Raw genomic sequence first — 115,343 nt, 5'->3', positions numbered from 1 at the left:
GGAACGCCGTGAGGCCGCGGAGGCGACGCACGCCGAGGTGGCACGAGCCAGGTCGCTGTTCGACGAGCGCACCCAGATCCTCGACGATCCGATCGAGGACGAAGCCTCGTTCCGGCGTGCGCTCGGCCGCAGCGAGGACTTCCTCGCCGACGACGACGCCGCGCTCGACGCCATCGAGACCGATCGCGCCCAGCTGCATCGCGAAGCGTTCCCCCTCGAGGAGCGCAACACCGAACTCCGCCGTGAGCTGCAATCGCTTCGCGGCCGTGACGGCGCGGTCCCCGATCGACTCCACCGGGCGAGGCTCGCCCTCGCCGAGGCGGCCGGACTCGATCCCGAACAGCTGCCCTTCGTGGCCGAGCTCATCGACGTCGCTCCCGCATATGCCGCTTGGCGTCCCGCGATCGAGGTCACCCTGCACGGTCTCGCGAGGACCGTCCTCGTCGACGAGGAACACCTCGACACGTTCGGCCGCGCGATCGACGCGGTCCGGATCCCGGTCCGCCTGCAGTTCGAGGGTGTCCCGCTGCGCGAGCCGTCCTCTCCCGATGCAGGCGACCCCGCGTTCATCTCCGGCCGTGTCACGTACCGCACCTCGCCGTTCAGCACGTGGATCGAGCAGCGCGTGAGCTCGGACCGGATCGACGCGCGGTGCGTAGAGTCACCGTCGGAACTGTCGGGTGGCGGGCGCCGCGTGACCGTGAACGGCCAGCTGCGTGACGGCCGCCGCGGCTCCCACGGCGACACGGGCGGTGCACCGATCCTCGGCTTCACCAATGAGGCGCGGATCGCCTCGATCGAGGCGGAGACGGCCGAGATCCGTGGGCGCCTCGAAGTCATCGCCGGCCGACAGGCCGGCATCCAGCAGCGGTTGTCGCGTCGTGAGGCCGAGCGGGCCGCCCACCGGTATCGTCTCGACACCGAGTGGGCCAGGATCGACGTCGCCGGTGCTGCTGCGCATCGCGACGCAGCCGCGGCCGAGCTGGAGCGTCTGCTCGACGCCAGTGACGTCCTGCAGGAGCTCCAGGGCTCGGTGGCGGCCGCCCAACGTGAACTCGACGCCGCCAACGCCGAGCGGTTCCCGGCCGAGGACCGTGTCAGACGCCTCGACGAGGAGCACGGGGTCCTCGTCGATCAGCAGGACGCGGCGACGACGGTCATCGACCGTTTCGAGCGCTCCGAGGTCGAGGAGGTCTCCCCCTCCGACATCGATCGGATCGAAGCCGCCCTCGCGGCGGTGGGCGGTGTGCCGTCACTCGGCGGGTTCGGCGATGCGATGAAGCGGCTCCGCGCCCGGCTCGGCGACGAATTGTCCTCGGCCGTCCGCCAGGCGGAGCAGGCCGCGCTCGCACAGGTGCACGTGTTCGAGCAGTACCAGTCGATCTGGCACGACCCCAACCTCGGCACGACGCTCGAGTCCTACGGCGACTACCGGGCGATCCTCGACGGCATCCTCGGCACCGGTCTCCCCGAGCGCCGCCAGGAGTGGCGCCGCCGGCTGTCCCAGTGGAGCGGTGAGGACCTGGTCCCCCTCAGCAGCGCGTTCGACAGCGCCGTCGAGGAGATCGAGGACCGCCTGGTCCCGGTCAACGACATCCTGCGCGACCTGCCGTTCGGACCGGCGCACGATCGTCTGAAGATCGTCCTCCGCCGGGTGCATCGCGAGGAGGCCTCCGCCTTCCGGCGCGAGCTGCGCGCCCTGTCGAGCGAGGTCACCGCGAACCTCGGCGATGACGAGTTGGAGGCCCGGTTCCAGCGGCTCCGCCGGTTCATGGAGTCGATGCGCGACACGGGTGCCGGGTCCCAGTCGACCCGCGACCAGGTGCTCGACGTGCGCCGTCACGTCGAGATCACCGCCGTGCGGTACGACACGTCTGGTCAGGATGTCAGCGTCTACTCCTCGCTCGGCGACAAGAGCGGTGGCGAGACCCAGGAGCTCGTCGCGTTCATCGTCGGCGCTGCCCTGCGCTACCAGCTCGGCGACGAGGACCGCCCGCGTCCGAGGTTCGCGCCTGTGCTGCTCGACGAGGGCTTCATCAAGGCGGACTCGGAGTTCGCCGGCCGTGCGGTGGTCGCCTGGCTGCGGCTCGGCTTCCAGCTCGTGATCGGGGCCCCGCTCGACAAGGTGACGGCACTCGAGCCCTATATGGACCGGCTCCTGTCGATCCGGAAGGATCCGGAGACCCGACACGCCTGGGTCGCCGAGATCGAACGGTCGGCTCCGGTCGAGCCGCTCGAACGCGTCGGATAGCGTCTGATCCGTCGATCACACCCGGCCACGGTGTGACTTGACACAACACTCATTCGAACATATGTTCGAATCATGTCCGATCGGCCCGCTTCCCCGCCGATCCGCATCGGCGAGGCCGAGTGGATCGTGATGCGGGAGGTGCCCGACCGGCCGGCCGGTCTGGTGAAGTACTTCGCGCCGAGCGGCGCACCGGCCTACTTCCGCTGCGTCACCTGGGCACCGCGGTCGGAGGACCGTCGGTTGATCGGTCGGTTCGCGACGCTCGCCGAGGCGGAGCGTGCCGTGCCGGGTGGACGACGGTCCGCCGCACCGGCCACTCCCCGGTCCGCGGACGCCTGGGAGCGCGGGCAGGCGCCGTGGGACGCAGCGCCGCGACGGAGCGACCGGTACGCCTGAGCGACCGGTCGCAGGTCGGTCAGCGCCACCCGTACCGCGAACGGAGCCCGGCGGCGACGCGGTCGAAGCGATCACGCGGGACCTGAGTCGCCTCCCGTCGCATCCCGTCGGGGTGCACGCGGAAGACGCGGTCGAGGTTCGCCCAACTCGGACGGCCGGCACTGTCCCATCCTCCGGTGCCGAGCGGCACGAACTCACCGTCCTGCGAATGATCCTTGCTCGTCAGCTGCACCGCCAGTACCCAGCCTCCGGTCGAGCGCGCCACGATGAGCACCGGACGGTCCTTGCCACGTCCGTCGCGCTCCTCGTACGGCACCCAGGTCCAGACGATCTCGCCGGGATCGGGATCGCCGTCGACGGCGGGGGCGTAGTCGATGGACACGGCGCCGACCGCCCGCGGATCGACCTCGACCGTCGCCGTGCCGCCTGAGCGTCCGGGTGAAGCGGCGGTGGTGGTCGGTGGCGTCGCGAGGCCCGCGGTGCGCACCGCACTGGAGGCGGCGCGGGTGGAGGGGCCCAGGAGTGCGTTCGCGACGCGGCGGATGATCGAGGTGAAGGTTGACACGCCGTCACCCTACCGTCCGCGGCTGCCACCCCAGGAAACGACGGACGGGCGCCGCCCTGGTGGACGACGCCCGTTCGGCGAAGCAGAGGCGGTCGAGGTCAGTCGACGAGGGCGTACCCCTCTTCGCCGTGCACGGAGGTGTCGACGCCGGCGATCTCGTCCTCGTTCTTGACGCGGAAGCCGATCGTCTTCTCGATCGCGAAGCCGATGACGAAGGCCACGATGAAGGAGTAGACGAGGACGGCGAAGGCGGCGATGGCCTGGACCGCAAGCTGCTCGATGCCGCCGCCGACGAAGAGGCCGGTCTCGGTCGCGAAGAAGCCGAGGTACAGGGTGCCGATGAGGCCACCGACGAGGTGGATGCCCACGACGTCGAGGGAGTCGTCGAAGCCGAGCTTGAACTTCAGCTCGACGGCGATGGCGCAGACGGCGCCGGCCACGATGCCGAGGAGCAGCGCCCAACCCGGAGTCAGGTTCGCACACGCCGGGGTGATGGCGACGAGACCAGCGACGGCACCGGAGGCGGCGCCCACCGAGGTCGCCTTGCCGTCCTTGAACTTCTCGACGACGATCCAGCCGATGATGGCGGCAGCGGTGGCCCCGACGGTGTTGACGACGATGAGTCCGACGTTCGCGAGCTCGTTCAGCCACTCGGCGCCGGCGTTGAAGCCGAACCAGCCGAACCACAGGATGGCGGCTCCGAGGAGGGTGAGCGGCACGTTGTGCGGCTTCGTGATGCCCTTCTGGAAGCCGATGCGCTTGCCGAGCACCAGGGCGAGGGCGAGTGCTGCGGCTCCGGCGTTGATGTGCACCGCGGTTCCACCCGCGTAGTCGATGACGCCGATGCCGGCATCCTCACCGAACAGCGTGGTGCCGAGGTTCATGATCCAGCCGCCGCCCCAGACCCACGCGGCGATCGGGAAGTACGCGATGGTCGCGAAGAGGCCGGCGAAGATCATCCAGGAGCCGAACTTCGCGCGGTCGGCGATGGCGCCGGAGATCAGCGCGATCGTGATGATCGCGAAGGTGGCGCCATAGGTCGCCCCCACCAGGTCGGTGTTCGCGGTTTCGCCGCTCGCGAGGGCGGTCATCCCGAAGTCGGAGAACGGGTTGCCTGCGAACTCCAGCGGGCTGCCGACGGCCGACATGTTGAAGCCGTAGAGGATCCACAGCACGCTGATCAGGCCCAGTGCGCCGAAGCTCATCATCATCATGCTGACGACGCTCTTCGCCTTCACGAGGCCGCCGTAGAAGAATGCGACGCCGGGGGTCATGAACAGCACCAGAGCGGTTGCCGTGACTCCCCAAGCGATACTGCCTGTATCCATTGGATCTTCCTCACACATCGTGGTCTTGCAACGGGTGCCCGAGATGGTGAGGACTGGCTGAGCTCGGTCTCGCCGTCCGACTCGGTGCAGCGACCAGTCTGCGGAACGGAGGTTTCCGCACGACTGTCAGCGTGTTTCCGATGTGTTACGCGAGTGCCGCCCAGGTAAACAGCGTGTTTCGTGACCCGGTGCGACGGGTCAGTCCATCGAGGTGAGGGCGATCATGCGCGACATCGCGCGCAGGTACTTCTTGCGGTATCCACCGTTGAGCATGTCTCCGCCGAACACCTCGTCGAGGGCCGTGCCGGTCGTGACCACGGGGATCTGTGCGTCGTACACCCGGTCGATGAACGCGACGAGCCGGAGCGCCTGGCCCTGGTCGGTCAACTCGTGGACATCGCGGAGCGCGATCAGGTCGACGCCGTCGAGGAGTCCGATGAACCGTGAAGGGTGGACGGCGGCGAGGTGGGTGATGAGACCGTCGAAGGTGTCGACCGTGACATCTCGGTCGGCGGCCGCCGCCTCCGCGGTACGGGCGTCGAAACGCTCCTCGGAGCTCACCACGGCGTGTCCCTCGATGCTGCGGCGGCGGTAGTCGGTGCCGTCGATGCGGAGGGTCTCGAAGTTGGCGCTCATCGCCTGGATCTCGCGGAGGAAGTCGGCTGCGGCGAAGCGGCCCTCCCCCAGGGCGTTCGGCGGCGTGTTGGAGGTAGCCGCGATCCTCGTTCCGGTCGCGACGAGTTCACCGAGCAGTCGGGTCATGACCATCGTGTCCCCCGGGTCGTCGAGCTCGAACTCGTCGATGCAGATGAGCGTCGCGCCCGTCAGCTGCGCGACCGCCGCCGCGTAGCCGAGCGCACCGACGAGGGCCGTGTACTCGATGAAGGTGCCGAAGTACTTCTTCCGACCGGGTGCATCGTGCCAGAGCGCCGCGAGGAGGTGCGTCTTGCCGACGCCGAAGCCACCGTCCAGGTAGATGCCCGGCTTGGCCGCCGGTGCCTTGGGCTTCCGCCGTCCGAAGAAGCCGCCACCGCCACCGGCCTGGGGCGCGAAGAAGCCGCGGAGCTTCTCGACCGCGGCCGCCTGGCCCGGGAAGTCGGGATCCGGACGGTACGAGTCGAAGCTCGCCTGTTCGAACTGCCGGGGTGGCGTCAGGCTCGCGACGATCTCGGCACCACTGACCGTGGGGACACGGTCGGTGAGGCTGCGGAATCCGGTCGGGACGGAAGGCGTGGTCACGGCAAACCTCTGGCTCTGCATGGGTGCTGGGGTTACGGCGTCTGACGCATCGGTGCGGTTCGGTGGTGCGGACGGCGTACTGTCGAAGGGACAGGCTTCCAGCCTAGATGCACGACACCCGAGCCCCACCGCAGCCAGCTGCACGACCGGAGGTACCCATGACCGTCGACGCCGATTCGACCTCGACCAAGTTCACCGCCTACGCCCACCCCGAGCGCCTCGTCACGGCGGAGTGGCTCGAAGCACACCTGGGTGAACCCGGTCTCGTCGTCGTCGAGTCCGATGAGGACGTCCTCCTCTACGAGACCGGCCACATCCCCGGCTCGGTGAAAGTCGACTGGCACACCGACCTCAACGACCCGGTCGAGCGCGACTACATCGACGGAGCCGCCTTCGCCGCACTGCTCGGATCCAAGGGGATCTCGCGAGAGGACACCGTCGTCATCTACGGCGACAAGAACAACTGGTGGGCCGCCTACGCCCTGTGGGTCTTCAGCCTCTTCGGACACGAGGACGTCCGGCTGCTCGACGGTGGACGCGACAAGTGGATCGCGGACGGCCGGGCGATCACCCGCGATGCCACGGAGCGCGAAGCCGTCGAGTACCCCGTGGTGGAGCGCGACGACTCGGCCCTCCGCGCCTACAAGGACGACGTGCTCGCCCACCTCGGCAAGCCGCTCATCGACGTCCGCTCCCCCGAGGAGTACAGCGGTGAACGCACCACGGCGCCCGCCTACCCCGAAGAGGGTGCGCTCCGCGCCGGTCACATCCCGAGTGCGCAGAGCGTCCCGTGGGGCAAGGCGGTCGCCGACGACGGCACCTTCCGGCCGGCCGAGGAGCTGGACGCGATCTACCGCGACGGCGCAGGCCTCGCCGAGGGCGACGAGGTGATCGCCTACTGCCGCATCGGCGAGCGGTCGAGCCACACGTGGTTCGTCCTGCAGCACCTGCTCGGGTTCGACAACGTCCGCAACTACGACGGGTCCTGGACGGAATGGGGTAGCGCCGTGCGCGTGCCGATCGTCCAGGGTGCCGAGCCGGGCGACGCACCGACGCGCTGAACTCGTCCACCCACCGCCCTTCCGCACGGCTGCACTGTGCGGGAGGTCGGTCCGCTGTTCCTGGCTGCGATACTGGAGTGACCATGACCGATTCCCTCCTCGCCCCGAACCTCGCCGAGATCCGAGATGAGTTCCTCGCCGTCGAGGAACGCTCACGGCTGCAGCTGCTCCTCGAATTCAGCGACGAGCTGCCGGACCTCCCGGAGCGCTACCGCGACCACCCCGATCTGATGGAGCGGGTGCTCGAGTGCCAGGCGCCCGTGTTCTTCTTCGTCGAGGTCGACGAGGACGGCATCGTGCACCTGTTCGCGACGGCCCCCGAGGAAGCGCCGACCACTCGTGGGTTCGCGAGCATCCTCGTCCAGGGGCTCGCCGGACTCACCGTCGACGAGGTGCTCGCCGTCCCCGACGACTTCCCGCAGATGATCGGACTCTCCCGAGCGGTGTCGCCACTGCGACTGCGTGGGATGTCGGCGCTGCTCGGCCGGACGAAGCGCCGCCTCCGCGAACTCGCCTGAGTCGTCGGCCCGTCGGTCAGTGCCCGGGCGGTAGCGGCACGAGCTCGTCGAGCCAGTCCGAGACCGCGGCGGTCCAACGCTCCGGGTCGTAGTTCCAGAGCTTCGTGTGACGGGCGACGGTGAACGGCACGAACGTCACGATGTCCGGTCGTGCGAGGGCGAGCGCCCGCGACGGCCCTGCCGGGACGTAGCCGTCGTCGTCACTGTGCATCAGCAGGATCGGCAAGGCGAGGTCGGCGGCGTTGGCGACGTAGTCGAGCCGACCGAGGTCGATGCTCGTCGCCTGCCCGGTCAGAAGGCGTCCCCACCGGCGGCTGATGGCGAGCAGGGCGACCCGACCGACCACGCTCGGGATCCGGTTCTCGCGGGCCTGGTGCTGCAGGACGTCCACCCAGTCGATGACCGGCGAATCGAGCGCGACGGCCCGGAGGAGTTCGGGGTGCGTCGTCCGCCGTGAGGCCTGGAGCACGATCGCTCCGCCCATGGACCAGCCCATGAGTACGACGTCGGCGGCGCCCTGTTCACGCACCCAGCCGATCGCGGCGTCCACGTCGCGCCACTCCTCGTCGCCGAGCGCGTAGCGGAAGTCCAGCGCGGGCGGAGCGTCGCCGTCGTTGCGGTAGGAGACGAGCAGGCACGAGTATCCGGCGTTGCGGAAGCTCGGCACCGCTCGGAGCGCCTCGGATCGCGTGGTCCCCCGGCCGTGCACCAGGACGGCCCAGCGGGTGGACGGTCCGCCCTCCGGGTGGATCGCCCACGCCGGCGCCGGCCCGAGTGGGGTCGGTACGAGCACGTCCTCGTGGGCGAGGCCCAGCTCCTCCGGGCGGCGGAAGAACCAGCCGCTGAACTCGGCCTCCTGACCGACGCGGAGTGCGTCGACGTCGCCGCCGAGGAGGGTCCGGACCACGGTGTGCTGCCGTACCTCGAGGATGTCGCCCAGCTGCACGTACGCGGCACGTCTCGTCACCCAGCTGCCGTAGCGGCCGGGGACGATCGTGTCCGGGGACGCGACGAGTTCGACCGTCCCGCCAGCACGGTCCAACCCGACGATGCGAGCCTCACTCGGGCGGTCCCGAGCCGGGACCACCACCTTGCGGGCGATGGTCGCGACGACGGCGAGCCCGAGGGCGCCGACGGCGGCAGCGGCTCCACCGGCGATGACGATCGCATCCGTCGCTGAACCCCGCCGTCGAATGCCGGTGCTCGCCGCTCCTCGACCGCCTGCCTGCGACCCGGGTCCGCGTCTCCGCCCGGCGTGCCTCTGCCCATTCATCGGGATGTAACTCTAGTCTTCACTCGTGGTAGAGAGTCCGACGACGGCAAAGGTTCCCGAAGAGTTCGCCCGAGCGGTGGACGCTGTTCGCGCTGCAGCCGTCCGGCCCGATCTGAGAGTCACGGAGATCCCCGCGCCGAGCAATCTCGCGCCGTTCGCCATCGCCCTCGCGGCCGACGTCTCACCGAGTCGCCACGATGCTGACTCCGACCTCGGTACGGGGCGGTTCGTCCTCCTCTACGACCCGGACGGCTCTGACGCCTGGGGTGGACGCTTCCGCGTCGTCTGCTTCGCCCAGGCCCCCCTGGAGACCGAGATCGGACTCGACCCGTTCCTTGCCGAGGTCGCCTGGTCCTGGCTCGTGGACGCCCTCGACACCCGCGGCGCCTCCTACCAGGCGGCGTCCGGCACCGCGACGAAGATCATCTCGAGTGGTTTCGGGGAGCTCGCCCGGCAGGGCGACGGCGCACAGATCGAGCTTCGAGCGTCGTGGACACCGCTGGAGAGCGACGTCGCGGCGCACGTGGAAGGATGGGGAGAGCTGCTGTGCATGCTCGCCGGCTTGCCTCCGACCACCGAAGGGGTCTCCCTGTTGTCCGTCAAACGAGCTCACCGTGAGTGACGCGGCGCCCGAATCAGCACCGCTCCTCCCCCCGCCCGCGCCCACCGCACCACGGGTCGTCACCGACACCCGCGAGGCCTACCTCGCCTCACTCGAGGTGCTCGCCGCGGGTCACGGACCGTTCGCGCTCGACGCCGAACGCGCGTCGGGTTACCGGTACTCCCAGCGCGCCTACCTCATCCAGGTCTACCGTCGCGGTGCCGGGGTCTTCCTCTACGACCCGCCCGCCATCGGCTCCATGGCCGAACTCGGCGCCCTGATCCAGGGTGAACGCTCGATCCTGCACGCGGCCAGCCAGGACCTCGCCTGTCTGCGCGAAGTGGGCATCGACCCGAGCGAGCTCTTCGACACCGAGCTGGGGGCCCGTCTGCTCGGGCTGCCGCGTGTCGGGCTCGGCGCAGTGGTCGAGGAACTGTTGGGCATCCATCTGGCGAAAGAGCACTCCGCCGCCGACTGGTCGACCCGCCCGCTCCCCGCCTCCTGGCTCGAATACGCGGCGCTCGACGTCGAGTTGCTCGTCGACGCCGCGGAGGAACTGGCCGCCCGCATCGAGGACGCCGGGAAGAGCGACATCGCGCGCCAGGAGTTCCAGGCGACGCTCGCCCGAGAGGCGAAGGCACCCCGCGCCGAGCCCTGGCGCCGCCTCTCCGGACTCCACGCCGTGCGCGGACAACGCAACCTCGCCGTCGCTCGCGAGCTCTGGGTCGCGCGTGACGAACTCGCGCAGCGCCGCGACACCGCCCCCGGGCGGCTCATCCCCGACGCCTCGATCACCGCGGCCGCGAAGGCCAACCCCGGCTCGAAGCGCGACCTCGCAGCGCTCTCGGACTTCCGTGGGCGCGCGAGCCGCACCGAACTCGACCTCTGGTGGAACGCGATCCACACCGGCCAGACCACCGAGGACCTCCCCGGTGCCCGACCGGCGAGCGACACGCTGCCACCCCCGCGCAGCTGGTCCGACAAGAACCCGGACGCGCACGCCAGGTACACCGCGGCACGGACGAAGATCCTCGCGACGGCGGAGTTCCTGACGATGCCGGTCGAGAACCTGCTCACGCCGGAGACGCTGCGCCGACTGGCCTGGACGCCGCCCGAACCGCTCACCGTCGAGACGGTCGCCGCGGCACTCGCCGAGCACGAGGCACGCCCCTGGCAGATCGACGCGACCGCCCGGGCGATCACCGACGCCTTTGTCGAGTCGGCCCAATCCCCGGCGGAGCCTGACCCGGACGCTTCGTAGGAAGCGCTGCACCCGGGTGTCCACCCGTGTCTGCCGCCTAGGATCGGGGCGTACCCCGAGAATGAGGAGGCAACGTGGCCGAACAAGCCGACGTCGTATTCGTTGATGGAGTCCGGACACCGTTCGGACGAGCCGGCGAAAAGGGCATGTATTGGAACACCCGGGCTGACGACCTGATCGTCAAGGCGATCATCGGACTGCTCGAACGTCATCCTGGTCTGCCGCTCGACCGCATCGACGAGGTCGCCATCGCGGCGACGACCCAGCAGGGCGACCAGGGGCTCACGCTCGGCCGCACCGCCGCGCTGCTCGCCGGCCTCCCGAAGTCCGTCCCCGGATTCGCGATCGACCGCATGTGCGCCGGAGCGATGACCTCGGTCACGACGCTTGGCAGCGGCATCGCATTCGGTGCCTACGACCTCGTCCTCGCCGGTGGCGTCGAGCACATGGGACGTCACCCCATGGGGCTGGACGCCGACCCGAACCCGCGGTTCCTCGCCGAGCGCCTCGTCAGTGAGGACGCGCTGAACATGGGCAAGACGGCCGAGCGCATCCACGACCGGTTCCCGCAGCTCACGAAGGAACGCTCCGACCGCTTCGGCATGCGCAGCCAGCAGAAGGTCGCGGCCGCCTACGAGGCCGGACGGATCCAGCCCGACCTCGTCCCGGTCGCGCTCCGGAGCGACAGCGGATGGGGACTCGCCACCGGCGACGAAGGGCTCCGGCCCGAGACCACGATGGAGGGGCTCGCCGGACTGAAGACGCCGTTCCGGCCCCACGGCCGTGTCACCGCAGGCAATGCCTCGCCGCTGACCGACGGCGCCACGGTGAGTCTGCTCGCCAGTGCCTCGACGGCGAAGGAGCTCGGTCTCACGCCGAAGATGCGCCTCGTCAGCTTCGCGTTCGCGGGCGTCGAGCCCGAGATCATGGGCATCGGTCCCGTCCCCTCCACGGAGAAGGCTCTGCGGAAGGCCGGTCTGTCGATCGAGGACATCGGTCTGTTCGAACTGAACGAGGCCTTCGCCATCCAGGTGCTCTCCTTCCTCGACCACTTCGGCATCGACGACGAGGACCCGCGGGTGAACCCGTGGGGTGGCGCGATCGCCGTCGGGCACCCGCTCGCAGCCTCCGGCGTCCGACTCATGATCCAGCTCGCGGCGCAGTTCGCCGAGCACCCCGAGGTGCGCTACGGCCTCACGGCGATGTGCGTCGGCCTCGGCCAGGGCGGCACCGTGATCTGGGAGAACCCGTACTTCACCGGCAAGAAGGGACGCAAGTAGATGACCGACTACACGACCATCGACTTCTCGGAACTCGTCACGATCAGCGGCGACGACGAGGTCGTGACGCGCTCCTTCGTCAAGGACGTCACCACGGCGAGCGGGCGCACGATCGCGCTCATCACCCTCGACAACGGACGCGACCACACGAGGCCGAACACGCTCGGCCCGGTCACGCTGCTCGAGCTCGACGGCGTCCTCGAGGCGCAACGGACCCGTGCCGCATCCGGCGAGATCGACGGCGTCGCCATCACGGGCAAGCCGTTCATCCTGGCGGCCGGCGCCGATCTGAGCAAGGTCGGCGACATCCCGTCCCGTGAGGTCGCGACCAAGCTCGCGCAGCTCGGCCACCATGTCTTCGGCAAGCTCGAGGACCTCGGCGTACCGACCTTCGTCTTCATCAACGGACTCGCGCTCGGTGGCGGACTCGAAATCGGCCTCAACGCGAACTACCGGACCGTCGACGCCTCGGCGCCAGCGATCGCGCTCCCCGAGGTGTTCCTCGGACTCATCCCGGGCTGGGGCGGCGCCTACCTGCTCCCGAACCTGATCGGCATCGAGAACGCACTCAACGTCGTCATCTCCAACCCGCTCAAGAACAACCGGATGCTCAAGGCGCAGGACGCGCTCGCCTACGGAATCGCCGACGTCATGTTCCCCGCCGCCAACTTCCTCGAGGACTCGTTGCGCTGGGCCGACGGGGTGCTCGGTGGCACCGTGACCGTGCAGCGCAAGAACGTGCCGGGCAAGGTGGAGCGGACGATCAAGTGGCCGCTCGCGATCAGCACCGCCCGCAAGATGCTCGAGAGCAAGATCGGCACGGTCGCGAAGTCGCCCTACGCAGCCCTCGACCTGCTCGAGGCCGCCCGCAGCGGCACGAAGGCACAGGGGTTCGAGCGGGAGGACCGGGCGCTGTCCGAGCTCATCGTCGGCGACCAGTTCCAGGCGAGCATGTACGCGTTCGATCTCGTGCAGAAGCGCGCCAAGCGCCCTGCAGGAGCGCCCGACAAGCAGCTCGCCCGTCGGGTCACCAAGGTCGGCATCATCGGGGCCGGGCTCATGGCGAGCCAGTTCGCGCTGCTCTTCCTCCGGCGACTCCAGGTGCCGGTGGTCATCACCGACCTCGACCAGGGCCACGTCGACGCCGGCGTCGCCCGGATCCACGGCGAGATCGACACGCTCCGCGGGAAGGGCCGCATCTCCCCCGACGAGTCGAACCGCCTGAAGGCGCTCCTGTCCGGCACCACGGACAAGGCCGACTTCGCGGACTGCGACTGGGTCATCGAGGCCGTCTTCGAAGAGGTCGGCGTCAAGCAGAGCGTGTTCGCCGAGGTGGAGCAGTACGTCTCGGAGCAGACGGTCCTCGCGACGAACACCTCCTCGCTCTCCGTCGAGGAGATCGGGGCGAAGCTCGCGCACCCCGAGCGGCTCGTCGGCTTCCACTTCTTCAACCCGGTCGCCGTCATGCCGTTGCTCGAGGTCGTCCGTACACCCCAGACGGACGACGAGACGCTCGCGACAGCCTTCGCCACCGCGGCGAAGCTGAAGAAGAGCGCCATCCTCACCGCAGACGCTCCCGGCTTCATCGTCAACCGGCTCCTGGCGAAGGTCATGGGTGAGGCGGCGCACGCCCTGGACGCCGGCACCCCGCTGCTGACGGTCGAACGTGCCTTCGCGCCCATCGGCCTGCCGATGACGCCCTTCCAGCTCATCGACCTCGTCGGTTGGAAGGTCGCCGCGCACGTGCAGGACACGATGGTCGGGAAGTTCCCCGACCGGTTCTTCGCGTCGGAGAACCTCCACCGGCTCGCCGGCCTGGACTCGGTGGTCGAGAAGGACAAGGGCGGCAAGGTGACCGGCTTCACGAAGCAGGCCCAGAAGGTGCTCGTCACCGGCGACAGCCCGCTCAGCGAGGACGAGATCCTGCGACGGGTCGAGGACGGCCTCGCCTCGGAGATCAAGCTCATGTTGGACGAGGGCGTCGTCTCAGCCGCCCAGGACATCGACCTCGGCCTCATCCTCGGTGCGGGTTGGCCGTTCCAGGACGGCGGAGCGACGCCGTACCTGGACCGCGTCGGTGCGAGCGAGCGTGCCTTCGGCGACACCTTCCACCACCCGCCCATCCAGGGCGTCCAGGCGTAGTCCGCGCGGTGTCGCGAGAGCGGGGTGTCCTCCACCATTGGTGGACGGCACCCCGCTCTCGTCGTTGGACCTCGAGCGACGCCGGCCCTCAGCGCATGCCGGAGCTCAGCGGTTGACGGTGCTCATGTCCGGATACCGGTCGCCGGCCGGGAGACGGAGTGCGTCGAGTCGAGCGAGCGCGTCGGCCGACAGGGAGAGCTCGTCGGCGCCGAGGTTCTCCTCGAGGTACGGGATCCGCTTCGTGCCGGGGATCGGCGCGATGTCGTCACCCTGGGCCAGCAACCAGGCGAGCGCCACCTGGGCCGGTGTCGCATCGAGCGACGCGGCGATCCGGTCGACCTCTTCGACGATCGCGATGTTCGCAGCGAGGTTGTCCCCCGTGAAGCGCGGGTTGGCGCGACGGAAGTCGGTTTCGTCGAGCACGTCGAGCGATCGGATCGTGCCGGTGAGGAACCCACGACCGAGCGGCGAGTACGGGACGAAGCCGATGCCCAACTCACGGACGGTCGGCAGGATCTCCGCCTCGGGGTCGCGGCTCCAGAGCGAGTACTCCGTCTGCAGAGCCGTGATCGGGTGCACGGCGTGTGCACGCCGGATCGTGTCCGGAGCCGCCTCCGACAGACCGATGTACCGGATCTTGCCCTCGGTGACGAGCTCCGAGAGTGCACCCACCGTCTCCTCGATGGGCACGCCCGGATCCACGCGGTGGAGGTAGTAGAGGTCCACGACGTCGGTCCCGAGCCGGCGCAGCGATCCCTCGATCGACAGGCGCACGTTCGCGGCGCTGCCATCGGCGCCGAACTGTCCGTCACTGGAATTGCGGATCGTCCCGAACTTGGTCGCGAGGGTCACCTCGTCCCGGCGTGACCCGAGTGCAGCTCCGAGCAGTTCCTCGTTGAGGTAGGGACCGTACATCTCAGCGGTGTCGAAGAAGGTGACGCCGAGGTCCAGGGCACGGTGGATCGTCGCGGTCGACGCCGCATCGTCGAGGGCGGCACCGGTGTAGAACGCCGACATCCCCATGCAGCCGAGGCCGATCCGGGCGATGTCTGGTCCCGCTGTGCCGAGTGTGATGTGCTTCATCGTGTTGCCACCTGTTCTGTGTAGAGTTCGATCTTGCGATCGATGACCTTCAGCGACTGCTGCATCTCCTCGAGGCGGGCCAGGAACGAGATCCGATGCCGCAGCAGCAGCTCGAGCCTCGCCTCGGCGGTGTCGTCACCGCGCTGAGCCAACTCCGTGTACTCGCGGAGCGTCGCGATCGGCATGCCCGTCGATCGAAGCCTCGTCAGGAACACGACCCAGGACACGTCGCCCTCGCTGTAGCGGCGGTGCGTCGATGAGCTGCGGCCGATCGGACGTGGCATGAGCCCTGCGCGCTCGTAGTAGCGGAGCGTATGGACGCTCAGTCCGGTTTGTTCGGCGACGTCGGAGATGGCGTAGCCCTCGTGGAGAGTGGTCATGTCCACACGATACGACTTCGAGTGCACTCGAAGTCAAGCGCGTCACAGCCCGCGGTCAGGCGCCGTGCGGCCTCGTCGTGCTCCGCTCCGAAGACGTGTCCTGCTCGACGCGGTCGTCAGGCAGTGGGCGGGCGACGGGGATCCGGCTGCCGAGGACCTGTGCCACGACGTCACGGGCGATCTGCTGCGCTGTGAGGCCCGCATCCTCGAGGATCTGCTCGCGGGACGCGTGGTCGATGAACTCGTCCGGCACGCCGAGCTCGTCGACGGCCGTGTCGACGCCGGCCTCGCGGAGGGTCTGCCTGATGCGGGTGCCGATACCTCCGACGCGGATGCCGTCCTCGATGGTGATCACGAGCCGATGCGCCGCGGCGAGCTCGACGAGCGATCCGGCGACGGGGACCACCCAGCGGGGGTCGACGACGGTCGCGCCGATGCCCTGCTGGGCGAGCCGGTCCGCCACGTCGATCGCGATGGGCGCCATCGGGCCGACGGCGACGATGAGGACGTCCGGCTGTTCGGTCGTCCGGAGGACGTCGACACCGTCGTGGAGACGTTCGACGGCCGGGAGCTCGGCGGGGGCGCTGCCCTTCGGGAACCGGATGACGGTCGGGGCGTCGTCGATCGACACGGCCTCGCGCAGTTCCTCGCGCAGCCGCTCACCATCGCGCGGCGCCGCGATCCGGATACCCGGGACGACCTGGAGGATCGCGAGGTCCCATATGCCGTGGTGGCTCGGTCCGTCGGGGCCGGTCACGCCGGCGCGGTCGAGGACGACCGTCACTCCCGCACGGTGCAGCGCGACGTCCATGAGCAGTTGGTCGAAGGCGCGGTTCACGAACGTCGCGTACACGGCCACCACCGGGTGCAGCCCACCGAACGCGAGCCCGGCCGCCGAGGTGAAGGCGTGCTGCTCGGCGATGCCGACGTCGTGCACGCGCTCGGGGAAGCGTTCGGCGAAGGCGTGGAGCCCGACCGGTCGCAGCATGGCGGCGGTGATGGCCACGACGCGGTCGTCGGCCTCGGCCACCGCGAGCATCTCCTCGCTGAACACGGCCGTCCAGGACGGGCGGGCGGCCGCCCCGACGGGCTCCCCGGTCTCGGGATCGATCACGCCGACGGCATGGAACTGATCGGCGTCGTCGTCCCGTGCCGGCTGGAACCCACGACCCTTCTCGGTGATCGCGTGGACGATCACCGGCGCACCGTAGTGCTTCGCCTGGGTCAGGGCCTCCTCCATCGCGTGGATGTCGTGTCCGTCGACCGGCCCGATGTACTTGATGTCGAGGTTGGAGTAGAGCGCCTCGTTGTTCGTGAGGCGGGACAGGAACCCGTGGGCACCTCCGCGGACGCCCCGATAGAGCGCGCGTCCCGGACCGCCGAGGAGGTTGAAGGCCCGCTGGCTGCGCTCGCGCAGGTCGCGATAGCTCCGGCGGGTCCGCACACCGCTCAGGAACCGTGCCATACCGCCGATGGTCGGCGCGTACGATCGACCGTTGTCGTTGACGATGATGACGAGCCGGCGGGTGTTGTCGTCGCTGATGTTGTTGAGCGCCTCCCACGTCATGCCGCCCGTCAGCGCACCGTCGCCGACGACCGCGACCACATGGCGCTCGTCCTGCCCGGTCATCTGGAAGGCGCGGGAGATGCCGTCCGCCCAGCTGAGCGAGCTCGAGGCGTGCGAACTCTCGACGATGTCGTGCTCGGATTCGGAACGCTGCGGGTAGCCGGCGAGGCCGCCCCGGGTCCGGAGCCCACTGAACTCCTGGCGGCCGGTCAGGAGCTTGTGCACGTAGGACTGGTGACCGGTGTCGAACACCATCGGGTCCGTCGGGGAGTCGAACACCCGGTGCATCGCGATGGTGAGTTCGACGACGCCGAGGTTCGGACCGAGGTGTCCGCCGGTCTTGGAGACGTTGGCGATGAGGAAGGCGCGGATGTCGCCGGCGAGTTCGACGAGTTCCGCTTCGGAGAGACCGTCGAGGTCCCGGGGTCCGTTCACCTGATCGAGCACTGTCATGCTGTCGTCCCTCCACCGTGGGCCGACCGATCGCTCGGAGCCCGTCTTTCGAGTGTACGCGTCGTGGGCGGGGTGGGCGGCGAACGCCGCAGGCCGGCCCCGACGGTTGCTGTCGGGACCGGCCTGGTGGTAGAGCCTCGTCGTCAGACGAGGCTGCGAAGCACGTACTGCAGGATGCCGCCGTTGCGGTAGTAGTCGGCTTCACCGGGCGTGTCGATGCGGACGACCGCGTCGAACTCGACCGGCTCCTTGCCGGGAGCCGAGTGCTCGCTCGGGACGGCGCTCACGCGGACCGTCTTCGGCGTGGTGCCGTTGTTGAGCTCCTCGAGACCGGCGATCGACACGATCTCCGTGCCGTCGAGTCCGAGCGAGGCCCAGCTCTCGCCTTCCGGGAACTGCAGCGGGACGACGCCCATACCGATGAGGTTCGAGCGGTGGATGCGCTCGAAGCTCTCGGTGATGACCGCCTTGACGCCGAGGAGGCTCGTGCCCTTGGCCGCCCAGTCGCGGGAGGAACCGGAGCCGTACTCCTTGCCACCGAAGATGACGAGGGGCGTGCCCTCGGCCTGGTAGTTCTGCGACGCGTCGTAGATGAACGACTGCGGTGCGTCGGCCTGCGTGAAGTCGCGGGTGTAGCCGCCCTCCACGCCGTCGAGCAGCTGGTTCTTCAGGCGGATGTTCGCGAACGTGCCGCGGATCATGACCTCGTGGTTGCCGCGGCGCGAGCCGTAGGAGTTGTAGTCCTTACGACCGACGCCGTGCTCGTCGAGGTACCGGCCTGCGGGCGAGTCGGCCTTGATGTTGCCGGCCGGGCTGATGTGGTCGGTCGTGACCGAGTCGCCGAGCTTCGCGAGGACGCGGGCACCGACGATGTCGGAGACGGGGGTCGTCTCCATGGTCATCCCGTCGAAGTACGGGGGCTTCCGCACGTACGTCGACTCCTCGTCCCACTCGAAGGTCGAGCCCTCGGGGGTCTGGAGCGAACGCCAGCGCTCGTCGCCGTCGAAGACGCCGCTGTACTCGTGGTCGAACATCTCCTTGTTGATGGAGGTGTCGATCGTGTCCTGGACCTCTGCCGCGTCGGGCCAGATGTCCTTCAGGAAGATGTCGTTGCCGTCGGCGTCGACACCCAGGGCGTCGACCTCGAAGTCGAAGTTCATCGACCCCGCGAGGGCGTAGGCGATGACGAGCGGCGGGCTCGCCAGGTAGTTCATCTTGACGTCCGGGTTGATCCGGCCCTCGAAGTTGCGGTTGCCCGAGAGGACGGCGGTGACGGCGAGGTCGTTGTCCTGGACGGCGGTCGAGATCTCGTCGAGCAGCGGACCGGAGTTGCCGATGCAGGTCGTGCAGCCGTAGCCGACCGTGTAGAAGCCGAGGTCTTCGAGGTACTCGGTGAGACCGGCCTTCGCGTAGTAGTCGGTGACGACCTTGGAACCCGGAGCGAGCGTGGTCTTGACCCACGGCTTCGCCTTCAGGCCCTTCTTGCTGGCGTTCCGGGCCAGGAGGCCTGCGGCCAGCATGACCGACGGGTTCGAGGTGTTGGTGCACGAGGTGATCGCGGCGATCGCGACGGCGCCGTGGTCGAGGGTGAAGTCGACCCCGTTCTCCTCGAGGGTGACCTGGGTCGGCTTCGAGAGGGATGCCGGAGCGTGGCTGCGGTGCGTGTGGTGGTGGTGGTTGTTCTCGTCCTCGTCCTGCGGCGTGGTGCCGGCCGGGTCGGAGGCGGGGAAGGAACCGGCGCCGACGAGGTCGACGATGTCGTGCTCGACCGTGGCGTAGTCGACGAGGTCGCGCTCGAACTGGGCCTTCGCGTCCGTCAGTTCGATGCGGTCCTGTGGGCGCTTCGGGCCGGCGATCGACGGGACGACGGTGGCGAGGTCGAGCTCGAGGTACTCGCTGAAGACCGGCTCCTGGTCGGCGTCGTGCCACAGCTTCTGGGTCTTGGCGTAGGCCTCGACCAGTGCGATCTGCTCGTCGCTGCGACCAGTGAGGCGCAGGTAGTCGAGCGTGACGTCGTCGATCGGGAACATGGCGGCCGTCGAGCCGAACTCGGGGCTCATGTTGCCGATGGTGGCACGGTTCGCGAGCGGCACCTCGGCGACGCCTGCTCCGTAGAACTCGACGAACTTGCCGACGACCCCGTGCTTGCGGAGCATCTGGGTGATGGTGAGGACGACGTCCGTCGCCGTGACACCCGTCGGGATGGAGCCGTTCAGCTTGAAGCCGACGACCTTCGGGATGAGCATCGAGACGGGCTGGCCGAGCATGGCGGCCTCCGCCTCGATACCGCCGACGCCCCAGCCGAGCACGCCCAGGCCGTTGACCATGGTCGTGTGCGAGTCGGTGCCGACACAGGTGTCGGGGTAGGCGCGCAGGACGCCGCCGACCTCGCGCGTCATGGTGACGCGGGCGAGGTACTCGATGTTGACCTGGTGCACGATGCCGGTTCCCGGCGGGACGACCTTGAAGTCGTCGAACGCCGTCTGGCCCCAGCGGAGGAACTGGTACCGCTCGCCGTTGCGCTCGTACTCGAGCTCGACGTTGCGCTCGAGCGCGTTCTCGCTGCCGAAGAGATCGGCGATGACCGAGTGGTCGATGACCATCTCGGCCGGGGCGAGCGGGTTGATCTTGTCGGCGGAGCCGCCGAGTGCCTCGACCGCTTCGCGCATGGTGGCGAGGTCGACGATGCACGGCACGCCGGTGAAGTCCTGCATGACGACGCGAGCCGGGGTGAACTGGATCTCGGTGTCGGGGTCCGCGGTCGGAACCCAGTCGCCGATCGCGCGGATGTGTGCCTCGGTGATGTTGGCACCGTCCTCGGTGCGCAGCAGGTTCTCGAGGAGCACCTTGAGGCTGAACGGCAGCTTCTCGTGACCCTCCACCGTGTCGATGCGATAGATCTCGTAGTCGGTCGTCCCGACAGTCAGGGTGTCTTTCGCCCCGAAGCTGTTCACGGTGGACATATCGTCTTCTCCTTCGTTGGCGGCGGCGAGTGCTCACTCACGTGCGTTCCGACCAATCTTGCTGCTGGCGGGTGCTCCGCGGCTAGCAAGGCTTGCCTAACTACAGGCTGGGGCGCGTCGTGTCATCTCGGCATCGCTCATCTATCTTGATGTCGAGACAATTCTAGCATCGAGGATCGGGTCCTCTGGACATGACGAGAGCCCGGTCCGACACGCTGACGCGTCGGGCCGGGCTCTCGGCGGATCACTCGGTGGATGCCTGCGGCGCCTTCGGGAACACGGCGCGGACGACGAGCCAGCTGAGGACGAGCAGTGGTGCGTAGAGCGGGATGCCCATGAGGAGCCGGAGCGTCCCGAGGAGTTCGACGTTCCCACTGAAGTAGAGGGGCAGCTGCACGAGGAGCCGTGCGGCGAACATGGCCACCCACACCAGCGTGAGCCACCGCATGGCGCGTCGTTGTCCGGGGTGGGAGCGCCAGCTCGTGCCGCTGCCCATGAGGTAGCCGGCCACGAGTCCGACGACGGGCCACCCGGCGAGCACCGAGACGAGGAGGGCCACGGCGTAGGCGCCGTTGGTCCAGAACCCGACGACGTAGAAGTCCTCAGCGCGCCCGGACAGCAGGGCCAGGGCTGCTGAGAGTGCGATGCCGAGGAGGCCGCCGACGGCCTGTGTCACCGGCTGCCGCTGCACGAGGCGTGCAATGGAGAAGAGGACCCCGAGTGCGACCGGAGCGATGATCGACGGGAGCAGGTCGAGGGTCAGCGTGTAGACGACGAGGAACAGGAGTCCTGGCAGGATCGCCTCGACGATGCCGCGCACGCCGCCCATGGCGAGCAGCAACGCCTTGCCGGTGGGGGCGTCGCCCTCGGCCATCGCGCCCAGACCGGACTTGCGTGCGGCGGCACCGAACGCAGCGGACATCGATTCACCGAGCCGCTGCCGATCCGCATCTCCCGTGGCATCAGGGGAACCCGACGCGTCACGGCGATCGACCGGGTCGACTCCGCGGGGCTCCGGTTCTCGTGCGTCCGTCATCGACTACGCGCTCGTGGCGGTCGGCATACGCAGCGGGATGAGGTCGCGCGGCGGCATGGGCGAGTTGCCCCGGACGACGACGAGGCTGCGGAAGAGGTCGTCCACGAGCGCTGCGGCGTCCGGCTTCGACGCGCCCTCCCCCGCGACGACGCCGCGGAGGAACCAGCGCGGACCGTCGACGCCGATGAAGCGTGCCAGGTGGGTCGCGTCGGTGCCTGCGGCACCACCGGTCGGCACCTCGGCGACGAGCTCCGGGCCGAACTCGCCCTCGCGCTCGGTCACGGTGCCGCCCTGCTGGGCGATCTGCTCGGCGATCTGCGACCGGGTCTCGTTCCACAGGCCGGTCGACCGCGGCGCGGCGAACGGCTGGACCTGCAGGGTGGAACCGGCGTAGTCGAGACCGACCGCGACGACCCGCTTCGTCGCCTCCTCCACCTCGAGGCGGAGGTTCAGTCCTTCGCGAGGCAGCACCTTGACGCCACCGAGGTCGATGTAGGGGCGGACGGGGTTCGCCTCGCTCTCGTCGAACGGGCCGGCGGTCTCGCGGTCCTCGGGTGCGGACTTCGCGTCGTCGGGCAGCTCCGCGTCGAGGTCGAGGTCTGGGAGGTCTTCGAGTTCGCTCATGCGAGGGTTCCTGTCTGCGCGGCACCGTCGGTGCTGATGGTTGGGTCGGTGGCGGCCGGTGTCGTGGCGAGCGAGCCGACGCCGGTCGAACCGAAGCCTCCGGCTCCTCGTGCACTGCCTGGCAATCGCTCCACCGGGATGAAGTTGGCGCGGGACACCGGCATCACGATGAGCTGGGCGATGCGGTCGCCCGGTTCGACGGTGAAAGAGGTGTGACGGTCGGTGTTGAGGAGCGTGACCTTGATCTCGCCGCGATACCCGGCGTCGACCGTGCCCGGCGAGTTGACGACGGTGATGCCGTGTTTCGCCGCGAGGCCGCTTCGTGGGACGACGAACGCGGCATGGCCGTCGGGCAGTGCGATCGAGACGCCGGTGCCGACGAGGGCGCGCTCACCCGGCTCGAGCACGACGTGCTCGGCGGACACGAGATCCGCACCCGCATCGCCGGGGTGTGCATAGCCGGGCAGATCCGGCGCGATAATGAGTACGTCAACGCTTTCGGTCACGAATCGAGGGTAGTGCAGTTCTCTGAGACAAGGCAGACATGCAGCCGTACCGTGAAACCCTCTGGCCCAGCCCCTGGGTCATCATCGCCCTCGCCCTCGTGGTGCCGGCGACCATGCTCGTCCTCGCGCCCGTTTCGCTCGCGGCGGGGATCGTCGGGGCGGTGGTGCTGTACGGCGGGTGCCTTGCGCTGGCGTTCGGGACGGCGCCGAGGATCCAGGTCTCCGAGTCGAGCCTGTCGGTCGGAAAGGCGTCGATCCCGCTCGGGTTCATCGGTGAGGTCGTGGTGTACACCGGGACGGACGCGACCGCGCAGCTCCGCACCAAGCTCGATGCACGCGCCTGGCTGATGATCCGCGGGTGGGTGCACAGCCTCGTGAAGGTGGAGATCGTCGATCCCGCCGACCCGACGCCGTACTGGCTGCTGTCGTCCCGTCGGCCGCAGGCCCTGGCGGATGCGATCGCCGCCGCGCGCACGCACGCCTGAGGCGGCCACCGCTCGAACCGGTCACTGCTCGAAGCCGAAACGACAGAACCCCTCCGGATCGTGATCCGGAGGGGTTCTGTGTGCCGCTTGTGCGGCGGTGCTGTCAGGCTGCGCACTCCGCGCAGATCGGGCCGAACTTGCCCTCGTGGTCGAGCTGCGAGCGGTGCTTCACGAGGAAGCACTCCATGCAGGTGAACTCGTCCGCCTGGGGCGGGAGCACGACGACGTCGAGGTCGAGGTCGGAGAGGTCGGATCCACCCAGGTTGTAGTCACCCGGGTTGTCAGCGTCTTCGGAGTCGACGACTCCGGACAGCTTGTCTGGAACGCGCTCCTTCAGGGCCTCGATCGACTCGGAATCGTCGTCGGTCTTGCGGGGAGCGTCGTAATCAGTTGCCATGCCTATCCACTTCTCGATGCCGTCGGAACAAAATCGGCGGGCACAGTTTGCATCAGTTCCGCATGAATTGCAAACCGTGTTCGGGAGGGTGTGCGGAACCTTCCCGTGCAACTGACGGCACGCCCGGCGTATTCCCCGAATACGCCCGTGATCCGTGAGAACGTGGGTCAATCACGTGGCACGCTGAGAGGCATTCATCATGCAGGAATTGAAGGTAGTCGGAGCGGAGCTCGGCGCTCTGATCGTTGCAGATCGGAACGAGGAGGAATACCGCCTCATCGTCGACGATTCTTTCCACGTCCACCTGCGGCGGGCGAAGCCGGCCGGTGCGCCGATCGGTGGGAACACCAAGATCTCCCCGAGGGAAGTGCAGGCGCACATCCGCAGCGGGCTCTCCGCCGAGGACGTCGCAGCGGTCACCGGTGCGTCACTGGAGTACGTGCAGCGGTTCGAGGGTCCGGTGATGGCGGAGCGCGAGCACATCGTCGGCACCGCCCTGGGTGTCGCCGTCCTGCCGACGACGGACACGTCGGCCGACGACATCGAAGCCACCTTCGGGAACGTCATCCGGGCTCGACTCGAGAAGCTCGGCGCGACCGACGAACGGTGGACGAGCTGGAAGGAGCCTGAGGGTGGCTGGATCGTCAAGCTGTCCTTCACGGCCGACCAGGTCGACCACGACGCCCGCTGGGCGTTCGAGCCGAAGAAGCTCGCCCTCACGCCAATCGGGAGTGAAGCCACGACCCTCTCGCGTCAGGGCGACCTGCCGGCCGCGCTGATCCCCCGCTTGCGTGCGGTCGACACCGACGACTCCCCCGACACCTCACGCTTCGACAGCGGCGCGTTCTCCCTGGACCGCGTGTCGACGCCGCAGCAGAGCGAGACCGACCGTCCCGCCGAGACGCGTCCGATCGAGCCGTTGCCGTTCGCGGCCGACACGGGCTTCGGCCGTGCACCGTCCTCGAAGGCTGCGACGCAGGCCGCGATCAACCGTGAGGCCTCGAGCCCCGAGCAGCACAACCAGACCGCCGACCTGTTGGAGGCGCTCCGCAAGCGCCGTGGAGAGCGGGAGGCCGCCCCCAGCGACCCCGAACCTGCCGAGCGCCCCAGTGCGCCGCACGCCGTCCCGGACCAGCAGACCCCGCTGGCGGTGTTCGACACCGGTGAGTTCGAGGCCGCCCAGCAGCGGCGCGCGGGCGATGCCGAGTCCTCCGATGGCGGCACGCCGTCCGGAGCCAAGGCGCGCCGCGGCCGGGCGTCGATGCCGTCCTGGGACGAGATCGTGTTCGGTGCGAAGTCCGACGACGACCCGGTCTGATCGGTCAGGACCTCAGGGCTCGTAACGACCGAGGCCGAGGAGCGGTATCCGGCGTTCCTCGTCGGTGAGTGATCCGTGCTGTCCGATCATGCCCCTCGCGCTCTGATCGGCAGGACGTGAGTCGTAGTAGGCGATGCGCTTCCGGGCTGCGACGATGACGTCGCCGATCCGTGGCAGCACCTCAGGGTCGACCTCGCCGTACCAGCCGTGGTCGATCGCCTGCTCGCGTGTCGCGATCCAGGCACGGCTGCCCTCCTCGGCTCGCCAGGCCTCAGCCAGGCGCTCCCGATCCGCTGGACCCGCGTCGGCGTCGAGATAGAGGTGAAGGCATCGCGGCTCGCCGCCGATGTGGCGGACACCGGCGACCAGCTCGGGGACCTGGTCGAAGAGCACCTGCTGGTGCTGTGCGACGTCGATCACCCCGTGGTCGGCGGTGATGAGCGCGCCGGTCGACGCGGGCAAACGTGACGACCACCGCTTGAGATCGCCGTCGAGCTCCTCGAGGAGCGCCGTCCAGCGGCCCGACTCCCACCCGTACTCGTGCGCCGCCTGATCGAGCTCGGGGACGTACACGTAGCTGAGTGTGGGTCCGGCGGTCGTGGACACGATCTCTCGGGCCGCGTCGAGGCGGTCCGCCATCGAGCGTCCGGCCCGGTAGTCCGCCCCTCGGAGCACGGCTCGGGTGAAGCCCGAATTGCGGTACCGTTCCTGACCGATCACCGTCGTGGTGACGCCTTCGCCTCTCGCTCGCTCGAACACGGTCGGGAGGCGCTGCCAGGTCTCGGGCACCATGCCGGCGTCCCAGCCGCTGAGTTGGTTCACGACCCGGTCCCCCGCCACGTCCCGTGCTCGGTAGCTGACGAGGCCGTGCCGACCCGGCAAGGCCCCGGTGGTCAGCGTCGCGATGCCGGCCGCGGTCGTCGACGGGAACGCCGACGTCGTCGTGGAGCGCGGGCCGAGGCGCGGCGCGAGGAACCGAGCGTGGGCGGCGGCTCCGCGGAGGTTCGCGGCGCCGAGGCCGTCGACGAGGACGACGACGGCATGGTCGGCCCGGGGCAGCGATCCACCGCCCACCGTCAGGGATGCGAGGCAATCCGGGAGGACACCGGCAAGGCTGCGTGACTCCGGATCGACCGTCGGTAGCATGGTGGTCATCGGGCTCAGTCTCGCACACCGCGCTGACGACCACGCCCCGCCATCCTCGCCGAGCACCGGCTCGACTCCCCTCAGCAGAGACACGGAATGACCCGCCAACCACAGACCCCGCCGACGGAGACCAGTGGCGAGCGCATCGAGGACATCGATGTCTCGTCGGAGATGCAGACCTCCTTCCTGGAGTACGCCTATTCGGTCATCTACGCCCGCGCCCTCCCCGACGCGCGCGACGGCCTGAAGCCGGTGCAGCGCCGCATCCTCTACCAGATGACCGAGATGGGCCTGCGACCCGATCGTGGCCACGTGAAGTCGGCCCGCGTCGTCGGCGAAGTGATGGGGAAGCTGCACCCGCACGGCGACACGGCGATCTACGACGCACTCGTCCGCCTCGCACAGCCCTTCACGCTCCGCGTCCCGCTCATCGACGGGCACGGGAACTTCGGCTCGCTCGACGACGGACCTGCCGCGCCGCGGTACACGGAGGCCCGGCTCGACGCCGCTGCACTCGCCCTGACGGCCGACCTCGACGAGGACGTCGTCGACTTCGTCCCGAACTACGACAACCAGTTCATGCAGCCCGAGGTCCTTCCGGCCGCGTTCCCGAACCTCCTCGTGAACGGCGCCAGTGGCATCGCGGTCGGTATGGCGACCAACATGGCGCCGCACAACCTCGTCGAGGTGATCGGTGCCGCTCGGCACCTCATCGCGCATCCTCAGGCCACCCTCGAAGACCTGATGGAGTTCGTCCCGGGTCCCGACCTCCCCTCGGGCGGCACGATCGTCGGTCTGGACGGCATCAAGGACGCCTACGCCACCGGGCGCGGCTCATTCAAGACCCGCGCGAAGGTCTCCGTCGAGCCGGTCACCGCGCGCAAGACCGGCCTGGTCATCACCGAACTGCCCTACCTGGTGGGTCCGGAGAAGATCATCGAGAAGATCAAGGACGGTGTCAGCTCCAAGAAGCTCAACGGCATCTCCGACGTCACCGACCTGACGGACCGCATCCACGGGCTCCGCCTCGTGATCGGGATCAAGACCGGCTTCTCCCCCGAGGCCGTCCTGGAGCAGCTCTACCGCTACACGCCCCTCGAGGACTCCTTCAGCATCAACAACGTCGCGCTCGTCGACGGCGGCCCGCAGACGCTCGGCCTCCGGGAACTGCTGCAGGTGTACGTCGACCACCGCATCAGCGTGGTCACCCGCCGGAGCAGGTTCCGGTTGGCGAGACGGAAGGAACGCCTCCACCTCGTGGAGGGGCTCCTCATCGCCATCCTCGACATCGACGAGGTCATCCAGGTCATCCGCGCGAGCGACGACTCCGAACAGGCCCGCGCGAGGCTCATCGAGGTCTTCGACCTCTCGCAGCTGCAGGCCGAGTACATCCTCGAACTCCGTCTCCGACGACTCACCAAGTTCTCGCGGATCGAACTCGAGTCCGAGCGCGACAAGCTGCTGGCGGAGATCGCCGAACTCGAGCGGTTGCTCGGGAGCCAGCGACTCATCCGCGCCGCGGTCTCCGCAGAGCTCGCCGCTGCGGCCGAGCAGTTCGGCACACCGCGCCGGACCATGCTGACGAATGCCAAGCCGAGCGTCGCGACGACCGGCCGAGGGAAGAGCGCACCGGTGCTCGAGCTCGCCGACACCCCGTGCCGCGTCTACCTCAGCGCGACCGGACGGGCGCTCCGCGTCGACCTCGAGCAGGACGCACCCGCACCACGACCCGGTCGGCGGAGCAAGCACGATGCGATCCTGAGTGTCGTCGAGACCACGAGCCGCACCGAACTCGGTGCGGTCACGAGCCTCGGTCGCGTCATCCGGTTCACCCCGCTCGACCTCCCCGCGGTGCCGGCGGCCTCCATCCAGCTCGCGGCCGGCGTCCGGATGGGCGAGTACCTGTCGCTCCCGAACCGTGACGAGCGCGTGCTGGCGATCGTCTCGCTGACCTCGGAGCAGCCGATCGTGCTGGGATCCGAGACCGGCGTCGTCAAGCGGGTCATCCCCGGCGACCTGCCGAACAAGCCGGACTTCGAGGTCATCACGCTCAAGCCGCGCGACCACGTCGTCGGGGCCACCCAGGTCGGCGACGACGCGGAACTCGTCTTCGTCGCCTCCGATGCACAACTGCTCCGTTTCGCCGCGACGTCCGTCCGTCCGCAGGGGCGGGCCGCGGGTGGCATGGCCGGCATCAACCTGGCGGCCGGTGCGAAGGTCATCTCGTTCACGGCGGTCCTGCCCACCGACGACGTCGTCGTCGTGACCGTCGCGACCAATTCGCTGACGCTCGCCGGAACGGACACCGGGAGCGCGAAGGTGTCGGAGTTCTCCGAGTTCCCCGCCAAGGGTCGTGCGACCGGCGGTGTCCGGTCGCAGCGCTTCCTGAAGGGCGAGGACCAGCTGGCCGTCGCGTGGGTCGGCGCCGCTCCGGCGCACGCCGTCGGGACGGACGGGACACCGCGGACGCTCCCGGAGGTCGGTGCGAAGCGCGATGCCTCAGGGGTGCCGCTCGACGCCCCCGTCGGGTTCATCGGTGGCGCGATCACCGCACCGGCTGCACCGGCGACGGACGACGCAGTAGCGAACGACGAATCGTCCTGATCGGAGCTGCACACTGACGAAGGCCCGGACTGAGCGCACTGCTCGATCCGGGCCTTCGTCGTCGGTCCTGCTTCTCGGTGGACGACCGACGATCAGACGTCGATGCTCTCCCGCGACAGCCGGTCGGAGCTGTCGACGATGAACTCCTTGCGCGGGGCGACGTCGTTGCCCATGAGGAGTTCGAAGATCCGTCCGGCCGATTCCGCATCCTCGACCCGGACACGGCGCAGCGTCCGGTGACGGCGGTCCATGGTGGTCGTGGCCAGCTGGTCGGCGTCCATCTCGCCCAGGCCCTTGTAGCGCTGGATCGGTTCCTGGTGCTTCTTGCCGGTGCGCTTGAGGTCGCTCAGCACCGCATGCAGTTCGGCTTCGGAGTAGGTGTAGATCGTCTCGTTCGGCTTGGAGCCGGGGTTGATGACGATGACGCGGTGGAGCGGCGGTACTGCGGCGAACACGCGACCCGCTTCGATCAGCGGCCGCATGTACCGGAAGAAGAGGGTGAGCAGGAGCGTCCGGATGTGGGCGCCGTCGACGTCGGCGTCGCTCATGAGGATGATCTTGCCGTAGCGGGCGGCGTCGAGATCGAACGATCGTCCGGAGCCCGCGCCGATGACCTGGATGATGGACGCGCACTCGGTGTTCGACAGCATGTCGGAGACGGAGGCCTTCTGCACGTTGAGGATCTTGCCTCGGATCGGGAGCAGCGCCTGGTAGGAGCTGTCTCGAGCGAGCTTCGCCGTGCCCAGTGCCGAGTCGCCCTCGACGATGAAGAGTTCGCTGGACTCGAGGTTGCCCGAGCGGCAGTCGACCAGCTTGGCCGGGAGCGACGAGTTCTCGAGCGCGTTCTTGCGGCGTTGTGTCTCCTTGTGGGTCCGCGCGGAGATCCGGGACTTCATCTCGGACACGATCTTCTCGAGCACGAGCGCGGTCTGCGCCTTGTCGTCGCGCTTGGTCGAGGCGAACCGCTCCTTGAGCTCCTTCGTGACGACGTTGGCGACGATGGCGCGGACGGCCGGCGTGCCGAGGATCTCCTTCGTCTGGCCCTCGAACTGCGGCTCGGCGAGGCGCACCGTCAGCACGGCCGTGAGGCCGGCGAGGACGTCGTCCTTCTCGAGCTTGTCCGTGCCGACCTTGAGTCGACGGGCGTTCTGCTCGACCTGGGCGCGGAGGAACTTCAGGAGGCCCTGATCGAATCCGAGTTGGTGCGTGCCGCCCTTCGGCGTGGCGATGATGTTGACGAAGCTGCGCATGACCGTCTCGTACCCGGTACCCCACCGCAGCGCGATGTCGACCTCCGCCTCGCGCTCCACCTCGGTGGCGACCATGGTGCCCGACGGCGACAGCACCGGGACGGTCTCGGTGAACGTGCCACTGCCGGTGAGGCGCCAGGTGTCGGTGAGTGCGGTGTCGCCCGCGAGGTAGTCGACGAACTCGGAGATGCCGCCCTCGTAGCGGAACATCGCCTCCGTCGGCTCCTCGACGGTCTCGTCGCGGATGTGGATCCCGAGACCCTTGATGAGGAAGGCGGTCTGGCGCGCGCGGCCGAGGAGCTCCTCGGCCTGGAACTGGGCGCCCTTCGTGAAGATCTGGCGGTCGGCCCAGTAGCGGATCCGGGTGCCGGTCACGCCGCGCTTCGTCTTGCCGATGACGCGGAGCTCGCTCTGCTTCTCGAACGGCGTGAACGGTGCGTCCGGGGTCGGCTCCCCCGTGTCGGCGAAGATCCCCGGCTCACCGCGGTGGAACGACATGGCGTAGGTCTTGCCGCCGCGATCCACCTCGACGTCGAGTCGCTCGGACAGGGCGTTGACGACGGATGCGCCGACGCCGTGCAGGCCGCCGGACGCGGCGTACGAACCGCCGCCGAACTTCCCGCCGGCGTGGAGCTTGGTGAAGACGACCTCGACACCGGAGAGGCCGGTCTTCGGCTCGATGTCCACCGGGATGCCACGCGCGTGGTCGCGCACCTCGACGCTCTGATCGGCGTGGAGGACGATCTCGATCTGATCGCCGTACCCGCCGAGGGCCTCGTCGACGGAGTTGTCGATGATCTCCCAGAGGCAGTGCATGAGGCCGCGCGAGTCGGTCGAACCGATGTACATGCCCGGTCGCTTGCGCACCGCCTCGAGGCCTTCGAGGACGGAGAGATGCCTGGCGGAGTAGTCGCTGCTCACGCTTCCCAGCGTAGTCGTCGGCACCGACACGCCGACGGAGACACTCGGCGCGTGATCGCCCGGACCCGCTCGACGGCGCGTTGTCGCGGGCCGTCGACCCATCCGGCTGCACGGTTGATCCGAATCATCTACGCGCACAGCGAAAAGAACACGGAATGGGACCCCGTTGTGACAATCGCGTGCTTTCATGAGTACTACGAGTTTCGTAGCCGCCCGAGTCAGGAGGAGCACATGTCACAGACTGCTACCGAGAGCACGCCGAGTGACCTCGACGCCCAGCAACTGACTGCCGCCGATCGTTGCGATCTGTGCGGAGCACAGGCCTACATCCGCGTGCAGATGAACAGCGGTGAGCTGCTGTTCTGCGCGCACCACGGCAAGAAGTACCAGGAGAAGCTGACGCAGGTCGCGACCGACTGGCACGACGAGTCCGCGCGACTCTTCAACGAGCAGCGCGCCTAGTCCACCGGCATCACGATGAAGGGCCCCGGATCCGAGATCCGGGGCCCTTCGTCATGTCATCGAGGAAGCGCGGTCTCAGACCAGCGCGGGCTCGATCGCGCGCGGACTCAGGCGAGCGCCGAGACGATCTGCGCTCTGGCGTTGGCGGCGATCTCGTCGAGGGCGTGGAGTTCCGGTGATTCGTCGAGCATCGACGTGCCCCCGGCGACCGTGATCGCCAGACGGAGCAGCCGATCGGCCAGTTCCGGGTTCTTGGCGAGGACGGGACCGTGCAGGTGGGTTCCGACGAAGGGTCCGACCAGCGCACCCTCCGTGCCGTCGCCGTTGCCTCGTCCGTGCTGCACGGTGCCGATCGACTCGACGCCCGTCCCGGCTCGGAAGTCCCGCCCGTGGTTCTCGTACCCGACGAGTACCGGGGCGTCGAGCTCGAGGCGGCCGCTCGGCACGACGGCGAGGTCGTCGCTCGCCCGCGTACGCCGCAACGGGGCGTCGCCCTCGATGATGGCGAGGCCCTCGACCCAGCTCCCCGGTACCAGCTCGAGCCGGCGAGTGAGGAGCTTCCATCCGTTGGCGACCGCGAGGACGGGCACGCCGGCCTCCACCCAGGCGATGAACGCGTCGCGGAACGGCCGGAGCGCCTCGAGCACCTGTGGCGCCGACGGGTCGTCGCACGACCCGAGGACGACCGCGTGGACCGTGCTCGGGAGCTCGGCGACCGACTCGACCGGGACGAGCTCGACGGCGAGGCCACGCGCGCGGGCCCGGCGAGCGAGGACCGCGCCGTTCTCGGCATCGCCGTTCACATTGCAGCTCGAGGGCAGGAGGACGGCGATGGTGGTCGTCGGCTCGGTCGTCATGCGTCGTCCTGATCGTTCGAAGCGAGGCCGAGGTGCGCGCGGGTACGGCGCATCGAGTCGGCGGTGAAGATCACGGTCTTCCGACCGTGTGCTGGCGCAGGGAGGGCGAGGAACGCGTCCAACGCCGTGCCGAGGTCCGGTTCGATCCGGTCGATCTCGACGCCGTCGTAGCCCAGCTGCAGCGCGGCCTCCCAGGCCTTGGACCCCGACACGAGCGCCACACGACCGAGCCTGGACGTGTCGACCGGCCAGAGGTACGAGGGATCGCGGACGTCGCTCCCGACGGCCACCAGGATCTGCTCGGTGTCGGCCGCCAGGCTGTCGACGTTGAGCTGATAGCTCGCGGGGTTCTGGACGAGGACGAACTCGACCTCGACACCGCGGACGGTCGTCACCTCACCGCGGCCGAACACCGGCGTGAGCGCGCGGAACGACTCCGCCGCGGTGGTGAGCTGGAACTCGGGACCGAGGATCGCGGCGGCGCCGGAGAGGGCTGCGGCCGCATCCACGGCGTAGTGCACGCCACGAGCCGGCAGACGGAACCGGACGGTCTCGCCGCGGTGGGCGATGGACACCAGGTCGCCGTCGAGGGCTTCGACGACGGTTCCGGAACCGGGGTCGACCCGATCGGACGAGGTCGTGCTGTACCCGAGGCCGCGTGCGCTGGCGCCGAGCACGGCCGTCGAGACGCCGTACCGCCATCGCGTCGCGTCGCTGCCTGGCGCGACGGCGTCGACGAGCGCGTCATCGCCGTTCAGGACGAGCGACGTGCTCGATCGGGCAGCGATCGCGTCGAGCATGCGCGCCACCATGGCAGCGTCGTGGAAGCGGTCGATCTGGTCGACGGACACGTTGGTCAGGATGACGTGGGCGGGCGCGAGCCGCGGCGCGATGAGCGCGCCGTGTCCTTCGTCCATCTCGAGCACCCCGAGCTCGGCGTCGATCCGGCCGCGGAGGTCGGCTCGTTCGAGGAGAGCCGAAGTGAGGCCCTGGGAGATGTTCGCCGTGGACGGGTTCGTGAAGACCGACACGCCGTGGGCACGCAGGATGCCGACGAGCATCTTGGTCGTCGTGGACTTCCCGCTCGAGCCGCTCACGATCACGAGACCACGCGGGAAGGCGTTCAACGTGTCGGGGAGGAACCCGGGCGCGATGCGGTTGACCACGAGGCCGGGAACAGCCGATCCCCCGCCCGGCTTGCGCAGCCTGGCGAGGAATCGGACGGCACGACCGGCGAGGATGGCCGGGGCGTAGCGCATGCTCCTACTCGAGGTAGTCGCGGAGCGACTGGGATCGGCTCGGGTGACGCAGTTTCGCCATGGTCTTCGACTCGATCTGCCGGATCCGCTCACGGGTGACCCCGAAGGTGTCGCCGATCTGGTCGAGCGTCTTGGGCATGCCGTCGCCGAGGCCGAAGCGCATCCGGATGACGCCCGCTTCCCGCTCGGAGAGCGAGTCGAGGAGCGACTCCAGCTGCTTCTGCAGCATGGTGAAGCTGACGGCGTCGGCCGGCACTACCGCCTCGGTGTCCTCGATGAGGTCGCCGAACTCGCTGTCGCCGTCCTCGCCGAGGGGCGTGTGCAGCGAGATGGGCTCGCGGCCGTACTTCTGGACCTCGATGACCTTCTCAGGCGTCATGTCGAGTTCGCGGCTGAGCTCCTCGGGCGTGGGCTCGCGGCCCAGGTCCTGCAGCATCTGCCGCTGGACGCGGGCGAGCTTGTTGATGACCTCGACCATGTGCACCGGGATGCGGATGGTGCGTGCCTGGTCGGCCATGGCGCGCGTGATGGCCTGACGGATCCACCAGGTCGCGTAGGTGGAGAACTTGAAGCCCTTGGTGTAGTCGAACTTCTCGACCGCACGGATGAGGCCGAGGTTGCCCTCCTGGATGAGGTCGAGGAACTGCATGCCGCGGCCCGTGTACCGCTTGGCGAGGCTCACGACGAGTCGGAGGTTCGCCCCGAGGAGGTGGCTCTTGGCGCGGGCACCGTCCTTCGCGACCCACTGGAGCTCACGGCCGACTCGCGAGCGCTTCTCGAGGTCGGAGAGCTGGGCGAGTTTGTCCTCGGCGAAGAGGCCCGCCTCGATGCGCATCGCGAGTTCGACCTCTTCGGCCGCGTTGAGGAGCGCGACCTTACCGATCTGCTTCAGGTAGTCCTTGACGGGGTCGGCGGTGGCGCCGGTGATCGCGGCCGAGTACACCGGGATCTCGTCGTCGTCGCTGTTGGAGAGCACGAGTGCGTCGGTGGGGAGGGTGATCTCCGGCACGGACTTGTCGTCCTCCTCCTCGACCGCCTCGGTGGCGTCGCCTGCGGGCGCGTCGACCACGGCGTCGTCGGCGACGACCTCGACGACGACGTCCTCGTCGTCCGTGCCCTCATCGGGCTCCGTGCTCGACTTCGTGCCCGCCTTGGCGCGGGTGGCCTTCTTGGGAGCAGCCTTCGCTCGGGTCGTGGTGGCCTTGGTGGTCCGAGCCTTCGCTGCGGGAGCCTCCGTGGCCTCGTCTGCTGGCGCTGCTTCGTCTGCGCGAGCCGTCTTGGTGGCCATAGCTGCACCTTCCTGTTCGGACCCGGCATGGACAGTCATCGCCGGATCGTCCGTGATTTCGGACATTACGAGGACCCATGTCAAGTCTTGGTGCAGTGCAACCCGAAAAGGGCCGCCGACATTCCGAGAGGTGAACGGGTCCGTGTTCCATTATAGCGCGCGCCGGAAGACCTCAGAGCCACAGGCCGTTTGTCAAGGGTGGGATCAGGGGACGAAGCGAACGCTCAGCGACGGCGCCCGAGCCTCGCTCGGACCGCGATCCACAGCGGACCGACGGCGATGCCCTCGTCCTCGGCGAAGCGTCGCCGCGTGCGGGACCGTGCGACGAGCAGCATCGCGACCCCGAACCCGACCACCAAGTACTGGACGGAGAAGGCGATCCGGAAGCTGTCCATGGAATAGTCGGCACGGGATCCCCCGCTGACCGCGTCGATGATGAGACCGATGAGGAACATCATGACGAAGCTGGCGAGGAACCCACCGACGTTCACGATGCCGTTCGCCCCGCCGAGCGCGCGGATGGGGTTGAAGGTGCGGGCGAAGTCGAACCCGATGAGTGAACCGGGGCCACCGACCCCGACCACGACGAACAGGACGATCACGAGCCACATCGGTGGGACGCCCGGCCAGAGGAGGAGTGCGGCCCAGGCGACGCCCATGACCGTCACGATCCCGAGCACGAGGTTGCTCCGCCGGTAGGGGAACCGGGCGGTGAGCACCCCGAGGATGGGTCCGGCGATCATGCCGGAGACCACGATCACGATGAGCAACGATGCGGCGAGGGGCTGCGGGTAGCCGAGGGCGTAGACCATGAACGGGAAGCCCCAGAGGAGCGTGAGGACGGTACCGGAGGACTGGGTGACGAAGTGCGACCAGAACCCGAGACGCGTCCCTGGCCGACGCAGACTGATGACGACCTCGCGGACGACGTGGCCCCAGGTCTCGGGGCGCGGCGCCTCGTCGGAACCGGACGGCCGGTCGCGGACGACGATCAACACCCCGACGAGCGCCAGGAGGACGAGTCCGGCCGCACTGAGGAACGCCGGCGACCAGCCGAAGGCGTGCAGGACGAAGGAGAACGGCACCGCCGAGAGGATCTGTCCGATCTGCCCGATGTTGCCGACCCACTGCGAGACGATCGGCACCCGACGGGTGGGGAACCAGGAGTTCACGAGCCGCAACACGGAGGTGAACACCGCGGCGTCGCCGAGGCCGACCAGCATCCGGCCCACGATCGCGCCGCCGAGTTCGGTCGTGAGCCCCAGCCAGACCTGGCCCGCCATGACGACCGTCAGCCCCGCGATGATCAGGACGCGAGGTCCGAGGCGGTCGATGAGTACCCCGACCGGGACCTGCATCGCGGCGTACACGATGAGCTGCGCGACGGCGAGGGTCGACAGCGCGGCGGCGTCGATCTGGAACCGCTCAGTGGCGTCCACCGCTGCCACGCCGAGCGTCGACCGCTGCATGACGGTGATGAGGTAGGCGAACACGCCGACGCCGAACACCCACCAGACGCGTCGAGATCCCACCGATCCAGCTTAGGTGGTCGAGCGGTCCTCGTCGCCGTGGCGCCGGCTCGCGAGGAACTTCTCGAGCTCCGCGGCGATCTCGTCGGCCGTCGGAAGCGCCCCGTCGATGTCGGTGAGCGGCGACTTCGGCGAGTTGTCGGCCATGTAGGCGTCGTACCGCTCCTCGAGCGTCGTGACCAGCTGGCCGAGCTCGTGGTTGGTCCCGACCTGCTCGTCGATCTTGACGAGGAAGTCGCGGCTGTCCTCGCGGAGGCGGTCCGTGGGGAAGATGAGGCCGGTCGCCGCGCTGAGGCTCTCGATCGCCGTGATCGCCGCGGCCGGGAACTCCGTGTCGGCGAGGTAGTGCGGAACGAGGAGCACGAAGGCCGCGATGCTGTCGCCGCGCTCGTAGAGGCGGTACTCGAGGAGGTGGAGCACGTTGGACGGTACCTGGGTGCGGGGGCGCCAGACCGAGAGCGACTCGATGAGGTCGAACCGGTTGCCGCTGACGGTGACGCCGATCGGCCTGGTGTGCGGGACCGGCATCGGGATGGCGTGCACCCACGTGGTGTCGCTGACCCGGAAGCGGTCGACGAGCTCGAGCACGGCTGCGACGAAGCGGTCCCAGAGGAAGTCGGGCTCGAAACCGGTGAGCAGGAGGAACGGCGACCCGAGCTCGTCGTGGGCGAGCGACAGGGTCAGCCGAGGTGGCCGGTACTCCGTCAAGTGGTCCTGGTCGAACGAGATGATCGGCCGGCGGGCCCGGTAGTCGAGCAGGACGTCGGCGTCGAACTCGGCGATGACCGTCGTGTCGAGGACGTCGTCGAGGTAGGCGTTCAGCTGCCCGACCGCGCCGCCGGCGTCGGAGAACCCGGTGAGGCCCGCGACGAGGTGGAGGCCGGCGGGGATGTCGATCTCCGGGTGCACCTCGTAGAGGTCGTCAGGCGTAGGCATGGTTCAACTCTAAACGGGGGTGTCGCAGCGCCCTTCCTCTCCGAGCGTCGGTGGTACCGCCGAGAGCGAACACCGCCGGCCCCGCCTCGGACCGGAACGGCACGTGCCTACGATGGAGGCATGACGATCCCTGTGCTCTCCGTGTTGTCCGCCGCCGTCGAGGGAGTCGAGGCCGAGCTGCTCGTCCTCGCGGTGAGGAAGGGCGACGACGGACCGGAGCTCCTGGCGCCCGATGTCTACGCGCCGCTTGCGGACGAGCTGCGCGCCTCCGGGGTCACGGGGTCCGAAGACCAGGTGCGACGCCTCCCGGACCGGTTCGGCGCGGCCTCCGGTCTCGTGCTGGTCGGCCTCGGTCCGGATGCGGACGATGCGGCCTTCCGACGAGCCGCGGGTGCAGTGACCCGGACGATCGACGGCCAGGCCTCGATCGCGTTCGCGTTGACGGAGGAGATGGCCGCCGCCGCCGAAGCCGTCCTCGAGGGGGCGGCCATCGGCGCCTACCGCTACACCGCGTCGCGCGGTGTCGGATCCGCGCAGCCACCGACACCGCTCGAGCAGATCACCGTCGTCGTCCCGTCGACCGTGGACGCACCGGATGCCGGGCTCGCGCAGCACGCCACCGCGGTCGCCGAGGCCATCGAGCTCGTGAAGGACCTGGTCAACACGCCCCCGAACGAGCTCTACCCGGCGACCTTCGCCGACGCGGCCCGAGCAGCGGTCGACGGCCTCGACGTCGAGGTCGAGGAATGGGACGAGACCCGCTTGGCCGAGGACGGCTTCGGCGGCATCCTCGGCGTCGGGCAGGGTTCCTCGCGGCCTCCGCGACTCGTCAAGCTGAGCTACCACCCGGATGCCGCCAGGAGCCACCTGGCCCTCGTCGGGAAGGGCATCACCTTCGACAGCGGCGGCCTCTCCCTGAAGCCGCCGGTCTCGATGGTCGGCATGAAGTACGACATGACCGGCGCGGCGACCGTGCTCGCCGTCCTGGCCGCGGCCGCGCGTCTCGGGGTGCCCACCAGGCTGACCGCATGGCTCTGCCTCGCCGAGAACCTCCCGTCGGGCACGGCGATCCGGCCGAACGACGTCCTCACCATCCGGGGCGGACGCACGGTCGAGGTCACCAACACCGACGCCGAGGGCCGGCTGGTCCTCGCCGACGGACTCGTCGCCGCAGGCGAGGAGGGCCCGGACGCCATCATCGACGTGGCGACCCTCACGGGAGCGGCCGTGGTCGCGCTCGGCAACCGCTACACGGGCGTCATGGGCGACGCGTCGTTCGTCACCGACCTCATCGCGACCGGTTCCGGTGCGGACGAACTGTTCTGGCCGATGCCGTTCCCCGCGGAGCTGCGCAAGGTCCTCGACTCCGACGTCGCCGACCTCGCCAACGCGAAGCCCGGGACCACCGCGGGCGGCATGCTCGTCGCAGGCACGTTCCTGCAGGAGTTCATCGCCGACCGCACCGACGAGGAGGGCGTTACCACCCGCATCCCGTGGGCCCACCTGGACATCGCCGGGAGCGCGATGAACGGCGACGCCCCCTATGGCTTCACCGCCAAGGGCCCGACCGGCGTCGCGGTCCGCACCCTCCTCGCAATGGCCGAGGAGATTAGCCACCCGTAGTAAGGTCGGTGGGGGCGGTTCGACCCGCCTCGACGCCGCCGAACACACCACGACGGTTTCCGATCGACCACGAAGCACACACAAGGAGCAACGGAGTGTCCGAGCAGAATTTTGACCTGGTAGTCCTGGGAGGCGGAAGCGGCGGATACGCTGCGGCGTTGCGCGCTTCGCAGCTCGGCCTCACCGTCGGCATGATCGAGAAGGACAAGGTCGGCGGCACCTGCCTCCACCGCGGTTGCATCCCGACGAAGGCGCTGCTGCACTCCGCCGAGGTCGCGGACGCATCGCGCGAGTCGGAGAAGTACGGCGTCAAGTCCACCTTCGAAGGCATCGACATCGAGGGCGTCACGAAGTACCGCGAGGGCATCGTCGCGAAGAAGTACAAGGGACTCCAGGGCCTCGTGAAGGCCCGCGGCATCACCACCATCGAGGGTGAGGGCCGTCTGGTCTCCCCGACGAGCGTGCAGGTCGGCGACGACCTCATCACCGGCAAGAACGTGATCCTCGCGACGGGCTCGTACAGCCGCTCGCTCCCCGGTCTCGAGATCGGTGGCCGCGTCATCACGAGCGAGCAGGCGCTGCAGCTCGACTTCGTGCCGAAGAAGGTCGCCGTCCTCGGCGGCGGCGTGATCGGCGTCGAGTTCGCGAGCGTCTGGAAATCGTTCGGGACCGAGGTCACGATCATCGAGGCACTCCCCCACCTCGTCCCCAACGAGGACGAGTCGATCAGCAAGGCGCTCGAGCGCGCGTTCCGCAAGCGCGGCATCGAGTACTCGCTCGGCGTGCGGTTCCAGGGCGTCACCCAGGACGACTCGGGCGTGCACATCACGCTCGAGGACGGCAAGACGATCGACGCCGAGCTGCTGCTCGTCGCCGTCGGCCGTGGCCCGTCGACCGCCGGACTCGGCTTCGAGGAGGTCGGTGTCACCATCGACCGCGGCTTCGTCATCACCAACGACCGTCTCGAGACGAACATCCCCGGCCTCTACGCCGTCGGCGACATCGTCCCCGGCCTGCAGCTCGCGCACCGCGGCTTCCAGCAGGGCATCTTCGTGGCCGAGGAGATCGCCGGTCTCAAGCCGGTCATCATCGAGGACGTCAACATCCCGAAGGTCACCTACAGCGACCCCGAGATCGCGTCCGTCGGTCTCAGCGAGGCCAAGGCGGCCGAGCAGTACGGTGCCGACAACATCACGAGCTACGACTTCAACCTGGCCGGCAACGGCAAGAGCGAGATCATCGGCACGAGCGGCAACGTCAAGGTCATCCGCGTCAACGACGGCCCCGTCATCGGTGTGCACATGATCGGCGCCCGCGTCGGTGAGCTCATCGCCGAAGGTCAGCTCGCCGTCAACTGGGAGGCCTACCCCGAGGACATCGCGCCGCTGATCCACGCGCACCCCACGCAGAACGAGGCGCTCGGCGAAGCATTCCTCGCGCTCGCAGGCAAGCCCCTGCACGCGCTGTGACGCATTCCGAACACCCCAATAAGCTAGTGAACACACAACAGGTTTCAAAGGAGACAAGGTCATGAGCGAATCCGTCAGCCTCCCGGCACTCGGCGAGAGTGTCACCGAGGGTACGGTCACCCGCTGGCTGAAGAATGTCGGCGACACCGTGGAGGTCGACGAGCCGCTGCTCGAAGTGTCGACCGACAAGGTCGACACCGAGATCCCTTCGCCCGTCGCGGGTGTCATCGAAGCGATCCTCGTCCAGGAGGACGAGACCGTCGAGGTCGGCACCGCTCTCGTGACCATCGGTGATGGTTCGGGTGCGGCTGCTGCCGAGGAGCCCGCGCCCGCCGCGGAACCGGCTGCTGCCGAGCCCGCTCCGGCTGAGCCCGCTCCCGCGGCCGAGCCCGAGCCGGCACCTGCTGCCGCGCCGGCTCCCGCTGCTGCTCCGGCACCTGCTGCTGCTCCGGCGCCAGCTGCTGCTCCGGCACCTGCTGCTGCTCCGGCACCTGCTGCTGCTCCGGCACCTGCTGCTGCTCCGGCACCCGCTGCTGCGCCTGCTGCTCCGGCTCCCGCTGCTGCGCCTGCTGCTCCGGCTCCCGCTGCTGCGGCTCCGGCCGCCGCTTCGACGCCTGCCGCCGGCGGGGTCGTCAACTCCGGTTACGTCACCCCGCTGGTGCGTCGTCTCGCCAACCAGCACGGCGTCGACCTCAGCACGGTCACCGGCACCGGTGTCGGCGGACGTATCCGCAAGGAAGACGTCCTGCAGGCTCAGAGCGCCGGTGGCGCCACGGAGTCGCCCACTGCTCCGACGGTCCAGGTCTCCGAGCTGCGTGGCACGAGCAAGGCCATGTCGCGTCTGCGCAAGGTCGTCGCCGAGCGCGCCGTCGCTTCGATGCAGGGCACCGCCCAGCTGACGAGCGTCGTCGAGGTCGATGTCACGAAGGTCGCGGCACTCCGCACGGCCGTCAAGGACGAGTTCCTCGCCAAGACCGGCAACAAGCTGTCGTTCCTGCCGTTCTTCGCCCTTGCTGCCAGCGAGGCGCTCCAGACCTACCCGATCATCAACGCCACCGTCGACGGCGACCAGATCGTGTACCCGGAGACGGAGAACCTCGCGATCGCCGTGGACACCGAGCGTGGCCTGCTGACGCCGGTCATCCGCAACTCGGGCTCCAAGTCGATCGCCGAGCTCGGCGCCGAGATCGCCGATCTCGCGCAGCGGACTCGCGACAACAAGCTGCAGCCGGACGAGCTGTCGGGCGGCACGTTCACGCTGACCAACACCGGTTCGCGCGGCGCCCTGTTCGACACCCCGATCGTGTTCCTGCCGCAGTCGGCGATCCTCGGTACGGGTATCGTCACGAAGAAGCCGGTCGTCGTCACGGTCGACGGTGCAGACGCCATCGCGATCCGTTCGACGGTCTACCTCGCGCTCAGCTACGACCACCGCATCATCGACGGCGCGGACGCTGCACGCTTCCTCGTGCAGGTGAAGAACCGCCTCGAAGCAGGCGACTTCCGCGGCTCGCTCGGGATCTGATCCCGAACCGACCGCGCTGTGTCCTCCGCCTCATCCGGCGGTGAACACCTCCCGCAGACGCCAGCCCGTCTCGCCCCTCACCACGAGGAGCGTGACGGGCTGGCGTCGTCCTGCGGCGGCCTCGTCCGTCTCGGACGGCTCGGCCGTGCCGCGGAGGACCGCCGCGTCGCCCTGACGGTCGACGAGGTCCAGACTCGCCGCATCGATCGATCCGATCCCGACACCGAGGTGCTCGTCGTCGTCGAACGGGGACCCGCGTTCGACGGAGTCCCACACGCACCCCTCCTCCCCCGTCGTGCGGCACTGATCCCGTCGGCGGACGAGCTCGCGGGCCGCGGCCGCCGGATCGTCGCCGGTGACCACGTCGACGGCGTCGGCTTCGTCCGCCGGTGACGTCGGCGTCTCCACCGGCGGCGCAGTACCCGTGACCGGTTCGGGCGCCGGGCCGACCGAACCGGCCGGCGTCGGCGCGATCGCGGTGCTCGGGTCTTCGGACGGCAGGAACACCATCGCAGCCGACACCAGTGCCGCGGCCGCGCCCGCCGCTCCGATCACGAGTCGACGACGTCTCGGGCTGGATTCGACGGACGGCGTCGAGCGGGCCGCGGCCGTGACCCGTGTGCCTCGACCGGGTCGCCAGGCCAGACGATGACGCAGCGACGACGCGGGATGTCGTGACCGACGCCTCGATTCGACTGCGGCTCGTCGGGTCGGCGGGAGCGGAGCGGTCCGCTGCGCGCGATCGGCGGAAGCACGGATGGCATCGGCAGGTGATGCGGACGGCGGGTCGACGCGGTCGAGCAGGACCGGGAGCGGTCGTGCCAGGGCGTGGATCCGCTGTTGCAGTCGGTTGGCGATCTCGTGGTCGGCGAGTTCAGGCACGACGTCGGCCCAGGCCACGGTCGAGGGGGCCTCGTCGGGGTCGGCCGCCTGCAGGACACCGTCCATGAGCCCCGCGAACGCCGTCCAATCGGCAGCGAACGCCGGAGCGGTGCGGCCGAGCCCACCATCGATCGTCTGGTGGTCGACGGGAGCTGCGCCTGACCAGCCGGAGAGGATCGGTCGGCCGTCGTCGGCGAAGCGCACGGCCGAAGCGCTGATCGACCCGTGGCTGATCCCGGAGAGGTGCGCCGCGCGGATGGCGTCGACCAGTGGTGCCAGGATCGTGACGGCCTCACCGGGAGCGATCGACTCCCGGCGGCGCAGCAGTTCTCCCAACGTGCCGCCGGCGAGCCGCTCGACCAGTAGACACGGGAGCCCGGTGGCATCCTCGGCGATGTCGACGAGTCTCACGATGTGCGGGTGGTCGAGTCGGGACAGGATGGCCGCGCGACGCCAGAGGTTGCGTTCGGCGGCGTCCGCCCTCCCTCGGAGCAGCACGGCGTCGCCCGCCGGGGCGGCCTGGTCGGTACGTCCTCCACGCGCGGATCCGGCGTGGGCGAGCACCGTCGAGTAGGCCGTCCACTCCCGACCCTCACCCAAGCGCCGGACGAGACGACGGCCGGCAACCCGGGTTGTGGTGGCGGAGGGGTCTGGCAGTGTTTCCATAGCTCGATCCTCCGACACGGAACCCCATCCGGCGGCGTCGGCGCACGCGGCTGTGGACAAGGTCCCCGCGGCGGCGGCCTGTGGAGCAGAACGCAGCATCAGGAGCCTCCGTCACCGGCTATCCTGGGAGCATGGCTCAGAAGGACGCGCCCCCGGCGGCGCAGAAGGAACCAGGGCGGATCAAGCAGCTCTGGCAGGTGTTCCAGCTCACCCGTCGCCACGACAAGGCGGCGCAGTGGTTGATGCTCGGCGGCTTCATCCTGCCGGTGCTCATCGGTGTCGCGGTCGCGCTGCTGTTCTCGGCGGGCAACATCTTCGCGCTCGTCATGTGGATCATCGCGGGTGTGCTCGCCGGTATCCTCGCGGCCCTGTTCATCCTCACCCGGCGCGCGGACAAGGTCGTCTACACGCAGATCGAGGGTCGGCCGGGCGCGGTGGGCCAGGTGCTCCGTGCTGCTCCGCGCTCGTGGCAGACCAGTGAGATGCCCGTCGCCGTGAACCCGAAGACCCAGGACGCGATCTACCGGGCCGTGGGCCGTGGTGGCGTCGCACTGATCGCCGAAGGACCCCGATCGCGGACCTCGCGTCTGCTCGAGGACGAGAAGCGCAAGGTCACCCGCATCCTCCCGAACGTGCCGATCACGGTCTTCCACGTCGGCCCCGACGCCGACTCGGTGCAGCTCCGTCAGCTCTCCGGCGCCCTCCGGAAGGTCAAGAAGTCCTTGACCAACCCCGAGGTGCTCGCTGTCAGCAACCGTCTGTCCTCGTTCGGTACGCAGCTCCCCATCCCGAAGGGCGTCGACCCGATGCGGGTCCGCCCGCAGCGCGCGCGCTGACCCACCCACACCGCTCGGAACACCTCGCGGTACGGAAAGAACGGCCGCCCTCCTGATGGAGGGCGGCCGTTCGCGTTTCCGGCTGCGTTCAGCGCACCCGCAGGAGCACCGTGCCGGCGACCTTGTCGTGGAAGCCGCGCTGGTCCGAATCCCAGACGAGCGCCGGGACGAGCACGCAGAGGAGCACGGTACGCACGGCCGGCCGCCAGAGTCCGACCCAACCGCCGGTCAGCGGCATGAGGCGCATGCCGCACAGGCGATGACCGAGACTGCCGCCGATGGTCGGGATGAACACGAACTGCATGATGGCGAAGATCACGAGCGTCGCGGTTGCGTCGTAGGCGAAGAACGCGACGGAGAGGACGACGGCCAGGGCCCAGTCGATGACGAGCGCGGTGATCCGCCGACCGACCCGCGCGACCGATCGGACGCCGCTCTCCGGGAGTCCGAGGCGTTCACCGGGGAAGGCGCTGGGAGGAAGCTCTCCGAAGGTCCGTGGATTCTGCGGGGTGTGGGGCACTGTGCCATTCTATTCGGGCGGGGATTCTCGTAACATCCACGAAACATGGGTGTCATGGCGGGGTAACCCCCTCCCCGTAGTCTCACAGATGGCTGCGCTGTGCAGCCTCCCTGTACCAACCCCATTTGGAGCCATTCACATGTTCAGTGATTCTTCCGAAGTGCTCAAGTTCATCAAGGACACCGATGTCAAGTTCCTCGACATCCGCTTCACGGACCTTCCCGGCGTGCAGCAGCACTTCAACATCCCGGCCAGCACCGTCGACGAGGAGTTCTTCACCGTCGGCCAGCTCTTCGATGGTTCGTCCATCCGTGGCTTCGCCAACATCCACGAGTCGGACATGCAGCTCATCCCGGATGTCTCCACCGCTTACATCGACGCCTTCCGTGCCGAGCGCACGCTCATCATGGTGTTCGACATCTACAACCCCCGCAACGGCGAGATCTACTCCAAGGACCCGCGTCAGGTCGCCAAGAAGGCTGAGAAGTACCTCGCCTCCACCGGCATCGCCGACACCGCGTTCTTCGCCCCCGAGGCAGAGTTCTACATCTTCGACGACGTCCGGTACGAGGTGAACCAGCACTCGAGCTTCTACTCGGTGGACTCCGAAGAGGGAGCCTGGAACACCGGCCGCGCCGAAGAGGGCGGCAACCTCGGCAACAAGACGCCGTACAAGGGTGGCTACTTCCCCGTCAGCCCCGTCGACAAGCAGGCCGACCTCCGCGACGACATCAGCCTCAAGCTGATCGACGCCGGCCTCATCCTGGAGCGCGCGCACCACGAGGTGGGCACCGGCGGCCAGGCCGAGATCAACTACCGCTTCGACACCATGGTCGCCGCGGCGGACGACATCCTCAAGTTCAAGTACATCGTGAAGAACACGGCCGAGCTGTGGGGCAAGACCGCGACCTTCATGCCGAAGCCGCTCTTCGGCGACAACGGCTCGGGCATGCACACGCACCAGTCGCTGTGGAGCGACGGCAAGCCGCTCTTCTACGACGAGAACGGCTACGGAGGTCTCTCCGACCTCGCCCGCTGGTACATCGGTGGCCTGCTGAAGCACGCCCCGGCCGTCCTGGCGTTCACGAACCCGACGGTGAACTCGTACCACCGCCTGGTCCCCGGCTTCGAGGCCCCCGTCAACCTGGTCTACTCGGCCGGTAACCGCTCGGCGTCGATCCGTATCCCGATCACGGGCACGAACCCGAAGGCCAAGCGCATCGAGTTCCGCGCGCCCGACGCCTCCGGCAACCCGTACCTCGCGTTCGCCGCTCAGCTGATGGCCGGCCTCGACGGCATCAAGAACCGCATCGAGCCGCACGAGCCCGTCGACAAGGACCTCTACGAGCTTCCCCCCGAGGAGGCCAAGAACATCCCGCAGGTGCCCGCATCGCTCGGCGCTGCGCTCGAGGCGCTCGAGGCGGACCACGAGTTCCTCCTCGCCGGCAACGTCTTCACGCCGGAGCTCATCGAGACCTGGATCCAGTACAAGCGCGAGAACGAGATCAAGCCGCTGGCTCAGCGCCCGCACCCGTTCGAGTTCGAGCTGTACTACGGCGTCTGACGACACCTGCTGCACCGCGAACCGCCCGTCATCCGCTCGGATGGCGGGCGGTTCCGTGCGGTCGAGGCGATCGGCTCAGATGCCGTAGAAGCCGTGCTCGAAGACCGTCCGGGCGCGCCGGGTGGCCGCGAGGTAGTCCTGTTCCAGGAGACTCGCCGACCCGGTCGGGTACTCCAGGAGCCGCGCCACACCTTCGAGCTGTTGTCGGTCGCTCGGCAGCACGTCCTGCGTCTTGTTCAACCACAGCGTCATGGCCGAGCGGATCCGCGACGCCAGGATCCAGGCCTCACGGAGTCGTTCGGCGGACTCCCGGTCGACGAGATCCGCCTCCACCGCCGCGTCGAGCGCTCGGAGCGTCGAGGTGGTTCGCAACGACGGCACCGCCGCCCCGTGCTCGAGCTGGAGGAGCTGCACGAACCACTCGACGTCGCTGAGCGAGCCGCGCCCGAGCTTCAGGTGTCTCGTCGGGTCGGCGCCCTGCGGCAGCCGCTCGTTCTCGACACGTGCCTTGATCCGCTTGACCTCGCGGACCGACTGCTCGCTGATCGCCGCTGGGTAGCGGACCGTGTCCGCCACCTCGGTGAACGCCTCGACGAGCTCGGTGTCGCCCACGACTCCGGCGGCGCGGAGCAGCGCCTGCGCCTCCCAGGTGAGGGACCAGCGCGCGTAGTAGTTCCGGTAGGAGTCGAGGGAGCGCACGAGCGGACCGTTCTTCCCCTCGGGACGGAGGTCGAGGTCGAGGTCGAGCGGGAGCCGGGCGTCCTCGCTCAGACGCTTGAGTTCTGCGGCGATCGCTCCGGCCTGCCGCTGTGCGTCCTGGGTGTCGACCCCGTCCTTCGGCCGGAACACGTAGAGGACGTCGAGGTCCGAACCGAGTCCGAGCTCTGCGCCGCCGTAGCGGCCCATGGCGATGATGGCGAACTCGATGTCCGCGCCGAGGCCGCCGATGCGTCTGACGGCGCCGAGGAGCCCTGCGAGCGTGGCCGTCGACACGTCCGTCAGCCCCGCGGCGAGGCCCTGCACGTCCAGCATCCCGACGGTCGACGACATCGCCAGCCGGAGGACTTCGCGTCGCCGCACCGCGCGGATGGCGGCGGCTGCGGTGTCCGGTGAGTCGTGTCGTCTGAGGATGGCGGCGATCTCCTCGCCGAGCGCGGACGACGATCGTGGGAGGAGGTCCTCGTCCCCCGCGAGCCAAGCGGCCGACTCGGGGATGCGGTCCATGAGCTCGCCGATGAACCGGGACCCCGAGAGGACCCGCGTGAGCCGCTCGGCCGCGCCTGAGGAGTCGCGGAGCATCCGCAGGAACCAGTGCGACTCGCCGAGGGACTCGCTGAGCCGTCGGAACGCGAGCAATCCGTAGTCGGGGTCGGCGCCGTCCGCGAACCAGCCGAGCATCACGGGGAGCAGATGCCGCTGGATGTTGGCGCGTCGAGACACACCGGCGGTGAGCGCCCCGATGTGGGCGAGCGCGCCGCGGGGGTCGACGAAGCCGATCGCCGCGAGTCGCGCCTCCGCCTGACCGCTCGTCAGACTCAGACCGCTCTCGGGCAGGGCCGCGACCGCCGAGAGTAGCGGACGGTAGAACAACCGCTCGTGCAGCTGCCGGACACCGTGCTTCGTGGCCTCCCAGCGCGTGACGAGGGCCTGTGCGGTCGTCGCGAGCGTGCTCGACCGGGCCAGGGAGCGGAGCGACGGCTCGTCGCGCGGCATCATGTGCGTGCGCTGCAGGCGCGTCAGCTGCAGGCGGTGTTCGAGCACACGGAGCAGGCGGTAGTCGTGCGCGAACTCCTGCGCCTCGGCTCGACCGATGTACCCGGCGGTCGCGAGGCCGTCGAGGGCGGCGAGGGTGCCGCGTTGATGCACGGAGTCGTCGAGCTGTCCGTGGACGAGCTGCAGCAGTTGGACCGTGAACTCGATGTCGCGGAGCCCGCCCGGGCCGAGCTTCAGTTGGTAGTGGACGTCCTCCGCGGGGATGTGTTCGGTGACCCGTTCGCGCATGCGCTGCACGGATTCGACGAAGCCCTCGCGGGACGCACTCCCCCACACCTTCGGCTGCACCGCCTCGATGTAGCGGGCACCGAGCTCGGGATCGCCGGCGAGGGCCCGTGCCTTGAGGAGGGCCTGGAACTCCCAGCTCTTCGCCCAGCGGTCGTAGTAGACGAGATGCGACTCGAGCGTGCGGACGAGGGCGCCGGCCTTCCCCTCCGGACGGAGGTTCGGATCGACCTCCCACAGGCTCGGCTCGAGACCAGCCTGTCCGAGACCGCGCATGGTGAGGACCGCGAGCCGGGTGGCGATCTCGACGGCACGCCCGTTGTCGAGCCCGTCCTCGTCGTCGCCCGAACCCTCACCGACGAAGATGACGTCGACGTCGGAGACGTAGTTCAGTTCTCGTGCGCCCGCCTTGCCCATGCCGATGATGGCGAAGCGGGTGGCCGCGACCTCCTCGCGCGGGTACACGCCGGGCCCCCTCGGGCCGCTCGTCTGCGTGCGTGCGACGGCGATGGAGGCCTCCAACGCACCCGCCGCGAGGTCGGAGAGGGCACTGGCGACCCGGTCGAGCACGACGATCGGGTCCGGGGCGCAGAGGTCGAAGAGGGCGACCTCGGCGAGCAGTCGGCGGTAGACCACGCGGATCGCGTCCCAGGCCGGCTCCTCGACGATCGCGGCGAAGCCGTCCTCGGCACCGACGCTCGCGAGCAGTTCGTCGCGCGCCTCCTGCAGCGTCGGGACGCGGGTGACCGGCAACTCGAACACCGACAGCTGGTCGGGGTGGCGGAGGAAGAAGTCGATGAACCCCTGCGAGGCGCCGAACAGTCGGAACAGTCGCTCGGCCGAGGCCTGGTCCGCCAGGAGCGCCGACAGCTCGTCGGGTGACTTCCGACCGACCATCAGCACACCGACCAGCGCGGCGTCGGGGTCGGCCGCGACGGCGAAGGAGGGCGACAGCGACGCCGGGTCGAGCTGGACGAGCTCGGCGAGCTCGTCCAGCCGGTCCCGGGCCTCACCCAGACCGGTGAACCCGAGTCGGGCGAGCGTGCTCAGAGAGATGTTCTCGCGGACCATGCGACCGACCGGTCCCCTCGTCTAGAGCATCTCCAGGTTGCTGGCCAACTCGAAGGGGGTCACCTGGGCCCGGTACTCGTGCCATTCCTGTCGCTTGTTCAGCAGGACGTAGTTGAACACCTGCTCGCCGAGCGTCTCCGCCACGAGTTCGGAACCCTCCATCAGGCTGACCGCGCGATCGAGGCTGGCGGGCAGGGCGTTGTATCCCAGTGCCCGACGCTCGGTGTCGGAGAGGGTCCAGACGTTGTCCTCAGCCTCCGGCGGGAGCTCGTAGCCCTCCTCGATGCCCTTCAGCCCAGCGGCGAGCATGAGCGAGAAGGCGAGGTACGGGTTGGCGGCGGAGTCGATGGCGCGGTACTCGACCCGAGCGCTCTGGCCCTTGTTGGGCTTGTACAGCGGCACGCGCACGAGTGCGGAGCGGTTGTTGTGGCCCCAGCAGACGAAGCTCGGGGCCTCGGACAGCTTGTTCGGACCGACGCCACCCCAGAGTCGCTTGTAGGAGTTCACGAACTGGTTCGTCACCGCGGTGATCTCCGGAGCGTGCGTCAGGAGTCCGGCGATGAACTGCCGGCCCGTCTTCGAGAGCTGGTACTGCGCACCCGCCTCGTAGAAGGCGTTCGAGTCGCCCTCGAACAACGACATGTGCGTGTGCATGCCGCTGCCGGGCTGGTGGACGAGCGGCTTCGGCATGAACGTTGCGTAGACGCCCTGCTCGATCGCCACCTCCTTCACGACGGTGCGGAAGGTCATGATGTTGTCGGCCGTCGTCAGGGCGTCGGCGTACCGCAGGTCGATCTCGTTCTGGCCGGGGCCCGCTTCGTGGTGGCTGAACTCGACGGAGATCCCGAGGTCTTCGAGCATCCGGACGGAACGTCGACGGAAGTCGTGCGCGGTGCCACCGGGGACGTTGTCGAAGTAGCCCGCGGAGTCGACCGGCTCCGGTCCGTCGACGCCGTACTGCGAGGACTTCAGCAGGTAGAACTCGATCTCGGGGTGCGTGTAGAACGTGAACCCCATGTCGGCGGCCTTCGCCAGGGTGCGCTTCAAGACGTTCCGCGGGTCGGCGACGGCGGGCTGGCCGTCAGGCGTCGTGATGTCGCAGAACATGCGCGCCGTCGGGTCGATCTCGCCGCGCCACGGCAGGATCTGGAAGGTCGTCGGATCGGGGTGGGCCAGGAGGTCCGACTCGTAGGAGCGGCTGAGCCCCTCGATCGCCGATCCGTCGAAGCCGAGGCCCTCGGAGAACGCGCCTTCCACTTCGGCCGGGGCGATCGCGACGGACTTGAGCGTCCCGACGACATCGGTGAACCACAGCCGGACGAACTTGACGCCCCGCTCCTCGATCGTGCGGAGAACGAAGTCGCGCTGCTTATCCATCTGCCCCTCTTCCTTCGGCCGGCGGCCCGTGTCTAGGCTACTGGCTCCGTCCCGGTTCCCGCTCATCAGCGCGCGCCGGGCGTGGGCGATCCACGGCTCACCACCAGGCGAGGACGAAGAGTGCGGTCCAGCCGGTCGTCGCCGCCCACAGCAGTGAGAGGGCGGCGATCCGCAGCCGCGATCCACGGTGGGCCCCTTGCCAGACGGGCACCAGCCCGAGGCAACTCACGAGGAGGGCGATGGAGAGCCACGGCAAGGCGGCGGGCACCCCGACGAGAGCGATCGCCGGACTCGAGGCAGCCGCACGGACGAGCACGACGGCTCCGCCGATCGCCCACGTCGCTCCGAACACCGGAGCGATCCCCAGCAGGAGACCGTCCTGGACCGGCTGGCGCCGAAGCGCCTGGGTGATCAACCGGTAGCCCCACGCCACGGACCATCCGATGGCCACGAGCCCGAACAGGATGGGCAGCACCAGTAGCAGCCACCCGCCACCGGTGTCCGACGAGGTCTGCTCGGCCCATCGCGGGCTCGCCGCGACATCGGCTCGATCGACGACGGCGACGGCCGCGTCGTCGGCGTCGCAGAGCGCCGCCCGATAGCTCGCCGGCTCGCTGAGCCACGCACGCATCGCGACCCGTGCGCACGCACTGCTGACCGATGGGACGGCTCCCGACCCGGGGAAGACCGCCACGAGGGCGTCCGCCGTGCCGTCGGCGACGGGGACGGCGAGGGCGGCTGCCTGTTCCGGGGCGCCGAGCACGAAGACCGACGTCCCGATCGCTCCCGGCGGCGGCGTCGCACCCACGGCGAACGAGGAGCAGGCGGCGGCCGCGACGTCCTCCAGCAACGTCGGCGTGGTGACCTCCGCGTCCGAGCGTTCGATCGCCCCAGGCCAGCCGGTCGTCGAACACCCGAGCACACGGTCGAGGATGCCACCGGAGTCGGCCAGCTGGGCGATCGCATCGTTCGCCACGGGATCCAGCACCGTGCTGTCGCCGTCCGCGACGGAGCTCAGGAGCACCGGGAGTGCCGCCTGGGCGGTGGGTTCGGACAACGCGTGTGAAGCGATCGCCAGGAGCGCGTCGCCACCGAGGGTGATCGGCCGCGGTCCGGAGGTGCGGTGCGGTGCGGCGACGAGCGCATCGGTGGCGGCGGTGAGGATCCCGGCCGAACGTGAGACCTCGGTCGGCGCGGTGTCCGGGGTCGCGGACTCCGGCTTCTCGGCGGCGGCGGCTTGTGGTGCCGCCGGCGGGGACGGAACGGGACCCTGCGGCTCGACGCCGCGCGCACGGACGACGGCCAGGGAGGCCGCCACACCGCCAGCGGAGACGATCCCGGGTGCACCCAGGTCGGGGCCGTCGAGGACGACGCCGTCGACGCCACCCGGATCGGCGTCGGACGCCGCGAGGGCCACGCCGGCCGACGAGCCCACGGCCAGGATGGTCCATCGCGCGTAGCCCAGCTGCTGACGGAGGTCGCGGAGGTCCGCCGCCGCAGGCGCGACGCCGAAGTCGCTCGGCACGATGCCGTCCTCCTGCCAGGCCGCGGCGCAGGAGGCGAAGGCCGTGCCGATCGCGGCGACGCGCGCTGCGCGGTCCCCGTCAGCGCCGAGCGACGCGCGGATGGCGGCGGTCGCCGACGCACAGTCGAGCGACGGCGTGGCGTCGCGACCGCCCCGGCGTTCGACGAACACCACGTCGCGGTCGGCGGCAAGCCCGCCCTCGACCGCGAGCTGCTGGATGTCGAGCGTCGAGAGCGCCGATCCGCCGGCGAGGTAGACGAGCGGCGATCGCCCGGTCTCGAGGGCGGCCGGTACGAGCACGTACGGCAGGGTCGCCTCCGCCGAGTCCGGCACCGCGCGCGACAGGGGCACCGTCAACACGCCGCAGCGGGAACCACCGGGCACCGCGGTGACGCACTCGGCGGTAGTGACCTCGGCGGCGACCGTCGGCGCTGCACCGGCTGGCGACGTCGGCATGAGGAGGAGTCCGAGGGTGAGGGCCGCGACGGCACCTCGTCCGACGGCGATCGGTCGCCTCCGCGGACGGTCGATCCTGTGCATGTTCCCCCCGCTCGAGCTTCATCGCTCGGCCCATCCTGGCGGATCACACCACGCCTGCGGAAGAGGGCTTACCCGCAATCCGCTCGCGTTGCGACCCGGGTGGCTCAGTCCTCGGCAGCCTCGTCGGCGTCCCACTTCGCGCTGTTGGCACGCAGTCGCTCGAGTGCGTGCGAGGCCTCCGCAGCCGTCTCGAAGGGACCGACGCGGTCGACGACACTCGACTCGAAGCCGAACTCGACCTGACCGGTCTTCGTGTTGTACCAGTACTGCTCGGATGGTTCCTTCGCCACGGCGCGTCTCCCCTGCTCGGTTAGGCTTGATCCTATGCCTTTCGACACCGCAGGTCACCTGATCCCCGGTCGCGTCGGCCGCCCCCGATCGGTGCCGGAGACGATCGTCCGCCCCGAGTACGTCGGCCGCGCCGCACCGGCCACCGACACCCGGGGCGACCTGTATTCGGCTGAGGAGATCGAACGCATCCGGATCGCCGGGACCATCGCCGCCGATGCGATCCAGGCCGTCGGCGCGGCGGTCCGCCCCGGGGTGACCACCGATGAACTGGACGCCATCGGACACGCGTTCGTCATCGGTGAGGGCGCCTATCCGTCGACGCTCGGGTACCGCGGCTACCCCAAGTCGATCTGCAGTTCGGTCAACGAGGTCGTCTGCCACGGCATCCCCGACGACACCGCTTTGCGCGAGGGCGACCTCGTGAACATCGACATCACCGCCTACCTCGACGGCGTGCACGGCGACAGCAACGTGACCTTCCTCGTCGGCGACGTCGCCGACGACACCCGTCTCCTCGTCGAGCGCACCCGGGAAGCCCTCAACCGCGGTATCAAGGCCGTCGCCCCCGGCCGGCAGATCAACGTCATCGGTCGTGCGATCGAGTCCTACGCGAAGCGGTTCGGGTACGGCGTCGTCCGCGACTTCACGGGCCACGGCGTCGGCCGGTCCTTCCACTCGGGGCTGATCGTCCCCCACTACGACGCCGCGCCGCTGTACGACACGGTGATGGAGCCGGGCATGGTGTTCACGATCGAGCCGATGCTCACGATCGGCTCCCAGGACTGGGAGCAGTGGGACGACGACTGGACGGTCACGACCCGCGACCGGTCGTTGACAGCGCAGTTCGAGCACACGCTCGTCGTCACCGAACGCGGGGCGGAGGTCTTGACCCTTCCGAGCACGATCGACGCCGCCGCAGCGCCCGCGGCGCTCTAGGCTGGACGCATGACGAACGCAGCTCCCCGGTCCGCCGTCGGCATCGATATCGGAGGGACCGGCATCAAGGGTGCGGTCGTCGATCTCACGACGGGTGCCCTCCTCACCGATCGGGTGAAGATCCCCACGCCGAAGGGTGGCGAGCCGAAGGACATCGTCGTGACGGTGCGGGAGGTGCTCGAGCAGCTGGCCCCGGCCTCGGACGGACTCCCGCTCGGCGTCTGCTTCCCCGCGATCGTCCGCAACGGCCGGACGATGTCCGCGGCGAACGTCTCCGACGCCTGGATCGGCCTCGAAGCCGAGCAGCTGTTCGAGCAGGGCCTCGGGCGTGAGATCACCTTCGTGAACGACGCCGACGCGGCCGGATACGCCGAGACGGAGTTCGGCGCGGCCAAGGGCGCCAGCGGCCTCACGATCCTGACGACGCTCGGCACCGGTATCGGCACGGCGCTCATCTACAACCGCACGTTGATCCCGAACGCGGAACTCGGGCACCTGGAGATCGACGGCAAGGACGCCGAGACGCGTGCGTCCTACGCGGTCAAGGAGCGCGAGGACCTGAGCTGGGAGAAGTGGGCCAAGCGCCTCCAGAAGTACTACGAGCGCCTCGAGTTCCTCTTCTCGCCCGATCAGTTCGTGGTGGGCGGCGGCGTGTCCAAGCACGCGGACCACTTCCTGCCACTCCTGAAGCTCGACACCCCGATCATCCCCGCCGTGCACCGGAACAACGCGGGCATCCTCGGCGCAGCCGCGCTCGCCGCCGGCCCCGCCGAACGCATCGCCTGAGTGCTGCGGGGCGCTGCGGCGGTGTCGTCGTCGCGGCCCGCAGCGACGCGTTGGGTGTGAACGGGTCGACCGGTACGCCGGGTTCTGTCCCACGCTTGCGCGGGTGTCGCAGTACGGCTCGACGCAGTCGCGGCCGTGCTGAGGTGTGAACGGGTCGACCGGTACGCCGGGTTCTGTCCCACGCTCTCGCGGATGTCGCAGTACGGCTCGACGCAGTCGCGGCCGTGCTGAGGTGTGAACGGGTCGACCGGTACGCCGGGTTCTGTCCCACGCTCTCGCGTTTGGACGGCCATCTCTCTCGGGACGACGTTGCCGCCGCCCTCTAGCGGTCTACCCGGGAACTTGGCGAGCAGCCTCAGCGTTCCCTGTTGACCTTGCTCCGGACGAGGTTTACCGAGCCGACCGGGTCACCCCGGTCGCTGGTGGGCTCTTACCCCACCGTTTCACCCTGACCGTGGTCGCCCACGGCGGTCTGTTCTCTGTGGCACTGTCTCGCGGGTCACCCCGGGTGGGTGTTACCCACCGCCCTGCTCTGTGGAGCCCGGACGTTCCTCGGCACCGACACCCGGAGGTCTCGGCGACGCGACCGTCTAGCCGGCCCGTTCACGGAGACGAGTCTACCGGCCCGTGACATCGGCCGCGGACCGCCGGTGTCGTAGATCCAGCGTCCGGCTCAGAGGAGGCCGGACTCGTCCGTCCGGACGACGATCGCGGCGCACTCCGGGCACTGCACGACCTCTTCGGACGGTGCGGCGCGGACGGCCTGGAGGTCGTTGCCGGTGAGCGACATCTTGCATGCTCCGCAGGTGCCGGCGCGGAACAGTGCTGCACCGATACCGCCGCGGGCGCGGCGCTGGTCGTAGAGGGCCAGGAGGTCGGCGGGGATGCCGGGTGCGAGTGACTCGCGGTCGGCGGTGAGTCGTGCCCGTTCGGCCTCGAGTTCGACGAGTGCGGCGTCGCGCTTGGCGACGACCTCGTCGAGGAGTTCCTGGAGTCCGGCGCGCTCGGCGTCGACCTGGGCGACGGCGTCCTCCGCGGCCTCCACCCGCTCCATGACGTTCAGCTGGATCTCCTCGAGGTTGTTCTGCCGGTTCTGCAACGAGGCGATCTCGCTCTGCAGCGCTTCGACGTCCTTGACGGAGGTCGACGACTGGAGGCGGTCGGCGTCGCGCTTCATGCGGGCCGCGACGACGGCGACGTCGGACTCGATGCGCCCGAGCTCGGTCTGTGCGTCGTCGCGGACGCCGACCCGCTCCAGGCGACGGAGGCGGACGGTCTCGATCTCGGCCTGGAGCTGCGCGATGCGCGCGGCCTCGGGGAGGTTCGCCGCGCGGTGGGCGGTGCGCTGCACGCCGGTGTCGATGCTCTGCAGGGTGAGCAACGTCTTCTGGTCTGCTGGGCTGGCTTTCACGTCTGTTCCAAACTCTCGACTCATCACCCTACCGGCCGCGCCGACTACTGGGTGACGACGAAGTCCCACGGGTCGGTACGCAGCTCGCTGACCCGGACGTCGAGTCCCGGGAGCTCTCGTCGGAGCGCGTCAGCGGCCCCCTCCAGCCACAGCCACTCGCTCGCCCAGTGGGAGACGTCGACGAGCGCCGGCCCGCCGCCGAGGAGCGCCTGTTCCCGGGCCTCGGATGCCGGGTGATGGCGGAGGTCGGCTGTGATGTACACGTCGGCCGCGCGGACCGCGGGGTGGGACAGGAGCGAGTCCCCCGCTCCCCCGCAGAGCGCGATCCTCCGGACGGCCTGGTCGTAGTCGCCGGAGGCACGGACCCCGGTGGCGGTCGCCGGCAGGATCTCGGCGAGGGCACGTGCGATCGCGCCGAGCGTCGTCTCCTCCGGGAGGTCGCCGACCCGACCCAGCCCGGTCAGGCCGTCGGCGGCAGGGACGATCGGAGCCGGGTCGTGCAGGCCGAGCCGCTGCGCGAGGACGTCCGAGGTCCCGTCGACGACGACGTCGGCGTTGGTGTGTGCGGCGATGAGTCCGGCGCCGCCACGGATCAGGCGCGTGATGAGCGACCCCTTGTACCGGTCACCCGCCACGGTCGTGACACCACGCATCAGCAGCGGGTGGTGGACCAGCAGCAGACCGTCGGGGCGCTCGAGCACCTCGTCGACGGTCACGCCGACCGCGTCGACCGCCAGGAGCACATGCCCGACCGGCTGGTCCGGGTCGCCGACGAGGAGCCCCGGGGCGTCCCAGTCCTCGGCTCCGGACAGTGGCCAGAGGCGCTCGACGACCGTGTTGACCTCACGCAGGGTTCTCATCACCCGGCAATCCTAACCAGGCACCCTCCAGCACGCTCAGGGGCGCAGGACGAGCATGATCGCGAGGGCGATCATGACGAGCGCGATCGCGACGTCGAGGATGCGCCAGGCCACGGGCTTCGCGAAGACCCCGCGGAGCAACCGAGCGCCGTACCCCAGAGCGGTGAACCACAGGATGCTCCCGAGGACCGCGCCGGCGGCGAACCACCACCGCCCCACCTCCCCGTGCGTGTTCGCGATCGAGCCGAGGAGGAGGACGGTGTCGAGGTACACGTGGGGGTTCAGCCAGGTGAGGCCGACCACGGTGAGCACCGCCGCCCTGAGTGAGAGGCCGTTGCCACCGCGGTCGGCGGCGAGACCGGACGGGGCGAGCGCACGGCGTGCGGCCAGCAGTCCGTAGCCGAGTAGGAAGGCCGCGCCGGCCCAACGGAGGACCACGAGGACCACGGGGAACCGCTCCACGACAAAGCCGATGCCGCTGACACCGGCGATGATGAGCACCGCGTCGGAGAGTGCGCACACGAGGACGACCGGCAGGACGTGCTCGCGCCGGATGCCCTGCCGGAGGACGAAGGCGTTCTGGGCGCCGATGGCCACGATGAGTGAGAGGCCGAGGCCGAGGCCCGCGATCGCGGCCTGCAGTGCAGAGGTCATGCTCCGACCGTAAGAGGCGCAGCATGATGAATCCAGTTCAATATTCTGATGAATCGTAAGATCCTCTTATGATGGATTTCCACTTCGATCAACTGCGGGCCTTCGTCGCCGCCGTCGATCACGGCACCTTCGAGTCGGCCGCCCGAGAACTGATGGTCACGCCGTCGGCGATCAGTCAACGCATCAAGGCCCTCGAGCAGAGCGTCGGACGGGTCCTCCTGCTCCGGACCAAACCGATCACCATCACGGCGTCAGGTGAGATCGTGCTTCGCCTCGGCCGCGCGGTGCACCTGCTCGGTCACGACGCGGCGCTCGAGTTGCACGCCGACGACCCGCTCACGCCGGCCACCCCGGCGGTGATCCCGATCGTCGTGAACGCCGACTCCCTCGCCACCTGGCTGCTGCCCGTGCTGGCGGACGTCGCAGCACGGGAGTCGATCGTCTTCGACCTCGCTCGCGAGGACCAGGACCATTCGACCGACCTCCTCCGTGCGGGCAGCGTCATGGCCGCGGTCACGTCGAACGCCGAGCCGGTCCAGGGCTGTACGGTGCGGCCTCTCGGCCGGATGCGTTACCGACCGATGGCGGCACCCGCGTTCGCGACACGCTGGTTCGAGGACGGGGCGACCGCTCAGGCGCTCACCGCAGCGCCCGTCGTCGTGTTCGACCGGAAGGACGATCTCCAGGACGCCTACCTCCGACGACGTGGTGTCGACCCCGCCGACCCGCCGCGACACCATGTTCCGGCCTCGGCGGACTTCGCGACCGCCGTCGGCCTCGGTCTCGGCTGGGGCATGCTCCCGGACGCGCAGTCCGACGCGCCGCTGCGCCGGGGCGAGCTCGTCGTGCTCGACGACACGGGCGGCGTCGACGTCCCGCTGTTCTGGCAGCAGTGGCGACTCCACTCCCGGCTGCTCGAGCTCGTCACGACGGCGGTGGTCGACGCGGCCCGATCCACGCTGCACTGAACGACTGCCGAGAGGTCCCGGAGAAGGTGCACCGGGCACGCACGACGGTGCAAGGATGGAGCAATGGATATCGCGTACACAGCAGTTGCCCATGCCACCGGAGGCGGACGAGACGGACACGTCCGCAGTGAGGACGACCTCCTCGACTTCGACACCCGTCCCCCGAAGGAACTCGGCGGCAGCGGCGAGGGCACCAACCCCGAGCAGTTGTTCGCCGCCGGCTTCGCCGCGTGCTTCCTCAGCGCCCTCCACGCCGTCGGGCGCACCGCGAAGCTCGACACGAAGGACGCCGAGGTGTCGGCGAGCGTCGGCATCGGATCGAACGGTGAGGGCGGTTTCGGCCTGGCCGTCGAGCTCGACGTCTACGTGCCGAACGTGACGCACGTTGAAGCCCAGCAGCTGGCCGACCAGGCGCACCAGGTGTGCCCCTACTCGAACGCCACACGCGGCAACATCGACGTGACGGTGTCGATCGTCGACTGACGAAGCTCCCGCCCGCAAGGGCTGTCGATCGTCGTGTCCGCCGGTTGCGCTGGCGGGCACGACGATCGAGAGGAAGCATCATGTCTGACTTCGGGGCGGTCGAAGGCATCCGTGACGAGGGCGCGGCAGCCATGCTGCCGGGGCTCCCGGATGCCGTGGTCGAGGACGAGGAGCTGGATGACGACGCGCCCGCCGAGGACGCAGCAGACGAATCCGGTACGGGTCTCGCCGGCTCAGGGACCTGACGCGGAGATCGCGCTCAGCGCAACATCGACGCGGCGATGACGCCGACGATGCCGAGTTGCAGCGCGAGCACGATGCCGATCGTGATGAAGAGCGTGCTCCAGAGGACGATGTTCCCCAGGAGGACGCCCACGAAGGCCCCGAACCGTCCGCGGGGTCGAGCCGTCGACCGCGCCACCTGAAGCCGCTCGGTCTGCGCGACTCGGGGCGTGGACAGGGTGAAGAGATTCGGGCTGGTGTCCAGGTGCGTGGTCATGCCACCAGTGTCCGTCGACACCCGGGGGCGGCACATCGGACGCCGGGGCGATCATCGCCCCCGTGGCGTCATCCTCTGAGCTGATCCTCCTCCGCCCGTGGAACCGTCGACCGTCCGCCGATCGGCGTGCCGGTCACACCTGCGTGAGTCGGATCCCCCAGGACAGCGACCACCGCTCGTCGGGCTCCAACCACCGGAGTCCGGTCCCGCTGTTCAGTGCATCGGCGGGGGCCGTCATGGGCTCGATGGCGATGGCCTGCGTCGGTCCGTCTGCCGCTGGGAAGTTCTTCGGCGTGTAGACCTGGACGAATCGGAAGTCGTCGTCCGCCCAGAGCTCGACGGTGTCGCCGTCCGGTGCGGTGATTCGGTGTCGGACGGCACCGTCGACCTGCTGGACCGAACCCAGGCCGACGTCGATCGAGAGGTCGCCCACGCGAGCACCCGAGCGCAGGTCGTACGGGGTCCCGTCGACGGGACGGGAGACGACCGGGATGCGCTGCTCGTCCGTCTCGAACCAGGTGTCGGCGGCCACCGTCACGGTGAGGTCGGCGGTCGGCACGTCGCCGAGCGCCAGGTAGGGGTGAGCGCCGACGGCGACCGGCGCGGGGCGACTCGACCGGTTCACGATGGTGTGGGTCACCCGCAGGCCGTCATCGTCCACCGTGTAGGCGACCGAGGTGTCCAGGCGGAACGGGTAGCCGTGCTGCGGGAACACCGAGGCGAGCAGGGTCACCGCGTGATCGGTGTGATCCCCCGCCCGGTATCCCGTGTTGCGCAGGAGACCATGGGAGGCGTTCCCGGTCGCTGCCTCGGTGACGTCGAGCTGCTGCGGTTCACCGTCGAGCGTCCACCGGGCATCTCGGACGCGGTTGGGCCACGGCACGAGCACCATCCCGCACCCCATCGGGGCGACGACGTCCTCACCGAAGGACTGCACGAGGGTGCGTCCGCCGACCGTCAGTTCGCGCAGTCCGGCGGCGAGTTCGGTGACCGTCGCTCGGACCTCGCCCTGCGGACCGGTGCGGTGAAGACGGTACTGGGTTCCAGAGGCAGCGGGCATGCCGCCAAGCCTACGACGGACGTCCGCCAGGCGGGGTGGAGCCGCGTGAGGCCGTCCACCGGTGGACGGCGTCGGCGATCCGGATCAGCCCGAGTTCGAGCTCGGCGAAGCCGGAGCTCAAGGGTGCGACCCCGATGCGGAGACCGTCCGGGTGCCGGAAGTCGGGGATCACGCCCGCATTCCAGAGCAGCGGGGTGATCTCGCGGAACGACGGGTGACCGAGCGTCACATGGCCACCGCGACGCGCCGCGTCACGAGGGGTCATCACCCTGACACCGGAGCCCGCGAGGTGCTCATCGGCCCAAGAGATCGCGAACGCGGTGAGCGCCACGGACTTCGCCCGGATGGCGGCGACACCGGCGGACTCGATGAGCGTCAGCGAGTCCTCGAGCGGCAGCATGCCGACGATCGGTGGTGTCCCGCTGAGGAACCGGCGCATCCCGACGGCCGGCTGATAGGCGTCGGCCATGGCGAAGACGTCGGCGGCGCCCATCCACCCCTGGATGGGCTGGAGGAGCCGGTCCTGATGGCGCGCCGCGACGTAGGCGAACGCAGGGGCACCGGGCCCGCCGCCGAGGTACTTGTAGGAGCAGCCCACCGCGAGGTCCACGCCCCACTCGTCGAGCTCGATCGGGACCGCACCGGCGGAGTGGCACAGGTCCCAGAGGACGAGTGCTCCCGCCTGATGGGCGATCGCGGTCAGCTCCTCGACGTCGAGCAGGGCTCCGGACCGGTAGTCGACCTGGCTGAGCACGACGAGTGCGGTCTGCTCGTGGACCACCTCGCGCAGCTGGTGCGCGGCGACACCGTGGACCGGGTCGGCGTCGATCCAACGGACGCGCAGACCGCGTTCAGCGGCGATCCCCTCGATCACGAAGCGGTCGGTCGGGAAGTTCCCCGCATCGATCACGAGCTCGTCGCGCCCAGCGGCCCCTCCGGCGGAGGACATCGCGTCGACCGCCGCGCGGATCAGCTTGTACAGCAGCACGGTCGTCGAATCGGCGACGACCGTCTGGCCGGGTGCGGCACCGAGCACGACCGATCCCAGGCGGTCGCCGAGCGTCAGCGGCAGCTCGAACCAGCGGTCGTCCCACGACCGGATGAGCCTCGTCCCCCATTCCTCCGCGATGAACGACTGCAGCCGCTCCGCCGTGGCCCGCAACGGCCGCCCCAGTGAGTTCCCGTCGAGGTAGGCGATGACGCCCTCGGCCGGGACGAACGCCGCGCGGTGTTCCGCGAGCGGGTCGGCCACGTCGAGGACGCGTGCGTCCTGGCGGGCGGACGTGGTGGGGGCTGGGGCGTCGACCATCCTGCGACGGTAACCGCCACCGGTGCGCGCCGCAAGGAAGCGGACGGGACCCGGCTTGCTAGCGTTGCCGCATGCCAACCCTCCTGCACCTCGACTCCTCCGCCGATCTCGACACCTCCCGGTCCCGCCGGCTCTCGCAGGCCGTCGTGGACGCCTGGTCGACCTCCGACCCCACCGGCGTCGTCGTCCGTCGCGACCTGCACCTGGATCCGCTCCCCCACCTCGCCGACGCGAGTCTCCACTGGGCGCCGGCCGACCGCCGCCCCGGTACGAACCCGCCCGCCGAGGCCGAGACGCTCCAGCGCGTCCTGCTCGACGAGCTGCTCGGCGCCGACATCGTCGTGATCGGCGCGCCGCTCTACAACTTCTCGATCCCATCGTCGCTCAAGGCGTGGATCGACCACATCCACGTGCCTGGTGTCACCTCCGCGGACACGGGAGCGCTCACCGGCCGGCCGGTCGTCATCGCCACCAGCCGTGGGATCGCCTACGACGCGGGCAGCCCGACCGAGGGTTGGGATCACGAGGTGCCGGCGCTGCGGACGTTGTTCGGCGGAGCGCTCGGCATGGACGTCCACGTCATCACGACGAGTCTGACCCTCGCCGACCGTGATCCGGCGCTCGCAGCGCAGCTCGAACGGAGCGAGCAGGAGTTCGCCGAGGCCCTCCGGCTGGCGTCCGAGACGGGACTGCGGCTGGCCGTCTCGACGGCCTGAACGCCGAGACGACGGGCGGACGACGGATCCGACCCGTCTGATCCGGGCAGTGCTCCGAACTCCTGTCGAGCCACGATCAGGGAGAAGCACATGCCATCGAAGCATCAGACCGGCACCACGCGGAGCGGACGACGTCTCGTCTGGTTCGCGGCAGCACTGTCCGGAATCGTCGCAGCAGCGGTGTTCCTCGCGATCGCCGAGCTGGCGGCGCTGTTGTTCGCCCGAGGCAGCAGTCCTCTCCTCACCGTCGGATCGTTCGTCATCGACATCGTCCCGCGGTGGGCGAAGGAGTTCGCGATCGAGACCTTCGGTGGCAACGACAAGATCTTCCTCCTCGTGAGCCTCGGGGTCGCCGTCGTGATCGCCGCGGCGATCGCCGGGGTCCTGCAGCAGATCCGTCCACCGCTCGGTGTCGTGGTCCTCATCGCGGCCGGCGTCTTCGCCGGTGCGACGACCGTCACCCGTGCCGGTGCCACCCCGCTCGCCGTCGTCCCCGTGATCCTCGGTCTGGCGGCCGGTGTCGTGATCCTCGTCCTCCTGAGTCGTCGCCTGCCGAAGCGGGCCACGAACGGCTCGGACGACGAGCGCGCGGCGTTCGACCGCCGAGGCTTCTTCCGCGTGGCCGGCATCGCGGCGGCCGGTGCCGTCGTCGTCGGCGTGGGCGCACGCCTCGTGAACGTCACCACCTCGTCGATCACAGCCGTCCGCGACGCCCTCAAGCTCCCGGCGCCGAAGTCGACCGTCACGATCCCCGACGGAGCCGAGGCGGACGTCGACGGCCTCAGCCCGCTCTTCACGCCGAACGACAAGTTCTACCGCGTCGACACCGCGCTGACCGTGCCGACGGTCGACCCGGCCACCTGGACGCTCACGATCGACGGCATGGTCGGCGAGCAGGTGCAGATCACCTTCGAGGAGCTCCTCGCCATGGGTCTCGACGAATACGTCATCACCATGACCTGCGTCTCGAACGAGGTGGGCGGCAACCTCCTGGGCAACGCGAAATGGCTCGGTATCCCGGTGCGTGACGTCCTCAAGCGGGCGATGCCCGACTCGAAGGCCGACATGGTCCTGTCCACGAGCGTCGACGGCTTCACGGCGAGCACGCCGATCGAGTCGCTCACCGACCCGAACCTCGACGCGATCCTCGCCGTGGCGATGAACGGCGAGCCCCTGCCGCTCGAGCACGGCTTCCCCGTTCGCATGGTCGTCCCGGGCCTCTACGGCTACGTGTCGGCGACCAAGTGGTTGACGAAGCTGACGGTCACGACCTTCGACAAGGACGAGGCCTACTGGACCCCGCGCGGCTACGACGCGAAGGCGCCGATCAAACTCTCCTCGCGGATCGACACGCCCCGGATCGACAAGCAGCTGCCGGCCGGACCGGCGAAGATCGCGGGTGTCGCCTGGGCGCAGACGGTCGGGATCGCCAAGGTCGAGGTCAGCATCGACAACGGCGACTGGCAGAGCGTCAACCTCACGACCGCCATCAACGACGACACCTGGGTGCAGTGGTGGATGGACTGGGAGGCGACCGCCGGTACGCACTACGTCGCCGTCCGTGCGACCGACAAGGCCGGGAACCTCCAGATCGAGGAGCAGGCGCCGATCGCTCCCAACGGATCCTCCGGTTGGCAGCGCACGCTCGTCCGCGTCGGCTGACGATCCGCGGCTGACCGGTGCCGGTCAGCCGCGGGTGTCGACCGGCTGCAGCTGGGCGATCTTCGGTTCGCGGCCGTCACCGGAGGAACGTCCGGTCAGGCGGCGCCCGATCCAGGGCAGCACGTGCTCGCGGTAGTAGGCCGCGGTGCGACGTTGACGCGGACCGGGCGGCGCAGCAGCGACGTCGTCGATACCCCACTCCTCCGGGACCGGCACGTCGAGCGCCGTCAGCACGTTGCTCGCCACCCGGGCGTGGCCGAGGGCGTTGAGGTGCAGGCGGTCCACCGACCAGTATCGGAGGTCGGCGAGCGTCCGATCGGCCCAGTTGTCGACGAAGGTGACCCCCTCGCGCGGGTACCGCACCCTGACGGCCTGGGCCAGCTGCTCGCCGCGGCGGGCGAGGAGCGAACCCATCGGGATGTGGGCCGAGGGGTTCGCCCCGCTCAGCAGCAGCACGTGGGCACCTCCGGCACGCAGTCGCTCGACCGCACCGTCCAAGCGGTCGGCGACACCGTCGATCGACACCCGCGGGCGCATGATGTCGTTGCCGCCGCCGTTGAAGCTGACGAGGTCCGGACCCATCGCGATCGCTCGGTCGAGTTGTTCGTCGAGGATCGGCAAGAGTTTCCGCCCGCGGATGGCGAGGTTCGCGTAGCTGACGGTCTCCGTGGACGCCCGAGCGAGGCCGAGGGCAACGAAGTCGGCCCACCCGCGAAGGGTGCCGTCCTCTCGAAGATCCCCGTAGCCCTCACTGAAGCTGTCGCCGATGGCCACGTACCGTCTGAACCCGTGCTGCGTCATACCTGCACTGTACGCGCGACCGGAAGCCGTCTCCGACCGGTCCGCTCAGGCCGGACGGGACTCCCCGTCCGCGGCCGGTCGCCAGCCGAGGGCGGGGCCGAGTGCGCCGGCGATGTCGGTGAGCAGCTGCGTGTAGTCGTCCGGTTCGAGCGTGAACGGGAGCGCGAAGGCGACCTCGTCGACCTCCTGGAATCCGGCGTGCTCGTACAGCCGCTCAGCGATCTCCGCGCTGCTGCCGACGAGGTCCTCCGCGAAGAGCATCCGCCGCGGCCCATGGGCGACGCCGACGCGGTGCCGTCTCGAGTCGACGTACTCGTGGTAGCGGGCGCGTTGGGACGCGGTCGCGGAGTCCGTCGGGATGACCACGAGCCCCTGTGACACGCGGGCCCGCTCACCCGCCGGGTGGAGTTCTCGGAACCGACGCACCTGGGCGGCCTGGTTCGCGGCGAAGTCCGTCGTGCCGTCCTCGGCGGCGATGACGCTGCTCGTGAGCAGGTTGAAGGACTGCTCGCCGGCCCAACCGGCCGACCGCAGGCTGCCGGCTCCGTACCAGAGCCGCTCCGCCAGACCGTCGGCATGCGGCTCGACCCGTGAGGAGTAGTCCTCCTGGCCCTCACGACCGGCGCTGTCACTGACGACGTCACCGCGGATGAAGGAGCGGAGGCGCAGGACGCGGTCGTAGCCGAGGTCCTCCTGGTCGAGCGTCGACGGATAGATCGCGTGCTTGAACGCGTCGAACCGCATCGGCTCCCCGGTGCTGAAGCCGGGAAGCAGTCTGCCTCCCGAGAGGACGTCGACCGTGCCCAGGTCCTCCGCGAGCCGGAAGGGGTTCTCCGCGCCGAGCGGTGTGACCGCGGTGCCGAGCGCGATGCGCCTCGTGCGCTGCGTCGCGGCGGCGAGGACGGCGACCGGTGAGGAGATGCCGAACTGCAGGTGCCGGTGCCGCAGCCAGGCACTGTCGAACCCCAGGCGTTCACCGAGCTCGATGAGCTGCAGGGTCGCCTCGTGCCCCGCCGCCGGCTCCTCGGGGTCGAACAGGCCCATCGTGAGGAAGCCGAGTCTGCGGAGCGGTGCTGAGGATCGGGCCATGCATCGACTCTACGACTCCGCCGGAGCCGGACGTACCCGCGCCGCGGGTGTCAGCTCGGCGACCCGGCCAGCACGGTGAACATGGCGCCGAGGCTTCCGAGGATGAACAGCATCGTTCCGAGCTGCATGGTCAGCGACTTGTTCCGTGACGCGGTCGGGACGTCCACCTCGAGGATCGGACAGCCGGACCAGCCCAGCAGGCCGATGCTCAGACCCACGATGACCGAGCAGCACCACCACACCACGCGGAGTCCCTCGGCGAGGACGGCCGGCCGCCAGCCAGAGCTGAGGAGGAGTCCGAGGACGATCGCGGTGCTCCCGACCGCGACGCCGAACCAGACGGTTCCGGTGCGCATGATGCGCTGGACGTTGTTCTCAGGTGACATGAGGTCCTGTGACACGTGGTGCGGCTTTCTCGAGGTTCCGATTCCTGATGCGGGCCGCGGCCGGCGATCATGGTCGCTCGCAGCCCCGAACAGGAGCATAGACCCGCTCAGGACGCCCGACTCCCGTTCGACGGGGGCTTGCGCCGACGGGGGTCGCGACACAGACGAGGCCGGTCGAGGATCCGTGACGGATCACGCAGACGGTGCCCGGGCCGTCCACCGTGCCAGCGTCGCGAGCAGGGCACGGTGCTCCGCCGAGGCGTAGGAACGCTCATCGTGTCCGAGGGCGTCGACGGCGACGCGGGAGGGCCCCACCTCGCGCACCCACACCGCGGGGAACCGCTCGCCGTCGACGTCGTGCTCGGCGACGGTGGTGCTCCGACCGACCGGTTGCAGCCGTAGGTACTGTTCGTCGTCCACCGGGATGTCGCCGAGCGGTCCGCCTGCTGGGGACGCCAGGCCGCGGACGACGGTCGGGCCCATCGGCGGATGCCAGGACACACCGGGCAGCCAGAGCGCCCCGATCGTCGGCGCCCAGTCCGGGTAGTCGCGGAGCGAGGCGAGCGCGGCGTGCATCGCGAGCACACCGACACCTCGACCGAGCGCCTCCGCGAAGCCGTCGATCGCGGCGGCAGGCGTTCGGCCCTGGTCCTCGGACCGCCACGGGTCGCCGGCGTTGACCACGAGGAGCTCCACGCCGTCGAGTCTCGTCATCGCACGATCGACGTCCTCGTCGATCTCGACCGCGAAGCCGGCCGTCTCCAGGACCTCGGCGATGAGCGGGCTCGTGCGCGCGTAGGGGTGCCACGGATCCGCATACCGACCGCTCCCCGATGCGATGAGTGCTTTCACGGTTCCCCCTCGTCCGATCCGTCGGCGCCGGTCACCGTCTCCACGGCCGACGCCTCTCCAGGGTACGGGGCCTCCCCGACGGCTGCGTCGCCCGCCGATTGTGTCCGCGCATGTCGTCGTCACCTGCGCCCGCCCCGGTGCCGACCGTAGAGTGCCTGTCACCGACGCCGGGGCGTCGACGACGGCCGAGCTGACGGAGAGGACGAGGCGATGCACGAGCGGGACCGAGGGGGCTTCAGCACCCGACAGCTGCACGCCGGTGGTACACCCGATGCGCCGCTCCAGCCGCGGGCTCTGCCGATCTACGCGAGTGCCGGGTTCGTGTTCACCGACTTCGACGAGGCGGAGCGGCGGTTCGGACCGGACCCCGGTGGATACAGCTACAGCCGGGTCGGCAATCCGACGATCGACGCCGTCGAGCGCCGTCTCGCCGCGTTGGAGGGTGGTGTGGACGCGCTGCTCCTCGGCTCCGGACAGGCGGCCGTCGGCGTCGCCCTGCTCTCCCTGCTCGAGGCCGGCGACCACCTGCTCACCGCGCCGAGCCTGTACGAGGGCTCGCGCAGCCTCTTCACGGAGAACTTCGGCCGGCTGGGGATCACCACGAGCGAGGTCGCCGATCCGCTCGACGCCGACGCCTGGGCGCGTGCCATCCGACCCGAGACGCGCGCGATCTTCGTCGAGTCCATCCCGAACCCCCGCAACGACCTCACGGATCTCCGTCTCGTCGCCGACGTGGCCCATGCGCACGGGGTCCCGCTCGTCGTCGACAACACCTTCGCCACGCCCTACCTCCTGCGTCCCATCGAGCACGGCGCCGACATCGTCGTCCATTCGGCCAGCAAGTTCCTGGCGGGCCACGGCACCGTGCTGGGCGGGGTCGTCGTCGACGGCGGCACGTTCGACTGGGCCGCTCGCGCAGACCGCTACCGACACCTCACCTCGCCGCTCGCCGCGCTCGGCGGGCTCAGCCACGTCGAGGCGGACGGGCGTGCCGCGCTGGCCGCCTACGCACGGGCATCGGTCGCACTGCGTCTCGGCCCGACGCCCTCGCCGTTCAACGCGTTCCTCATCGCACAGGGCATCGAGACGCTGTCACTCCGCGTCCAACGGCAGAGCGAGAACGCCCTCGCCCTCGCGACGTGGCTGGCTGGACGGACGGAAGTGGCCTCGGTCGACTACTCGGGACTCAGTGACAGTCCGTTCCGAGGCCTGGCGGACCGGTACCTGCCGGATGGACAGGGATCGGTGTTCTCGTTCACCCTGCACGGCGGACGGGACGCAGCGCGGACGGTCATCGACCACGTCGGCCTGTTCACGCGGATGACGAACCTCGGCGACGTCCGGTCACTGATCCTCCACCCGGCCTCGACCACGCACGCCCAGCGTTCGGCCGAGCAGCTCGCGGCGAGCGGCATCGGCCAAGGACTCGTGCGGATCTCCGTCGGCATCGAAGACGTCGCCGACCTCATCGCTGACCTCGCCTCGGCGTTCGACGCGCTCCCCGTCCGGGAACCGTCGACGGGCACCGGCGCGAGCGTCACGGCGGATGTGGCGGTCGCCGCATGAGCGCCCGGCAACGCTTCGGCTGGTTCCTGTCACGTGGGTTCGGTCCGCATGGTTGGGGGCATCCGTACCTCGACTGGGACTACCGCTGGCAGGAACCCGCCCTCTACCAGCAGGCCGCGCGCGAGCTCGAGCAGGCGGGCCTGGACCTCCTGATCATCGAGGACGCCCTCTCGCTGGGGAACCCTGAGACGCTCGACCTCCGCATCCGCGGCGCCTACGGCGGGCCGAAGCACGACCCGCTGAGCCTCGCCCCGTTCCTCTTCGCGGTGACGGAGCGCATCGGCATCATCCCGACCGTGAACCCGTTGCAGCTGCCGCCGTACCAGGCGGCACGGCAGTTCGCGACCCTGCAGCACCTCAGTCGCGGACGGTTCGGGGTGAACGTGGTCACCGACGTCGGCAGCAGCCGTCACTTCGGTGAGCCGGTCGTGCCGCACGACGTCGCCTACGAGCGGGCGGAGGAGTGGCTCGACGGCGTGCGCGCGCTCTGGCGGAGCTGGCGACCCGGCGCGTACGTGGGCGACACCGCCTCCGGACGCTTCGCCGACGGCCGCCACCTCGACCGCGTCGAGCACCGCGGCGCACACTACGACTTCGACGGGCCGCTCAACGCCCTCCCCTTCGACGATGACTCCGGTGGCGAGCCCGTCATCGTGTCGCCGGGCTCCTCGCCGCGAGGGCTCGCCTTCACCGGGCGACAGTCGGACGTCCAGCTCGCCCTCGCACCGCTCGACATCGCGAGCCTCCGTGCGTACCGGAGACGGGTCCTCGATGCGTCGGCTGCCGTCGGTCGGGACACCCCTCCCGCGATCCTGTTCGTGTTCAAGCCCGTCATCGTGTCGAGCAGTGCCGAGGCCGACCGTCTCGTCGCCGCCTCGGAACAGCCGGACGATGAGACGCTGCGCTCCGTCGCACTCGCGTGGTCGAGCGACCTCGAGACGGACCTCACGGCGCTCGACCTCGACCGACCGGTGGACCCGGCCGTCTTCGGCGACCACGTGTCGCGCGGCAGTCTCGACGCGTTGCGCGGACCGTACGAGTCCTTCGCAGCGGCGACGCTCCGGGAGCTGCTCGTGCCCAAGGCACGCCTCGGGCGGATCACCGACGGCAGTGGTGTCGTCGGCACGGCGGCTGAGGTGGCCGACCACATCGAACGCGCCGGCAGTGAGGCGGACAACGACGGGTTCATCTTCTCGGGCGACCTCCATCCGGTGACGGTGCACCGCATGCTCGACGAACTCGTGCCGATCCTCCGACGCCGCGGGATCCTTCAGCGTCCGAAGGTCGACGCACCGCACGGACTCCGGAGCTCGTTGCAGGCCCCCTGAAGGATCGCGTCGTCAGCGGCTCGTGTTCAGGGCTGCTCGTGGTTCTGGCAGGTCCAACTCCCCGCGGGCGACGAGCGAACGGACGGACTCGAGGACCGCCTCCGTCGAGGTGTAGGCGGGCTCGTATCCGAGCAGCGACCGTGCCTTGTCGATCGACGCGCAGTGGCTCCGTACCAGGTGCTCCCAGGTGGTGTCGGCGTGCTCCGTCGGTGTCTCTGCTCGGAAACGCTCCCAGGTCACCGACTCGAGCTCGGCCGAGCGTCCGAACCAGCCGGCGACGACGTCGGCGTAGCCGCGGACGGTCACCGCGGCGGCCGAGGTCACGTTGAGGTCCTCGCCGGCGACACGGTCCCGGTTCGCGACGGCGAGCTCGAAGGCCTGCGCGACGTCGTCCGCGTGCACGTGGTGCAGCAGCTCGGCACCGAGTCCGGGGATGCGCAGCGGTGAACCGAGTGCGAGGGCCCGCCAGACCCCGGGGTCGAGGTTGCCCAACGGGTTGATGGGCGCCCACCCGGGTCCGACGATGTGCCCGGGATGCAGGGAGGTCGTCACCAGTCCTCCGTCGGCGGTCTCCTGCTGCAGCAGCCGGGCGATCTGGTCCTTCTGGACGCCGTAGTCGCCGAACGGCGCCGTCCCGGAGCCCTCGACGATGGGGACGGACGCGCTGGGACCGTAGCGCCAGATCGATCCGCAGTGGAGCAGCTGACCCGTGTTGCCGCGCAGTCCCTCGACGAGCGCCGTCGCCGAGGCGACCGTGAAGCAGACCAGATCGATGACGACGTCCGGGCCGAGGTCCGCGATGCGTCGCGCGAAGACACCGTCCCGGTCCTCGGCCTCCCGATCGGCCCGGATCCGCTCGACCTGGTCCCACTCGGGCGCGTCCGTGTACGGCGAACGATCGCCGCGGCTCACGCTCACGACCTCGTGGCCGGCCCGGACGAGTCGCGGGACGAGGAAGGTGCCGATGTGGCCGGTCCCGCCGATGACGACGATGCGCATGGTGTTCCTCCGTTCGCGCACGACGACGGCGTCGACGGGTGCGCTCTCCGGGAACGCTAATGGACCGGACCGTCCGACGCACGCCCTTGCGGGAGGCGACGGTGTGACCCGCTAGTCGTCGGAGGGACGTCGCCGTTGCTGCTTGGTGGCGCTCCGCTGCTGTTTCGCGGCGAGGTGGCGTCGCGCCGATCCGCGGGTCGGACGCGTGGGCCGGCGCGTCGGCGCCGGCGGCGCGAGAGCCGACCTGATGCGTGTCGCCAGCGCTTCGAGTGCGAGTTCGCGGTTCCGGAGCTGCGATCGCTCGCGGGAGACGGTCACGGTGATGGCTCCGCCGACCAGCCGGGCGCCGAGCCGCTCGAGCAGTCGGTCGCGCTGCTCATCGGTGAGGACGGCCGACTCGCCCACACTCCACGTCAATTGGACACGGCTGTCGGAGGTGTTGACGTGCTGTCCGCCCGGGCCGGACGACCGGGAGAAACGCCACTGCAGTTCGGCTGCCGGGATCATCAGTCCGGGCGACACCTCGAGGTCCATGGGGCAAGCGTCTCACGAACCCGCGGCACAGCTCGCGTCCACCGCTGGTTCCGAGCCGGTGCCTCCTATCCTTGACGCTGTGAACGATGCACCAGCCGAACGCTCACGTCGACGCGCAGCCGTCGTCGTCAATCCCTCCAAGGTCGACATCAAGGTCCTCCGCTCGGCCGTCGCAGCCGCTGAATCGACGCACGGACTGGCACCCTCCACCTGGCACGAGACGAGCGCCGACGACGACGGCCGGGGTGCATCCGCGGCCGCGATCGCCTCGGCGCCCTCGGTCATCCTGGTCGCGGGAGGCGATGGGACACTGCGGGTCGCCGCCGAGGCCATCGCATCCACCGGCATCCCCCTCGGGCTGGTCCCGGCCGGAACGGGGAACCTCTTCGCCCGAGCGCTCGGCCTGCCGTTGGGCGACCTCAAGCGGTCGGTCGACATCGCCTGCTCAGGGCGTGACCAGGTGGTCGACGTCGGTCAGGTCAGTCTCGGGCGCAGCGACGGCACGAACCGGGACGAGGTCTTCCTCGTCATGGCCGGCATCGGCCTCGACGCGCACATGGCCGGCCACACCAATGAGCGGCTGAAGCGACGGATCGGCTGGCTCGCCTACTCCGACCCGATCGCGCGGAGCATCATCGGCAACCGGCAGTTCGACCTGCACTATCGACTCGACGACCGTCCGGAGGCGGCTGCCCGAGCGCACACGATCATCGTCGGGAACTCCGGCACGCTCACCGGTGGGGTCCTGCTGCTCCCCGAGGCCGTCGTGGACGACGGCCTGCTCGATGCCGTCATGCTGCGCCCTGGCAAGGGTCCGGGTTGGGGGAACATCGGCTACCGCCTGACGTTCAATCGGATGCTGCACCGCACGCGGTTCGGCCGGCTGGTCGGACGATTCTCGCCCAAGGCACGCGCGATCAGCTACGCACAGGCGCGGACGATGCACCTCAGACTCGAGGAGCCGCAGGAGATCCAACTGGACGGCGACTCGCACGGTTCGGTGATCTCGGTCTCGCTGACGAACCTGCACCACGCCCTGATCGTCCGGGTTCCGAGCGGCCCGGCTGCGCGCCCCGGCGTGCGCTGACCACCGGCTACGACGCCGCGTCGGTGGGAGCGGCCTCGGGGTCGATCGACGCCGCGAGCCGGTCGATCCGCTCGAGGGCACGGTCGAACACGGCGACGAGTTCCCACAGGCGCGGCTCGTCGGCGCGGACCTCCTCGAGGGAGCCGTGTGCGCTGCGGACCGAACCGAGATCGAAGCTGACGTTGGTCCGCGCTCCGGTGATCGCGGCGCGGAGTGCGCCGATCGCCACCGCCACGTCGGCGATCAGCGTCGGGTTGCCGTGCTCGGTCAGCCACGCGAGATCGTCGATCGCGTCGACGGCATGCTCGCCCAGGCGTGCCGAGGCCGCGGCCGCCTCGATGGACGCAGCACGGATCGCCTCGTCGCGTTCGACGCCGGCCGGGAGACGGAAGGCACTGCCGAACGCTCGCGAGGCATGGGCGTCCTCGTCGGCCAGACGCAACGCCAGCTCGGAGCGTGCCTCAGCGCGAGCGCGGAGTGCGGCGATCGTCGCCTCGGCCTTGGATCCGTTCTCGTCCTGCCCGCTCGCGTCCTCGGCGGCATGCGTGGCCCGGGTGTAGCCGGCGACCATCGCGGTGAGACCGGCGGCGATCGCCAGCATGAGTCCGGATGCGGCCCCGCCGCCGGGGTTCCCGGTCGCCGTGCCGAGCGCCTGCATCCAGGTCGACACGCTCGAATGCTCCGTCGACACCTCGTCGGTGTCCGATGATCCCGTCATGGCGACCATTCTCCCGCGCGTCAGCGTCAGCTCGAGGCGCGGACGATGAGTTCGGTCGGGAACTCCGCCCGGTCCCCCGGATCCGTCCCGGGCTCCGCCTCGAGGACGAGCTGGACCGCACGCGCGGCCATCGCACGCATCGGCTGTCGCACCGTCGTCATCGGCGGCGGCATCAACCTGGACTGCGGGAGGTCGTCGAAGCCGACGACCCGGATGTCGTCGGGGATGCGGAGCTGCAGTTCTTCAGCGGCCCGGTAGACGCCGTAGGCCATCTCGTCGTTGCAGCTGAACACCCCGATCGGGAGGCCCCCCTGCCTGAGCAGCTTGCGCACGGAGACGAACGCACTCTCCGAGGACCAGGGAGACGAGATCTCCTCGACCGTCGCCCCGTCGGCGTGCCGTTCGACCGCCGCTCGGAAACCGGCCTCCCTCGCGCGACCGAACCGGTACTTCGGCCGACCGGTGATGATGAGGAACCGACGTGTCCCCCGCCGGGCGAGGTGCCGACCCGCGTCGAAGCCGCCCTGCCAGTCGGTGGACCCGACGCTCGGCAGACTCCGCGCCGGCTCCGCACGCGGATCGAGGAGCGCGACGGGGATGTTGGCCGAGGCGAGGATGTCGAGCTGGGAGACGTTGGGACGGATGAGGCACACGACGACACCGGCCGATCCCCGCGCACGTGCCCGACTGGGCCAGTCGTCGACCATCGACTCGCTCTCCGGCGTGAGCACCAGGTCGTAGTTCGCCGCAGCGGCAGCCCGCCGCACGCTCGTCACGACCGTGTTCGCCCAGGGGTCGTCCCACTGACTCATCGCCAGGTCGAGCAGGCGCGGGACCGAGCGAGGTCGGCCGCGACGCTGTGCTGCGCGGTCGTAGCCGAGGTCGTGCGCTGCAGCGAGGATGCGGTCCCGGGTGTCCGGGGACGCATGGCGCTTCCCGGCGAGCACCCGGGAGACGAGCGACACGGAGCATCCCGACTTCGCGGCGACGTCGGCGAGCGTCACGCTGAGGTCGTCCCGCTCCGGCGTCGTCGTCATGGCTCCATGGTCTCGCATACCGGGGTGCTGTGCGCGCCGGTCTCGGTGGTCAGGCGCCTTCGGCGGTCAGCACTCGGAGTTCGGTGCACCGCGGGGTCTCGCGATCCGGCTGCGCGACGAGCGCGAACCGCCGGACACCCCACCCGGCGCTGGTCGGCGTCAGCGGGTACTCCGCCCACTCCAGGTCGTCGTCTCGCCCGCCCTCCTGCGGAGCGACCGGCGAGCCGTCGATCTCCAGGGTGAAACCGTGGCCCGCCGGGTCGTGCAGCCAGGTCACTCTGACGACCCGGCCGAGGAGATGCGGGTCGACGAGCGTCACGGACAGACGCTCGGCCGTGCTCCGCCAGCGGACACCACCCACCGCGCCGCTGGCGCTGGCCACTCCCTCGAATCCGTGATCCGCCTCCGGCTGCTGCTCGCCCAGAGCGACCCGGTCGACCGTCCGTCCGTCGATGCTCGCGGCGCGTCGGTCCCGCTCGACCAAGGCGGTGCGGCGCCGAGCGACGGCATCCTCGTCCGCCGTGGACGCCACGGGGAACGTGACGGTGTACCGCGCGTCGTGCAGCCCGGCGAAGGGTTCCAACGGGATCGGTCCTCGGTCGGAGTCGATCCGGAGTCGCCCGTCGGCGTCCCGGTAGGGCACAGCCGACCGCGGGACGATCGGTGCCGAGGCGAGCGGGGTGAGCGGGCCGACGGCGGTATGCGGGGCGTGGGCGCGTCCGGCCAGCACCACCACGGTCGGCAACGACTCGCCACGGGCGGCCAGGACGGACGGACCCCAGAGGAGCGAGGTCCAGTCCGAGCCGTCCGGGTACGGTTCCGCACGACCGCCCATGGTGAGCTCGAACGACACCGTGTCGCCGTCGCTCCACTCACGATCCAGGACGAGATGGCCGCGTTCGAGTTCGGCGGTGACCGGAGCGCCGTTGAGGAACACCTCGGGTGTCGGATCACTCCACCCGGGGACTCGGACGCGGAGACGGAACCGCCGCGAGCCGGTGAGCCCGAGGGTGAGTCCGACGACGCCGTCCGACGGGAAGGCCGTCCGTTGCTCCAGCTCGAGACCGAGTTCCGGGAGCCGCATGACGGAGGGCGCGAAGAGCTCGACCGACACCGCGTCGTCGTCGAACCGGTACAGCGACTCACCGTGTTTCGCGTGGCTCTCCAAGCCGGTCCCGACGCAGCACCAGAAGCTGTGCTCCGGCGAGGAGTAGACGCGGTAGTGGTCGGGTCGCATCGAGGTGAAGTAGACGAGCCCTCCGTGCTCGGGGTGCTGCGATGACAGGAGGTGGTTGAAGAGGATCCGTTCGAGCGCGTCGGCGATCGCCGGGTCGGACTCGTCGGCACTGAGCCGTCGGCCCAGCTTGATGAGGTTGTAGCTGTTGCAGGTCTCCGGCCCCTCCCGATCCTCGGTCATCGGGGTGAAGTCGTCGATGGCGTGGAAGTGCTCGCGGACACTGTTGCCGCCGATCGAGACCGTGCGCCGGGTCAGGATCGTCTCCCACGCGAACCGAGCCGCGCGGGCGAGGGCCGGATCACCGCTTCGTGTGGCGAGCGCGGCGAACCCGACGAACTGCGGGATGCGGGTGTTGGCGTGCAGGCCGGTCAGTTCGTCGGACCGGCGCGACAGCGGTTCGCTGAGGGCGGTCGACGTGAAGCGGGCCGCCATCGCGAGATGGCGGGGATCGCCCGTGAGGTCGAAGAGGTCGACGTACGCCTCGTTCATCCCGCCGATCTCCGTCTCGAGCATGAGCTGGAAGTGCTCGTCGTCGATCCCGGCGGCGAGTTCCTCCCACCAGGTGGCGAGGCGCAGGACGACGTCCCGTGCCACATGATTCCCGGTCAATCGGGCCGCGTCGATGAGACCGGCGTACAGCTTGTGCAGGTTGTACCAGGGCACCCAACGGCCGGCGCGGAAGGTCGACTCGGTGATCCCCGCTGCGACCTCGGACCAGAGTTCGGTACTTCGAGGGACGCCACCGACGTACCCGGACCCCAGGTGGTCCTGTGCGCGGGCCAGTTCGGCGACCGTGTACGCGAGCCGGGAGCGCAGGACGTCGTCCCCGGTGGAGGCGACCATCAGGGAGCAGGCCGAGAGGTAGTGCCCGGCGGTGTGGCCGTCGAGTCCGCGCACCTCCCAGTCGTCGTACGATGCCGCCCGAGGCTCCAGGCCCGCCTCACGGAGGAACGGGGCGAGCAGGCGATCGGGCTCGAGGGCTCGCAGGTACGCGCGGTCGGCCTCCTGCGCCTGGAACAGGGGCCCACCCGTGAGGGTGACCTGGGAGATCGGGACGAACGGCATGGTCAGGCCTTCCTCGCGTCGACGCGCCGCCAGTCCACGCGGAGCTCGCGCGGCCCGACCAGCTCCCGCCGGCTGCCGGTCACCTCGATCGTGTGGGTGAGCGGACGCTCGAGTGCCGACGGCCCGGCGGACAGGACGTAGGTCCCCGGTTCGACCACCCGGCGGCCGTCGACGCCGGTGAAGGACACGCGGTCGGCCGACACCGAGAACCGCACCGTGGCCGACGTCCCGGCAGTGACCGTGAGACGTGCGAAGGCGAGCAGCTCGACCGAGGGACGCACGACGGAGGCCACCGGATCCGTGCCGTAGAGCTGGATCACCTCGACGGCGTCGTCGACACCCACGTTCTCGACCGTGACGTCGACGAGGACCTCACCGTCGACGGCGAGTTCCGCCGCGCTCATGAGCGAGCGGTAACGGACGTCCCCGGCGGTGAGGCCGTGACCGAACGGGAAGAGCGGTGTGGGGTCGAGCACGCTGATCCCGCGGGACGCCAGACCGAGTGGTGGCTGCAGGTAGGTGCCCGGCATGGCCGGTGAGCGAGGAATCTGCGCCGGGAGCCGTCCGCTCGGCTGCACCCGGCCGGACAGCAGCCCCGCGACGGCCGCCGCGCCCTCCTGACCGGGGAAGAACGCCTGGACCAGTGCATCGGCCCGGTCGTAGTCCCCCAGTGCGTAGGGTCGCCCGGACAGCACGGTCAGGACGACGGGCGTCCCGGTCGCGAGGACGGCGAGCACGAGGTCGTGCTGGCCCCCGGGGAGGCGCAGGTCCTCGGCGTCACAGCCTTCTCCCGAAGTACCATCGCCGAACAGGCCCGCGATGTCGCCCACGGCCAGCACGACGACGTCGGCTGAACGGGCGGCCTCGACGGCGGCCGGAACGTCCTCCTGACCGGTCCCGGTGATGCTGCATCCCGGTTCGACGACGATGTCAGCCGCGGGGAACTCGGTACGCACCGCGTCCAGGATCGTCGGGATGGTGATGCCGAGATCGTGCCCGGGGTGCTTCGACAGCACGTGGTTGGGGAACGCGTAGCAGCCCACGAGACTGCGGAACTGGTCGGCCGCCGGCCCGATCACGGCGATGCGCGCGGCGGTCTGGAGTGGGAGGACGGCGCGGTTCCGGAGGAGGACGACCGACTCCTCGGCCAGACGCGTCGCGATGGCGCGGTTGCGGGGGCCGTCGAGATCGGTCGATGCGGCGTGCTCCGGCACGAGCGGACCCCCGTCGAGCAGGCCGAGCTCGATCTTCTGCCGCAGGTGCCGGAGCACGGCCCGGTCGACCAGCCGCTCGTCGAGCGCCCCGTCCTGGACGAGCCCGACGAGGACGGCGCCGTAGCCGGCGGTCTCCGGGAGCTCGACGTCGATCCCGGCGGTGAGGGCGAGCGCGCCGGCTTCCGCCGCGTCGCTCGCGACATGGTGCATGGTCGCCAGGAACGGGATCGCCCAGTAGTCGGCGACGACGGTGCCGTCGAAACCCCAGTCGTCGCGCAGGATGCCGGTGAGCAATTCGACACTGGCACCGGCGGGGACGCCGTCGAGATCGGTGTAGGCGTTCATCACGCTTCGCGCTCCCCCGAGCCGGATCGCCGTCTCGAACGGCGGAAGCACGACGTCGGCGAGCTCGCGGCGCCCCATGCTCACCGGGGCGTGGTTCTTCGCGCCTCGGGACGCGGCGTAGCCGGCGAAGTGCTTGAGCGTCGCCACGACCCCGGACCGCTCGAGACCACGCACGTACGCGGCGCCGAGCTGGCCGACGAGGTAGGGGTCCTCTCCCAGCGTCTCCTCGACCCGGCCCCAGCGGTAGTCCCGGACGACGTCGAGGACCGGCGCGAGTCCCTGATGGACACCGACCGAACGGAGGTCGTCTCCGATCGCCTCAGCCATCCGCTCAACGAGCTCCTCGTCGAACGAGGCGGCCCAGGCGAGCGGCGTCGGGAAGGCGGTCGCACCGTACGCGGCGAACCCTGTCAGACACTCCTCGTGTGCGATCGCGGGGATGCCGAACCGGTTGCCGGCCACGACCTGCCGTTGCCGTTCCCGCAGGCGATCGACACCCTCGGCCACCGTCACCGGTTCGGTCCCGAAGATGCGCGTCAACTGCCCGAGGCCACCCGTGAAGTCGCCGGTGGGCGCCGATGTCGGCGCAGCCGGGTCGTCGGAGCCACCCACGCTCGGCGCGAAGTCGCCCGCCGTGTCGGTGAACCAGACCGAACCGAGCTGACCGACCTTCTCCTCGAGGGTCATCTCATCGAGGAGTGCTCGCGCCCGCTCGTCGGGTGACGCCCGTCGGTCGTTCCAGACGCCGCGGACGATGCCCGACGTGGTCGGCGTGACGCCGTCGTGTTGCAGGGTCATCCCTTGAACGCTCCGTCCATGATCCCCGTCACCATGCGCTTGCCGACGAAGATGAACGCGATGAGCAGCGGGATGGTGGCCAGGAACGACCCGGCCATCGCCAGGCCGAGGTCGATCGACCGCTGCGACTGCAGGGCCTTGATCGCGATCTGGACCGTGTACATCTCGGGCGACTTCAGGACGATGAACGGCCAGAGGAAGTCGTTCCACGATCCGACGAAGCCGAGCAGTCCCAGGACGAACGCCGCCGGTCGGATGACCGGGAAGACGATCCGCCAGAAGATCTGCCAGGTGTTGGCACCATCGAGTCTCGCCGCCTGGAGCAGCTCGTCGCTCACGGAACTCGAGATGTGCTGACGCATCCAGAAGATGCCGAACGCGCTCGCGAGGCCGGGGACGATGAGTGCCTGCAGGGTGTCCACCCAGTCGAGCGCGGAGATGATCAGGTACTGCGGGATCACGCTGAGCTGCGTCGGCACGGTCATGGTGAGGACCACGAGGATGAACAGCGCGTTGCGGCCGCGGAACTCCAGTTTCGCGAAGGCGAACCCGGCCAGGGCGCAGAGCAGGGCCGATCCGACGCCGATCGACAGCGCGACGATGAGACTGTTGATCATCGATTGGATGAACGGCACGGTCTCGAGCACGAGCCCCACGAGGTGGAACAGGTTGTCGCCCGGGTACAGCCGCGGTGGCAGGGTGGTCGCCGTCGCCGAGTCCGTGGTCGCGACGACGAACATGAAGTACAGCGGGAACATGCTCACGACGACGGCGCACACGAGGAGGACGTAGGTGTACCAGGGGATGCGACCGATCCGGCCGCCGTTCCGTTTCCGGCCGGCGGAGGTCGCGCTCGCCATCAGCTGGGTGGAGTTGAGCGTCTCGGACATCAGCGTCCTCCTCGGGTGCGGGTGGACAGGAAGAAGTTCAGCAGGGCGACGAGGACGACGATCACGAACAGCGCGACGCCGATCGCCGAGCCGTATCCGAACTCGAACTGACCGAAGCCCTGCTCGTAGAGGAACAGCGTGAGCGTCTGACACTGTCGTGCCGCACCGCAGGTGAGGCCGGTGGCCGGGTTCACCAGCAGTGGTTCGGTGAACACCTGGAGCCCGCCGATCGTCGAGGTGACGATCGTGAACACGATGATGGGACGCAACGACGGGATGGTGATGTAGACGAATTGCTTCCATCCACCGGCACCGTCGACGGCGGCCGCCTCGTACACGTCGCGAGGGATCGCCTGCAGTGCCGCCAGGTACAGCAGCGTCGTGTAGCCCGTCCACCGCCAGACGACCATGAGCGCGACGAGGAACCACGAGCCGACCTTGTCGTTGAGGAAGTCGACGTGGTCACCGCCGAAGAAGCTGATGAGGTAGTTGAAGAGCCCGTAGTCACGGTCGAACAGCTGGGCGAACACGATCGTGGTCGCGGCGACCGAGGTGATGTACGGCACGAGCATCGCCATCCGGAACCCGGTGGCGAAGCGCAGGCGGACGTGGTTCAGCAGATGGGCGAGGCCCAGGGCGATGACCAGCTGCGGCACCGTGGAGATGATGAAGATCGCGAAGGTGTTGAGCATCGCGTTCCAGAACCGTGGGTCGGCCGCGAGCCTGGTGAAGTTGTCGAAGCCGATGAAGGTCTGCTGACCGATCGGGTTCCAGTCGAAGAGGGACACCACGAAGGTGAACAGGAGCGGGATCAGGCCGAAGACGGCGAAGATCAGGAAGAACGGGGCGATGTAGACGTAGGGGGCGAAGCGTTCCGGCAGGGTGTTGCGGATCCGCGTCCCGATACCGGGTGGCGACTGCTTCGGCAGCAGCCGAGGTGGGGCGATGTGTGTGGTCACGATGATCCTTCAGGGGCGTTCCGGCGTGTTGCTCGGCCGGAACGCCCCGGGTCGGAGCGGACGGGTGGACGGGGCCGTCGGGTCAGCCGCCGAGGGCGTCCTTCACGGCCTTCATCGCGACGTCCCAGGCCTTGTCCGGTGGGGTGTTGCCGGCTTCGACGTCCGTCACGGTGTTGATCATCGCGGAACCGATCGTCGCCGTCTCCGGACCGTTGAAGAACGGCTTGAACTCCTGCAAGGACTTGCCGAGCACGGCACCGATCTTCGAGTCGCCGAAGAACGGGTCGGTGTAGTCGGCGATCGCGGTGGACTCGTACGCGGAGACCGTGCTGGGCAGGGCGCCGGTGTCGGTGAAGTTCTTCAGCTGCGACTCGGGTGACTGCATCTCCTTGATGTAGGCCCAGGCCGCCTCCGGGTTCGCCGCGCGCTTCGGGATGGCGAGGTAGCTGCCGCCCCAGTTGCCGGCGACCTTGGGCACCGTCGTCACGCGCCACTGGCCGGAGGTGTCGGGCGCGTCCGTCTTGATGCTCTTCAGCATCCAGGACGGAGCTGCCATCGCGGCGAAGGCGCCGTTGGTCTTGCCCGTGCTCCAGCCGGTGGAGAATGCGGGGACGTTCGCGGTGATGCCGGCCTCGATCGCCTTGATCGAGATGTCGAACGCCTCCTTCACCTGCGGATTCGTGTCGTACACGAGCTCGCCCTCGGGCGTGTAGTACTTCTCGTCGACCTGGTTCACAGTCTGGAAGAAGACCGAGGTGCCGGCGTTGTCGAGGAACGGCTTCCCCGTGGCGGCGACGTACTGCTGGCCGACGGAGATGAAGTCGTCCCAGGTGGGCCAGAGCGCCGCGACCTCGTCCGGGTCGGACGGCAGGCCGGCGGCCTCGAAGAGGTCGGCGCGGTACGCCATCGACATCCCGCCCACGTCGGTCGGTACCCCGATGACGGCGTCGTTCTGGGCCACCGCCTGGTCCCAGACCCACGGCAGGTAGTCCCCGGAGATGTCGTCGGCGCCCATCGTGCTCAGGTCGACGAAGTTGTCGGGGTTCGCGACGAAGTTGGGCATGTCGTCCCCCTGGATGAGCACCAGGTCGGGGACCTTACCGCCGGCCAGCGCTGCGGTGAGCGCCTGGGCGGTCTCCTGCGTGCTGCCGACCTCGGTGAGTTTGACGGTGATGTCGGGGTGCGCTTCCTTGTACTTCTCGACATCGGCCTTCTGGTTGATGCCCGTGAAGGACCAGAACTGGAAGGTCTTGTCATCGCCGCCGCCGGACCCGGAACAACCGGTGACCAGGGCGCCGACCATGACGGCGACGGTTGCTGCTGCTGCAAGACGGAATTTCACTGGAAATCCCCCTCCTATGCGGGATCGTGTTCCGCGGTGTCGCGCTACGTTGCGGTCACCGGCCGGAGATCGCTCTCCGGCTCGCGCCGATGTCGACTGGATCGGGGAGCATCCGGACCGTTCGGGCGTGGTGATCACCATAGGCAGCGGGGTTCCAGGGCACCAGGGCAATATTGCGCAACTCGGAGACCGCTCTCTCGGATTCTGCGATGCTCGTTGCCAGACCACCGGCAGGTGGACGATCGCAAAGGAGCGAGGATGCGCAAACCGACCCTGGTCGACGTCGCCCGAGAGGCCGGCGTCTCCCGAGCGACCGCGTCGCGGGTCCTCGCCGGCGCCTCGACGGTCGACGCCTCGATGGTCGTCGCGGTGCGCGAAGCGGCCGCGAGACTGGCCTACCGCACGAACGTCGCAGCCCGGTCGCTCGCCGGAGGCAGGACGGGCGCGGTCGCGATCGTCCTCGCGGCGGGCGAGCTCGAACCGTTCTCCGGATCGTTCGTCGCGGCACCGCTCAAGGGCGCCACCGCCGCGCTCCTGTCGGCAGCCCAGCAGCCCGCGCTCTTCCTCGCCGACCCGCGCCAACTCGACGCGCTCGTCGCCTACCTGGCGGCGCACTACGTGGACGGGGCGGTGGTGATCCTGCAGCACGAGATCAGCACCATCACCCAGGCGCTCGCCTCGGTGGACCTCCCGATCGTCTTCGTCGGCCGCCCGATGGGTGAGCACACGGAGGACGTCACCTTCGTCGACTCCGACAACTACGCCGGCGGTCGGCTCGCGGCCGAACACCTGATCGCACTCGGCCGCACGCGGATCGGCGTCATCTCGGGCCCCGCCGACATGGCCGCGTCCAGCGACCGCGTCCGAGGCTGGCGGGACGTCCTCACCGAACGCGGCCTCGACACCCGTGCGGTCGCCCGAGGCGACTTCACCATGCCGAGCGGGTCGTCGGCCATGGCACGGTTGCTCTCCCGGTACCCGGACCTCGACGCCGTCTTCGCGGGCTCCGACCTCATGGCGGTCGGCGCGATGCGCGTCCTCGAGGCCAGTGGCCGCACGGTCCCGGACGACATCGCGCTCGTCGGATTCGACGACACGGTCGTCGCGGCAACCGCGGAGCCACCGCTGACCTCGGTCCGTCAGCCGTTGGAGCAGATGGGCAGGGTCGCCGCGGAACTCGTCATGGAGCTCATCGCCGGCCGGACGACCGCACCGCGTTGGCTCGACACGACGCTCGTCGTCCGGGACTCCGCCTGACCTTCGGCCCACCGGCCGTCACACCCGCCTCACCGACCGCTTCGGAGGAACCATGTCCGACCTCTCAGCGACGCCCGAACACCGCGTCGTCCATCTGCAGTGCGACGGCGTCTCCGTCGTCCTCGTCCAGCACGGGACCCGCCTCCCGACGATCGCGCACTGGGGAGCCGCCGTCGATGCCGACGACCTCGAGTGGCTGGCCGCGTCCACAGCCACCGTGCGCGGCGACCTCGTCGACGGATCTGACGCGCCGTACGAGCCGAGCCTGTTGCCCGAGCACGCGTCGGGCTGGTCGGGTCTGCCCGGCCTCCGGGCGCATCGCGCCGGGACGGCCTGGTCGTCGCGCTTCGAGGTGGCCTCGGTCGAGGTCGACGGGGCGGCCCTCCCGGCCGGCGAGGTGCGGCAGTGCGGCGCCGCGCTGGTCGAGGTGACCGCGGTCGACGACCAGACCCGCATCGCTCTCCTCGTGGCGATCGAACTGACACCGACCGGCCTGCTGCGCACGCGCGTGACAGTCACGAACCGGGGCGACGACCTCCTGGAGATCGAGGGTGTCGTGCCGGCCCTCCCGGTCCCGACGTCGGCTCGGGAGATCCTCGACTTCGCCGGTCGGTGGGGCAACGAGAAGCTGCCGCAGCGGCTTCCGGTCACGACCGGGACGCACCTCCGCGAGTCGCGGCACGGTCGCCCCGGTCTCGACGCCACCGGGGTCACCGCGATCGGAACACCGGGGTTCGACAGCCGGACCGGTGACGTCTGGCTGTGCCACGTCGGTTGGAGCGGCAACCACACGATCGGCGTCGAACGCACCGACGGACACCTCGCGTTCCGTGGCGGCGAACTGCTCCTGCCCGGCGAGGTCCGACTCGGCCCCGGCGAGGACCACCGGACCCCATGGGTGTACGGGGCCCACGGCGTCGGCCTCGATGCCGCCTCGTCGCGGTACCACCGTTGGCTGCGCTCGACCTCGCGGGCGGCTCGGCGTCCGCGCCCCGTCACCATGAACGTCTGGGAGGCGGTCCTGTTCGATCACGACCTCGACGTCCTCTCCGAGTTGGCGACCCGGGCCGCGGCCATCGGCGTCGAGCGCTACGTGCTCGACGACGGATGGTTCCGCGGACGTCACGACGACACCCGCGGCCTCGGCGACTGGACACCGGACCCCGAGCGTTGGCCGGACGGTCTCGCGCCACTCGCCGACCGGGTGCGATCGCTCGGCATGGAGTTCGGGCTGTGGTTCGAACCCGAGATGATCAACGAGGACTCCGACCTCGCACGCGAGCACCCGGACTGGATCCTGCGGGCGAGGGACGAGCTCCCGTCGCCCGTCCGGCACCAGCAGGTGCTCGATCTCGGCAATCCGGCGGCCTTCGACCACATCCTGCAGGCCATCGACACAGTGGTCGGCGAGCTCGGGATCGCGTACCTGAAATGGGACCACAACCGCGACCTCGTCGATGCCGGGCATCCGTCGACCGGGCGGGCGGCCGTGCACGACCAGACCGAAGCCCTCTACCGGCTGCTCGACGAGCTGCGATCGCGGCACCCGCACCTCGAGATCGAGAGCTGCGCGTCGGGCGGAGGCCGCGTCGACCTCGGCATCCTCGAGCGGTCCGATCGCGTCCACACCTCCGACAACCACGACCCGATCGAGCGGGCCCGGATGCTCCGGTGGACGGGGCTCCTCGTCCCGCCCGAGATGCTCGGGTCGCACGTGGCCTCGGCCAGATCGGCCACGACCGGACGCACGCACACGCTCCACACCCGGTGCGCGGTCGCCCTCCTCGGGCATTTCGGCGTGGAGTGGGATCTGCGCGAGCTCGACGATGCGGATCGGACGACCCTCGCCAGGTGGATCACCGTGTTCACGCGTCATCGCGGACTCATCGCCACCGGCCGCGTCGTCGGCGACGGCGAGTGGGACGACGACGCTCCGACCCTGCGCGGGGTCGTCGCGGAGGACGGCACCACCGCGCTGTACACCCTCGTGACTCCCCCGCGGTCGGCCGACTCCCGTCGTCGGGTCCGCCTCCCCGGACTCCGCCCGGACGGTCACTACCGCCTCGCCGTCGCGCAGGACGACTCCCTCGGCCCGCGCTGGGTGATCCCCCAGTGGCTCCGGGATGCGCCGCCACTCGACGCCGACCCAGCCACGCTCGCGGCGGCGCCCGTGCTGAGCGGTGGCCAGCTCGCCGTGATCGGCCTCGACCTCCCCACCTTCCAGCCCGACCGCGCGATCACGATCCTCGTGACCGCCGTCTGACCCACGACCCGCTGCACAGAACAGGACCACATCACCCATGGACTCCACTGCGACCGTCACCGTCGACCTCGACCGGCCAGGACCCACGATCAGCCGACACGTCTACGGCCACTTCGCGGAACACCTCGGGCGCGGCATCTACGACGGTTTCTGGGTGGGCGAGGACTCGCCCGTCCCGAACGTCGGCGGCATCCGGCTCGACGTCGTGGAGGCGCTCCGCGAACTGCGCATCCCGAACCTCCGCTGGCCGGGCGGCTGCTTCGCGGACCGCTATCACTGGACGAGCGGCATCGGACCTCGTGAGGACCGCCCGAAGCTCGTCAACACGCAATGGGGCGGGACGAGCGAGACCAACGCGTTCGGCACCCACGAGTTCATGGAGCTGTGCGAGCTCCTCGGTGCCGACGCCTACGTCTCGGGCAACCTCGGCTCGGGCACCGTGCAGGAGATGGCCGACTGGATCGAGTACCTGACCGGTGCCGGGGAGACCCCGATGGCCGAGTTGCGTCGGGCGAACGGCAGGGAGGAGCCCTGGGACGTCCCGTTCTGGGGCTTGGGAAACGAGCCCTGGGGGTGCGGTGGCAACCTGCGCGCGGGCGCGTACGCGGACCTGGCACGCCAGTTCGGTACCTTCTGCGAGAGCGGCGGGAAGGTCCCGCTCTACCGGGTCGCCGCCGGCGCCGACGGGTTCGACGTGGCCTGGACCAAGACGCTGATGGAGGTCGTCGCCGACGTGGCCACCCACCCGTTCTCGGCGACCCCCTGGGAAGCCGTCTCGGTGCACTACTACACGATCGGCGGCAGCTGGAAGGCGAAGGGCAGCGCGACCGGGTTCGACGCCGCGGAGTACTGGAGCACGATCACCGCAGCACAGGGCGTCGAGCAGCTGCTGTCGTCGCACGCCGCCGTCATGGACGTGTACGACCCGGAGGAACGGTTCGGCATGGTGCTCGACGAGTGGGGCACCTGGTGGGACGTCGAGCCGGGCACGCACCCCGGGCATCTGTTCCAGCAGAACACCATCCGCGACGCCATGGTCGCGGCCTGGCACTTCGACGTGTTCCACCGCTTCGCGGGCCGGCTGCGCATGGCCAACATCGCGCAGACGGTCAACGTCCTGCAGGCGATGCTCCTGACCGATCCCGACGGCGGCGAGATGGTCCGGACGCCCACCTTTCACGTCTTCGAGATGAACAGCCCGCACCAGGACGCCACGTCCCTCCCGACGCACGTGGTCGGGCCGGTCCGCGACGCCGACGCCGCACACGCGGGTGGCATCCCGACCGTCTCCGCCTCGGCGAGCGTCAAGGACGGCGTCCTCCATTGCTCGCTGACGAACGTCGACCTCGACGCGCCACTCGTCATCGAGGTCGACGTCCGTGGCGGGTCCGTGGTCGAGCCGCACGGCCGGCTGCTCACCGCTGCGCGGCCCGACGCCCACAACCGTCCCGGTGAGACCGACGCCGTGTCACCGCGACCGCTCACGGGTCTCGACGTCACACCGACGGGTCTTCGCGTCACGCTCCCACCGCACTCGTTCGCCACGATCACGGCTCAGGTCGTCGCTCCATGAGCGAGGTGGAGATCGCGGTCACCGAGGTGCGTGCAGCACGTCGGGCGCGGGCGGACCGCCCGCCGATGGGCTGGAACAGCTGGGACTGCTTCGGAGGGTCCGTCACGGAGGCCGAGGTACTTGCCAACGCCGCGTTCCTGGCCGAGCACCTGCTGCCCGTCGGGTGGGACACGGTGGTCGTCGACATCCAGTGGTACGAACCGGCGCCCGGCGTCGGCGACTACGAGCGCATCTCCCAGCCGACGCTCGACGCCTGGGGCCGACCGCAACCCGCGCCGAACCGGTTCCCGTCTGCGGCGTCGGGCGGCTTCCGCGCGCTCGCCGACCGTCTGCACGCGCTCGGGCTCCGTTTCGGGGTGCACCTCATGCGAGGCGTGCCGCGGCGGGCCGTCGACCTCGAGCTGCCGATCCTCGGCTCGACCGCCCATTGCGGGGAGATCGCGGATCCGACGAACGTCTGCCCGTGGAATCCCGACAACGTCGGCGTCGACCTGACCGCCCCCGGCGCCCAGGCCTACTACGACTCGGTCATGGCGCAGCTCGCCGAGTGGGGTGTCGACCTCGTCAAGCTCGACGACGTGCTCTACCCACCGATCCAGACCGCCGAGATCGAGGCCATCTCGCGCGCGATCGACGCGACCGGTCGACCGATGGTGCTCAGCCTGTCCCCGGGGAAGCGACTTTCGACCGAGCACCTCGACACCCTTCGATCGACGGCGCAGCTGTGGCGGATCTCGGACGACCTCTGGGACGACTGGTCGGCGGTACGCGAACAGTTCCAGCGCCTGGCCCGCTGGGCGCCCCTCCAGCGTCCGGGGGCGTGGGCCGATGCGGACATGCTCCCGCTCGGGCGGATCGGCATCCGAGCCCACGTCGGTTCGGACCGGCTGAGCCGCCTCACCCTGGCCGAACAACGGACGCTCATGACCCTCTGGTGCATCGGCCGGTCGCCGCTCTTCTTCGGCGGCCACCTCCCGGACACCTCGGCGCACACGCTCGCGCTCCTGACGAACCCGGACGTGCTCGCACTGCTCGGCAGCGACGGGAGCCGGGAGATCATCCGCGACGGCGACCTCGTCGTCTGGGCGGCTGAGCTCGGCGAGACCCGGTGGCGCGCGGTGTTCTGGCTCGGCGATGCGGACACCGAGCTGCGGGTCCACCTGGCCGATCTCGGTTGCGCCGATCGATCGTCCGTCACGGAGCTGTGGAGTGGTCGGCCGTTGCCGGTCGTCGACGGTGCCGTCGACACGGCCCTGCCCGCGCATGGTGCCGTACTGCTCCGACTCGACCACTGATGGATCACCGACAGCAGCGCGTCGAGCGTCATCGAATCGAACTCGACGGACCGGCCACCCGGTTCGTCGATCGGTTCCTCATCGGGAACGGGACGTTGGGCGCGGCGCTCGACGGCGTGCCCGGACGGGAGGGCATGGACCTGTCCCTGGACACGTTGTGGTCGGGAGGTCCGCGACGTCCTGGCGACGGGCCGGCGGGCCGCTCGCTTCCCAGTCCTCTGGAGTCCGTGCGCCGGGCGATCGCCGACGGCGATCCCGTGGCGGCCGATGCCCGCTCGGCTGCACTGCGCGGAACCACGTTCACCGAGTCCTTCCAGCCGCTCGGCCGCCTCACGATCGACTACGCGTCGCCCGACGGCGGTTCGCGCTCGACTCGGACCTCCGATCTCGCGCGCGGCGTCGTCGAGACGACGTCCGCGAGCGGTGGCGAGGCGGTCGCACTCCACGCGTTCGTGTCGGCGGTGGACGATGTGCTGGTCGTCGAGCTGCTGGGTGACGGTGTCCGTGAACCGAGGGTCGGGTTCGCGACGCCGCACCCGTCGACGACGGAGGAGCACACGGTCGGCGACACCCGGTGGTGGTCGGCGACCGGCCGTGCGCCGACGAGCGTGCGACCCTCGTATCTCGGCGGTGACGATGACGAGGCCATCCGTTACCCGACCGACGTCCCGGATGCCGACGGTCTCGTCGACGCAGGCATGGCCTGGGCGCTGTCGATCGCGGTGCAGCCGATCCCGGGCGGGTTCCGCCTCGTCGCCGGTGCGCGTTCCGGACACCGCGGGTGGCAAGATCGACCGCTGGGTGACCCATCGACGCTGCTGGAGCACACCCAGGGGACGGTCTTGCGTGCGTTGCGGCGAACCGGGCAAGCGCTGCTCGATCGGCACGTCGCCGACCATCGGTCGCTCTTCGACCGCGTCGATCTGGACCTCTCGGCATCGGCGTCCGCGTCGGCCGACCTCGCGGAGCGGTACTTCGACCTCGGACGGGCGCTCCTCATCGGCAGCTCCCGACCGGGGACCGAACCGGCGAACCTCCAGGGGGTCTGGAACGATCAGGTCAGGCCACCCTGGAGCGCGAACTTCACCACCAACATCAACCTCCAGATGAACTACTGGCCGGCGGAGAGCACCGGCCTGGGTGACCTGGTCGAGCCACTCACCCGGTTCATCGGCGAACTGGTGGACGCCGGGCAGCGCACCGCCGGCGAGTCCTACGGCCTCGACGGGGCGGCAGCCCACCACAACAGCGACCTCTGGCGGCACACGGACGCCGTGCCGCTCGACGCGCACTGGGCGAACTGGCCGAGCGCGCTCCCCTGGCTCGTCGCGCACCTCCACCGCCGTCTGGACGACGGCGGTGCTGATCACGCCGCACGCGTCGCCGTCCTGCAGGCCGTCGAGCCGGTGGTCTCGTTCGTCCTGGGAATGGTCGTCACGGATGCCGCCGGATCGCTGGTCGTGAGTCCGTCGACCTCACCGGAGAACCGGTTCGTGGTCGACACGGATCACACGGCGGCGGTGACGGCCGGCGTGGCGATGGACCAGGAGCTGGCGCACGAGTGCCTCCGCGAGTACCTCGCCCTCGCGGAGCGGCTCGGCGACGGCATCGCGGACGTCGGGCTCCTGGCTCGAGCACGCGACACCGTGGCCACCCTCCGACTGCCGCAGGTCGGCCGCGACGGAACACTCCTGGAGTGGGCCGAGGAGCGGGAGCCGACCGAGCCCGGCCACCGACACCTCTCCCACCTGTACGGCCTATACCCGGGGACCCGGATCACCGAATCGGCCACGCCCCAGCACTTCGAGGCAGCCCGACGCGCACTGCGACGGAGACTCACGAACGGCGGTGGCGGAACCGGGTGGAGCATGGCCTGGGTCCTCTGCCTGGCCGCACGACTCCGTGATCCAGGGCTCGCGTCCGAGGCGCTCGACACGCTGCTCGGTCCGCTGTCATCGGCCTCGCTGCTCGACCTGCACCCGATGGGCGACCTCGACGACGTGTTCCAGATCGACGGCAACCTGGGTGGGACGGCCGGTGTCGTCGAGTTGCTCGTCCAGGGGCACGGCGGTGTCCTGTCGCTGCTGCCGACCCTCCCGGCCGAGTGGTCGGCGGGACGGTTCCGAGGGTTCCGGGTCCGGGGTGGACACGTCGCGGATGTCGAGTGGAGCCGTCATCGCCCCGTCGCGGCGACCCTGCTTCTCACGGCCGGCGGCGTGCTCGTCGAGCTGCCGGACGACGGCTCGACGATCGCCATCACGGGCCCTCGCGGCGCACTGCCGACCCGGTTGGAGGACGGCGCGCCGGCCGGGCGGCGGCGGATCAGGCTCGACGAGCCCGGTGTCCATCGGCTCGGGTTCGCGCGTCCGCCCGGCGATCCGGAGGACTGACCGCCTCCTCCGGACGTCGGCTACTCGGCCTGTGCCTCGGCCTTCGCCGCTGCGATGGCGGCGTGCACCTCGGACATGTCGAGACCGCGCACCTGCGAGATGAGGTCCTCGAGTGCCGGCGCGGGGAGGGCGCCGGCCTGCGAGAAGACGAGCACGCCGTCGCGGAACGCCATGAGCGTGGGGATCGACGTGATCTGCATCCCGCTCGCGAGTTCCTGGTTCGCCTCAGTGTCGACCTTGGTGAACACGACGTCCTGGTGCTGCTCGCTCGACTGCTCGAAGACGGGGCCGAAAGCCTTGCACGGCCCGCACCACTCTGCCCAGAAGTCGACCAGGACGATGCCTTCGGCCGACACGGTGTCCTCGAAGTTCGAGATGGTCAGTTCCTGCGTGGTCATCGTGTGTCCTTCGGATCGGTGGTCGGACGCGTCGCATCCGACTGACGAGCCTACCCGCGGACGACGGGCCGTCCTCCCCTACCGCAGCGGAGTCGGTGGCACGACGATCGTGACGTCAGACGGCGGCGAGGCGCAGGTCGAGCCCGATGTCGGTGAGCGACTCGGCGACGTCCTCGGGCAGATCGGTGTCGGAGACGACCGCGTCGAGCCCGTCGAGTGGTGTGACGTTGAAGCGCTCGAACGTTCCGAACTTCGTGCTGTCGGCGAGTAGCACGCAGCTCGACCCGGCGGCCATCGCCGCCTGCTTCAGCACCACCTTGTCGGACACCGGCGTCGTGACGCCGTGTGCGAGATCCCAGGTCCCCGTGCTGAGGAAGACGACGTCGAGGTTGACGGCGCCCAGGGTCGCCGCGGCGAGGGCCCCGCTGGACGATCCGCTGGAGACGTCGACGACGCCCCCTGTATGGATGGTCTCGATCCCCGGGTGGTCGAGGAGTGTCGTGACCACCAGGAAGTCGTTCGTGACGACGGTGAGGTTCCGTCGGTCCGCGAGGAACGGGACGACGGCCTCGCACGTGGTGCCGGCGTCGAGGAACAGGACCATGTCGTCCTCGACCAGGCCGGCGGCGAGTTCGGCGATCGCACGCTTCCGCGGCAGTTCGAGCCCCGCTCTCGACGCCCGCTCCCGGGGTGGTTCCGATCCGCTCCGTTCGCTCAATCTGACGCCGCCCTGCACCGAGACGACCTGACCGCCCTCCTCCAATGCGGCGATGTCGCGACGCACCGTCATGTGGGAGACACCGAGGAGCTCGACGATGTGCCGGATGCTCAACACGCCCGCGCTCCGCAACAGGCGGAGGATCTCCTGGTGGCGTTGCTCCGGGATCAGGGGCGAGGAGGAACTCATGCCGCGAGCCTATCGGTCCGCAGAGATCGATCGTCGTGAATTTGAGACGATATGTGAATCTGTGTGAATCCATGGGGTAATGTGATCCGCGATGCTTACCAAATACGACGTCCTCCGCACGATCCACGAGACCGGCGCGATCCTCATCCTGCGCCTCGACAGCACCGACGAGGCGATCCAGGTCGCGCGGGCGGCGATCGCCGGCGGCTTCCGCGCCCTCGAGATCACGCTGTCCGTCCCCGACGCCCTGGGCGCCATCCGCACCCTCTCCGAGGAGTACGCCGATCAGGGTGTCGCCATCGGCGCCGGGACCGTCCTCGACGCCGAGGCCGCGTTCGCCTGCATCCAGGCCGGCGCCCGGATCCTTGTGAGTCCCAACCTCGACGAGGGCATGATCCGCACCGCAGCGCGCTACCAGGCCGTCTCGATCAGCGGGGCGTTCACACCGACCGAGATCGTCGACACGATGTCCGCCGGCGCCGACATCGTCAAGCTGTTCCCCACCGAGATCGCCGGACCCGAGTACCTCAAGACGGTCCGGGCGCCATTGGCGCAGGCACCGATCCTCCCCGCGGGCGGAGCCACACCCGAGAACGTCGGGACCTGGTTCGCCGCCGGGGCCGTCGCCGTGGGCGTCGGCAGCGCGGTCACGAAGGCGGCGCGCGCCGACGGCGACTACGGCAAGGTCACCCGGGCAGCTGAGGAGTTCCTCGCGGCGATCGCCGCCGCTCGGGCCTGACACCCGTTCCTCGCGCCCAGCGCGACGCAGTACCCACCACCACACGAAGGAGTGCATGGCATGAGCCAGATCGACAGCGAGGCACCGGTCCTCACCAAGGCCGAGAAGAAGACCGTCCGGATCCGCTGGTTCCTGGTCGGGTTCCTCGTGCTCGGCGGGGTCGTGAACTACCTCGATCGATCCACGCTGAGCGTGGCGAACACGACGATCGCTCAGGAGTTCGGACTCAACGCCCTCCAGATGGGGCTGCTGCTGTCGGCGTTCTCCTGGCCCTATGCCATCGCGAACCTGCCGGCGGGCTTCCTCGTCGACAAGTTCGGTCCGAAGAAGATGTTCGCGTTCGCCGCCGGTGCGTGGTCGCTCGTCTCGATGGTGACCGCCGCCGCGAACTCGTTCGGCTTCCTGTACGCGGCCCGCGTCGCCCTCGGCATCGCCGAGTCGCCGTTCTTCACCTCCGCGCTGAAGGTCAATGAGCGCTGGTTCAACAAGTCGGAGCGCGCGCTCCCGGTGTCCCTCGTGAACACGGGCTCGCAGATCGCCAACGCGATCGCCCCGCCGCTCCTCACCTTCCTCCTGCTCACCATGAGCTGGCGAGGCATGTTCATCATCGTCGGTGCGTTCGGCATCGTCATCGCGCTCGTCTGGCTCCGCATCTACCGCGATCCGACGCTCAAGGAACAGTCGATGATCAAGGGCGCCGAGGCCGAGGCCCGCGTGGTCGCCACGGTGGAGCAGGTCGCCTGGGGCCAGCTGTTCAAGCACCGCAACACCTGGTTCATGGTGCTCGGAGCCTTCGGCATCTTCTACACCGTGTGGGTCTACCTCACCTGGCTCCCCAGCTACCTCCAGACCGCCCGCGGCTTCAGCCTCGCCGACAGTGGATGGTTGGCTTCGCTCCCGTTCCTCTGCGGCATCGTCGGCGTCGTCTTCGGCGGATGGCTCTCGAGCCGTCTGGTGCAGCGGGGCGTCGGTACCGTCCGCGCCCGGAAGATCCCGATCGTCGGCGGCGCGCTGCTCGCCGCCGCGAGCGTGCTCCCCGTCGCCTACGTGGACAACACCGCCCTCGCCGTCGCTCTGCTGTCCGTCGGGTACTTCGCATCGCAGGTCCCCATCGGCTGCCTGTGGACCCTGGCTTCGGACATCGCCCCGTCCAACCAGGTCGCCTCGCTCGGCGCGATCCAGAACTTCGGCGGATTCATGGGGGCGGCCGTCGCACCCGTCGTCACCGGGGCGATCCTCACGGCGACGGACGGCAACTACACCCTCGTCTTCCTCATCGGCGGCGTGCTCCTCCTGGTCGGCGCGCTGTCGTACGGACTGTTCGTCAAGGAACGTCCGGCCGCGGCCGTGACGGCGTAGCGTGACCCGATGAGTCCGAAACTCTACTTCGTCATCGGCCCCGCGGGGTCAGGGAAGTCGACGGTGAGCACGCTCATCGCCGAGCGGGTGTCGGCGGCCTACCTCGACAAGGACTCGGTGGCGACCTTCTTCACCGAGACCCTCCTCGAGGCCGCCGGCACCGACAAGCACGAACGGGACAACAACGAGTACTACCAGCGGGTCGTGATGGACCTCGAGTACCGGACCCTCCTCCGGCTCGCCGGAGACAACCTCAGACTCGGCATGTCGGTCGTCCTCGACGCACCGTTCGTGCGGTACTTCCCGCAGAGTGGGTTCCTCGAGGAGGCGGCGAGCGAGCACTCGTGGCCGCAGGAGGTCGACATCGTCGTCGTGCACGTGACCGTCGACGGTACCCGGGTCAAGGATCGCGTGCACGCCAGAGGCTATGAGCGGGACACCTGGAAACTGGCGAACTGGGACGAGTTCTGGGCGACCGCGCAGGCGGCCGAGTGCCGATGGCGCGGAGCCCACCACATCCTGTTCGACAACAGCGCCGACGGCGAAGCCGCCGAACGCCTCGACGAAGCGCTCGCCGCCCTGGCGTGACGCGCCCGTCAGCGCCCGGCGGCGCGGCAAGCCGTCGTTGTCGAACATCAGGCGAGCCAGGTAGGTTGACGGCGACGGGATGAAGGGACCACCGTGGCCAGACGCAAGACGCCGGAGCAGATCGCGGACGAGGAACGACGCTATGAGCTCGCGCGATCGGCGAGCACGTTCGAGGAGTTCTCCGTCTTGGCGAACGACCCCAATCAGGCGATCCGCGCCGCTGCGGCGCACAATCCGGCAGCCGACCCAGCGGCGTTGGAGCTCTTCCTCGGGGACCGCTTCTGGGGTGCGCGTATCGAGATCGCGCTGCACCCGAACGCGACGGACGATCTCCTGATCCACCTCCTCGAAGCCGATCCGCGCAAGCGCGGCGTCGTCCATCACGAGGCGGAACGCCGGCTCGCCGCGAACGGCGTCCGCTTCGACGACGACGGCCTCCCGCTGATCGGCGACGCGGGTACGAGCGCTCGTTGAGCCCGTACAGCCGGATCGACTGGGACGCGAGCCCCGAGCATCCTTCGTCGGTCGCCGAACCGTATCTGATGGGCACCGGTGTCGTCACCGACGAGGACACCGGGAGTCGCCCGCTCTCGCCACCGCACCGTCATCCGGACGCCATGCTCGCCTGGTGCTACCGCGGCACCGTGTGGGTGCATCTCCCGAACGCGATGTGGCGCCTCGCACCGGGTCAGGGCGTCTGGATCCCAGCACACACGCCGCACACCGCGCACCACGAGCGCGACTCCACCGGGTGCTACACCTACCTCCCCGCCACCTCGCTGATCGCGCCCGTCGAGACCGTCACCCAGGTCCTGGTCCCGCGTGCGGTGCAGGAGATGTTGCTCCACCTCGGGATCAACGACATGCCGACCGACCTCCGGGTCCGTGCGCAGGCGGTCCTCATCGAGATGCTGCAGCAGCCCGCGCCGGAGACGGCGGACGGCTGGGGCGAGATCCCGATGCCGTCCGACGATCGTGTCCGTCCGCTCGTCCGTGCGATCCTCGCCGATCCGGGTGACCTCCGGGGCGCGCGCGAGCTGTTCGACGTGCACGGCCTCCACGAGCGCACCGTGCTGCGGATCTTCCAGCACGACACCGGGATGAGTTTCGCCCGGTGGCGGACGGGCGTCCGGATGACGCTGGCGGCGCGGCTGATCATCGACGGCATGCCGATCGGGGCGGCCGCGCACCGGTGCGGGTACGCGTCCTCGAGCGCCTTCTCCGCGAGCTTCCGAGCCCGGTTCGGCATGACCCCTCGGGAGTACGTGGCACGGGTGCAGGCGGACCCCGCCCACCAGCTCTACTGGCGCTGATCCACCCGGGCACGCACCACCGTGTCGGATCCGCGACAGAACTCGTCGGTTCCTCGACGCTGTCGCGCGCGGAAGCGCCCTACGATCGTTCTGTTAGGACATGCTTACCTAACTTCTGGATCGCCAGCGGTGATCCCACTCCCCCCTCTTCAAAGGAGCCCCATGCCGCACGCTTTCGCGCGCCCGAACGTCCGCCGAGGATCCACCCTCCTCGCCGCCGTCATCGCCACCGCTCTCGCCCTCGCCGGATGTTCGGCCGCCACCGGCGACACCGGATCGACGACGGCATCGACCGACGGCGTCATCATCGAACACGCCCACGGTGAGACCGTCATCCCGGAGAAGCCGGAACGGATCGTGGCTCTCGGGTGGATGACGCCTGACATCGTCGCCGCCCTCGGCACCAACCCCGTCGGCATCGAAGAGGTCTGGGGTGCCGGTGAGAGCGGCTACCAGCCCTGGTTCGAGGACTACGTCTCCGAGGCGTACGGCGAGATGCCCGAGATCATCCCCTTCACGGACGACGGCCCGAACTACGAGGCGATCAAGTCCCTGAAGCCCGACCTGATCCTCAGCCTCTACTCCGGTGTCACCGACATCGAATACGAGCGGCTCACCGAGATCGCCCCGACCGTCCCCTACATCGAGGGACCCTGGAACCCGGGCACCTGGGAGGGCATGACCCGCACCGTCGGGAAGGCGATGTCGGAGGAGGCCAAGGCCGAGGAGCTCATCGGCGAGACCGAGGACCTCATCACCTCCCTCGCCGACGCACACCCCGAGTTCGACGACAAGAGCTTCGTCTGGGGCCTCACCCTGAACGAGGGCGGGACGGACCTCGGCGTCTACCTCGAGTACGACCCGCGGGTCCGCATCACCGAAGCGCTCGGCTTCACCTCGACGTCGGCGATGGACAGCTTCCTCGCGAGCGCCGAGGGCGACAACTGGTACACCGGCGTCAGCCTCGAGCAGCTCTACGACGTGGACGCCGACCTGTTCGCCGCGTGGGGTGGAAGTGCCGAGGAAGGGACGTACACGGTCGAGAACGCCGTGGTGTCGCGCTGGGCGCCGATCGCCGCCGGGTCCTACGTGATCTACGCCGACGCCGCCAAGGCCTCGGCCATCAGCGCGCCGACCGTCCTGTCCCTGCAGTACGTCCTGCCCGGCTACGTCGACGACCTCGCAGCGGCGCTGCAGGGCGAGCCGACCATCGACGGCAAGTGACGTCGGAGATGTCCCGGTCCGCCGCCCCGTCAGCAGCGCCGGCTGCGGGCGGGGCGGCGGACGTCCCGACGCCCGGTGGGGCCGGACGCGCGGACGTCTCGCCCCACCGCACCGGGACCCTCGCCGCCGGGCTCCTCGTCGCCACCGTGGTGCTGATCGCCGCAGCCGTCGCCTCACTCGCCATCGGCAATCGGGCCATCGATCCACTGACCGTCGTCCGCGCGCTCGTCGCCTATGACGACGCGAACCCCCTGCACCTCATGGTCATGGAGCTGCGCGTCCCACGGACGCTGCTCGGCATCCTGGTCGGTGCGGCGCTCGCCGTCTGCGGCGGGCTCATCCAGGCCTTCACCCGCAACCCGCTCGCCGACCCGGGCATCCTCGGGGTGAACGCCGGTGCGTCGTTCGCCGTGACCTTCGCGGTCGGTGTCCTGGGACTGACGACTCCCGGCACCTACGTCCCGTTCGCCCTGGCGGGTGCGTTCATCCTCACGGTGATCGTCTACACGCTCGGATCCGTCGGGGCCTCGGGCGCGACCCCGATGAAACTGACCCTCGCGGGGGTCGCCCTCGGTGCCGCCTGCACCGGTTTCACCACCGCGATCGTGCTGCGGGACGAAGGCACCCTCCAGGTCATGCGCTTCTGGAGCGTGGGATCCATCGGGGGCCGCACCCTCGACCAGCTCACGTGGGCTGCTCCGCTGATCGTCGCGGGCCTCGTGATCGGTCTGCTCTGCGCCCGGTCGCTGAACGCGCTGACCCTGGGAGACGAACTCGCCCAGGCGCTCGGGGCGCGAGTGCGCAGCACCCGGGTGTGGGTCGTCGTCGCCGTCACCCTCCTGGCCGGTACGGGCGTCGCAGCCGCCGGTCCGATCGCCTTCGTGGGCCTCATGATCCCCCATGTCGTCCGGTGGTTCACGGGCCCCGACCAGCGCTGGGTGCTGACGTACTCGATGGTGATCGGCCCCGCGTTCCTGCTGCTCGCAGACGTCCTCGGCCGGATCGTGTTGCCGTCCGGAGAGCTCCGGGTGGGGATCGTCACGGCGCTCCTCGGCGCTCCCATCCTGATCATGCTGGTGCGTCGGAAGCGGGTGAGCGGACTGTGAGCGTCATCGACCATGGACGACGGCTGATCCGCGTGGAGACCGCGCACATCGCGACGCTCGTACCCGTGCGGTCCGTCCTCGTGTGCCTCGGACTCGTCGTGGTGATCATCGGAGCAGGGCTGTTCGCGACGACGATCGGAGCGTACGAGATCGGCTTCTCCGCGGTCATCCGGGCGATCGTCGACCCCGCGTCCGACCCGGACGTCCGCCAGGTCGTGACCGAGTGGCGACTGCCGCGGGTGCTGTTCGCGGTGCTCTGCGGAGCGGCACTTGCGCTCTCCGGGGGCATCTTCCAGTCGCTCACCCGCAACCCGCTCGGCTCACCGGACATCATCGGGTTCGGTGTCGGCGCGCAGTTCGGTGTCACGCTGACGATGCTCGTCCTCGGGCTCAACACCTACCTGTTCAAAGCCGCCGGGGCACTCGTCGGCGGTCTGCTGACCGCCCTGCTCGTCGCCGTCCTCGCGAACCGCCACACCATGTCGTCCTTCCGGCTCATCATCGTCGGCATCGGCGTCTCGGCCGGGCTCGGTTCCCTCACCTCCTGGATCCTCATCTCCGTCAGCGTCGAGCAGGCGATGATGGCGGCCACCTGGGGTGCCGGATCCCTCGCCTCGCTCGGCTTCGACCAGCTGCTCCCCGCCGCCACGGCCTTCGTCGTGTTCGCCATGCTTGCTCGGCCACTCCGACGTTCGCTCCCCGTGCTCGAGATGGGCGACGACGCCGCCATGGCCCTCGGAGTGCGCCCTGGACGCACCCGGCTGATCGCCATGGTCGTCGGTGTGGCCCTCGTGGCGCTCGTCACCGCCGCCGCCGGCCCGATCTCGTTCATCGCCTTGGCCGCCCCGCAGATCGCTCAACGGCTCACCCGCTCGAACACCCCGATGGGCCTCGCGCCGGTGATGCTCACCGGAGCCGCCCTGGTCGTCGTCTCCGACGCCGTCGCCCAGCTGCTCGCGGTCCCGGTCGGCGTGGTGACGCTCTCGGTCGGTGGCATCTATCTGACCTGCCTGCTGGCCGCCCAATTCGTGCGCCGCACGTGAAAGGAACTCCCATGACCACGTCGCTCCTCGCCCGCGACCTCACCCTGGGCTACGGCGATGCTCCGATCGTCTCCGAGCTGTCGCTCGAGGTGCCGGACGACTCGTTCACGATCATCATCGGACCGAACGCCTGCGGCAAGTCGACCCTGCTCCGCGGACTCGCACGGCTCCTGCGTCCGACCGCCGGTGCCGTCCTCCTCGACGGGACGGACATCCGCGCGTCGAAACCGAAGGACACCGCTCGCCGACTCGGGCTCCTCCCCCAATCCGCCATCGCCCCCGACGGGATCACCGTCGCCGACCTCGTCGGGCGTGGGAGGTTCCCGCACCAGAGCGCGATGCGGACGTGGAGCAGCGCCGACGAAACGGCGGTCTCGGAGGCGATGGCCGCGACGGGGGTCACGGAGCTGTCCCGCCGGCTGGTCGACGAGCTCTCGGGCGGACAGCGGCAACGCGTCTGGGTCGCGATGGCACTCGCCCAGCAGACGAAGCACCTGCTGCTCGACGAGCCGACGACGTTCCTCGACATCGCGCACCAGATCGAGCTGATGGAGCTGTTCACGGATCTGCATCGCAGCGGCACCACCCTCGTCGCGGTCCTCCACGACCTCAACCACGCCGCCCGCTATGCGACCCATCTCGTCGCGATGCGCGACGGTGCGATCGTCGCCCAGGGCGATCCCCAGGAGATCATCACCGCCGACCTCGTGGAGGCCGTGTACGACCTGCCGTGCCAGGTCATCACCGACCCCGTCTCCGGTACCCCGCTGGTACTCCCGCTCGGACGGCGGAGCCGGTGAGCGGGACGACGACCAGCACGCCGCGGCGCCTCTTCGGCATCGCGCTGGGAGCGGACGGTCGCGGCGCCATGCTCGTCGCCGCGACCGGCCTCCTCATCGTGCACGCCCTCTCGGAGGCGGCGATCCCCGTGATCATCGGGGCGACCATCGACCGCGCGGTGGTGCCGTCCGATCCGGTCGCCCTCGGGGTCTGGATCGGGCTCCTGGTCGGGACCTTCCTCGTCCTGACGGTGAGCTATCAGTCGGCGTCGCGCCTCATGGTGTCGATCTACGGGCACGGCGAACAGGCGCTCCGGCACCTCACACTCTCCCGGATGCTTCGGCCGCAGCTCTCGCGACAGAACCTTTCGGCGGGTGAGGCCCTGACGGTCGTCACGTCCGACACCTACCGGGTGGCCGGCGTCGCCTGGTCGGTCGCGCAGCAGTCGGCGACCATCGCGGCCATCATCGGAGCCGCGCTGGCGATGTCGGTGATCTCGCCGGTGGCGACGATCGTGGTGTTCGTGTCGACCATCGGCATGATGCTCGTCATGCGCGTCGTGTCACGCCCGTTGGAACGCCGCGGCTTCGCCGAGCAACGGGCGGCGACCGAGGCCGGAGCGGTGGCCGCCGACTTCATGAGCGGGTTCCGAGTGCTCGTCGGCATCGGCGGGCGGGCTGAAGCCGTGCGGCGATATGACGCCGCCAGTGATGTCGCACGACGCGCTGCGACGGCCGCCGGGCGGTCCCTCGCCCTCTTCGACGCCGTGAGCGGCACGCTGGCGGCGTTCGTCATGGCCGCACTCGTCGGCCTGTCCGCGTGGTTCGCCGCGGAGGGTCGGATCAGCATCGGCGAACTCGTGACGGTGCTCGGCCTCGCGCAGTTCATCAGCGGATACCTCGCACAGGCGGGATCATTCCCGTCCAACTGGATCCACAAGCTCGCCTCCGCCAAGCGCTTGGCAGCGGTCGTCGACGCCGACGACCTGCTCGAAGCGGGCGGTCGGCTGGACGAGACGTCCGATTCCGGCCCTGCGACCGACGTCGTGCTGTCCTTCCACCCCGAACACCAGGACCGACCGGTGGACGTCCGTGCTGGTGAACTGCTCGGCGTCCGGCCGCCCGACAGCGACACGGCGCGCGCCCTCTCCCGTCTGCTCGGCATGCGGACCCCCGCCGAGCGCGGCAGCGTCTCGCTCGCCGTCGACGGCAGACTCGTCGACCAGCTGGACCTCGACCCGGTGGCGTACCGCCGTCGTGTGGTCGCGCCACCGCATGGCCAGCGCATCATGAGCGGCACCCTGGCGGAGGCGGTCCGCGGTCATGACGTGACCGGCGACCCGGATGCGGTGTTCGTCGGCATGGCGGCGCTCGACGACGCGGTCGTGCAGCTCGGCGGCTGGTCGTCACCGGTCGGTGAGGCGGGCAGACGGCTCTCCGGCGGGCAGCGCCAGCGCGTCGGCATCGCCAGGGCGCTCCATGCCGGTGCGGACGTGCTCGTCCTCGACGAACCGACGTCGGCCGTCGACGTCCTCACGGAGACCCGCATCGCCCGAGCACTCGCGGCGCACGACGGCACCGTCGTCGTCATCACCACCTCGCCGGTCCTGTTGAACGCCTGCGACAGGGTCGTCGAGCTCACTCCCGGTTCGGAGACCCGCCATGACTGATCCCGCCACGGAGCCCACCACCGCCGAGATGCTCCCCGTCGCCGAGGGCTCCCGCGTCCGAACCGTCGTCGATGCCCTCCTCCAACGACACCGCGGACGGACCGCCGCCGTGGTGGTCCTCTTCCTCGCAGCCGCCGCACTGGGTGTCGTGATGCCCGCGTGTCTCGGGCGGATCGTGGACGCCGTCGCTTCCGATGCCGGGCTGAGCGTCATCTCAGGCTGGGTGGCCGCAGCCGCCGTCGGCGCTGTCGGGGCCGTCGCGGTGACGCTGTGGGCGACTCGGGTGCTCACGGGGCTGGTGCAGGACCTGCTCGCCGAACTGCGCGAGGATGTGTTCGCCTCGGCCATGCGGCTCCCGGTGAGCACCGTCGACGACGGCGAGCGTGCCGATCTCCTGTCCCGGGTCACCGGCGACGTCGACGCGGTCGCGGAGGCCGGCGGAAACGTCGCCCCGACACTGCTCTCCGCCGGGTTCGCGATCGGAGTGTCGGCCGTCGCCCTGGCAGCCGTCGACCCGTGGCTCGCGCTCGCCGGTCTCGCCTCGGTGCCGTGCTACGTCCTCGGGACCCGTGCGTTCCTCCGGCGATCCCGAGTGGTGTTCCGCACGGTCCGGATTCGCGAAGCGTCGCGCAGTCAGGCCGTGCTGGACGTGGTCGACGGCGCGGAGACCCTCGCAGCGTTTGTGGGCACGGACCACGCGCTCGAACGTGTCCGGGAACGCGCGGCCGCCTCCATCGACGCGCAGATCGAGGGCGTGCGGGTCGCGAACCGCTTGTTCCGATGGATCAACTCGGGTGAGCTCATCGGACTGTCCGCGATCCTGGCGACCGGCTTCCTCCTGAACCTGCAGGGAACGATCACCGTCGGGCTCGTGACCACCGCCGCGCTCCTGTTCCACCGGCTGTTCGATCCGGTCGGCCGGCTCATCTTCGGGCTCGACGACATCCAGCGGGCCACGGTCGGGCTGGCTCGGCTCGTCGGGGTCATCGACCTCGCAGCAGCGTCGTCCGCGATGCCGGAGTCGCCCTCACCCGTCGGCGGTGCCGCAGACGGTGTCACCGCACCGCCGGCGATCCGAGTGCGCGACCTGACGTTCCGGTATCCGACCACGGACCGTGGGATCGCGGAGGTCACCATCGACGTACCGCCCGGTACGACCACAGCGCTCGTCGGCACGTCCGGCTCGGGCAAGAGCACCCTGGCGCGGGTCGTCGCCGGACACCATCCCGCGACGTCGGGGCGGGTGCTCGTCGGCCACACCCCGTACTACCTGTCGCAGGAGCTCCACCACTTCCGTGGCTCGATCGCCGACAACCTCCGACTCGGGGCTCCGCACGCCAGCCGGGACGAGATGGTCTCGGCGCTCCGTGCCGTCGGGGCCGAGTGGGCAGTCACCGCGTTGCAGGACGACCCGGCGGCGGACCCGACCGGGTCGAGGCCGTCGCCCCTGCCGCTCGACGAGGGGCGGATCCAGCAACTCGCGGTCGCTCGGGCGTTCCTCGCGGACCCGGCGATCGTGATCCTCGACGAGGCGACAGCCGACGTCGGGCTGCACCATCGCGACGCCGTCGAAGCGGCGATCGCCGTCCTCCGGACGGACCGCACCGCGCTGCTCATCGCGCACCGGTTGGAGCAGGCCGCCACCGCCGACCGGATCGCGGTCTTCGCGGACGGTCGGATCGTCCAACACGGCACGCACGCGGAACTCCTCGCCTCCCCCGGCCCCTACCGCGAGTCCTGGCTCGCGCACAGCCCGCATCCTACCCAGCACACCGAACCGACCCGAGAGGCCGAGACGCCATGAAGATCCACCGCGGCATCGTGACCGTAGCGACACCCCTGAGTCCGAACCTGATCCGCATCACCCTCGGCGGTCCGGGCGTCGAGGACTTCGTCAGCACCGGCACGGGTGATGAGTACGTCCGCGTGTTCTTCCCCCACGGCGCCGACCCGACGGACGTCTCGCTCCCGGTACCGGCAGGCGACTGGTGGGAGACGCCGGAGGGCTCACCGCAGGCACCGATGCGGACCTACACGATCAGCGCTGTGCGGCAGGACCCCGTCGAGATCGACATCGACTTCGTCGTGCACGAGGCCGGGGTCGCGCGGCCGTGGGCGGCTCGCGCCCAGCCCGGACACGTGCTCGGCCTGAACTCGCCCACCGGCCTGTACGCGCCGCCCGCCGGCATGGATTGGCAGGTGCTCGTCGCGGACCTCACCGGTCTTCCCGCAGTCAAGCGCATCGTCGCACAAACACCGCCCGGAGTGCGGACCCGCGTGGTGCTCGAGGTACCGAGCGAGCAGGATCGGATCGCGATCGAGACGAACGACGACGTGACGGTCACCTGGGTGGTAGGCGGCAACGGACACGGCCCGAGTGCGCTGGGCCGACTCGTCCGGAGTGTCGTGGACGAGCGCCTCCCGCTCGATCAGGGCTACATCTGGGTGGCGGGTGAGACGGTGGCCCTCCGCGACGTGCGCAAGTATCTGCGCAAGGAGCTCGGGCTACCCGCCACCCGCTTCAAGGTGGTCGGGTACTGGACGCCGATCACCGCCTGGGACGAGAAGTTCGCCGCCCTCCCGGCGTCCGTCCAACAGGAGCTCGACGCGATCTGGAGCGCCGTGGAGGACGCTGAACCGGAGGACGTGCAGATCCGGTTCGAGGAGCAGCTCGACCGCCTCGGCCTCTGACCGAGGTGGGGCCCGCCGCCGGAGGGCCGTCCTCCGGTTCGAGTCCGTTCAGCCGCGCGGTGGTTCGACGGACGAGCGCGACACCACCGGCATCGGGACGAGCACCGGCTCGCCCGATGCGCCCTCGAGCAGGAGTTTGACCGCACGACGGCCCATCTCCTCGTGGGGCAGCGCGATGGTCGAGAGCTCCGGGCGCAGATAGGAGGCGACCTCGTCGTTGTCGAACCCGACGACGGAGACGTCTCCGGGCACGGACAGACCGAGTTCGGCCAACGCTTGATAAGCACCGAAGGCGAGACGGTCGTTGAGGCAGAGCAGGGCCCGGACGTCGTGCCGACGAGCAAAGAGTTCGTGCACCGCGCGATAGCCGTGCTCGGGCTCCCAGACCGGGATGGACTCCTCCGCCACGAAGGTCAGGCCGCGCTCCCGCATCGCCCCGCGGATACCGGCCACCCGGGCCTCCACCGTCGCGGAACGGAAGCGGTCCCGCTCCACTTCGTCGTTCTGCCCGATGAGCGCGATGCCCGCTGAGTGACCGTGGTCGAGGAGCAGTTCGATCGCTGCGCGTCCGCCGGCGAACTCATCCGGGAGGACGGAGACGGGGTGATGCGAATTCGTCGCATTCAGCATGACGACCGAGGTCGAGGTCGGAAGCTCGGGAACGAAGAACTCGCGCGATCGCATGGTCGCGAAGATGATGCCGTCGACCTGTCGATCGAGGACCGCGCCGATCGCCTCGGCCTCCCGTCTGGGATCACCGCCGGTCTCGAGGAGGAGGATGACGTGGCGAGCCTCCTCGGCGGCCTCGAGAGCGCCCTTGATCAGTCCACCGGCGTACCGTGTGGTGGCGATCTCGTCGGAGATGAACCCGATCGTGCGGGTCTTGTCCGTCCGGAGTCCGCGGGCGGCCACGTTCGGCCGGTAGTGGAGCGCCTCGGCGGCGGCGAAGACACGATCATGAGACTCCTTCGACAGCCCGGTCTCCGGACGACCGTTGAGGATCATCGAGGCCGCAGTGATCGACAGCCCCGCCTCTCGCGCGACATCCGCCAGCGTCACCCTGTTTCGAGCCATCGCTACTCCCCTCGGTTCCTGTCTCCGACCCGTCCATCAGATCACACTTGACAAACCTTGGGCCTCCGCAGAACATTACTCCTATCTAAAACCTTTTAGTGACGAACTACATGGATTTAGGTAGGCCGGTCCGGTTGCCCGCTCGTCCCCCTCAGGCGCGCGGCCGGGTCGGGTCGACGCGCTCGGCGCACGTCACAGCACTGCACCTTCGACAAAGGAGTCTCCTCATGTTCACCCGTCCCTCCCGTCGGGGAGTCGTCCGCTCAGCGGTCGCCCTCGCCTCGCTCGCCGCGGCCTCCGCGCTCGCCCTCACCGGCTGCGCTCCAGGCGGCTCGGCGCCCGCAGCCTCGTCATCGGTCGACGTCAGCACCACGCTGACCAAGGACAAGGTCGAGCTCACCATCGCCGACGAGACCGGCTTCCCGGTCACCGAGAAGCTGGCCGACGAGTTCACGAAGCAACACCCGAACATCACCTTCAAGATCAACCGCGACACCTTCGCGAACCTCACGGCGAACGCGCCGAAACTCCTCGCGAGCGACACCCCGCCCGACCTCATCAGGCTCCCGACCATCGGCGACACGGTGAAGGACGGCCTGCTCGCCAATCTCGACCCGTACTCCGAGGCCTACGGCTGGGACGCCTGGTCCGAGTCGCAACTCGCGCCGCTGCGGGTCGACGCCGACGGCATCCGCGGCAAGGGATCGCTGTACCAGCTCGGCCTCGGCTACAGCGTGACGGGCATCTACATGAACCTGAAGCTGGCCAAGCAACTCGGAATCGACGCGCCGCCGGCGACGCTCGGCGAACTCGAGGACGACTTCGCCACCGCGAAGGCGGCCGGGGTCCTGCCGATCATGGCGGGAGACAAGGACGGCGTCGTCAACTTCGTCATCCAGGCGGCCATGAACCAGTACGGCGACAAGGCCGAGATGTCGGACTGGATCTTCAACAAGCCCGGTGCCACGTACGACACGAAGGGCAACGTCCAAGGCGCTGAGCTCATCCGGAGCTGGGCCGACGCGGGATACTTCCCGAGCGACATCAACGCGATCGACTACGCGTCGTTCGTGAGTCGGTTCCAAGGCGGCGAGGGACTCTTCACCTTCAACGGCAACTGGGCCGCAGCGGACACGCAGGCGAAGATGGGTGACGACGTCGACTTCTTCCTCGTCCCGCCGGTGAAGGCGGGCGGCGATCACGTGGCCATGGGTGCTGCCAACTCCTTCTCGGTGGCGGCGAAGTCCAAGCACCTCAACGAGATCGTGTACTTCCTCAACTGGATCCACACGGACGAGGCAGCCCGCCAGATCGTCGTGGACGTCACCGGAGCCGCTCCTGGAGGCGACCCCAGCCAGGCGCTGCCCACCGTGCCGGCCGGTTCCCTCCTCGAGGACGCCCTGAAGATGTCCGCGCAGATCGGCGCCGAGAACGGTCAGGTGGACTTCATGTCGAACGCGACCGCCGGTATCTACGCGGGCGCCATCATCCCCGAGTCCCAGCTGCTCGTCACGAGCAAGATCACCGGCCAGGACTTCGTGGACGCCGTCCAGGACTTCTACACCAAGGAACTGGCCGGCTGAGCACCATGACCCGCAATCGACCGATCCTCTGCGTGCGGCTCACGCACGCCGACCTCCGACGTGGGCTGCCGGCATGACCGGCACGATTGCACCCCGTCGGGCCCGCGGACGCACCGCGGCCCGGCGGGCGGTCCTCATCGGGTGGCTCTTCACCATCCCCGCCCTGCTCGCCTACATCGGGTTCGTCGTCTATCCGCTGTTGACGGGCGTGCAGTACTCCTTCTACCGATGGAACGGCGTCGGTCCGTCCGAATGGGTCGGGTTCGCGAACTACCTGCGGGTGTTCACCGACCCCGACCTGCTCGGGTCCATCGGCAACGCGTTCATCCTCATCGTCTTCTTCACCGCAATCCCGGTGTCCGCTGGGCTCGTTCTCGCCAACCTGATGCGGTCCATGCGTCCCGGCCCGTTCTCCACGGTGTCACAGACGATCCTCTTCCTCCCGCAGATCATCCCGCTCGCGGCAGCCGGTATCGCCTGGTCCTGGATGTACGCGCAGACGGGAGCCGTGAACCAGATCCTCGGCGCCGTCGGACTCGGCGGTCTGGCGCGTCCGTGGCTCGGTGACTTCCAGACGGCGCTGCCCGCGGTCGGACTCATCGGCTCGTGGGTGCTCACGGGCCTCTGCACCGTCCTGTTCCTCACCGGTATCGGCAAGATCGACTCGTCCCTGTACGAGGCGATCCGCTTGGACGGCGCCGGCTGGCTGCGCGAGTTCACCACCATCACCGTGCCGGGCCTGCGTCAGGAGATCTCCGTGCTCGTGACGATCACGGTCATCGCCGCACTCAGCAGCTTCGACATCATCTACACCACCACCCTCGGAGGCCCCGGCCGTTCGACCCTCGTCCCCGGCATCTCCATCTACCGCATCGGGTTCACCCAGAGCGACGTCGGCCTCGCCTCGGCGTTCGGCATCGTCCTCATGGTGCTCGTCCTCGCCTGCGTCCTCCCCCTGCAGCGTCTGGCGAAAGTGAGCGATCGATGATCACCTCGAAGACCGAAGTCATCCTCGGCCGTGCCATCCTGGTCGTCGTCCTCGTCCTCACCGTCCTGCCCCTCCTCAACATGATCTCGGCGGCCCTGCAGCCTGCAGAGGTGAACCCGACGGGGCTGACCTGGCCCACCGACCCGCAGTGGGGCAACTTCGTCCTCGCGTTCGAGACCGGCCACGTGTGGCAGCTGATGGGCTCCAGCGCACTGATCGTCCTCGGCGTCGTACCGGTGAGTCTGCTGTTCGCGACTCTGGCAGGGTACGCGCTCGGCAACCTGCGGATTCGAGGTGGAGGCTTCGTGTTCGTCTTCCTCATCGTCGGACTCACGATCCCGTTCGAGTCGCTCATCATCCCGCTGTACTACGAGATCCAATCGCTCGGACTGCTGAACACGCAGTGGGCGATCATCCTGCCGCTCATCGGCCTGTTCATGCCGTTCAGCGTGGTCTGGATGCGAGCACACTTCGTGCGGATCCCTTCCGAACTCTCGGAAGCGGCTCGGGTCGACGGGGCGACGACCTGGCAGGAATTCGTGCGCATTCAACTACCGCTCGCCCGCCCGGCGCTGTCGGCACTCGCCATCCTCCTGTTCCTGTGGACCTGGAACCAGTTCCTCCTGCCGGTGGTGCTCGTGTCCGACCCGCTCAACCGGACGGTCGCCGGCGCTCTCACGTTCTTCCAGGGGCAGTACAGCAACAGCATCCCGCTGCTGAACGCGGGCGCGCTACTCATCGTCGTCCCGACGATCCTCGTGTTCGTCGTCTTCCAGCGCCAATTCATCACCGCGTTGCTGCAGGGCGCCGTCAAGGGCTGACCCCATGACGGCTCCGCACCAGCGCCCTGAATCAACCCACTCCTTCCACGATCGGCTCCGTACATGACCTTCGAACTCGACGACCACTGGGTGTGGGACTTCTGGTTCGCCGACGACGGCGACACCTTCCACCTCTTCTACCTGCACGCGCCGAAATCGCTCGGCGACCCCCAGCGACGGCACCGCAACGCCCGGATCGGACACGCGACCTCGGAGGACCTGCGGACGTGGACCGATCTCGGACCGGTCCTGTCGCCGGGCGAGCCGTCCGCCTTCGATGGGACGGCGACCTGGACCGGCAGCGTCGTGCTGGGGCCGAGCGACCGCTGGTACCTCTTCTACACGGGCTCGCGGTTCCTCGACGCGGAGAGCCACGCGAACATCGAGACGGTGGGCGTCGCGACGTCGAGCGACCTGCACACCTGGTCGAAGCAGGACGGCCCCGTCCTGGCTGCCGACGGCCCGTGGTACGAACGACTCGGTGACGGCAGCTGGCCGGAGGAGGCGTGGCGCGACCCGTGGGTGTTCGCCGATCCGGCCGGTGACGGCTGGCACATGCTCGTGACCGCCCGGGCGAATCGCGGTCCGGACTCGGACCGCGGCGTCGTCGGACACGCGGTCTCCCATGACCTCAGCTCGTGGCGTCCCGCTCCCCCGTTGAGTGAGCCCGGTGCCGGGTTCGAGCATCTGGAAGTCCTGCAACCGATCGAGACGGCGGAGGGCTGGTCCGTCCTGTTCTCCTGCGACACGTCGATGCTCGCCGGCTCGCGCAAGGTGTCCGGAGAGACGGGAGGGGTGTGGATCGCTCCCGCGGCGGGCCCTGCGGGACCGTTCTTCCCCGAGGACGCGAGGCTCATCCTCGACGAACGGCTCTACAGCGGGCGCATCATCACGGACCGATCAGGTAGGCAGGTGCTGCTCGCGTTCGTCAACCAGGACGACGACGGTCGGTTCGTCGGGACGATCAGCGACCCGCTGCCGGTCGAGGATCTCCTCCCACCACGACCGGAACCCCCGAAGCCTCGACGTGCGACCATGGACGAGGTGGGCTCATGACGGTCACGGTGCACGGCCTGGTCTCCCCCGGCTTCGAGTCGGTCGCCGCCTCGTTCGAGCGTGCCTTCGACGGCCAGCCGACGATGGGTGCCGCGCTCGCCGTCCGTCACCGTGGCGTGTCCGTCGTCGACCTCTGGGCCGGGACCACCGATGCCGCGGCCTCCATCCCGTGGCGCGACGACACACTGAGCGTGGTCTTCTCCTGTACGAAGGGTCTGATGTCGCTGTTGGCGGCGCGGCTCGTGCAGGAGGGACGGCTCTCCTACGATGCACCGGTTGTCGAGTACTGGCCGGAGTTCGCGGCTGCGGGCAAGTCGGCGGTGCGCGTGCGGGAGCTGCTCGCGCATCGGGCAGGGCTCTCCGCACCACGCATCCCGCTCACCCCCAGCGAGCTGCTCGAATGGGACACGGTCACCGGGCGACTCGCGGCGCAGGCGCCGCTCTGGGAGCCGGGAGCCGGATACGCCTACCACGCGATCACCCACGGTTGGCTGATCGGTGAGGTCGTCCGCCGAGTGACGGGGATGAGCGTCGGAGCGTCGTTCCAGGACCTGGTCGCGCGTCCGCTCGGCGCTGACGCGTGGATCGGTCTGCCCCCCTCCGAACACGGGAGAGTCGCCACCATGCTCGTCGGCGACTCGCTCGCGGAGCTGACGCGGGTCCAGGCGGCGGCCCGGGCACCGGGCGTCGTCGATTGGTCGGAGCAGGCGATGACGCTCGGCGGTGCTCTGCCGCCCGAACTCGTCGGCCCGGAGGCCGGGTTCAACCGACCCGAGGTCCAGGCGGCGGAGATTCCCGGCGCCGGAGGGATCGCCAGCGCCCGGGCCCTGGCCGCAATCTGGTCGGCCTCGTTCCGCGAGACCGACGGCGTCCGGTTGCTCGACGTGCCCACCATCGCCGCGGCCACCGCCGTGCAATCGTCCGGTCCGCCCGTCTGGGAGGTTCCCGGGCCGTGGCCGGCCTGGGGTATGGGGTTCCAGCTCGACAGCGAGGCCCGCCACTACCTGTCGTCGAGCAGCTTCGGGCACGACGGTGCCGGCGGACAGGTCGCGTTCGCCGATCCACGCCAGGACATCGGGTTCGCATTCTTGACGAATCAGATGGAGGGCGTCGGCGACGTGCGCGCCACGGCGATCATCGACGCCTTGCACGAGTCCCTCACCGGCACCGTTCGTTGACACGGATCGCTTCGCGACAATGGTCGGCTGATCGGGGCCAGGTCGATTCCGCCCCGATCAGCGCTCGACGATCACTCGAGCAGGCTCGGCGAGGCGATCCACACCGTCGACGCTCCGGCAATCTCCCCGTCCACGAGCGCGCCGAGCACGACCGGTCCGGCCTCCGCGGGGAGGGGGAACGGCGCGGTGCCGAAGTTCGTCACGACCTGCCAACCGTTCGGCCGCACGAATCGGACGACGTCGGGCCTCCCCGTTTCGATCCACTCGAGGCGCTCCTCGGTCTGCAGCAGTCGTCGCAGCCGGAGTGCCTCGCGGTAGAGCGAGAGCGTCGAGGTCGGATCCGCTGCCTCCACGTCGACCGCGTACTCGGCGAACCAGGCCGGTTGCGGCAGGTGCGCGACCGCACCTCCGAAGCCGAAGGCCGGTCCGTCCGCCGACCACGGCAACGGCACGCGGCAACCGTCGCGGCCCAGCCCGTCGTACTCGCCGCCGCGGAAGAACGCGGGGTCCTGACGCTGCTCCGCCGTGATCGCGGCGACCTCCTGCAGGCCGAGCTCCTCCCCCTGGTAGAGGTAGGTGCTGCCGGGAAGTCCGAGGAGCAGGAGCGTCGCCGCTCGCGCGCGTCTGAGCCCCTGGTCGCGATCGATGTCGGCCTCAGGTCCGCCCGCTGCGACCCACTCGGTGCCCTGCTTCACCGGGCGCCCGGCCAGGGGTGAAAGTCCGTACCGCGTGGCGTGACGGGTCACATCGTGGTTGGACAGCACCCACGTCGTCGACGACCCCGTCTCCGCCGCCTGTGCCAGGTTGTCGGTGATGACCGTGCGGAACTCGTCGGCATCGAAGTCCGCCTCGAGCAGGTCGAAGTTGAAGGCCTGGCCGAGTCCCTCGGCCGATGCGTACTTCGCCCGGCGCTCAGGTGAACTCACCCACGCTTCGGCGACCGCGGTGCGCGGCGGGTCGTACTCCTCGAACACCCGCCGCCATTCCGCGTAGACCTCGTGCACGTCGTCGCGGTCCAGGAGCGGATGGTTGCCGTCCTGCGGCATCAGTTCCAGTTCAGCACGACTCGGCAGCGGCTCGGTGAGGTCCTTCGTGAGCATGTGCGCGACGTCGATCCGGAAGCCGTCCACGCCCCGATCCGACCAGAACCGCAACGTCTTCAGGAAGTCGGCGCGGACCTCGGGGTGGTCCCAGTTGAGGTCCGGCTGTTCGGTGGCGAAGTTGTGGAAGTACCACTGGCCGTCCTCGACTCGCTCCCAGGCGGGGCCACCGAACACCGACTCCCAATCGGTGGGCGGTTCCTCCCCCGATGCGCCCTTCCCCTCGCGGAAGACGTACCGGTCGCGAGCCGCCGACCCGCGGCCGGCGGCGAGCGCCTCCTGGAACCACTCGTGCAGATCCGAGGTGTGGTTCGGCACGATGTCCACGATGACCCGGATCCCGCGCTCGTGCAGGGCGGCGATCAATTCATCGAAGTCCTCCAACGTGCCGAGCCGCGGGTCGACGTCGCGGTAGTCCGCGACGTCGTACCCGCCGTCGGCCAGCGCCGAGGGGTAGAACGGACTGAGCCAGATCGCGTCGATCCCGAGCTCGGCGAGATAGTCGACCCGGGAGCGGATGCCCGGCAGGTCGCCGAGACCGTCCCCGTCCGCGTCGGCGAAGCTCCGCGGGTAGATCTGGTACACGGCGGCCTGACGCCACCAGCTGGCGGCGGCCGTCTGCTGGGAGTCGGTCAAGTCGGTGTCGGTGTCGACGAGTAGTGCGTCGGTCATGACGGCGTGGTCCTCGGTCTCTCTGGTGGTGGATGTACCTGGTGTCGGTCCGTCGGTCGAACGGGTCACCCCTTGACGGCACCCTGGGTGACGCCCGACATCACCCAACGCTGCGCGAACAGGTAGGCGATGATCGCGGGGGCCATCGCCATCAGGTACGAGGCGAAGGCGACGTTGTAGTTGCTGCTGAACTGGGTCTGGAAGAGGTTCTGCCGCACCGGGAGGGTCTGGAGTCCCGCGTCCGAGATGATCAGCGACGGCATCATGAAGTCGTTCCAGGCGTAGAGGAACGCGAAGATGCCGACCGTGGCGCTCATGGGAGCCAGGAGCGGGAAGATCAGCTTCCAGAACGTCTGCCAGGTGCTCGCACCGTCGATGCGCGCACTCTCCTCGAGTTCGATCGGGATCGATCGCAGGAACGCCGTGAACAGCAGCACGCTGAAGCTCAGCTGGAACATCGTGGCGAGGATGATCACGCCGAACGGGTTGTCGAGTCCGACACGACCGGTCAGCTGGATCTGCGGCAGGGCGACGACCGGGAACGGGATGAACATCGCGGCGAGCAGGTAGAAGAACGAGAAGCGGAACAGTCGGCGATCCCAGTTGCGCACGATGGCGTACGCAGCGAAGGAGGCGAGGATGATGGTCGCGACCACGGTCCCTGCGGTGACGAGGAGCGACATCGCGAAGCCGACCGGGAACTTCGTGAGCGTCCACGCCTGGACGAAGCCGTCGATGCTGAACGGTGCCGGGAGCGAGAAGGCGTTGCCGTCGACCGACTGGGTGTCGGTCTTGAACGCCATCGAGATCGTCACGTAGAGCGGCAGGAGGACGGTCACGGCGCAGAGCAGCAGGATGATCGTCGTCGACCAGCTCACCCGCTCTCCCCTGGTCCGCTGCTTCGGGGTGGCGTTCGCCGTGGTGATGGACTGGGTGCTGAGCACGGTTGGCGTGGCCATCAGAGTGCGTTCCTTCCGCGCGTCGCCGAGAGTTGCACGAGGGCGATGATGATCGTGATGATGAAGAACAGGGTGGCTGTGGCCATCTGGTAGGCGTAGTCACCGGTCTGGAACCCGCGGATGATCGTCATCGAGATGCTCCGCGTGGAGGTTCCCGGGCCACCGTTGGTCAGGCCGACGATGATGTCGTAGGCGTTCAGGTAGTTCTTGAAGCCGAGGATCACGTTGATCACGACGTATCCCATCACCAGCGGCAGGGTGATCCGCAGCAGCTGCTGGCGCTTGTTCGCGCCGTCGAGCGACGCTGCCTCGTAGACGTCGCCGGGGACCGCGAGGAGACCAGCGATGTAGATGAGCAGCGTGCCGGGGATCGACTGCCAGGCCGTCACGATCACGATGCCGAGCCAGGCCAGGTCCGGGTTGGAGAGGATGCTCGTCTCGAGGAACGGGATCCCGAGCGCCGAGCCGGCGGCCGGCACCGAGTTCATGAAGAGGAACTGGAACACGTAGGCGATGATGATGCCCGAGATGACCATCGGGATGACGAAGATCCCGCGGAGCCCCATCTTGAAGCGGATCTTCGCGGTCAGGCCGACCGCGAGCAGGAACGCGATGACGTTCACCGCGATGACCGTCACGAGCGAGAACCCGAAGGTGAAGAGGAAGCTCGTGAGGATGGCCGGGTCGCTGAACGCGGCGATGTAGTTCGTGAAGCCGATGAACTCCCAGTCGCCGATCCCGATGGAGTCGGTGAAGCTGAAGAAGATGCCGACGACGCCGGGGAGCGTGATCGCGAGTGTGAACAGGATGACGGCTGGGAACAGGAAGAAGTAGTAGATCGGTTCGACCCGTTTGGTGCT

The 115,343-nt window shown here is 69.4% G+C and carries 99 protein-coding genes and 1 other RNA gene (2 of these 100 only partly in view); 49 read left to right on the top strand and 51 right to left on the bottom strand.

Annotation, left to right across the window (positions count from 1 at the left end; translation table 11 throughout):
• A protein-coding gene (locus tag EAO79_RS13610) for an ATP-binding protein (protein ID WP_124769317.1) crosses the window boundary here: on the top strand, positions 1 to 2,251 show its 3' portion. The gene continues 1,130 nt to the left of window position 1, outside the view; the window shows 2,251 of its 3,381 coding nt (coding positions 1,131-3,381); its start codon lies beyond the left edge, outside the window; its stop codon occupies positions 2,249 to 2,251.
• Between the two features lie 72 nt (positions 2,252 to 2,323).
• Positions 2,324 to 2,647 (top strand): hypothetical protein, encoded by a 324-nt coding sequence (locus EAO79_RS13605; protein ID WP_124769316.1) that lies wholly within the window; start codon positions 2,324 to 2,326, stop codon positions 2,645 to 2,647.
• Positions 2,648 to 2,666: 19 nt separating this feature from the next.
• On the opposite strand, the gene EAO79_RS13600 is transcribed toward EAO79_RS13605, so the two are convergent.
• The 3 genes from EAO79_RS13600 to zapE all read right to left on the bottom strand — a co-directional run bounded on the left by EAO79_RS13600 (position 2,667) and on the right by zapE (position 5,800).
• Entirely contained in the window at positions 2,667 to 3,212 is a 546-nt protein-coding gene (locus EAO79_RS13600; protein WP_241160884.1) for a type II toxin-antitoxin system PemK/MazF family toxin, read from the bottom strand.
• A gap of 98 nt (positions 3,213 to 3,310) precedes the next feature.
• The gene (locus EAO79_RS13595) at positions 3,311 to 4,540 is read right to left on the bottom strand and encodes an ammonium transporter (protein ID WP_064293796.1); all 1,230 of its coding nucleotides are present in this window, start codon (positions 4,538 to 4,540) and stop codon (positions 3,311 to 3,313) included.
• A 198-nt stretch (positions 4,541 to 4,738) separates the two neighbouring features.
• On the bottom strand, positions 4,739 to 5,800 hold the full coding sequence (gene zapE, locus EAO79_RS13590) for a cell division protein ZapE (RefSeq protein WP_079705894.1): 1,062 nt from the start codon (positions 5,798 to 5,800) through the stop codon (positions 4,739 to 4,741).
• Positions 5,801 to 5,937: 137 nt separating this feature from the next.
• On the opposite strand from zapE, the gene EAO79_RS13585 reads away from it, so the two are divergent.
• Together EAO79_RS13585 and EAO79_RS13580 are read left to right on the top strand one after the other, a co-directional pair.
• Positions 5,938 to 6,840, top strand: coding sequence for a sulfurtransferase (locus EAO79_RS13585; RefSeq protein ID WP_124769315.1), 903 nt, complete (start codon positions 5,938 to 5,940; stop codon positions 6,838 to 6,840).
• 83 nt (positions 6,841 to 6,923) lie between these two features.
• Positions 6,924 to 7,358, top strand: coding sequence for a SufE family protein (locus EAO79_RS13580; protein WP_071260092.1), 435 nt, complete (start codon positions 6,924 to 6,926; stop codon positions 7,356 to 7,358).
• Between the two features lie 16 nt (positions 7,359 to 7,374).
• On the opposite strand, the gene EAO79_RS13575 is transcribed toward EAO79_RS13580, so the two are convergent.
• Positions 7,375 to 8,631: a S9 family peptidase gene (locus EAO79_RS13575; protein ID WP_124769314.1), complete on the bottom strand. Its 1,257-nt coding sequence runs from the start codon at positions 8,629 to 8,631 to the stop codon at positions 7,375 to 7,377.
• 25 nt (positions 8,632 to 8,656) lie between these two features.
• Between EAO79_RS13575 and EAO79_RS13570 the strand changes: the two genes are divergently transcribed.
• The 4 genes from EAO79_RS13570 to EAO79_RS13555 all read left to right on the top strand — a co-directional run bounded on the left by EAO79_RS13570 (position 8,657) and on the right by EAO79_RS13555 (position 13,915).
• On the top strand, positions 8,657 to 9,253 hold the full coding sequence (locus EAO79_RS13570) for a DUF3000 domain-containing protein (protein WP_079002473.1): 597 nt from the start codon (positions 8,657 to 8,659) through the stop codon (positions 9,251 to 9,253).
• On the top strand, positions 9,246 to 10,493 hold the full coding sequence (locus tag EAO79_RS13565; protein WP_124769313.1) for an HRDC domain-containing protein: 1,248 nt from the start codon (positions 9,246 to 9,248) through the stop codon (positions 10,491 to 10,493). The genes EAO79_RS13570 and EAO79_RS13565 overlap by 8 nt, the downstream gene beginning before the upstream one ends.
• Before the next feature lie 74 nt (positions 10,494 to 10,567).
• The gene (locus EAO79_RS13560) at positions 10,568 to 11,773 is read left to right on the top strand and encodes a thiolase family protein (protein ID WP_124769312.1); all 1,206 of its coding nucleotides are present in this window, start codon (positions 10,568 to 10,570) and stop codon (positions 11,771 to 11,773) included.
• On the top strand, positions 11,774 to 13,915 hold the full coding sequence (locus tag EAO79_RS13555; protein WP_124769311.1) for a 3-hydroxyacyl-CoA dehydrogenase NAD-binding domain-containing protein: 2,142 nt from the start codon (positions 11,774 to 11,776) through the stop codon (positions 13,913 to 13,915).
• Positions 13,916 to 14,020: 105 nt separating this feature from the next.
• Here EAO79_RS13555 and EAO79_RS13550 read toward each other — a convergent pair whose 3' ends face one another.
• The 7 genes from EAO79_RS13550 to dut form a co-directional block, all read right to left on the bottom strand.
• A complete protein-coding gene (locus tag EAO79_RS13550) occupies positions 14,021 to 14,998 on the bottom strand; it encodes an aldo/keto reductase (RefSeq protein ID WP_124769310.1) in 978 nt (325 codons plus the stop codon).
• Positions 14,995 to 15,378, bottom strand: coding sequence for a MerR family transcriptional regulator (locus EAO79_RS13545; protein ID WP_124769309.1), 384 nt, complete (start codon positions 15,376 to 15,378; stop codon positions 14,995 to 14,997). The genes EAO79_RS13550 and EAO79_RS13545 overlap by 4 nt, the downstream gene beginning before the upstream one ends.
• A 55-nt stretch (positions 15,379 to 15,433) precedes the next feature.
• Positions 15,434 to 17,398: a 1-deoxy-D-xylulose-5-phosphate synthase gene (dxs, locus tag EAO79_RS13540; protein WP_124769308.1), complete on the bottom strand. Its 1,965-nt coding sequence runs from the start codon at positions 17,396 to 17,398 to the stop codon at positions 15,434 to 15,436.
• Between the two features lie 143 nt (positions 17,399 to 17,541).
• Entirely contained in the window at positions 17,542 to 20,361 is a 2,820-nt protein-coding gene (locus EAO79_RS13535; protein WP_124769307.1) for an aconitate hydratase, read from the bottom strand.
• A gap of 244 nt (positions 20,362 to 20,605) precedes the next feature.
• Entirely contained in the window at positions 20,606 to 21,283 is a 678-nt protein-coding gene (locus EAO79_RS13530; RefSeq protein WP_124769306.1) for a DUF3159 domain-containing protein, read from the bottom strand.
• Between the two features lie 117 nt (positions 21,284 to 21,400).
• Positions 21,401 to 22,021, bottom strand: a complete 621-nt coding sequence (locus EAO79_RS13525; RefSeq protein WP_086473327.1) for a DUF3710 domain-containing protein — start codon at positions 22,019 to 22,021, stop codon at positions 21,401 to 21,403.
• Entirely contained in the window at positions 22,018 to 22,527 is a 510-nt protein-coding gene (gene dut / locus EAO79_RS13520; RefSeq protein ID WP_079705885.1) for a dUTP diphosphatase, read from the bottom strand. The genes EAO79_RS13525 and dut overlap by 4 nt, the downstream gene beginning before the upstream one ends.
• Positions 22,528 to 22,565: 38 nt before the next feature.
• On the opposite strand from dut, the gene EAO79_RS13515 reads away from it, so the two are divergent.
• Positions 22,566 to 23,012: a DUF3093 domain-containing protein gene (locus tag EAO79_RS13515; protein ID WP_079705884.1), complete on the top strand. Its 447-nt coding sequence runs from the start codon at positions 22,566 to 22,568 to the stop codon at positions 23,010 to 23,012.
• Between the two features lie 103 nt (positions 23,013 to 23,115).
• Here the strand turns inward: EAO79_RS13515 and EAO79_RS13510 are convergent, their stop codons facing one another.
• Positions 23,116 to 23,409 (bottom strand): DUF4193 domain-containing protein, encoded by a 294-nt coding sequence (locus tag EAO79_RS13510; protein ID WP_056005937.1) that lies wholly within the window; start codon positions 23,407 to 23,409, stop codon positions 23,116 to 23,118.
• A 199-nt stretch (positions 23,410 to 23,608) separates the two neighbouring features.
• Between EAO79_RS13510 and sepH the strand changes: the two genes are divergently transcribed.
• A complete protein-coding gene (gene sepH / locus EAO79_RS13505) occupies positions 23,609 to 24,727 on the top strand; it encodes a septation protein SepH (protein ID WP_124769305.1) in 1,119 nt (372 codons plus the stop codon).
• Between the two features lie 12 nt (positions 24,728 to 24,739).
• On the opposite strand, the gene EAO79_RS13500 is transcribed toward sepH, so the two are convergent.
• The gene (locus tag EAO79_RS13500; RefSeq protein WP_241160882.1) at positions 24,740 to 25,882 is read right to left on the bottom strand and encodes an alkaline phosphatase family protein; all 1,143 of its coding nucleotides are present in this window, start codon (positions 25,880 to 25,882) and stop codon (positions 24,740 to 24,742) included.
• Positions 25,883 to 25,969: 87 nt separating this feature from the next.
• Between EAO79_RS13500 and EAO79_RS13495 the strand changes: the two genes are divergently transcribed.
• Positions 25,970 to 28,477, top strand: coding sequence for a DNA topoisomerase (ATP-hydrolyzing) subunit A (locus EAO79_RS13495; protein WP_124769304.1), 2,508 nt, complete (start codon positions 25,970 to 25,972; stop codon positions 28,475 to 28,477).
• 92 nt (positions 28,478 to 28,569) lie between these two features.
• Here EAO79_RS13495 and EAO79_RS13490 read toward each other — a convergent pair whose 3' ends face one another.
• The gene (locus tag EAO79_RS13490) at positions 28,570 to 30,648 is read right to left on the bottom strand and encodes a type IIA DNA topoisomerase subunit B (RefSeq protein ID WP_241160881.1); all 2,079 of its coding nucleotides are present in this window, start codon (positions 30,646 to 30,648) and stop codon (positions 28,570 to 28,572) included.
• A gap of 231 nt (positions 30,649 to 30,879) precedes the next feature.
• On the opposite strand from EAO79_RS13490, the gene EAO79_RS13485 reads away from it, so the two are divergent.
• Entirely contained in the window at positions 30,880 to 31,110 is a 231-nt protein-coding gene (locus EAO79_RS13485; RefSeq protein WP_079705880.1) for a hypothetical protein, read from the top strand.
• A 107-nt stretch (positions 31,111 to 31,217) separates the two neighbouring features.
• Here EAO79_RS13485 and EAO79_RS13480 read toward each other — a convergent pair whose 3' ends face one another.
• The 5 genes from EAO79_RS13480 to EAO79_RS13460 form a co-directional block, all read right to left on the bottom strand.
• A complete protein-coding gene (locus EAO79_RS13480) occupies positions 31,218 to 31,967 on the bottom strand; it encodes a glutamine amidotransferase (RefSeq protein WP_124769302.1) in 750 nt (249 codons plus the stop codon).
• Entirely contained in the window at positions 31,964 to 33,226 is a 1,263-nt protein-coding gene (locus EAO79_RS13475) for a MurT ligase domain-containing protein (RefSeq protein WP_079705878.1), read from the bottom strand. Before EAO79_RS13475 ends, EAO79_RS13480 begins: the two co-directional genes overlap by 4 nt.
• Before the next feature lie 4 nt (positions 33,227 to 33,230).
• Positions 33,231 to 34,553, bottom strand: a complete 1,323-nt coding sequence (locus tag EAO79_RS13470) for an RNA polymerase sigma factor (protein ID WP_079706303.1) — start codon at positions 34,551 to 34,553, stop codon at positions 33,231 to 33,233.
• 185 nt (positions 34,554 to 34,738) lie between these two features.
• A complete protein-coding gene (locus tag EAO79_RS13465) occupies positions 34,739 to 36,046 on the bottom strand; it encodes a nitrate/nitrite transporter (protein ID WP_124769301.1) in 1,308 nt (435 codons plus the stop codon).
• 9 nt (positions 36,047 to 36,055) lie between these two features.
• A complete protein-coding gene (locus tag EAO79_RS13460) occupies positions 36,056 to 36,979 on the bottom strand; it encodes a proteasome assembly chaperone family protein (protein WP_079705876.1) in 924 nt (307 codons plus the stop codon).
• A 120-nt stretch (positions 36,980 to 37,099) separates the two neighbouring features.
• On the opposite strand from EAO79_RS13460, the gene EAO79_RS13455 reads away from it, so the two are divergent.
• The 3 genes from EAO79_RS13455 to EAO79_RS13445 all read left to right on the top strand — a co-directional run bounded on the left by EAO79_RS13455 (position 37,100) and on the right by EAO79_RS13445 (position 41,596).
• Positions 37,100 to 38,602, top strand: coding sequence for a leucyl aminopeptidase (locus tag EAO79_RS13455; RefSeq protein ID WP_124769300.1), 1,503 nt, complete (start codon positions 37,100 to 37,102; stop codon positions 38,600 to 38,602).
• A gap of 95 nt (positions 38,603 to 38,697) precedes the next feature.
• Positions 38,698 to 40,071, top strand: coding sequence for a dihydrolipoyl dehydrogenase (gene lpdA / locus EAO79_RS13450; RefSeq protein WP_064293772.1), 1,374 nt, complete (start codon positions 38,698 to 38,700; stop codon positions 40,069 to 40,071).
• A 61-nt stretch (positions 40,072 to 40,132) separates the two neighbouring features.
• Positions 40,133 to 41,596 (top strand): 2-oxo acid dehydrogenase subunit E2, encoded by a 1,464-nt coding sequence (locus EAO79_RS13445; RefSeq protein ID WP_124769299.1) that lies wholly within the window; start codon positions 40,133 to 40,135, stop codon positions 41,594 to 41,596.
• Between the two features lie 30 nt (positions 41,597 to 41,626).
• Here EAO79_RS13445 and EAO79_RS13440 read toward each other — a convergent pair whose 3' ends face one another.
• On the bottom strand, positions 41,627 to 43,144 hold the full coding sequence (locus EAO79_RS13440; RefSeq protein ID WP_164486945.1) for a hypothetical protein: 1,518 nt from the start codon (positions 43,142 to 43,144) through the stop codon (positions 41,627 to 41,629).
• A 131-nt stretch (positions 43,145 to 43,275) separates the two neighbouring features.
• On the opposite strand from EAO79_RS13440, the gene EAO79_RS13435 reads away from it, so the two are divergent.
• A complete protein-coding gene (locus EAO79_RS13435; protein WP_071260054.1) occupies positions 43,276 to 43,980 on the top strand; it encodes a DUF4191 domain-containing protein in 705 nt (234 codons plus the stop codon).
• 88 nt (positions 43,981 to 44,068) lie between these two features.
• On the opposite strand, the gene EAO79_RS13430 is transcribed toward EAO79_RS13435, so the two are convergent.
• On the bottom strand, positions 44,069 to 44,500 hold the full coding sequence (locus EAO79_RS13430) for an RDD family protein (protein WP_079705872.1): 432 nt from the start codon (positions 44,498 to 44,500) through the stop codon (positions 44,069 to 44,071).
• Positions 44,501 to 44,639: 139 nt separating this feature from the next.
• On the opposite strand from EAO79_RS13430, the gene glnA reads away from it, so the two are divergent.
• A complete protein-coding gene (glnA, locus tag EAO79_RS13425; RefSeq protein ID WP_056005986.1) occupies positions 44,640 to 46,064 on the top strand; it encodes a type I glutamate--ammonia ligase in 1,425 nt (474 codons plus the stop codon).
• 75 nt (positions 46,065 to 46,139) lie between these two features.
• Here glnA and EAO79_RS13420 read toward each other — a convergent pair whose 3' ends face one another.
• From EAO79_RS13420 to EAO79_RS13405, 4 genes are all read right to left on the bottom strand, one after another.
• On the bottom strand, positions 46,140 to 49,133 hold the full coding sequence (locus EAO79_RS13420) for a bifunctional [glutamine synthetase] adenylyltransferase/[glutamine synthetase]-adenylyl-L-tyrosine phosphorylase (RefSeq protein ID WP_124769297.1): 2,994 nt from the start codon (positions 49,131 to 49,133) through the stop codon (positions 46,140 to 46,142).
• Between the two features lie 21 nt (positions 49,134 to 49,154).
• The gene (locus EAO79_RS13415) at positions 49,155 to 50,510 is read right to left on the bottom strand and encodes a glutamine synthetase family protein (RefSeq protein ID WP_079705870.1); all 1,356 of its coding nucleotides are present in this window, start codon (positions 50,508 to 50,510) and stop codon (positions 49,155 to 49,157) included.
• Positions 50,511 to 50,607: 97 nt separating this feature from the next.
• The gene (locus EAO79_RS13410; RefSeq protein ID WP_124769296.1) at positions 50,608 to 52,575 is read right to left on the bottom strand and encodes a hypothetical protein; all 1,968 of its coding nucleotides are present in this window, start codon (positions 52,573 to 52,575) and stop codon (positions 50,608 to 50,610) included.
• A 104-nt stretch (positions 52,576 to 52,679) separates the two neighbouring features.
• Complete coding sequence (locus EAO79_RS13405) at positions 52,680 to 52,865, bottom strand: hypothetical protein (RefSeq protein ID WP_064293764.1); 186 nt, start codon at positions 52,863 to 52,865, stop codon at positions 52,680 to 52,682.
• A 34-nt stretch (positions 52,866 to 52,899) separates the two neighbouring features.
• Here EAO79_RS13405 and map point away from each other — a divergent pair, with 34 nt between their 5' ends.
• Positions 52,900 to 53,802, top strand: a complete 903-nt coding sequence (map, locus tag EAO79_RS13400; RefSeq protein WP_124769295.1) for a type I methionyl aminopeptidase — start codon at positions 52,900 to 52,902, stop codon at positions 53,800 to 53,802.
• A gap of 9 nt (positions 53,803 to 53,811) precedes the next feature.
• Complete coding sequence (gene ppgK / locus EAO79_RS13395) at positions 53,812 to 54,588, top strand: polyphosphate--glucose phosphotransferase (protein WP_124769294.1); 777 nt, start codon at positions 53,812 to 53,814, stop codon at positions 54,586 to 54,588.
• Positions 54,589 to 54,823: 235 nt separating this feature from the next.
• Here the strand turns inward: ppgK and rnpB are convergent.
• From rnpB to EAO79_RS13375, 4 genes are all read right to left on the bottom strand, one after another.
• Positions 54,824 to 55,190: RNase P RNA component class A (gene rnpB / locus EAO79_RS13390), an RNA gene on the bottom strand.
• Between the two features lie 71 nt (positions 55,191 to 55,261).
• Entirely contained in the window at positions 55,262 to 55,999 is a 738-nt protein-coding gene (locus tag EAO79_RS13385; protein WP_124769293.1) for a zinc ribbon domain-containing protein, read from the bottom strand.
• 44 nt (positions 56,000 to 56,043) lie between these two features.
• Positions 56,044 to 56,859, bottom strand: a complete 816-nt coding sequence (locus EAO79_RS13380; protein ID WP_124769292.1) for a Nif3-like dinuclear metal center hexameric protein — start codon at positions 56,857 to 56,859, stop codon at positions 56,044 to 56,046.
• Between the two features lie 36 nt (positions 56,860 to 56,895).
• The gene (locus tag EAO79_RS13375; protein WP_124769291.1) at positions 56,896 to 57,513 is read right to left on the bottom strand and encodes a LysE/ArgO family amino acid transporter; all 618 of its coding nucleotides are present in this window, start codon (positions 57,511 to 57,513) and stop codon (positions 56,896 to 56,898) included.
• 71 nt (positions 57,514 to 57,584) lie between these two features.
• On the opposite strand from EAO79_RS13375, the gene EAO79_RS13370 reads away from it, so the two are divergent.
• The 3 genes from EAO79_RS13370 (at position 57,585) to EAO79_RS19115 (ending at position 59,209) form a co-directional block, all read left to right on the top strand.
• A complete protein-coding gene (locus EAO79_RS13370; protein WP_371413645.1) occupies positions 57,585 to 58,481 on the top strand; it encodes a LysR family transcriptional regulator ArgP in 897 nt (298 codons plus the stop codon).
• A gap of 63 nt (positions 58,482 to 58,544) precedes the next feature.
• Positions 58,545 to 58,964, top strand: coding sequence for an organic hydroperoxide resistance protein (locus EAO79_RS13365; RefSeq protein WP_124769289.1), 420 nt, complete (start codon positions 58,545 to 58,547; stop codon positions 58,962 to 58,964).
• Between the two features lie 80 nt (positions 58,965 to 59,044).
• Complete coding sequence (locus EAO79_RS19115) at positions 59,045 to 59,209, top strand: hypothetical protein (RefSeq protein WP_164486944.1); 165 nt, start codon at positions 59,045 to 59,047, stop codon at positions 59,207 to 59,209.
• A 14-nt stretch (positions 59,210 to 59,223) separates the two neighbouring features.
• Here EAO79_RS19115 and EAO79_RS13360 read toward each other — a convergent pair whose 3' ends face one another.
• The 3 genes from EAO79_RS13360 to EAO79_RS13350 form a co-directional block, all read right to left on the bottom strand.
• Positions 59,224 to 59,463, bottom strand: coding sequence for a hypothetical protein (locus tag EAO79_RS13360; protein WP_124769288.1), 240 nt, complete (start codon positions 59,461 to 59,463; stop codon positions 59,224 to 59,226).
• 133 nt (positions 59,464 to 59,596) lie between these two features.
• Positions 59,597 to 60,523 (bottom strand): aldose 1-epimerase family protein, encoded by a 927-nt coding sequence (locus EAO79_RS13355; protein ID WP_124769287.1) that lies wholly within the window; start codon positions 60,521 to 60,523, stop codon positions 59,597 to 59,599.
• Between the two features lie 10 nt (positions 60,524 to 60,533).
• On the bottom strand, positions 60,534 to 61,832 hold the full coding sequence (locus EAO79_RS13350; protein ID WP_124769286.1) for a kynureninase: 1,299 nt from the start codon (positions 61,830 to 61,832) through the stop codon (positions 60,534 to 60,536).
• Between the two features lie 71 nt (positions 61,833 to 61,903).
• On the opposite strand from EAO79_RS13350, the gene EAO79_RS13345 reads away from it, so the two are divergent.
• Both EAO79_RS13345 and EAO79_RS13340 read left to right on the top strand, forming a co-directional pair.
• Positions 61,904 to 62,548, top strand: coding sequence for an FMN-dependent NADH-azoreductase (locus tag EAO79_RS13345; RefSeq protein WP_124769285.1), 645 nt, complete (start codon positions 61,904 to 61,906; stop codon positions 62,546 to 62,548).
• Positions 62,549 to 62,638: 90 nt separating this feature from the next.
• Positions 62,639 to 64,210: a molybdopterin-dependent oxidoreductase gene (locus tag EAO79_RS13340; protein ID WP_124769284.1), complete on the top strand. Its 1,572-nt coding sequence runs from the start codon at positions 62,639 to 62,641 to the stop codon at positions 64,208 to 64,210.
• A 24-nt stretch (positions 64,211 to 64,234) separates the two neighbouring features.
• On the opposite strand, the gene EAO79_RS13335 is transcribed toward EAO79_RS13340, so the two are convergent.
• The 4 genes from EAO79_RS13335 to EAO79_RS13320 all read right to left on the bottom strand — a co-directional run bounded on the left by EAO79_RS13335 (position 64,235) and on the right by EAO79_RS13320 (position 67,338).
• Positions 64,235 to 65,011 (bottom strand): SGNH/GDSL hydrolase family protein, encoded by a 777-nt coding sequence (locus EAO79_RS13335; protein ID WP_085510819.1) that lies wholly within the window; start codon positions 65,009 to 65,011, stop codon positions 64,235 to 64,237.
• A gap of 45 nt (positions 65,012 to 65,056) precedes the next feature.
• Complete coding sequence (locus EAO79_RS13330) at positions 65,057 to 66,100, bottom strand: LLM class flavin-dependent oxidoreductase (RefSeq protein ID WP_124769283.1); 1,044 nt, start codon at positions 66,098 to 66,100, stop codon at positions 65,057 to 65,059.
• Between the two features lie 50 nt (positions 66,101 to 66,150).
• Complete coding sequence (locus tag EAO79_RS13325; RefSeq protein WP_079705855.1) at positions 66,151 to 66,501, bottom strand: hypothetical protein; 351 nt, start codon at positions 66,499 to 66,501, stop codon at positions 66,151 to 66,153.
• Positions 66,502 to 66,678: 177 nt separating this feature from the next.
• A complete protein-coding gene (locus EAO79_RS13320; protein ID WP_241160880.1) occupies positions 66,679 to 67,338 on the bottom strand; it encodes a ThuA domain-containing protein in 660 nt (219 codons plus the stop codon).
• A gap of 210 nt (positions 67,339 to 67,548) precedes the next feature.
• Between EAO79_RS13320 and EAO79_RS13315 the strand changes: the two genes are divergently transcribed.
• Together EAO79_RS13315 and EAO79_RS13310 are read left to right on the top strand one after the other, a co-directional pair.
• Positions 67,549 to 68,904: an O-acetylhomoserine aminocarboxypropyltransferase/cysteine synthase family protein gene (locus EAO79_RS13315; RefSeq protein WP_124769282.1), complete on the top strand. Its 1,356-nt coding sequence runs from the start codon at positions 67,549 to 67,551 to the stop codon at positions 68,902 to 68,904.
• Complete coding sequence (locus tag EAO79_RS13310) at positions 68,901 to 70,232, top strand: LLM class flavin-dependent oxidoreductase (RefSeq protein WP_124769281.1); 1,332 nt, start codon at positions 68,901 to 68,903, stop codon at positions 70,230 to 70,232. Before EAO79_RS13315 ends, EAO79_RS13310 begins: the two co-directional genes overlap by 4 nt.
• 12 nt (positions 70,233 to 70,244) lie before the next feature.
• Here EAO79_RS13310 and EAO79_RS13305 read toward each other — a convergent pair whose 3' ends face one another.
• Complete coding sequence (locus EAO79_RS13305; RefSeq protein ID WP_124769280.1) at positions 70,245 to 71,231, bottom strand: NAD(P)-dependent oxidoreductase; 987 nt, start codon at positions 71,229 to 71,231, stop codon at positions 70,245 to 70,247.
• Positions 71,232 to 71,342: 111 nt separating this feature from the next.
• Complete coding sequence (arfB, locus tag EAO79_RS13300; protein WP_124769279.1) at positions 71,343 to 71,765, bottom strand: alternative ribosome rescue aminoacyl-tRNA hydrolase ArfB; 423 nt, start codon at positions 71,763 to 71,765, stop codon at positions 71,343 to 71,345.
• 79 nt (positions 71,766 to 71,844) lie between these two features.
• Here arfB and EAO79_RS13295 point away from each other — a divergent pair, with 79 nt between their 5' ends.
• Positions 71,845 to 72,852, top strand: a complete 1,008-nt coding sequence (locus EAO79_RS13295) for a diacylglycerol kinase family protein (RefSeq protein WP_241160879.1) — start codon at positions 71,845 to 71,847, stop codon at positions 72,850 to 72,852.
• A gap of 7 nt (positions 72,853 to 72,859) precedes the next feature.
• On the opposite strand, the gene EAO79_RS13290 is transcribed toward EAO79_RS13295, so the two are convergent.
• The 7 genes from EAO79_RS13290 to EAO79_RS13260 form a co-directional block, all read right to left on the bottom strand.
• A complete protein-coding gene (locus EAO79_RS13290) occupies positions 72,860 to 73,570 on the bottom strand; it encodes a cyclodeaminase/cyclohydrolase family protein (RefSeq protein ID WP_124769277.1) in 711 nt (236 codons plus the stop codon).
• Positions 73,571 to 73,596: 26 nt separating this feature from the next.
• Positions 73,597 to 74,607, bottom strand: coding sequence for a LacI family DNA-binding transcriptional regulator (locus EAO79_RS13285; RefSeq protein ID WP_161578521.1), 1,011 nt, complete (start codon positions 74,605 to 74,607; stop codon positions 73,597 to 73,599).
• Between the two features lie 49 nt (positions 74,608 to 74,656).
• Positions 74,657 to 76,909, bottom strand: a complete 2,253-nt coding sequence (locus EAO79_RS13280; RefSeq protein ID WP_124769275.1) for a beta-L-arabinofuranosidase domain-containing protein — start codon at positions 76,907 to 76,909, stop codon at positions 74,657 to 74,659.
• 2 nt (positions 76,910 to 76,911) lie between these two features.
• Complete coding sequence (locus tag EAO79_RS13275; RefSeq protein ID WP_124769274.1) at positions 76,912 to 79,266, bottom strand: beta-glucosidase; 2,355 nt, start codon at positions 79,264 to 79,266, stop codon at positions 76,912 to 76,914.
• Positions 79,263 to 80,156 (bottom strand): carbohydrate ABC transporter permease, encoded by an 894-nt coding sequence (locus EAO79_RS13270; protein ID WP_079002436.1) that lies wholly within the window; start codon positions 80,154 to 80,156, stop codon positions 79,263 to 79,265. Before EAO79_RS13270 ends, EAO79_RS13275 begins: the two co-directional genes overlap by 4 nt.
• Positions 80,156 to 81,115: a carbohydrate ABC transporter permease gene (locus tag EAO79_RS13265; protein WP_079705845.1), complete on the bottom strand. Its 960-nt coding sequence runs from the start codon at positions 81,113 to 81,115 to the stop codon at positions 80,156 to 80,158. Before EAO79_RS13265 ends, EAO79_RS13270 begins: the two co-directional genes overlap by 1 nt.
• Before the next feature lie 82 nt (positions 81,116 to 81,197).
• Complete coding sequence (locus EAO79_RS13260) at positions 81,198 to 82,457, bottom strand: ABC transporter substrate-binding protein (RefSeq protein WP_164486943.1); 1,260 nt, start codon at positions 82,455 to 82,457, stop codon at positions 81,198 to 81,200.
• A 258-nt stretch (positions 82,458 to 82,715) separates the two neighbouring features.
• Between EAO79_RS13260 and EAO79_RS13255 the strand changes: the two genes are divergently transcribed.
• Genes EAO79_RS13255 through EAO79_RS13235 form a run of 5 tightly spaced genes read left to right on the top strand, consistent with a single transcriptional unit; the run spans position 82,716 to position 91,235 of the window.
• Positions 82,716 to 83,714 carry a LacI family DNA-binding transcriptional regulator gene (locus EAO79_RS13255; RefSeq protein ID WP_124769272.1) on the top strand — a complete coding sequence of 333 codons (999 nt, stop codon included), beginning with the start codon at positions 82,716 to 82,718 and terminating at the stop codon, positions 83,712 to 83,714.
• A 52-nt stretch (positions 83,715 to 83,766) separates the two neighbouring features.
• Positions 83,767 to 85,977 carry an alpha-galactosidase gene (locus EAO79_RS13250; RefSeq protein ID WP_124769271.1) on the top strand — a complete coding sequence of 737 codons (2,211 nt, stop codon included), beginning with the start codon at positions 83,767 to 83,769 and terminating at the stop codon, positions 85,975 to 85,977.
• Positions 85,978 to 86,014: 37 nt separating this feature from the next.
• The gene (locus tag EAO79_RS13245; protein ID WP_124769270.1) at positions 86,015 to 87,550 is read left to right on the top strand and encodes an alpha-N-arabinofuranosidase; all 1,536 of its coding nucleotides are present in this window, start codon (positions 86,015 to 86,017) and stop codon (positions 87,548 to 87,550) included.
• Positions 87,547 to 88,845 carry a glycoside hydrolase family 27 protein gene (locus EAO79_RS13240; RefSeq protein WP_241160878.1) on the top strand — a complete coding sequence of 433 codons (1,299 nt, stop codon included), beginning with the start codon at positions 87,547 to 87,549 and terminating at the stop codon, positions 88,843 to 88,845. Before EAO79_RS13245 ends, EAO79_RS13240 begins: the two co-directional genes overlap by 4 nt.
• Positions 88,845 to 91,235 (top strand): glycoside hydrolase N-terminal domain-containing protein, encoded by a 2,391-nt coding sequence (locus tag EAO79_RS13235; protein ID WP_124769269.1) that lies wholly within the window; start codon positions 88,845 to 88,847, stop codon positions 91,233 to 91,235. The genes EAO79_RS13240 and EAO79_RS13235 overlap by 1 nt, the downstream gene beginning before the upstream one ends.
• 20 nt (positions 91,236 to 91,255) lie before the next feature.
• Here EAO79_RS13235 and trxA read toward each other — a convergent pair whose 3' ends face one another.
• Both trxA and EAO79_RS13225 read right to left on the bottom strand, forming a co-directional pair.
• Positions 91,256 to 91,633 carry a thioredoxin gene (gene trxA / locus EAO79_RS13230; RefSeq protein WP_056006082.1) on the bottom strand — a complete coding sequence of 126 codons (378 nt, stop codon included), beginning with the start codon at positions 91,631 to 91,633 and terminating at the stop codon, positions 91,256 to 91,258.
• A gap of 115 nt (positions 91,634 to 91,748) precedes the next feature.
• Positions 91,749 to 92,540 carry a DeoR/GlpR family DNA-binding transcription regulator gene (locus EAO79_RS13225; RefSeq protein ID WP_124769268.1) on the bottom strand — a complete coding sequence of 264 codons (792 nt, stop codon included), beginning with the start codon at positions 92,538 to 92,540 and terminating at the stop codon, positions 91,749 to 91,751.
• A 91-nt stretch (positions 92,541 to 92,631) separates the two neighbouring features.
• Here EAO79_RS13225 and EAO79_RS13220 point away from each other — a divergent pair, with 91 nt between their 5' ends.
• The 12 genes from EAO79_RS13220 (at position 92,632) to EAO79_RS13165 (ending at position 105,052) form a co-directional block, all read left to right on the top strand.
• Complete coding sequence (locus tag EAO79_RS13220; RefSeq protein ID WP_079705839.1) at positions 92,632 to 93,279, top strand: bifunctional 4-hydroxy-2-oxoglutarate aldolase/2-dehydro-3-deoxy-phosphogluconate aldolase; 648 nt, start codon at positions 92,632 to 92,634, stop codon at positions 93,277 to 93,279.
• A gap of 60 nt (positions 93,280 to 93,339) precedes the next feature.
• A complete protein-coding gene (locus EAO79_RS13215; protein WP_124769267.1) occupies positions 93,340 to 94,638 on the top strand; it encodes an MFS transporter in 1,299 nt (432 codons plus the stop codon).
• A 9-nt stretch (positions 94,639 to 94,647) separates the two neighbouring features.
• Positions 94,648 to 95,226 (top strand): AAA family ATPase, encoded by a 579-nt coding sequence (locus tag EAO79_RS13210; RefSeq protein ID WP_079705837.1) that lies wholly within the window; start codon positions 94,648 to 94,650, stop codon positions 95,224 to 95,226.
• A gap of 93 nt (positions 95,227 to 95,319) precedes the next feature.
• Complete coding sequence (locus EAO79_RS13205) at positions 95,320 to 95,700, top strand: hypothetical protein (RefSeq protein WP_124769266.1); 381 nt, start codon at positions 95,320 to 95,322, stop codon at positions 95,698 to 95,700.
• The gene (locus EAO79_RS13200) at positions 95,697 to 96,539 is read left to right on the top strand and encodes an AraC family transcriptional regulator (protein ID WP_124769265.1); all 843 of its coding nucleotides are present in this window, start codon (positions 95,697 to 95,699) and stop codon (positions 96,537 to 96,539) included. Before EAO79_RS13205 ends, EAO79_RS13200 begins: the two co-directional genes overlap by 4 nt.
• 162 nt (positions 96,540 to 96,701) lie before the next feature.
• Entirely contained in the window at positions 96,702 to 97,763 is a 1,062-nt protein-coding gene (locus EAO79_RS13195; RefSeq protein WP_124769264.1) for an ABC transporter substrate-binding protein, read from the top strand.
• Positions 97,764 to 97,771: 8 nt separating this feature from the next.
• Positions 97,772 to 98,869 (top strand): iron ABC transporter permease, encoded by a 1,098-nt coding sequence (locus EAO79_RS13190; RefSeq protein ID WP_124769263.1) that lies wholly within the window; start codon positions 97,772 to 97,774, stop codon positions 98,867 to 98,869.
• Complete coding sequence (locus EAO79_RS13185) at positions 98,866 to 99,912, top strand: iron chelate uptake ABC transporter family permease subunit (protein ID WP_124769262.1); 1,047 nt, start codon at positions 98,866 to 98,868, stop codon at positions 99,910 to 99,912. The genes EAO79_RS13190 and EAO79_RS13185 overlap by 4 nt, the downstream gene beginning before the upstream one ends.
• Positions 99,913 to 99,923: 11 nt before the next feature.
• A complete protein-coding gene (locus tag EAO79_RS13180) occupies positions 99,924 to 100,712 on the top strand; it encodes an ABC transporter ATP-binding protein (RefSeq protein ID WP_124769261.1) in 789 nt (262 codons plus the stop codon).
• A complete protein-coding gene (locus tag EAO79_RS13175) occupies positions 100,709 to 102,361 on the top strand; it encodes an ABC transporter ATP-binding protein (protein WP_206428237.1) in 1,653 nt (550 codons plus the stop codon). Before EAO79_RS13180 ends, EAO79_RS13175 begins: the two co-directional genes overlap by 4 nt.
• On the top strand, positions 102,354 to 104,165 hold the full coding sequence (locus tag EAO79_RS13170) for an ABC transporter ATP-binding protein (protein WP_124769260.1): 1,812 nt from the start codon (positions 102,354 to 102,356) through the stop codon (positions 104,163 to 104,165). Before EAO79_RS13175 ends, EAO79_RS13170 begins: the two co-directional genes overlap by 8 nt.
• Positions 104,162 to 105,052, top strand: a complete 891-nt coding sequence (locus tag EAO79_RS13165) for a siderophore-interacting protein (protein WP_124769259.1) — start codon at positions 104,162 to 104,164, stop codon at positions 105,050 to 105,052. The genes EAO79_RS13170 and EAO79_RS13165 overlap by 4 nt, the downstream gene beginning before the upstream one ends.
• 48 nt (positions 105,053 to 105,100) lie before the next feature.
• Here EAO79_RS13165 and EAO79_RS13160 read toward each other — a convergent pair whose 3' ends face one another.
• Positions 105,101 to 106,126 (bottom strand): LacI family DNA-binding transcriptional regulator, encoded by a 1,026-nt coding sequence (locus EAO79_RS13160; protein WP_124769258.1) that lies wholly within the window; start codon positions 106,124 to 106,126, stop codon positions 105,101 to 105,103.
• Positions 106,127 to 106,353: 227 nt separating this feature from the next.
• Between EAO79_RS13160 and EAO79_RS13155 the strand changes: the two genes are divergently transcribed.
• From EAO79_RS13155 to EAO79_RS13135, 5 genes are all read left to right on the top strand, one after another.
• On the top strand, positions 106,354 to 107,709 hold the full coding sequence (locus EAO79_RS13155) for an ABC transporter substrate-binding protein (protein WP_124769257.1): 1,356 nt from the start codon (positions 106,354 to 106,356) through the stop codon (positions 107,707 to 107,709).
• A gap of 73 nt (positions 107,710 to 107,782) precedes the next feature.
• On the top strand, positions 107,783 to 108,697 hold the full coding sequence (locus tag EAO79_RS13150; protein ID WP_079705826.1) for a carbohydrate ABC transporter permease: 915 nt from the start codon (positions 107,783 to 107,785) through the stop codon (positions 108,695 to 108,697).
• Positions 108,694 to 109,518, top strand: coding sequence for a carbohydrate ABC transporter permease (locus EAO79_RS13145; protein WP_086473379.1), 825 nt, complete (start codon positions 108,694 to 108,696; stop codon positions 109,516 to 109,518). Before EAO79_RS13150 ends, EAO79_RS13145 begins: the two co-directional genes overlap by 4 nt.
• Before the next feature lie 63 nt (positions 109,519 to 109,581).
• Complete coding sequence (locus EAO79_RS13140) at positions 109,582 to 110,574, top strand: glycoside hydrolase family 68 protein (protein WP_124769256.1); 993 nt, start codon at positions 109,582 to 109,584, stop codon at positions 110,572 to 110,574.
• A complete protein-coding gene (locus tag EAO79_RS13135) occupies positions 110,571 to 111,752 on the top strand; it encodes a serine hydrolase (RefSeq protein WP_124769255.1) in 1,182 nt (393 codons plus the stop codon). Before EAO79_RS13140 ends, EAO79_RS13135 begins: the two co-directional genes overlap by 4 nt.
• Before the next feature lie 71 nt (positions 111,753 to 111,823).
• Here EAO79_RS13135 and EAO79_RS13130 read toward each other — a convergent pair whose 3' ends face one another.
• From EAO79_RS13130 to EAO79_RS13120, 3 genes are all read right to left on the bottom strand, one after another.
• Entirely contained in the window at positions 111,824 to 113,524 is a 1,701-nt protein-coding gene (locus EAO79_RS13130) for a glycoside hydrolase family 13 protein (protein WP_124769254.1), read from the bottom strand.
• A gap of 65 nt (positions 113,525 to 113,589) precedes the next feature.
• Positions 113,590 to 114,483: a carbohydrate ABC transporter permease gene (locus tag EAO79_RS13125; RefSeq protein WP_064293707.1), complete on the bottom strand. Its 894-nt coding sequence runs from the start codon at positions 114,481 to 114,483 to the stop codon at positions 113,590 to 113,592.
• Positions 114,483 to 115,343, bottom strand: partial view of a carbohydrate ABC transporter permease gene (locus EAO79_RS13120; RefSeq protein WP_079002413.1) — the 3' portion only. The gene runs 51 nt beyond the window's last position; the window shows 861 of its 912 coding nt (coding positions 52-912); its start codon lies beyond the right edge, outside the window; the stop codon is at positions 114,483 to 114,485. Before EAO79_RS13120 ends, EAO79_RS13125 begins: the two co-directional genes overlap by 1 nt.

The organism is Plantibacter sp. PA-3-X8, from assembly GCF_003856975.1.
In the GTDB taxonomy this organism is placed as follows: domain Bacteria; phylum Actinomycetota; class Actinomycetes; order Actinomycetales; family Microbacteriaceae; genus Plantibacter; species Plantibacter auratus.
This window is presented reverse-complemented; position numbering and strand designations above follow the sequence as displayed.

Coding starts and splice junctions, on each gene's coding strand:
- EAO79_RS13575 (WP_124769314.1), bottom strand. CDS start 8,631: ATGAATGGGCAGAGGCACGCCGGGCGGAGACGCGGACCCGGGTCGCAG.
- EAO79_RS13495 (WP_124769304.1), top strand. CDS start 25,970: ATGACCCGCCAACCACAGACCCCGCCGACGGAGACCAGTGGCGAGCGC.
- EAO79_RS19115 (WP_164486944.1), top strand. CDS start 59,045: ATGTCTGACTTCGGGGCGGTCGAAGGCATCCGTGACGAGGGCGCGGCA.
- EAO79_RS13305 (WP_124769280.1), bottom strand. CDS start 71,231: ATGCGCATCGTCGTCATCGGCGGGACCGGCCACATCGGCACCTTCCTC.
- EAO79_RS13380 (WP_124769292.1), bottom strand. CDS start 56,859: ATGAGAACCCTGCGTGAGGTCAACACGGTCGTCGAGCGCCTCTGGCCA.
- EAO79_RS13595 (WP_064293796.1), bottom strand. CDS start 4,540: ATGGATACAGGCAGTATCGCTTGGGGAGTCACGGCAACCGCTCTGGTG.
- EAO79_RS13455 (WP_124769300.1), top strand. CDS start 37,100: ATGACGATCCCTGTGCTCTCCGTGTTGTCCGCCGCCGTCGAGGGAGTC.
- EAO79_RS13515 (WP_079705884.1), top strand. CDS start 22,566: ATGCAGCCGTACCGTGAAACCCTCTGGCCCAGCCCCTGGGTCATCATC.
- EAO79_RS13335 (WP_085510819.1), bottom strand. CDS start 65,011: ATGACGCAGCACGGGTTCAGACGGTACGTGGCCATCGGCGACAGCTTC.
- EAO79_RS13370 (WP_371413645.1), top strand. CDS start 57,585: ATGGATTTCCACTTCGATCAACTGCGGGCCTTCGTCGCCGCCGTCGAT.
- EAO79_RS13135 (WP_124769255.1), top strand. CDS start 110,571: ATGACGGTCACGGTGCACGGCCTGGTCTCCCCCGGCTTCGAGTCGGTC.
- EAO79_RS13280 (WP_124769275.1), bottom strand. CDS start 76,909: ATGCCGTTCGTCCCGATCTCCCAGGTCACCCTCACGGGTGGGCCCCTG.
- EAO79_RS13580 (WP_071260092.1), top strand. CDS start 6,924: ATGACCGATTCCCTCCTCGCCCCGAACCTCGCCGAGATCCGAGATGAG.
- EAO79_RS13460 (WP_079705876.1), bottom strand. CDS start 36,979: ATGCCTACGCCTGACGACCTCTACGAGGTGCACCCGGAGATCGACATC.
- EAO79_RS13445 (WP_124769299.1), top strand. CDS start 40,133: ATGAGCGAATCCGTCAGCCTCCCGGCACTCGGCGAGAGTGTCACCGAG.
- EAO79_RS13480 (WP_124769302.1), bottom strand. CDS start 31,967: ATGACGACCGAGCCGACGACCACCATCGCCGTCCTCCTGCCCTCGAGC.
- EAO79_RS13360 (WP_124769288.1), bottom strand. CDS start 59,463: ATGACCACGCACCTGGACACCAGCCCGAATCTCTTCACCCTGTCCACG.
- EAO79_RS13375 (WP_124769291.1), bottom strand. CDS start 57,513: ATGACCTCTGCACTGCAGGCCGCGATCGCGGGCCTCGGCCTCGGCCTC.
- trxA (WP_056006082.1), bottom strand. CDS start 91,633: ATGACCACGCAGGAACTGACCATCTCGAACTTCGAGGACACCGTGTCG.
- arfB (WP_124769279.1), bottom strand. CDS start 71,765: ATGGACCTCGAGGTGTCGCCCGGACTGATGATCCCGGCAGCCGAACTG.
- EAO79_RS13195 (WP_124769264.1), top strand. CDS start 96,702: ATGCCGCACGCTTTCGCGCGCCCGAACGTCCGCCGAGGATCCACCCTC.
- EAO79_RS13235 (WP_124769269.1), top strand. CDS start 88,845: ATGGATCACCGACAGCAGCGCGTCGAGCGTCATCGAATCGAACTCGAC.
- EAO79_RS13315 (WP_124769282.1), top strand. CDS start 67,549: ATGCACGAGCGGGACCGAGGGGGCTTCAGCACCCGACAGCTGCACGCC.
- EAO79_RS13485 (WP_079705880.1), top strand. CDS start 30,880: ATGTCACAGACTGCTACCGAGAGCACGCCGAGTGACCTCGACGCCCAG.
- EAO79_RS13180 (WP_124769261.1), top strand. CDS start 99,924: ATGACCACGTCGCTCCTCGCCCGCGACCTCACCCTGGGCTACGGCGAT.
- EAO79_RS13190 (WP_124769263.1), top strand. CDS start 97,772: ATGTCCCGGTCCGCCGCCCCGTCAGCAGCGCCGGCTGCGGGCGGGGCG.
- EAO79_RS13150 (WP_079705826.1), top strand. CDS start 107,783: ATGACCGGCACGATTGCACCCCGTCGGGCCCGCGGACGCACCGCGGCC.
- EAO79_RS13440 (WP_164486945.1), bottom strand. CDS start 43,144: ATGGAAACACTGCCAGACCCCTCCGCCACCACAACCCGGGTTGCCGGC.
- EAO79_RS13410 (WP_124769296.1), bottom strand. CDS start 52,575: ATGCACAGGATCGACCGTCCGCGGAGGCGACCGATCGCCGTCGGACGA.
- EAO79_RS13470 (WP_079706303.1), bottom strand. CDS start 34,553: ATGACTGTCCATGCCGGGTCCGAACAGGAAGGTGCAGCTATGGCCACC.
- EAO79_RS13165 (WP_124769259.1), top strand. CDS start 104,162: ATGAAGATCCACCGCGGCATCGTGACCGTAGCGACACCCCTGAGTCCG.
- EAO79_RS13310 (WP_124769281.1), top strand. CDS start 68,901: ATGAGCGCCCGGCAACGCTTCGGCTGGTTCCTGTCACGTGGGTTCGGT.
- EAO79_RS13525 (WP_086473327.1), bottom strand. CDS start 22,021: ATGAGCGAACTCGAAGACCTCCCAGACCTCGACCTCGACGCGGAGCTG.
- EAO79_RS13415 (WP_079705870.1), bottom strand. CDS start 50,510: ATGGATAAGCAGCGCGACTTCGTTCTCCGCACGATCGAGGAGCGGGGC.
- EAO79_RS13545 (WP_124769309.1), bottom strand. CDS start 15,378: ATGACCACTCTCCACGAGGGCTACGCCATCTCCGACGTCGCCGAACAA.
- map (WP_124769295.1), top strand. CDS start 52,900: ATGCCTTTCGACACCGCAGGTCACCTGATCCCCGGTCGCGTCGGCCGC.
- EAO79_RS13250 (WP_124769271.1), top strand. CDS start 83,767: ATGTCCGACCTCTCAGCGACGCCCGAACACCGCGTCGTCCATCTGCAG.
- sepH (WP_124769305.1), top strand. CDS start 23,609: ATGCAGGAATTGAAGGTAGTCGGAGCGGAGCTCGGCGCTCTGATCGTT.
- EAO79_RS13530 (WP_124769306.1), bottom strand. CDS start 21,283: ATGTCCGCTGCGTTCGGTGCCGCCGCACGCAAGTCCGGTCTGGGCGCG.
- EAO79_RS13365 (WP_124769289.1), top strand. CDS start 58,545: ATGGATATCGCGTACACAGCAGTTGCCCATGCCACCGGAGGCGGACGA.
- EAO79_RS13340 (WP_124769284.1), top strand. CDS start 62,639: ATGCCATCGAAGCATCAGACCGGCACCACGCGGAGCGGACGACGTCTC.
- EAO79_RS13355 (WP_124769287.1), bottom strand. CDS start 60,523: ATGCCCGCTGCCTCTGGAACCCAGTACCGTCTTCACCGCACCGGTCCG.
- EAO79_RS13475 (WP_079705878.1), bottom strand. CDS start 33,226: ATGCGCTACGCCCCGGCCATCCTCGCCGGTCGTGCCGTCCGATTCCTC.
- EAO79_RS13270 (WP_079002436.1), bottom strand. CDS start 80,156: ATGTCCGAGACGCTCAACTCCACCCAGCTGATGGCGAGCGCGACCTCC.
- EAO79_RS13290 (WP_124769277.1), bottom strand. CDS start 73,570: ATGACGGGATCATCGGACACCGACGAGGTGTCGACGGAGCATTCGAGC.
- EAO79_RS13535 (WP_124769307.1), bottom strand. CDS start 20,361: ATGTCCACCGTGAACAGCTTCGGGGCGAAAGACACCCTGACTGTCGGG.
- EAO79_RS13240 (WP_241160878.1), top strand. CDS start 87,547: ATGAGCGAGGTGGAGATCGCGGTCACCGAGGTGCGTGCAGCACGTCGG.
- glnA (WP_056005986.1), top strand. CDS start 44,640: ATGTTCAGTGATTCTTCCGAAGTGCTCAAGTTCATCAAGGACACCGAT.
- EAO79_RS13500 (WP_241160882.1), bottom strand. CDS start 25,882: ATGACCACCATGCTACCGACGGTCGATCCGGAGTCACGCAGCCTTGCC.
- ppgK (WP_124769294.1), top strand. CDS start 53,812: ATGACGAACGCAGCTCCCCGGTCCGCCGTCGGCATCGATATCGGAGGG.
- EAO79_RS13215 (WP_124769267.1), top strand. CDS start 93,340: ATGAGCCAGATCGACAGCGAGGCACCGGTCCTCACCAAGGCCGAGAAG.
- EAO79_RS13245 (WP_124769270.1), top strand. CDS start 86,015: ATGGACTCCACTGCGACCGTCACCGTCGACCTCGACCGGCCAGGACCC.
- EAO79_RS13210 (WP_079705837.1), top strand. CDS start 94,648: ATGAGTCCGAAACTCTACTTCGTCATCGGCCCCGCGGGGTCAGGGAAG.
- EAO79_RS13345 (WP_124769285.1), top strand. CDS start 61,904: ATGCCAACCCTCCTGCACCTCGACTCCTCCGCCGATCTCGACACCTCC.
- EAO79_RS13140 (WP_124769256.1), top strand. CDS start 109,582: ATGACCTTCGAACTCGACGACCACTGGGTGTGGGACTTCTGGTTCGCC.
- EAO79_RS13255 (WP_124769272.1), top strand. CDS start 82,716: ATGCGCAAACCGACCCTGGTCGACGTCGCCCGAGAGGCCGGCGTCTCC.
- EAO79_RS13275 (WP_124769274.1), bottom strand. CDS start 79,266: ATGACCCTGCAACACGACGGCGTCACGCCGACCACGTCGGGCATCGTC.
- EAO79_RS13605 (WP_124769316.1), top strand. CDS start 2,324: ATGTCCGATCGGCCCGCTTCCCCGCCGATCCGCATCGGCGAGGCCGAG.
- EAO79_RS13435 (WP_071260054.1), top strand. CDS start 43,276: ATGGCTCAGAAGGACGCGCCCCCGGCGGCGCAGAAGGAACCAGGGCGG.
- EAO79_RS13510 (WP_056005937.1), bottom strand. CDS start 23,409: ATGGCAACTGATTACGACGCTCCCCGCAAGACCGACGACGATTCCGAG.
- EAO79_RS13145 (WP_086473379.1), top strand. CDS start 108,694: ATGATCACCTCGAAGACCGAAGTCATCCTCGGCCGTGCCATCCTGGTC.
- EAO79_RS13350 (WP_124769286.1), bottom strand. CDS start 61,832: ATGGTCGACGCCCCAGCCCCCACCACGTCCGCCCGCCAGGACGCACGC.
- EAO79_RS13225 (WP_124769268.1), bottom strand. CDS start 92,540: ATGAGTTCCTCCTCGCCCCTGATCCCGGAGCAACGCCACCAGGAGATC.
- EAO79_RS13155 (WP_124769257.1), top strand. CDS start 106,354: ATGTTCACCCGTCCCTCCCGTCGGGGAGTCGTCCGCTCAGCGGTCGCC.
- EAO79_RS13125 (WP_064293707.1), bottom strand. CDS start 114,483: ATGGCCACGCCAACCGTGCTCAGCACCCAGTCCATCACCACGGCGAAC.
- EAO79_RS13130 (WP_124769254.1), bottom strand. CDS start 113,524: ATGACCGACGCACTACTCGTCGACACCGACACCGACTTGACCGACTCC.
- EAO79_RS13330 (WP_124769283.1), bottom strand. CDS start 66,100: ATGGCCCGATCCTCAGCACCGCTCCGCAGACTCGGCTTCCTCACGATG.
- EAO79_RS13160 (WP_124769258.1), bottom strand. CDS start 106,126: ATGGCTCGAAACAGGGTGACGCTGGCGGATGTCGCGCGAGAGGCGGGG.
- EAO79_RS13220 (WP_079705839.1), top strand. CDS start 92,632: ATGCTTACCAAATACGACGTCCTCCGCACGATCCACGAGACCGGCGCG.
- EAO79_RS13555 (WP_124769311.1), top strand. CDS start 11,774: ATGACCGACTACACGACCATCGACTTCTCGGAACTCGTCACGATCAGC.
- zapE (WP_079705894.1), bottom strand. CDS start 5,800: ATGCAGAGCCAGAGGTTTGCCGTGACCACGCCTTCCGTCCCGACCGGA.
- EAO79_RS13585 (WP_124769315.1), top strand. CDS start 5,938: ATGACCGTCGACGCCGATTCGACCTCGACCAAGTTCACCGCCTACGCC.
- EAO79_RS13285 (WP_161578521.1), bottom strand. CDS start 74,607: ATGACGACGACGCCGGAGCGGGACGACCTCAGCGTGACGCTCGCCGAC.
- dxs (WP_124769308.1), bottom strand. CDS start 17,398: ATGACAGTGCTCGATCAGGTGAACGGACCCCGGGACCTCGACGGTCTC.
- EAO79_RS13170 (WP_124769260.1), top strand. CDS start 102,354: ATGACTGATCCCGCCACGGAGCCCACCACCGCCGAGATGCTCCCCGTC.
- EAO79_RS13550 (WP_124769310.1), bottom strand. CDS start 14,998: ATGAAGCACATCACACTCGGCACAGCGGGACCAGACATCGCCCGGATC.
- EAO79_RS13420 (WP_124769297.1), bottom strand. CDS start 49,133: ATGGTCCGCGAGAACATCTCTCTGAGCACGCTCGCCCGACTCGGGTTC.